The 81,953-nt window shown below is 61.7% G+C and carries 79 protein-coding genes and 2 pseudogenes (1 of these 81 running past the window's edge); 54 read left to right on the top strand and 27 right to left on the bottom strand.

Translation table 11 applies throughout. The annotated features are described in order from the left end of the window. The coding region (locus PARACOCCUSGL_RS21435; RefSeq protein WP_192826984.1) for a heme NO-binding domain-containing protein at window positions 1–317 on the bottom strand (317 nt) is incomplete at its 3' end. Window positions 318–342: 25 nt separating this feature from the next. After that, a complete protein-coding gene (locus PARACOCCUSGL_RS0108020) occupies window positions 343–2,532 on the bottom strand; it encodes a ComEC/Rec2 family competence protein (RefSeq protein WP_237701497.1) in 2,190 nt (729 codons plus the stop codon). Between the two features lie 121 nt (window positions 2,533–2,653). Between PARACOCCUSGL_RS0108020 and gltX the strand changes: the two genes are divergently transcribed. The 4 genes from gltX to PARACOCCUSGL_RS0108000 are packed head-to-tail and all read left to right on the top strand — an operon-like array spanning window position 2,654 to window position 6,578. Continuing rightward, window positions 2,654–4,060 (top strand): glutamate--tRNA ligase, encoded by a 1,407-nt coding sequence (gltX, locus tag PARACOCCUSGL_RS0108015; protein ID WP_010395046.1) that lies wholly within the window; start codon window positions 2,654–2,656, stop codon window positions 4,058–4,060. 54 nt (window positions 4,061–4,114) lie between these two features. Further along, the gene (gltA, locus tag PARACOCCUSGL_RS0108010) at window positions 4,115–5,407 is read left to right on the top strand and encodes a citrate synthase (RefSeq protein ID WP_010395045.1); all 1,293 of its coding nucleotides are present in this window, start codon (window positions 4,115–4,117) and stop codon (window positions 5,405–5,407) included. Continuing rightward, the gene (locus tag PARACOCCUSGL_RS22585; RefSeq protein ID WP_227493339.1) at window positions 5,305–5,868 is read left to right on the top strand and encodes a DUF1284 domain-containing protein; all 564 of its coding nucleotides are present in this window, start codon (window positions 5,305–5,307) and stop codon (window positions 5,866–5,868) included. Before gltA ends, PARACOCCUSGL_RS22585 begins: the two co-directional genes overlap by 103 nt. 56 nt (window positions 5,869–5,924) lie before the next feature. Then, window positions 5,925–6,578: an SDR family oxidoreductase gene (locus tag PARACOCCUSGL_RS0108000; protein WP_029371797.1), complete on the top strand. Its 654-nt coding sequence runs from the start codon at window positions 5,925–5,927 to the stop codon at window positions 6,576–6,578. Here the strand turns inward: PARACOCCUSGL_RS0108000 and PARACOCCUSGL_RS0107995 are convergent. Next, on the bottom strand, window positions 6,575–8,008 hold the full coding sequence (locus tag PARACOCCUSGL_RS0107995) for a cobyric acid synthase (protein WP_010395041.1): 1,434 nt from the start codon (window positions 8,006–8,008) through the stop codon (window positions 6,575–6,577). The genes PARACOCCUSGL_RS0108000 and PARACOCCUSGL_RS0107995 overlap by 4 nt on opposite strands. Window positions 8,009–8,077: 69 nt before the next feature. Here PARACOCCUSGL_RS0107995 and secG point away from each other — a divergent pair, with 69 nt between their 5' ends. The 10 genes from secG to PARACOCCUSGL_RS0107945 all read left to right on the top strand — a co-directional run bounded on the left by secG (window position 8,078) and on the right by PARACOCCUSGL_RS0107945 (window position 17,198). Then, a complete protein-coding gene (secG, locus tag PARACOCCUSGL_RS0107990) occupies window positions 8,078–8,551 on the top strand; it encodes a preprotein translocase subunit SecG (RefSeq protein WP_029371794.1) in 474 nt (157 codons plus the stop codon). A gap of 145 nt (window positions 8,552–8,696) precedes the next feature. Then, window positions 8,697–10,340 (top strand): CTP synthase, encoded by a 1,644-nt coding sequence (locus tag PARACOCCUSGL_RS0107985; RefSeq protein WP_010395039.1) that lies wholly within the window; start codon window positions 8,697–8,699, stop codon window positions 10,338–10,340. Window positions 10,341–10,387: 47 nt separating this feature from the next. Next, complete coding sequence (locus PARACOCCUSGL_RS0107980) at window positions 10,388–10,840, top strand: hypothetical protein (RefSeq protein ID WP_010395038.1); 453 nt, start codon at window positions 10,388–10,390, stop codon at window positions 10,838–10,840. A 62-nt stretch (window positions 10,841–10,902) separates the two neighbouring features. Continuing rightward, window positions 10,903–11,811 carry a polyphosphate kinase 2 gene (gene ppk2 / locus PARACOCCUSGL_RS0107975; protein WP_010395037.1) on the top strand — a complete coding sequence of 303 codons (909 nt, stop codon included), beginning with the start codon at window positions 10,903–10,905 and terminating at the stop codon, window positions 11,809–11,811. Between the two features lie 143 nt (window positions 11,812–11,954). Beyond that, window positions 11,955–12,416, top strand: coding sequence for a TerB family tellurite resistance protein (locus PARACOCCUSGL_RS0107970; protein ID WP_010395035.1), 462 nt, complete (start codon window positions 11,955–11,957; stop codon window positions 12,414–12,416). Between the two features lie 124 nt (window positions 12,417–12,540). Beyond that, the gene (locus PARACOCCUSGL_RS0107965; RefSeq protein WP_010395033.1) at window positions 12,541–13,353 is read left to right on the top strand and encodes an ABC transporter ATP-binding protein; all 813 of its coding nucleotides are present in this window, start codon (window positions 12,541–12,543) and stop codon (window positions 13,351–13,353) included. 23 nt (window positions 13,354–13,376) lie between these two features. Then, window positions 13,377–14,105 (top strand): transporter substrate-binding domain-containing protein, encoded by a 729-nt coding sequence (locus PARACOCCUSGL_RS0107960; RefSeq protein ID WP_010395031.1) that lies wholly within the window; start codon window positions 13,377–13,379, stop codon window positions 14,103–14,105. A 55-nt stretch (window positions 14,106–14,160) separates the two neighbouring features. After that, entirely contained in the window at window positions 14,161–15,039 is an 879-nt protein-coding gene (locus PARACOCCUSGL_RS0107955; protein WP_010395029.1) for an ABC transporter permease, read from the top strand. After that, on the top strand, window positions 15,036–15,863 hold the full coding sequence (locus tag PARACOCCUSGL_RS0107950; protein WP_010395027.1) for an ABC transporter permease: 828 nt from the start codon (window positions 15,036–15,038) through the stop codon (window positions 15,861–15,863). The genes PARACOCCUSGL_RS0107955 and PARACOCCUSGL_RS0107950 overlap by 4 nt, the downstream gene beginning before the upstream one ends. Beyond that, the gene (locus PARACOCCUSGL_RS0107945; protein WP_029371792.1) at window positions 15,864–17,198 is read left to right on the top strand and encodes a glutamine synthetase family protein; all 1,335 of its coding nucleotides are present in this window, start codon (window positions 15,864–15,866) and stop codon (window positions 17,196–17,198) included. Between the two features lie 73 nt (window positions 17,199–17,271). Here PARACOCCUSGL_RS0107945 and PARACOCCUSGL_RS0107940 read toward each other — a convergent pair whose 3' ends face one another. Then, complete coding sequence (locus tag PARACOCCUSGL_RS0107940; RefSeq protein ID WP_010395022.1) at window positions 17,272–17,583, bottom strand: ETC complex I subunit; 312 nt, start codon at window positions 17,581–17,583, stop codon at window positions 17,272–17,274. A 178-nt stretch (window positions 17,584–17,761) separates the two neighbouring features. On the opposite strand from PARACOCCUSGL_RS0107940, the gene uvrB reads away from it, so the two are divergent. Continuing rightward, window positions 17,762–19,948, top strand: coding sequence for an excinuclease ABC subunit UvrB (gene uvrB / locus PARACOCCUSGL_RS0107935; RefSeq protein WP_010395020.1), 2,187 nt, complete (start codon window positions 17,762–17,764; stop codon window positions 19,946–19,948). Window positions 19,949–19,964: 16 nt separating this feature from the next. Here the strand turns inward: uvrB and PARACOCCUSGL_RS0107930 are convergent, their stop codons facing one another. The 3 genes from PARACOCCUSGL_RS0107930 to PARACOCCUSGL_RS0107920 form a co-directional block, all read right to left on the bottom strand. Further along, complete coding sequence (locus PARACOCCUSGL_RS0107930; RefSeq protein ID WP_010395017.1) at window positions 19,965–20,258, bottom strand: I78 family peptidase inhibitor; 294 nt, start codon at window positions 20,256–20,258, stop codon at window positions 19,965–19,967. Between the two features lie 86 nt (window positions 20,259–20,344). After that, complete coding sequence (gene parA / locus PARACOCCUSGL_RS0107925; RefSeq protein ID WP_010395014.1) at window positions 20,345–20,980, bottom strand: ParA family partition ATPase; 636 nt, start codon at window positions 20,978–20,980, stop codon at window positions 20,345–20,347. Between the two features lie 100 nt (window positions 20,981–21,080). Next, entirely contained in the window at window positions 21,081–21,404 is a 324-nt protein-coding gene (locus PARACOCCUSGL_RS0107920; RefSeq protein WP_010395012.1) for an antibiotic biosynthesis monooxygenase, read from the bottom strand. A 113-nt stretch (window positions 21,405–21,517) separates the two neighbouring features. Here PARACOCCUSGL_RS0107920 and PARACOCCUSGL_RS0107915 point away from each other — a divergent pair, with 113 nt between their 5' ends. Beyond that, window positions 21,518–22,567, top strand: coding sequence for a dipeptidase (locus PARACOCCUSGL_RS0107915; protein ID WP_010395010.1), 1,050 nt, complete (start codon window positions 21,518–21,520; stop codon window positions 22,565–22,567). A 52-nt stretch (window positions 22,568–22,619) separates the two neighbouring features. Here the strand turns inward: PARACOCCUSGL_RS0107915 and PARACOCCUSGL_RS0107910 are convergent, their stop codons facing one another. The 4 genes from PARACOCCUSGL_RS0107910 to PARACOCCUSGL_RS0107895 form a co-directional block, all read right to left on the bottom strand. Then, window positions 22,620–24,161 (bottom strand): Ppx/GppA family phosphatase, encoded by a 1,542-nt coding sequence (locus PARACOCCUSGL_RS0107910; RefSeq protein ID WP_010395008.1) that lies wholly within the window; start codon window positions 24,159–24,161, stop codon window positions 22,620–22,622. 65 nt (window positions 24,162–24,226) lie between these two features. After that, complete coding sequence (locus PARACOCCUSGL_RS0107905) at window positions 24,227–26,392, bottom strand: RNA degradosome polyphosphate kinase (protein WP_029371790.1); 2,166 nt, start codon at window positions 26,390–26,392, stop codon at window positions 24,227–24,229. A 29-nt stretch (window positions 26,393–26,421) separates the two neighbouring features. Next, entirely contained in the window at window positions 26,422–27,111 is a 690-nt protein-coding gene (locus PARACOCCUSGL_RS0107900; protein WP_010395002.1) for a DnaA ATPase domain-containing protein, read from the bottom strand. 3 nt (window positions 27,112–27,114) lie between these two features. Further along, entirely contained in the window at window positions 27,115–28,419 is a 1,305-nt protein-coding gene (locus tag PARACOCCUSGL_RS0107895) for an AI-2E family transporter (RefSeq protein WP_029371788.1), read from the bottom strand. A 130-nt stretch (window positions 28,420–28,549) separates the two neighbouring features. Here PARACOCCUSGL_RS0107895 and proS point away from each other — a divergent pair, with 130 nt between their 5' ends. The 13 genes from proS (at window position 28,550) to mnhG (ending at window position 42,298) form a co-directional block, all read left to right on the top strand. After that, window positions 28,550–29,902 carry a proline--tRNA ligase gene (gene proS, locus PARACOCCUSGL_RS0107890; RefSeq protein ID WP_010394998.1) on the top strand — a complete coding sequence of 451 codons (1,353 nt, stop codon included), beginning with the start codon at window positions 28,550–28,552 and terminating at the stop codon, window positions 29,900–29,902. Window positions 29,903–30,006: 104 nt separating this feature from the next. Next, on the top strand, window positions 30,007–31,173 hold the full coding sequence (locus tag PARACOCCUSGL_RS0107885; protein WP_010394996.1) for an SGNH/GDSL hydrolase family protein: 1,167 nt from the start codon (window positions 30,007–30,009) through the stop codon (window positions 31,171–31,173). A gap of 64 nt (window positions 31,174–31,237) precedes the next feature. After that, complete coding sequence (locus PARACOCCUSGL_RS0107880; RefSeq protein WP_010394994.1) at window positions 31,238–32,302, top strand: glycosyltransferase family 61 protein; 1,065 nt, start codon at window positions 31,238–31,240, stop codon at window positions 32,300–32,302. An 84-nt stretch (window positions 32,303–32,386) separates the two neighbouring features. Continuing rightward, entirely contained in the window at window positions 32,387–32,923 is a 537-nt protein-coding gene (locus PARACOCCUSGL_RS0107875; RefSeq protein ID WP_040601873.1) for a serine O-acetyltransferase, read from the top strand. Further along, a complete protein-coding gene (locus tag PARACOCCUSGL_RS0107870) occupies window positions 32,916–34,487 on the top strand; it encodes an AMP-binding protein (protein WP_010394990.1) in 1,572 nt (523 codons plus the stop codon). The genes PARACOCCUSGL_RS0107875 and PARACOCCUSGL_RS0107870 overlap by 8 nt, the downstream gene beginning before the upstream one ends. Window positions 34,488–34,507: 20 nt before the next feature. Beyond that, on the top strand, window positions 34,508–34,744 hold the full coding sequence (locus PARACOCCUSGL_RS0107865; RefSeq protein WP_010394986.1) for an acyl carrier protein: 237 nt from the start codon (window positions 34,508–34,510) through the stop codon (window positions 34,742–34,744). Beyond that, window positions 34,737–35,984, top strand: coding sequence for a type III PLP-dependent enzyme (locus tag PARACOCCUSGL_RS0107860; RefSeq protein WP_010394984.1), 1,248 nt, complete (start codon window positions 34,737–34,739; stop codon window positions 35,982–35,984). Before PARACOCCUSGL_RS0107865 ends, PARACOCCUSGL_RS0107860 begins: the two co-directional genes overlap by 8 nt. A gap of 145 nt (window positions 35,985–36,129) precedes the next feature. Then, window positions 36,130–39,000: a monovalent cation/H+ antiporter subunit A gene (locus tag PARACOCCUSGL_RS0107855; protein ID WP_010394982.1), complete on the top strand. Its 2,871-nt coding sequence runs from the start codon at window positions 36,130–36,132 to the stop codon at window positions 38,998–39,000. Further along, window positions 39,000–39,344 carry a Na+/H+ antiporter subunit C gene (locus PARACOCCUSGL_RS0107850; RefSeq protein WP_010394980.1) on the top strand — a complete coding sequence of 115 codons (345 nt, stop codon included), beginning with the start codon at window positions 39,000–39,002 and terminating at the stop codon, window positions 39,342–39,344. The genes PARACOCCUSGL_RS0107855 and PARACOCCUSGL_RS0107850 overlap by 1 nt, the downstream gene beginning before the upstream one ends. After that, window positions 39,341–41,146 carry a monovalent cation/H+ antiporter subunit D gene (locus PARACOCCUSGL_RS0107845; RefSeq protein ID WP_010394977.1) on the top strand — a complete coding sequence of 602 codons (1,806 nt, stop codon included), beginning with the start codon at window positions 39,341–39,343 and terminating at the stop codon, window positions 41,144–41,146. Before PARACOCCUSGL_RS0107850 ends, PARACOCCUSGL_RS0107845 begins: the two co-directional genes overlap by 4 nt. Further along, window positions 41,143–41,631 (top strand): Na+/H+ antiporter subunit E, encoded by a 489-nt coding sequence (locus PARACOCCUSGL_RS0107840; protein WP_010394975.1) that lies wholly within the window; start codon window positions 41,143–41,145, stop codon window positions 41,629–41,631. The genes PARACOCCUSGL_RS0107845 and PARACOCCUSGL_RS0107840 overlap by 4 nt, the downstream gene beginning before the upstream one ends. Continuing rightward, window positions 41,628–41,909 carry a K+/H+ antiporter subunit F gene (locus tag PARACOCCUSGL_RS0107835; RefSeq protein ID WP_010394973.1) on the top strand — a complete coding sequence of 94 codons (282 nt, stop codon included), beginning with the start codon at window positions 41,628–41,630 and terminating at the stop codon, window positions 41,907–41,909. Before PARACOCCUSGL_RS0107840 ends, PARACOCCUSGL_RS0107835 begins: the two co-directional genes overlap by 4 nt. Beyond that, window positions 41,906–42,298, top strand: coding sequence for a monovalent cation/H(+) antiporter subunit G (gene mnhG, locus PARACOCCUSGL_RS0107830; protein WP_040601861.1), 393 nt, complete (start codon window positions 41,906–41,908; stop codon window positions 42,296–42,298). The genes PARACOCCUSGL_RS0107835 and mnhG overlap by 4 nt, the downstream gene beginning before the upstream one ends. On the opposite strand, the gene aroB is transcribed toward mnhG, so the two are convergent. Further along, window positions 42,295–43,398, bottom strand: a complete 1,104-nt coding sequence (aroB, locus tag PARACOCCUSGL_RS0107825) for a 3-dehydroquinate synthase (protein ID WP_010394969.1) — start codon at window positions 43,396–43,398, stop codon at window positions 42,295–42,297. The two genes, mnhG and aroB, sit on opposite strands and share 4 nt — an antisense overlap. After that, window positions 43,395–43,943: a shikimate kinase gene (locus tag PARACOCCUSGL_RS0107820; protein ID WP_255348777.1), complete on the bottom strand. Its 549-nt coding sequence runs from the start codon at window positions 43,941–43,943 to the stop codon at window positions 43,395–43,397. The genes aroB and PARACOCCUSGL_RS0107820 overlap by 4 nt, the downstream gene beginning before the upstream one ends. Before the next feature lie 117 nt (window positions 43,944–44,060). On the opposite strand from PARACOCCUSGL_RS0107820, the gene PARACOCCUSGL_RS0107815 reads away from it, so the two are divergent. Genes PARACOCCUSGL_RS0107815 through PARACOCCUSGL_RS0107800 form a run of 4 tightly spaced genes read left to right on the top strand, consistent with a single transcriptional unit; the run spans window position 44,061 to window position 48,244 of the window. Then, window positions 44,061–44,318 (top strand): hypothetical protein, encoded by a 258-nt coding sequence (locus tag PARACOCCUSGL_RS0107815; protein ID WP_010394964.1) that lies wholly within the window; start codon window positions 44,061–44,063, stop codon window positions 44,316–44,318. Then, on the top strand, window positions 44,305–45,927 hold the full coding sequence (locus PARACOCCUSGL_RS0107810; RefSeq protein WP_010394961.1) for a hypothetical protein: 1,623 nt from the start codon (window positions 44,305–44,307) through the stop codon (window positions 45,925–45,927). The genes PARACOCCUSGL_RS0107815 and PARACOCCUSGL_RS0107810 overlap by 14 nt, the downstream gene beginning before the upstream one ends. Next, a complete protein-coding gene (locus PARACOCCUSGL_RS0107805; RefSeq protein WP_010394959.1) occupies window positions 45,924–46,901 on the top strand; it encodes a tyrosine recombinase in 978 nt (325 codons plus the stop codon). The genes PARACOCCUSGL_RS0107810 and PARACOCCUSGL_RS0107805 overlap by 4 nt, the downstream gene beginning before the upstream one ends. Then, window positions 46,901–48,244, top strand: coding sequence for an HlyC/CorC family transporter (locus PARACOCCUSGL_RS0107800; RefSeq protein ID WP_010394958.1), 1,344 nt, complete (start codon window positions 46,901–46,903; stop codon window positions 48,242–48,244). The genes PARACOCCUSGL_RS0107805 and PARACOCCUSGL_RS0107800 overlap by 1 nt, the downstream gene beginning before the upstream one ends. A 2-nt stretch (window positions 48,245–48,246) precedes the next feature. Here PARACOCCUSGL_RS0107800 and PARACOCCUSGL_RS0107795 read toward each other — a convergent pair whose 3' ends face one another. Continuing rightward, window positions 48,247–49,737 carry a nucleobase:cation symporter-2 family protein gene (locus PARACOCCUSGL_RS0107795; protein WP_029371776.1) on the bottom strand — a complete coding sequence of 497 codons (1,491 nt, stop codon included), beginning with the start codon at window positions 49,735–49,737 and terminating at the stop codon, window positions 48,247–48,249. Between the two features lie 246 nt (window positions 49,738–49,983). On the opposite strand from PARACOCCUSGL_RS0107795, the gene tkt reads away from it, so the two are divergent. The 6 genes from tkt to aat all read left to right on the top strand — a co-directional run bounded on the left by tkt (window position 49,984) and on the right by aat (window position 56,658). Beyond that, the gene (tkt, locus tag PARACOCCUSGL_RS0107790) at window positions 49,984–52,005 is read left to right on the top strand and encodes a transketolase (RefSeq protein ID WP_010394953.1); all 2,022 of its coding nucleotides are present in this window, start codon (window positions 49,984–49,986) and stop codon (window positions 52,003–52,005) included. Between the two features lie 168 nt (window positions 52,006–52,173). Next, a complete protein-coding gene (locus tag PARACOCCUSGL_RS0107785) occupies window positions 52,174–53,112 on the top strand; it encodes a DMT family transporter (RefSeq protein WP_010394952.1) in 939 nt (312 codons plus the stop codon). After that, a complete protein-coding gene (locus PARACOCCUSGL_RS0107780) occupies window positions 53,109–53,999 on the top strand; it encodes a lysophospholipid acyltransferase family protein (RefSeq protein ID WP_010394949.1) in 891 nt (296 codons plus the stop codon). Before PARACOCCUSGL_RS0107785 ends, PARACOCCUSGL_RS0107780 begins: the two co-directional genes overlap by 4 nt. Window positions 54,000–54,102: 103 nt before the next feature. Next, window positions 54,103–54,618: an acetyl-CoA carboxylase biotin carboxyl carrier protein gene (accB, locus tag PARACOCCUSGL_RS0107775; protein ID WP_010394945.1), complete on the top strand. Its 516-nt coding sequence runs from the start codon at window positions 54,103–54,105 to the stop codon at window positions 54,616–54,618. A gap of 8 nt (window positions 54,619–54,626) precedes the next feature. After that, window positions 54,627–55,976, top strand: coding sequence for an acetyl-CoA carboxylase biotin carboxylase subunit (gene accC, locus PARACOCCUSGL_RS0107770; RefSeq protein WP_010394942.1), 1,350 nt, complete (start codon window positions 54,627–54,629; stop codon window positions 55,974–55,976). Between the two features lie 43 nt (window positions 55,977–56,019). Further along, window positions 56,020–56,658 (top strand): leucyl/phenylalanyl-tRNA--protein transferase, encoded by a 639-nt coding sequence (gene aat / locus PARACOCCUSGL_RS0107765; RefSeq protein WP_029371772.1) that lies wholly within the window; start codon window positions 56,020–56,022, stop codon window positions 56,656–56,658. Here the strand turns inward: aat and PARACOCCUSGL_RS20410 are convergent. Genes PARACOCCUSGL_RS20410 through PARACOCCUSGL_RS0107750 form a run of 3 tightly spaced genes read right to left on the bottom strand, consistent with a single transcriptional unit; the run spans window position 56,622 to window position 57,959 of the window. Next, window positions 56,622–57,119 (bottom strand): DUF2155 domain-containing protein, encoded by a 498-nt coding sequence (locus PARACOCCUSGL_RS20410; RefSeq protein WP_010394939.1) that lies wholly within the window; start codon window positions 57,117–57,119, stop codon window positions 56,622–56,624. The two genes, aat and PARACOCCUSGL_RS20410, sit on opposite strands and share 37 nt — an antisense overlap. Next, window positions 57,116–57,580 (bottom strand): outer membrane lipid asymmetry maintenance protein MlaD, encoded by a 465-nt coding sequence (mlaD, locus tag PARACOCCUSGL_RS0107755; protein ID WP_010394937.1) that lies wholly within the window; start codon window positions 57,578–57,580, stop codon window positions 57,116–57,118. Before mlaD ends, PARACOCCUSGL_RS20410 begins: the two co-directional genes overlap by 4 nt. A 4-nt stretch (window positions 57,581–57,584) precedes the next feature. Then, a complete protein-coding gene (locus PARACOCCUSGL_RS0107750; protein WP_010394935.1) occupies window positions 57,585–57,959 on the bottom strand; it encodes an NADH:ubiquinone oxidoreductase subunit NDUFA12 in 375 nt (124 codons plus the stop codon). Window positions 57,960–58,298: 339 nt separating this feature from the next. On the opposite strand from PARACOCCUSGL_RS0107750, the pseudogene PARACOCCUSGL_RS21430 reads away from it, so the two are divergent. Next, a pseudogene (locus tag PARACOCCUSGL_RS21430) lies at window positions 58,299–59,062 on the top strand (IS5 family transposase). Between the two features lie 10 nt (window positions 59,063–59,072). On the opposite strand, the pseudogene PARACOCCUSGL_RS20405 reads toward PARACOCCUSGL_RS21430, so the two are convergent. The 3 genes and pseudogenes from PARACOCCUSGL_RS20405 to PARACOCCUSGL_RS0107725 all read right to left on the bottom strand — a co-directional run bounded on the left by PARACOCCUSGL_RS20405 (window position 59,073) and on the right by PARACOCCUSGL_RS0107725 (window position 62,451). Continuing rightward, window positions 59,073–60,171 (bottom strand): annotated as a pseudogene (locus PARACOCCUSGL_RS20405) (IS630 family transposase). Between the two features lie 223 nt (window positions 60,172–60,394). Continuing rightward, the gene (gene clpX, locus PARACOCCUSGL_RS0107730; protein ID WP_010394923.1) at window positions 60,395–61,660 is read right to left on the bottom strand and encodes an ATP-dependent Clp protease ATP-binding subunit ClpX; all 1,266 of its coding nucleotides are present in this window, start codon (window positions 61,658–61,660) and stop codon (window positions 60,395–60,397) included. 161 nt (window positions 61,661–61,821) lie between these two features. Then, a complete protein-coding gene (locus PARACOCCUSGL_RS0107725; RefSeq protein WP_010394921.1) occupies window positions 61,822–62,451 on the bottom strand; it encodes an ATP-dependent Clp protease proteolytic subunit in 630 nt (209 codons plus the stop codon). Window positions 62,452–62,648: 197 nt separating this feature from the next. Here PARACOCCUSGL_RS0107725 and pth point away from each other — a divergent pair, with 197 nt between their 5' ends. Genes pth through PARACOCCUSGL_RS0107705 form a run of 3 tightly spaced genes read left to right on the top strand, consistent with a single transcriptional unit; the run spans window position 62,649 to window position 64,783 of the window. Next, window positions 62,649–63,353 carry an aminoacyl-tRNA hydrolase gene (gene pth, locus PARACOCCUSGL_RS0107720; protein ID WP_010394919.1) on the top strand — a complete coding sequence of 235 codons (705 nt, stop codon included), beginning with the start codon at window positions 62,649–62,651 and terminating at the stop codon, window positions 63,351–63,353. After that, on the top strand, window positions 63,354–64,394 hold the full coding sequence (locus PARACOCCUSGL_RS20400; protein ID WP_010394916.1) for a DUF2332 domain-containing protein: 1,041 nt from the start codon (window positions 63,354–63,356) through the stop codon (window positions 64,392–64,394). It begins immediately after the preceding gene. 2 nt (window positions 64,395–64,396) lie between these two features. After that, window positions 64,397–64,783, top strand: a complete 387-nt coding sequence (locus PARACOCCUSGL_RS0107705; protein ID WP_010394915.1) for a DUF2237 family protein — start codon at window positions 64,397–64,399, stop codon at window positions 64,781–64,783. On the opposite strand, the gene PARACOCCUSGL_RS0107700 is transcribed toward PARACOCCUSGL_RS0107705, so the two are convergent. Both PARACOCCUSGL_RS0107700 and PARACOCCUSGL_RS0107695 read right to left on the bottom strand, forming a co-directional pair. After that, a complete protein-coding gene (locus PARACOCCUSGL_RS0107700) occupies window positions 64,780–65,139 on the bottom strand; it encodes a YigZ family protein (RefSeq protein ID WP_010394913.1) in 360 nt (119 codons plus the stop codon). The two genes, PARACOCCUSGL_RS0107705 and PARACOCCUSGL_RS0107700, sit on opposite strands and share 4 nt — an antisense overlap. Beyond that, window positions 65,136–65,558 (bottom strand): Fur family transcriptional regulator, encoded by a 423-nt coding sequence (locus PARACOCCUSGL_RS0107695; protein WP_010394910.1) that lies wholly within the window; start codon window positions 65,556–65,558, stop codon window positions 65,136–65,138. The genes PARACOCCUSGL_RS0107700 and PARACOCCUSGL_RS0107695 overlap by 4 nt, the downstream gene beginning before the upstream one ends. 94 nt (window positions 65,559–65,652) lie before the next feature. On the opposite strand from PARACOCCUSGL_RS0107695, the gene PARACOCCUSGL_RS0107690 reads away from it, so the two are divergent. From PARACOCCUSGL_RS0107690 to PARACOCCUSGL_RS0107675, 4 genes are read left to right on the top strand one after another with little or no spacing between them, the layout of a single operon-like run. Then, complete coding sequence (locus PARACOCCUSGL_RS0107690) at window positions 65,653–66,558, top strand: metal ABC transporter substrate-binding protein (protein ID WP_010394907.1); 906 nt, start codon at window positions 65,653–65,655, stop codon at window positions 66,556–66,558. Further along, on the top strand, window positions 66,551–67,417 hold the full coding sequence (locus tag PARACOCCUSGL_RS0107685; protein ID WP_010394905.1) for a manganese/iron ABC transporter ATP-binding protein: 867 nt from the start codon (window positions 66,551–66,553) through the stop codon (window positions 67,415–67,417). Before PARACOCCUSGL_RS0107690 ends, PARACOCCUSGL_RS0107685 begins: the two co-directional genes overlap by 8 nt. Further along, complete coding sequence (locus tag PARACOCCUSGL_RS0107680) at window positions 67,414–68,283, top strand: metal ABC transporter permease (protein ID WP_010394903.1); 870 nt, start codon at window positions 67,414–67,416, stop codon at window positions 68,281–68,283. The genes PARACOCCUSGL_RS0107685 and PARACOCCUSGL_RS0107680 overlap by 4 nt, the downstream gene beginning before the upstream one ends. Further along, window positions 68,280–69,113 carry a metal ABC transporter permease gene (locus PARACOCCUSGL_RS0107675; RefSeq protein WP_029371769.1) on the top strand — a complete coding sequence of 278 codons (834 nt, stop codon included), beginning with the start codon at window positions 68,280–68,282 and terminating at the stop codon, window positions 69,111–69,113. The genes PARACOCCUSGL_RS0107680 and PARACOCCUSGL_RS0107675 overlap by 4 nt, the downstream gene beginning before the upstream one ends. Here PARACOCCUSGL_RS0107675 and PARACOCCUSGL_RS0107670 read toward each other — a convergent pair. Both PARACOCCUSGL_RS0107670 and PARACOCCUSGL_RS0107665 read right to left on the bottom strand, forming a co-directional pair. Then, window positions 69,110–69,853: an SDR family oxidoreductase gene (locus tag PARACOCCUSGL_RS0107670; protein ID WP_010394897.1), complete on the bottom strand. Its 744-nt coding sequence runs from the start codon at window positions 69,851–69,853 to the stop codon at window positions 69,110–69,112. The genes PARACOCCUSGL_RS0107675 and PARACOCCUSGL_RS0107670 overlap by 4 nt on opposite strands. Window positions 69,854–69,869: 16 nt before the next feature. Beyond that, window positions 69,870–71,315, bottom strand: coding sequence for an aldehyde dehydrogenase family protein (locus tag PARACOCCUSGL_RS0107665; RefSeq protein ID WP_010394895.1), 1,446 nt, complete (start codon window positions 71,313–71,315; stop codon window positions 69,870–69,872). 124 nt (window positions 71,316–71,439) lie between these two features. On the opposite strand from PARACOCCUSGL_RS0107665, the gene PARACOCCUSGL_RS0107660 reads away from it, so the two are divergent. Further along, complete coding sequence (locus PARACOCCUSGL_RS0107660) at window positions 71,440–72,147, top strand: VIT family protein (RefSeq protein WP_010394893.1); 708 nt, start codon at window positions 71,440–71,442, stop codon at window positions 72,145–72,147. On the opposite strand, the gene PARACOCCUSGL_RS22000 is transcribed toward PARACOCCUSGL_RS0107660, so the two are convergent. Then, the gene (locus PARACOCCUSGL_RS22000; RefSeq protein WP_010394891.1) at window positions 72,144–72,290 is read right to left on the bottom strand and encodes a hypothetical protein; all 147 of its coding nucleotides are present in this window, start codon (window positions 72,288–72,290) and stop codon (window positions 72,144–72,146) included. The two genes, PARACOCCUSGL_RS0107660 and PARACOCCUSGL_RS22000, sit on opposite strands and share 4 nt — an antisense overlap. A 188-nt stretch (window positions 72,291–72,478) precedes the next feature. On the opposite strand from PARACOCCUSGL_RS22000, the gene PARACOCCUSGL_RS0107650 reads away from it, so the two are divergent. The 4 genes from PARACOCCUSGL_RS0107650 (at window position 72,479) to PARACOCCUSGL_RS0107635 (ending at window position 76,276) form a co-directional block, all read left to right on the top strand. Beyond that, window positions 72,479–73,702 (top strand): glutathionylspermidine synthase family protein, encoded by a 1,224-nt coding sequence (locus tag PARACOCCUSGL_RS0107650; RefSeq protein ID WP_010394889.1) that lies wholly within the window; start codon window positions 72,479–72,481, stop codon window positions 73,700–73,702. Between the two features lie 3 nt (window positions 73,703–73,705). After that, a complete protein-coding gene (locus PARACOCCUSGL_RS0107645; RefSeq protein ID WP_010394887.1) occupies window positions 73,706–74,314 on the top strand; it encodes a DUF1190 domain-containing protein in 609 nt (202 codons plus the stop codon). Window positions 74,315–74,408: 94 nt separating this feature from the next. Then, window positions 74,409–75,047, top strand: a complete 639-nt coding sequence (eda, locus tag PARACOCCUSGL_RS0107640; RefSeq protein WP_010394884.1) for a bifunctional 4-hydroxy-2-oxoglutarate aldolase/2-dehydro-3-deoxy-phosphogluconate aldolase — start codon at window positions 74,409–74,411, stop codon at window positions 75,045–75,047. Beyond that, window positions 75,044–76,276 carry an MFS transporter gene (locus PARACOCCUSGL_RS0107635; protein WP_010394881.1) on the top strand — a complete coding sequence of 411 codons (1,233 nt, stop codon included), beginning with the start codon at window positions 75,044–75,046 and terminating at the stop codon, window positions 76,274–76,276. The genes eda and PARACOCCUSGL_RS0107635 overlap by 4 nt, the downstream gene beginning before the upstream one ends. A gap of 71 nt (window positions 76,277–76,347) precedes the next feature. Here the strand turns inward: PARACOCCUSGL_RS0107635 and xseA are convergent, their stop codons facing one another. After that, a complete protein-coding gene (gene xseA, locus PARACOCCUSGL_RS0107630) occupies window positions 76,348–77,907 on the bottom strand; it encodes an exodeoxyribonuclease VII large subunit (protein ID WP_010394879.1) in 1,560 nt (519 codons plus the stop codon). A gap of 102 nt (window positions 77,908–78,009) precedes the next feature. Here xseA and purD point away from each other — a divergent pair, with 102 nt between their 5' ends. Both purD and PARACOCCUSGL_RS0107620 read left to right on the top strand, forming a co-directional pair. Continuing rightward, window positions 78,010–79,272, top strand: coding sequence for a phosphoribosylamine--glycine ligase (purD, locus tag PARACOCCUSGL_RS0107625; RefSeq protein WP_010394877.1), 1,263 nt, complete (start codon window positions 78,010–78,012; stop codon window positions 79,270–79,272). 322 nt (window positions 79,273–79,594) lie between these two features. Continuing rightward, window positions 79,595–81,157, top strand: a complete 1,563-nt coding sequence (locus tag PARACOCCUSGL_RS0107620; RefSeq protein WP_010394876.1) for a 2-isopropylmalate synthase — start codon at window positions 79,595–79,597, stop codon at window positions 81,155–81,157. Between the two features lie 34 nt (window positions 81,158–81,191). Here the strand turns inward: PARACOCCUSGL_RS0107620 and PARACOCCUSGL_RS0107615 are convergent, their stop codons facing one another. Next, window positions 81,192–81,953 carry the 3' portion of a glycosyltransferase gene (locus PARACOCCUSGL_RS0107615; RefSeq protein WP_010394874.1) on the bottom strand. 78 nt of this gene lie beyond the right edge of the window, so 762 of the gene's 840 nt are visible here — the last part of the coding sequence; its start codon lies beyond the right edge, outside the window — the gene reads right to left on this strand; it ends in the stop codon at window positions 81,192–81,194.

The raw sequence follows: 81,953 nt of genomic DNA, 5'->3' as shown, positions 1-81,953 counted from the left end.
GGGGAATCCTTTTTGTCAACACAACCTAAAGACTCTGTAAATTCTTCAAAGCTTGACCCGCTGAATCGTAGCAGGCGACGGATCTTTTCCTGCCGGGTCAGCCACGATCCCATATCCTCTAGAAACTCGTTTACCGATTTTTCAAGTATTTTGGCAGATGTGATCACTATTGAATATGTAATATTGTCCGAGACTTCGTTCCAGGTAAGAAAACTGTCGGCTTTTATCCCGACCTTGGTTACGACCTGATTCCAAGTATCTCTGTCGTAGTTACTGCGGATAAAAGCTTCGATGCAGCGATTGATTAATCCGTGCATTTTCTCAGTACCGTGCTTTATTCATTTAAGAGGAGCTACTGCTCCAGAATCGTTCTTTGGGGGATGTTTCAGTGGAAATAATCTCTAATCTGTTCTGGTGGAGATATATTGCTGTAGCGCCATGGATGCGCAGATAGTCAGTATCTACGATCAGGCACCCTTCTTTGGACGTCTTCCCGTCTGATAGTCTTCCGGTAATCACAACAATTTCCTGATTCTGGCAGAACGTACCAGAATTCTGCTCAGCAGAACTTTTCGTCAAATGGCGGATAAGCAGTGGGTTTGCACTCTGAGTTAGCTTGGCTACGCGGTTTGATGCTTCGCCGCGCCAAAGCTGATGGGCTGCGGCCTGAACTTGATCGGCAGGATCACCGTCAGCCTCCAGCCAATTGCGGACAGCGAAACTACCACCAGTTGGTTTTGAAGGCACACGTCCAGCAGGCGTCATAATTGCGACCGCATCGCCTTGAGCCGAAATAAGAATATCGGGGCGCCTGTCTGTCAGCCATAGAATGATCGCACTTACCATCAAGACTGCCCCGGCCAGGCGTCGGGAGAATAGCGCTGCGCGGTGGTATCCTCCCATAGGACCAAGTGTCACCAACACTGCACCTATGGCCATGACCGGCAGGACCGAGTTTGGTGCCGCCGGGATCAGCATCACTGCTCCACGCAAGTCAGCGATCCATTGAGCGATCATCAGCATCCAACTTGTACCGACACCCATCAACCACAGTGCTGGCTGCGCCAGTCCGATAGGTGCGAGCAGAGCCGCCATGACACCACCGGGCATGACCAGTACTCCAACGACCGGCACAACAAGCATATTTGCAAGCAATCCGTACTGGGTCATTCGGCCGAAATGGGCAGCAGCAATCGGTGCGGTGGCGAGACTTGCTACCAGCGATGAGACGACAAGCATCAGGATTGGCCTTGTCCACCAAGTCAGGTGTGGTGAAACTTTCAGCCACGGCTCATGTACAAGGATCAGTGCGACTGTGGCGGCAAAACTCATCTGAAAACCGGGGTCAGTCAGTGCCTCGGGTTTCACCACCAGAACTATAGTCGCTGCGACTGCGACGGTGCGCAAAGAAACCGCACGCCTGTCTGCAATGATCGCGAGCAGCATTACCGCGACCATGATGAAAGAGCGCTCGGTCGCAACACCGCCACCTGACAGCCAAAGATACACCCCGGCTGCGGTAAGCGCGCCGGCTGCGGCAAGCTTGTGCAGTGGGCCGGGCCGAAGCCCTGTTGCACCCTGTATTGCGGTGCCGACAAGCCGAAGACCGGCATAGACGAACCCCGCGAGCATACTCATATGCAGGCCTGAGATCGAGATGATGTGGTACAGGTTCGAATCGCGCATGATCTGATTGGTCTGCTCGGCGATTCCCGAGCGGTCGCCAGTCATCAACGCCGCTGCTACTGCTCCGGCCTGTCCGCCGATTTTCTGGCGCATGGATTCCGCGAGGTTCATCCGCAGCCGATGCATGCTGAGCAACCCGTCCTCAGCCGGAGGTGCTACGGTCAGCACCGGCGTGCGGGCGTAACCAACAGCCCCTAGCCGCTCGAACCAGGCGAGGCGGCGAAAGTCGAAAGCGCCAGGCTCAGTCGGGCCTGCGGGCGGGGCAAGATGCGCGGTCAGCATCACCTGCTGCCCAGGCACAGGCAACGTCTCGTAATCATGCAGGGAGACCCGCACCCGTTCCGGAGTCCGGGTTGGCGGCACCTTATGCAGCCTTACCCGGTCAAGCAGCAGCCGGATGCGGTCGCTGGAAGAGCGATCAATGCCGATTACCCGACCTTCGACCGGTCCATAATAACGAAACCCCAGCACCGGAGCCGCGACCATATGCGCCCTGCCCCCGGCCAGCCCGGCGCCTAGCGTGATAAGGCACAGCGCCAGCCCGACAAGCCGCAAACGGTCGGCCCATGGCCAGCCGATGCGCCCTGTTTCCGCCAATCTGGGCGCTGCAAGCGATAAAAGCAGGCTCATCCCCCCGATCAGCACCAGCGCTGCGTAGAACTTGCGGCCGGGCTCATCGCGCAGCAGAAACCAGCCGCCGATGCCAAGCGCCAGCCAAAAGGGTATCCAGGGTAGCAGCCCGGCACGCAACGTGACCGGAGGCCTTGGTACCGCGCTCTGCGATGCCAGCCGCTCCCTACGGACCACCGGCAGGCCAATCAGGGAGGTGTTTACCGATTCCGTCACCAAAACTTGTCCTTGTCGCATCACTTGCGTATCTGTGACGGCAAGATTGGCATGCCGACTCTTTCAGAAGAGTTAATCGACGCAGCCAATATCCCTGTTTTCTGGATCGACCGGACCTCGCATGATTGATTCCTCCCCTGTTGTGACCCGCTTTGCCCCCTCTCCGACCGGCTATCTGCATATCGGCGGCGCGCGAACGGCACTTTTCAACTGGCTTTATGCCCGTGGCCGGGGCGGGAAATTTCTGCTGCGGATCGAGGATACCGACCGTGCGCGGTCAACACCCGAGGCGACTGAGGCGATCTTGGAAGGTCTGCGCTGGCTGGGGCTGGACTGGGATGGTGAGCCGACCAGCCAGTTCGCCTGCCGTGAACGCCATGCTGAGGTCGCCCGCGCAATGCTGGAAAACGGGACGGCCTATAAATGTTTCTCGACTGTCGAAGAGATCGAGCAGTTCCGCGAAGCAGCCAAGGCCGAAGGGCGTTCGACGCTGTTTCTTTCGCCTTGGCGCGATGCGGATCCGGCGACCCATCCTGATGAGCCCTATGTCATTCGGCTAAAGGCGCCGCGCAGCGGAGAAACTGTGGTTCATGACGCTGTGCAAGGCGACGTGACCTTTGCCAATGAACAGCTGGATGACATGGTCCTGCTGCGCTCGGACGGGACGCCCACCTATATGCTGGCGGTGGTGGTCGATGACCATGACATGGGTGTCACCCATGTTATCCGCGGCGATGATCACCTGACAAATGCTGCGCGGCAGATTCATATCTATCAGGGCATGGGCTGGCAGATCCCGGTGTTCGCCCATATTCCGCTGATCCATGGACCTGACGGCAAGAAATTGTCCAAGCGTCACGGAGCGGTCGGTCTGCATGAATATGCGGCTATGGGTTATCCAGCGGCGGCGATGCGCAATTACCTTGCCCGTCTTGGCTGGAGCCATGGCGACGACGAGCTTTTCGATGATGAGCAGGCCAAGGCATGGTTCGACCTCAACGGGATTGGCAAGGCTCCTGCCCGGCTGGACTTCAAGAAACTTGAGCATGTCAGCGGCTGGCATATCGCGCGGATGAGCGACGATGATATTTTGGCCGAAATTGCGACCTTCCTCGCAGCTACTGGGGCTGCGCCGTTGGAAGAGCGCCAGATTTCGCGTATCCGTCCGGCGCTTGAGGCATTGAAAGCCAAGGCAAAAACCCTGCCCGCGCTGCTTGATCAGGCCCATTACGCCCTGATTGATCGTCCGGTCGAGATCGAAGAAAAGGCCGCATCGGCGCTGGATTCTGTATCCCGTGGTATACTGAGTGAATTGACTGCCGCAGTGCAGAATGCTAGCTGGAGCCGTGACGAACTCGAAGCGGCAGCCAAGCAAATCGGCGAGTCGCACGGGCTGGGATTGGGCAAGATCGCGGCACCGCTTCGTGCGGCGCTCGCTGGCCGCAGTTCAACCCCCAGCGTGTTCGATATGATGTTAGCACTTGGCCGCGAAGAGACGCTGGCCCGGCTGCAGGATCAGGCGGGCTAAGGCCCGCTCCCATCACCCGGCCCGTGGGCTGGCGACAGGTGAAAGGAACTGGGAATGGCTGAAGGAAAAACCGCGAAACTGCAACTGGGAGGCAAGGATTTCGATCTCGCAGTCCTTTCCCCGACCGCCGGGCCGGACGTCATCGACATTCGCAAACTCTATGGCGAAGCGGGCGTCTTTACCTATGACCCCGGGTTCACCTCGACTGCGTCTTGTGATTCGACCATCACCTATATCGACGGCGACAAGGGTGAGCTTTGGTATCGCGGCTATCCGATCGAGCAGCTGGCCGAGCATTCGCATTACCTGGAAGTCTGCTACCTGCTGCTTTACGGCGAACTGCCGAACCGCGACCAGCTCGTTGACTTTGAAACCCGGGTGACCCGCCACACCATGGTGCATGAACAGATGCACTATTTCTTCCGCGGTTTCCGCCGCGACAGCCACCCGATGGCGACCATGGTGGGCGTGGTTGGGGCCATGTCGGCCTTCTATCACGACTCGATCGACATCAATGACCCGGTCCAGCGCGAGATCGCCTCGATCCGGCTGATTGCCAAGGTTCCGACCATCGCTGCGATGGCCTATAAATATTCGCTGGGCCAGCCCTTCGTCTATCCGCGCAATGAGCTGGATTACGCCAGCAACTTCCTGCACATGTGCTTCTCGGTCCCGGCCGAGCCCTATCAGGTCGATCCGGCGCTGGCGCGCGCTATGGACCGCATCTTTACCCTGCATGCGGATCACGAACAGAACGCCTCGACCTCGACCGTGCGTCTGGCTGGCTCTTCGGGCGCGAACCCCTTTGCCTGTATCGCCGCAGGCATCGCTTGCCTCTGGGGGCCGGCACATGGCGGCGCCAACCAGGCCTGCCTTGAGATGCTGCGCCAGATCGGCACTGTCGACCGGATCCCCGAATTCCTTGCCCGCGCCAAGGATAAGAACGATCCGTTCCGCCTGATGGGCTTTGGTCACCGGGTCTATAAGAACTTTGACCCGCGGGCCAAGGTAATGAAGGAATCGGCTGACGAGGTTCTGGACCTGCTTGGTATCCACAACAACCCGACCCTCCAGGTTGCCAAAGAGCTTGAGCGGATCGCGCTTGAGGACGAATATTTCGTCGCCAAGAAGCTTTATCCGAACGTCGATTTCTACTCGGGCATCATCCTCGAAGCTATTGGCTTCCCGACTTCGATGTTCACCCCGATCTTTGCGCTGTCGCGGACTGTCGGCTGGATCTCGCAGTGGAAAGAGATGATTGCCGATCCGCAGAACAAGATCGGCCGTCCGCGCCAGCTTTACGTCGGTGCTCCGCGCCGCGACTACAAGCCGCTGGACGCCCGCTGAGCGGCAAAACGCAGAAAGATACGAAACGGCCCCGGAGCACATCCGGGGCCGTTCTGCTGCGTCCCCATCACGTACTTTGTGCGATCGGCTGGCAGGGCAGCGGCTATTCGCCCGAGTTCACCGCCAATATGGACAGCATTGTGCGCGACCGGCTGCGCGCTGATCCGCAGACGCCTGTATTGATCACCGGAATGGCAGATTCGATCTGCGCGCCCTGCCCTTCGCGGCGTGGCATGGGCTGCCTTGGCGATGAGCGCATTCGCAGGCTCGACCGCCGCCATGCAGCGGCACTTGGTATCCGGCCCGGCCAGCGCATGACCTGGGCCGAGGCACAGGGTCGCGCGGTCGACAGTCTGCAACCCCGGGATCTTGCAAGAATCTGTTCGGGTTGCCAATGGCTTGATCTGGGTATCTGCCAGTCGGCACTGGCGCGATTGCAGCAGGAAGCGCGGCCAGAATGACGTAGCCAGAATGCCGGGGCTTGCACCCGCCCGCAGCCGGTGCCAAATCGGCAGCCATGACCGAGCATGACAAAATCGCGCTGATCACCGGCGCCTCGCGCGGCCTTGGTGCCGCTTTGGCCGAAGCCCTTGCCGCTCGCGGCTGGCATATCCTGGCTGTTGCCCGCACGACTGGTGCGCTGGAAGAACTGGACGACCGTATCCGCAAGGCTGGCGGTTCGGCCACGCTGGCTCCCATGGATATTGGTCAGCCCGAGGCCATGGTACAGATGGCCAAGGCAGTGACAGAGCGTTGGGGCGGACTAAATCTCTGGGCACATACTGCGATCCACGCCGCGCCGCTGTCCCCGGCGGGCCATATCGACGGCAAGGATTTTCAGAAATCCGTGGATATGAACCTTGTCACGACACGCGGGCTGATCGGTTTGATCGAGCCGCTTTTGCGCGCGCGTAAGGGCACGGCACTGTTCTTTGACGACAAATACGCCGGGCAGAAATTCTTTGGCAGCTATGGTGCGACCAAGGCCGCGCAGATCGCGCTGGCTCGCAGCTGGCAGCTTGAGAATCAGACGCTTGGTCCTCGTGTCGTCATTGCCGAACCAGCACCGATGCCGACCGCCGTTCGCGCTCGCTTCTTCCCCGGAGAGGATCGCGCCCGCCTTACCCCCTGCAAGGCTGAGGCCGAGCGTATTCTGACCGGCCTCCTCTAACGCGCAAACGATAGCAGACGGTCGATATCCAGATGCGCCTCAAGGTGCTCGGCCAGCCGGTCGAGCACGTCATCGACTCCGGCACCGTAATTCAGGGCCGAGACTGCGTCAAATTGCGCCAGCCATGCCGCACGAAAGGCGTCGCCGGTAAAAAGCCCGTGCAGATAGGTACCCGCGACCCTGCCGCAGGGGCTGCCTGCCCCATCCGGGCCGGGAATATGGGCAAAGGGGCGGGCGCAATCCGGTCCCTCGGTTCGGCCCATGTGGATTTCATACCCTTCAACAGGCGCGCCTAGTGCGGTCCCCCGGCTGCGGGTCAGGCGCTTTTCCGGGGCCATACGCGTCTCGACGTCCAGATGTCCCAGCCCCTGGGTGCTGCCGGGGCTGCCGTCATAGCCATCAGGATCGTGGATCCGGCGGCCAAGCATCTGATAGCCGCCGCATATCCCCAGCACCCGCCCCCCACGCCGCAGATGCGCAGCAAGGTCGATATCCCAGCCTTGCTGGCGCAGGAAATCCAGATCGCCGCGCGTCGATTTCGTCCCGGGCAGGATCACCACATCAGCGTCGCCCGGCAAGGCCTGACCGGGCGGGACCATGGTCAACCGCACCCCCGGCTCGGCCGTGAGCGGGTCGAGATCGTCGAAATTAGCGATACGCGACAGCATCGGACAGGCGATATGCAGCCCCCCTGCCCCCGAGGCGCGACGCAGATCCACTGCGTCCTCGGCGGGCAGGCGCGCGGCATCGGCAAACCAGGGGACAAGCCCAAGATCGGGCCAACCCGTGCGCTCAGTGATAAAGTGGCGGCCTTCGTCAAACAGCGACGGATCCCCGCGAAAACGGTTAATGATAAAGCCGCGGATCATCGCCGCATCCTCAGGATCAATCACCGCCTGAGTGCCGATGATCTGGGCAATGACGCCGCCGCGGTCGATGTCTCCGGCCAGAACCACAGGCACGCCGGCGGCACGGGCAAAGCCCATATTGGCGATATCCCGGGCACGCAGGTTGACCTCGGCCGGACTGCCGGCGCCTTCTACCAGCACCAGATCATGGGCGCTGCGCATGCGGGAAAAGCTGTCCAGAACCACATTCATCAGTTGCTGTTTCAGGGCGCCGTAATCGGCGGCGGCGGCGCGGGTCATGGCGTGACCCTGCACCACCACCTGCGCAGTGCGGTCAGTCTCGGGTTTCAGCAGGACCGGGTTCATGTGGACCGAAGGGGCAAGCCCGGCTGCCCGCGCCTGTAAGGCCTGTGCGCGGCCGATTTCTCCGCCATCAGGGGTGACGGCAGCGTTGTTCGACATGTTCTGGGGCTTGAAGGGTGCAACACTGATCCCGCGCCGCAAAGCCGCGCGGCACAGCCCCGCCACCAGCAGCGATTTTCCCACATTCGACCCGGTTCCCTGGATCATCAGCGCGCCCATGGTTCCCCCCGCTTGCCAACCCGTGCCCAGGTGACTAGATAGGCGCGTCGCTGAATGAAAGGCCCCGTGGTGGAAAACGTCGTCCTTACCGTGCATCTGATCCTTGCCGTCCTGCTGATCGGAGTGGTGCTGTTGCAACGGTCCGAGGGCGGCGGCCTTGGCATTGGCGGGGGTGGCGGCGGTGTGATGACCGGTCGTCAGGCCGCCAACGCGCTGTCGCGACTGACCTGGATTTTTGCTATCGGCTTTATCATCACCTCGATGGCCCTGACCCTGATCGCTGCAAAAAATGCGTCGAGCGGCTCGATCGTGGATCAGCTGGATCTTGGCGGGGCCGAAACTGCGCCGGCAGGCGAACTGCCCGGAATCGGCGGCTATACGCCGCCCCCGGGTGCGGGCCAGCCCGTTGTTCCGGGCGCTGGCCAACCGGTGACGCCGCCCGCGCCGGCAGCCCAGACCCCTGCCCCGCAGGCGCCTGCTGAGGCTGGCGAAGCGGCTCCGGCGGCGCAGGAACCGGCTGCCCAGAATACAGGCAATAACTGATACCATAACTTGGGGCCGCCTCGGCTGCCCCTTACCATAACTTGCGGTCCGTTGCGGCCACGGGATAAATCAGATATGACTTTAGTCCCGTGATACCCGCTAGATTCGGGCCGCAATCTGCTATTGATAATTCACGGGGGCCTCGATGGCGCGATACATCTTCATCACCGGCGGTGTGGTTTCTTCGCTCGGCAAGGGGCTGGCATCGGCGGCGCTGGGGGCGCTTTTGCAGGCACGGGGCTACACTGTGCGTCTGCGCAAGCTTGACCCCTATCTGAACGTCGATCCCGGCACCATGAGCCCCTTTGAACATGGTGAGGTTTTTGTCACCGATGACGGGGCGGAAACCGATCTCGATCTTGGGCATTATGAGCGATTTACCGGCGTGTCGGCGCGTAAGACCGACTCGGTCTCGGCCGGCAGGATCTATTCCAACGTTCTGGAGAAAGAGCGGCGCGGTGCCTATCTGGGTAAAACCATTCAGGTCATTCCCCACGTCACGAATGAAATCAAAGACTTTCTTGCGATTGGCGAGGAAGAGGTCGATTTCATGCTCTGCGAGATCGGCGGCACGGTCGGCGATATCGAAGGCTTGCCCTTCTTTGAGGCGATCCGGCAGTTTTCGCAGGAACGTCCGCGCGGGCAGTCGATCTTTATGCATCTGACGCTGATGCCCTATCTGGCCGCCAGTGGTGAGCTGAAAACCAAACCGACCCAGCATTCGGTGAAAGAGCTGCGCTCGATCGGGATTGCCCCGGATGTCCTGGTCTGCCGCAGTGAGCAGCCCATCCCGGAAAAGGAACGCGCCAAGATCGCACTGTTCTGCAATGTACGGCCTGACGCCGTGATCCCGGCCTATGACCTGAAGTCGATCTATGAGGCCCCGCTGGCCTACCATCGTGCCGGTCTCGATCAGGCGGTGCTTGACGCCTTTCAGATCAGCCCAGCCCCTCGCCCCGATCTGACACGTTGGGAGGATGTGATGGATCGGCTGGAAAATGCCGAGGGCGAGGTTCGGGTCGCCGTGGTCGGCAAATACACCCAGCTTGAGGACGCGTATAAATCCATCGCCGAGGCGCTGACCCATGGCGGAATGGCCAATCGTGTCCGCGTCCGCGCTGATTGGGTGGACAGCGAAAAGCTTGAAGGCGAAGGCGCCCATCTTCTGGACGGCTACAACGGAATCATCGTTCCCGGCGGTTTTGGCGAGCGCGGCACCGAGGGCATGATTGCCGCAGCGAAATATGCCCGTGAAAAGAAAGTGCCCTATCTGGGCATCTGTCTTGGTATGCAGATGGCCGTGATCGAGGCGGCGCGCAACCTTGCCGACATGCCCGACGCGGGTTCCGAGGAATTTGACCATGAGGCCGGCGAGACGCGTTTTACCCCGGTGGTCTATCACCTCAAGGAATGGGTGCAGGGCAATTACACCGTCCAGCGCAAGCTGACCGACGACAAAGGCGGCACCATGCGGCTTGGCGCCTATACGGCGGTGCTGTCGCCCGGCTCGAAGATTTCCAAGGTTTATGGCGGTGCGCTGGAGATCGAGGACCGCCACCGTCACCGCTATGAGGTCGATGCCAAATATCGTGAAAAGCTTGAGCAAGCCGGTCTCAGCTTTTCCGGCATGTCCCCCGACGGGCGGCTGCCCGAGGTGGTCGAATATGCCGACCATCCGTGGTTCATCGGCGTCCAGTCGCACCCCGAGCTGAAGTCGAAACCTTTCGAGCCTGCGCCGCTTTTTGCGGGCTTCGTTCGCGCCGCGATGGAGAACGAGCGGCTGGTCTGATCCACCGCCTGTCGCCATAATGTCGGGATCACAGGAATGGTCCCGACATGCGCGCACTTTTGACCCTGATCGCACTTTCTGCCACACCCGCCTTTGCGGATGCATCGTTGTTTCTGATTGATCAGACCAGCCTGCCCTTTGATCTGGGACCCGGCGCGCCTCAGAACTCTCCGGCAAAAACCTCGAATTCGCCCAATGCGGCGGCGAATTCGGCGGCCAGTTCGGCCAACAGCTCATCCAGCTATGCCAATTCTCCGCAGAACCCGGCCAATGAAAAGCGGGTAATCTTTACCGGTGACGGTTCGGTCGTTGGGTATTACGCTCCGAACGGTGCGGGAACGCTGAATCTATTCACTGTCACCGGCAAGCGCGTCGCCTACCGCCCCAAAGGCAGCAAAAGCCTTTTTTCCAATGACGGTCGCTGGTGTGGCACAGTTGCCGGATCCAGCGGCGGCGGCATCGCATTTGGCATCATCCGGGCCTGCGCCGGGCTGTTCTAGGAACCGACACGGGATTGTCACATTGTCCAGCTAGACCGCCGCAGAGCAGCAGGAGATCACCGATGCGGGACGCAACGCCCAAAGACTGGCTCGAGGCCGAACTTCAGGACACTCTGGATGAGGATATCGAGATCGAGCTTGAGGATGCGACCCTGTCGCAAGAGTTGTCCCGGATCTATCGCGCCGCCCATCCCGATGCGATGCCGCGCGCGGATTATTTCCGCGAGTTGCTGCGTTTGCAGGCTGAACTGATCCGGTTGCAGGACTGGGTATCATACAACAAGGAAAAGGTCGTGGTCATTTTCGAAGGCCGCGACAGCGCAGGTAAGGGCGGGGCAATCAAGCGCATTACCCAGCGGCTTAACCCACGTGTGGCGCGTGTGGTCGCCCTGCCCGCGCCTTCGGACCGTGAAAAGACCCAATGGTATTTCCAGCGCTACGTTCCCCACCTGCCAGCGGGCGGCGAGATCGTGCTTTTTGACCGCAGCTGGTACAACCGCGCCGGGGTCGAGCGGGTGATGGGCTTTGCGACCGAAGATCAGGTCGAACAGTTCTTTCGCGACGTCCCGGAGTTTGAGCGGATGTTGGTTCGCTCGGGCATCCGGCTGGTGAAATACTGGTTTTCGATCACGGATGAGGAACAGCAGATGCGCTTTCTGATGCGCATTCATGACCCGCTGAAACAGTGGAAACTGTCGCCCATGGACCTGCAGGCACGCGTCAGGTGGGAGGACTACACCAAGGCCAAGGAAGATATGTTCGAGCGCACGAACATCCCCGAAGCGCCCTGGTACATTGTCCCCGGCAATGACAAAAAGCGGGCGCGGCTGAACTGTATGGCTCATCTGCTCAGCATGATTCCCTATGGCGACGTCCCGCATGAAGAGATCTCCCTGCCTGATCGGGTCTTTAATCCCGATTACGAGCGCGAGGTGCTGCCGCCGGAACTCTATGTGCCGCAACGTTACTAGCTGAGGTCAGGGGGCGCAGGGCGCAGCCTGACGGCTGACTGCTTACGCGTTTTCCGGGGCCAGGTCCTCTCAGGGCGAAAAATCTGCCTGACAAATTTCGCGCTGCATATTGTTGCGGCGTGAAAATGTCATAATATCCACCCATGTTTCGCAATCTTCTGACCCGGCTTTTCGCCGACAGTACCGACCAAACGCGCCTGAACGGGCAGGATGCCGAAGTCGCGGTCGCCTCGCTTTTGGTGCGGCTGGCACGCGCCGACGATCATTATGGTGTTGTCGAGCAGCAGCGCATCGACCAGGTGCTGGCGCGCCGCCGTGGCCTGACCCGGATCGAGGCCGCCGAAAAGCGCGCCGCAGCCGAGATGATCGAGGCCGAAGCCCCTGATACGGTACGCTTTACCCGTACGATCAAGGAACGTGTCGAGTTGCAGGACCGGCAAAAGATCATCGCCGCACTGTGGGAGGTTGCCTATGCCGACGGCCAGCGCGACCCCGAAGAAGAGGCGTTGGTGCGGCTGGTCGCCGGGCTGTTGGGCGTGAACGACCGCGACTCTGCTCTGGCCAGGAATCAGGCTCTGGACGATCTGGGTCAGGTGGATTCGTGAAAAACCACTGCTCCTGCCCCCGCTCTCAAGCCTGCGACCTGACCGGAAAGCCAGCGAGGAAAGCGTTGCAATCGAGTGGCAAATATCGCCTCATATCTGCATGAGCCAAACAGAACCGATCAGTATGACAGCCGCTACGCCCCCGGCCGCGGGGCTCTCTCGCAGCTCTGACGCGCCGGTGATCCAGATCCGGGACCTGCACAAGTCTTACGGCCCACTGCAGGTTATCCGCGGCGTCAGCCTTGCCGCACCGCGCGGCCATGTCGTCAGCCTGATCGGCTCGTCCGGGTCGGGCAAATCGACGCTTCTGCGCTGCTGCAACTTGCTTGAAGACAGCCAGCAAGGCGAGATCCTGTTTGAGGGCGAGGCCGTGCGTTGGCGCGGTACCGGTCTTGCGCGTGCCCCTGCCGACCGGGCACAGGTGACGCGGCTGCGCACCAATCTGTCGATGGTGTTTCAGCAATTCAACCTCTGGTCCCACATGACGATCCTGCAAAACGTCACGGAGGCGCCGGTGCATGTGCTTAAACGCGATCCCCGCCAGGTCGAGGCCCGCGCGCGTGAGCTGTTGGCCAAGGTTGGTATCGGCGACAAGGCTGACGCCTGGCCCGCGCAGCTTTCGGGCGGACAGCAGCAGCGCGCGGCCATAGCGCGTGCCCTGTGCATGGAGCCCAAGGCGTTGCTATTGGATGAGCCGACCAGCGCACTGGACCCCGAGTTGCAGCAAGAGGTGGTGCGCGTCATCAAGGACCTTGCCGCCGAACATCGCACCATGCTGCTTGTCACCCATGACATGCGTCTGGCGGCAGATGTCAGCGATCACGTCGTCTTTCTCCATCAAGGCCGGATCGAGGAAGAAGGCCCCCCTGACCAGTTGTTCGGCGCACCCCGCTCTGAACGGCTGCGGCAGTTCCTGAGTGCAACAATGGCCGAATGAAAACACCAACAGGAGAGTGAAGGATGAAGAACTTGATGCTTGCTGCCGCAGCCCTTGCGCTGACCGCGGGCATGGGGCTGGCACAGACGGTGCGCATTGCGACCGAGGGCGCCTATCCTCCCTACAACCTCGTCAACGATCAGGGCGAGGTCGACGGTTTCGAGGTCGAGCTGGGCAATGAGCTGTGCAAACGCGCCCAGCTGGAATGCACCTGGGTCAAGAATGACTGGGATTCGATCATTCCCAACCTGAACAGCTCGAACTATGACGCGATCATGGCCGGGATGAGCATCACCGAAGAGCGCCGCCAGTCCGTCGCCTTTTCGCAGAACTACATCCCGCCGACTGCATCGGCCTATGCCGCGCCTGCGGCTGATGTGGATGTGACGCAAGGCGTCGTCGCGGCCCAGACCAGCACCATTCAGGCACAATACGTCGCTGAATCGGGGGCCGAGCTTCTGGAATTCGCAACCCCTGACGAAGCTGTGGGTGCGGTCCGCAATGGTGAGGCCGAGGCCGTCTTTGCCGACAAGGACTTCCTCGTCCCGGTGGTCGAGGAATCGGGCGGGGCAATCGTCTGGGTCACCGGCAAGGACGATATCCCGCTGGGCGAAGGTATCGGCATGGCGCTGCGCAAATCCGACACCGAGCTGCGCGAGAAATTCGACGCCGCCATTTCCTCGATGAAAGAGGACGGATCGCTCAATGAAATGATCAAGAAGTGGTTTGGCGACGAGGCCGTGCTGTTCTGATCTGAAACAAGCCCCTGCCCGAACCTTTGTCCGGGCAGGGCATTCCGGGTGATCCATGTTCGCGTCCTGCGCCGATCCCAAATCGCTGGAAGGACTTGCCTGGCTGATGTGCTATCTGGCCTCGGGCAAGCACCTGCTTTTCTATCTCTCCTTCGGCACGGTCCTGCTGTTGCTGGCGATTACTGCACCTGTGGCGCTGCTGTTCGGCTTTGGCGGAGCCATGGCCTCGCGGTCGCGCATCGCGCCGATCCGCTGGTTTGGGCGGATCTATACGTCGATGGTGCGTGGTGTGCCCGACATCATCTTCTTTCTTTTCGTGCCGATCGCACTGGATCAGGCCTTTGAATGGCTGCGCTCGCGCATTTATTGCGACCCGACGGTTCCGGTCAGGCACGGCAATGAATTCATCGTTTGCTCGGCGGCCAAGCTGCCGCTTTCGACTTCGCCGGAATGGGTGCATCAGGCCTATGGCATCTTTCTTGCCGTGATTGCCTTTGCCGTGGTTTTTGGCGCTTTTGCCGCCAATGTGCTTTACGGGGCGATGAATGCCGTGCCTCGCGCCCAGCTTGAGACGGCCGAGGCTTACGGCATGAGCCCCGGACAGGTGAACCGGCGCATTCTGATCCCGCAGATGTGGACCTATGCCCTGCCCGGCCTTGCCAATCTGTGGATGATCCTGATCAAGGCCACGCCGCTTCTTTTCGTGCTGGGGGTTGAAGATATCGTCTATTGGGCGCGTGAGCTGGGGGCGGCCAAGACCCGGGTCTATGCCTATCCGCACCCGGATTGGCGGCTTTATTACTTCCTCGGCATCCTGGTCTTTTATCTGCTGATGACCTGGGGATCCGAGCGGATCTTTGACCGCATCCGCGCCCGGCTGTCGCGAGGTCAGGCCACCGCCGCCGGAGAGGCGATGCGAAAGGCCGCCACATGAACGAATGTCTGCAAACCATTCAGAACTACGGGCTGCGTGCCATCGGCATCGGTGAGCGGCTGCTGCCGCGGGGCGAGTTCACCCTTTGCGAACAATTCACCCTGATCGGCTCGGGGCTGATCTGGAACGTCTATTTTGCGGCGCTGGCGCTGTTTATCGGATTCTTCCTCGCCAACCTTCTGGCCGTGGCGCGGGCCAGCCACAGCCGATTGATCAGAAAACCGGCCGAGTGGTTCATCTTTATCTTTCGCGGCAGCCCGCTCTTTATCCAGTTCTTTCTGGCCTATGAAATGCTCGTCAAACTGCCGCGTGCCGGTATTGACGTGTTTGGCATCACGGTCGAGACTTCGTGGATGACGCGGGCATGGGCCGGTGCGCTGCTGGTTCTGGTGCTGAACACCGCCGCCTATTCGGCCGAGATCTTTTACGGCGCGCTGCGCAACCTGCCCAAGGGCGAGCTTGAGGCAGCTGATGCCTATGGCATGACCGGCTGGACCCGTTATCGCCGAGTGGTCTGGCCGACCGCCATGCGGCTTGCCTGGCCTGCCTATACCAACGAGGCGATCTTTCTGTTCCATGCCACGACGCTGGTGTTCTTTTCGGGCTTTCCAGCCTATCAGCAACGTGGCGATGCGCTGTATTATGCCAGCTACTTTGCTGACAAAACCTTCAACCCCTTCATCGCTTACCCGATCGTGGCGGTTTATTTCGTTTTGCTGACCGTATGCCTCATCGGGCTGTTTGGCATCGTGAACCGCAGACTGAACCGCCATCTGCCCGGTGCGACGAAAAAGATCCGCTACAGGCCCAATCTTATCAGGTGAATCATGGAATGGTTGCGTGAGCATCCCGACGTCAGGACTATCCGAGTGGCTGCGGCCGACCTCAACGGCGTTGCCCGCGGCAAGCGCATCCCGGCGCGTTTTGCCGACAAGATCCTGACCGAAGGCACGAAATTCCCCTTTTCTGTCCTGAACATGGACATCTGGGGCGAGGATATCGAGGACAGCCCGCTGGTCTTTCAGGCCGGTGACCCCGACGGGCTGCTGTTGCCGACCGAGCGTGGCTTCATGCCCATGCCGTGGCTTGAGGCGCCGACCGGCCTTTTGCCGATCTGGATGTTCCATCTTGACGGCCGCCCCTATGAGGGTGATCCCCGTCAGGCGCTGGCTCGGGTCGTTGATCGCTACAAGGCCGCCGGGCTGACGCCGGTGGTGGCGACCGAGCTTGAGTTCTTTCTGATCGACGATTCCGGTGGGCAACTGCGGGTACCGCCCAGTCCGCGCTCTGGCAAGCGTCGCACCGGGGCCGAGACGCTGTCTCTGCGTGCGCTTGACGCTTTCGATCGCTTTTTTACCGCGCTTTACGAAGCTTGTGAGGCGATGGACATCCCCGCCGACACGGCTATTTCCGAGGCCGCGCCGGGGCAATTTGAAATCAACCTGATGCATCAGGCCGATCCGCTGAAGGCAGCCGATGACGCTTGGCTATTCAAGCTGTTGGTCAAGGGGCTGGCGCGACGCTACGGCTTTGCCGGCTCATTCATGGCCAAACCCTATGAGGAATGGAACGGCTCGGGGATGCATATGCATTTCTCGGTACTGGATGCGCAGGGCCGCAACGTCTTTGACAACGGCGGTGAAGAAGGATCCGAGGTGCTGCGCCATGCAGTTGCGGGCTGTCTTGCGGCAATGCCCGGCTCGACTCTGGTCTTTGCCCCGCATGAAAACAGCTATGACCGGCTGGTGCCGAATGCCCATGCGCCGACCGGGATCGGCTGGGCCTATGAAAACCGGACCTCGGCCATTCGTATCCCCTCTTCCGGCCCCAAGGCGCGGCGGATCGAGCATCGCGTGGCCGGGGGCGATGTGAACCCCTACCTGACTGTCGCAGCGGTTCTGGGCGCTGCGCTGAACGGGATCGAAGACAAGGTTGAGCCGCCGCCGCCGATCAAGGGCAATGCCTATGAACAGGGGCTTGAGCAACTGCCGGGCACTTGGGGTTCGGCCATTGATGCCTTTGCCGCCTCATCCGAGATCCGGCGTATCTTTCCTGCCCATCTGATCGAAAATCTTGTCATGACCAAGCGGCAAGAACTGCACTACATGGCCGAGCTGTCGGATGACGAGACGGTTGAACTTTACCTCGATACCGTCTGAAGCACCTGCTCCATGAATGATAAAAGCCGAAGGCTGCAGGCCTTCGGCTTTTATTTTTCAGAATGGGCGCGGTTCAATGCGTCCAGGGGGCGCGGCGCTCATTGGCAAAGTTTTCGCCATAGCCACGCGGACGGATGTTCGGCGCGCGGGTATGCGGCTCGACCACCTCATATTCCAGCCCGTTTTCGCGGGCGTAATCCTCGGCCTGCTTGCGGGTTTCAAAACGCAGGCGGACCTGGCTTTGCGTGTCATCGCTGCTGGTCCAGCCCATCAGCGGATCAATCTCGCGCGCTTCGGCGGGCGGAAAGACCAGAAGCCATTCCTTGGTGCGTGCCGTGCCGGATTGCATGGCATTGCGCGCAGGCTTGTAGATGCGAACTCGCATGGCGGGAACCCTCTGTTCTTGCTTGCCTGTCTTATCCCCGATGCGCTGCGCGCATTCAAGATGCCCGACATGCGATTTACCGCCGCGCCAGCGGGCTTGTGACAGGATATTCCCTTGCCGGGGTTGCATCGTGGCGCGAATGCGCCAGATTACCCATGGCAGGAACAAAGGTGAAACCATGGGTCACAACAACACCAACGCCCCCGTCGCACGCTTTCCCGAAGTGACCCGGCCCAAGCTGGAAGGTGGCAAGCGGTTTGTCATGCATTCCGAGTTCCAGCCCGCCGGGGACCAGCCTACCGCCATCGCCGAGCTGGTGCGCGGCGTCCAGGATGGTGAGCGCGATCAGGTTCTGCTGGGGGCAACCGGTACCGGCAAGACCTTTACCATGGCCAAGGTGATCGAGGCGACGCAGCGCCCGGCAATCATTCTGGCACCGAACAAGACGCTGGCGGCGCAGCTTTACGGCGAGTTCAAAGGATTTTTTCCTGAAAATGCCGTCGAATATTTTGTCAGTTACTACGACTATTACCAGCCCGAGGCCTATGTGCCGCGCTCGGACACCTATATCGAGAAAGAATCGCAGATCAACGAGGCCATCGACCGGATGCGCCATTCGGCCACCCGTGCGCTGTTAGAGCGGGATGATGTGATCATCGTTGCCTCGGTTTCCTGCATCTATGGTATCGGCTCGGTCGAGACTTATTCGGCGATGACGCAAGATCTTGTCGTCGGGCAATCCTATGATCAGCGTCAGTTCCTGGCCGAGCTGGTTGCACAGCAATACCGTCGCCTTGACGCAGCTTTCCAGCGCGGCGGTTTCCGGGTGCGGGGCGATGTGATCGAGGTCTGGCCTGCACACCTCGAAGATCGGGCGTGGCGCTTTGACTTTTTCGGAAATGAGCTTGAATCCATTACGGAATTTGATCCGCTGACCGGTGCCAGGACTGACAGCTTCAAACAGATCCGTATCTATGCAAACAGCCACTATGTGACGCCGCGCCCGACTTTGCAGCAAGCTGTCAAAGGGATACGGGCAGAACTTCAAACGCGGCTGAAACAGTTGACTGATGAAGGCAAACTGCTTGAGGCCCAGCGGCTTGAACAACGCACAAACTTTGACCTGGAAATGCTTGAGGCGACGGGGACTTGTAACGGGATTGAGAACTATTCGCGCTATCTGACCGGTCGCGCCCCGGGTGAGCCGCCGCCGACGCTGTTTGAGTTCATCCCCGACAACGCAATCGTCTTTGCCGATGAATCCCATGTCAGCGTGCCCCAGATCGGCGGCATGTACCGCGGTGACTTCCGCCGCAAGTTCACGCTGGCTGAGCATGGTTTCCGCCTGCCCTCGTGCATGGACAACCGGCCCCTGAAGTTCGAGGAATGGGACGCGATGCGCCCGCAATCGGTCTTTGTCAGCGCCACCCCCGCACAATGGGAGATGGACCAGACCGGCGGTGTCTTTGTCGAACAGGTCATCCGCCCCACCGGCCTGCTGGACCCCGAGGTCGAGATCCGGCCGGTCGAAATGCAGGTCGACGATTTGCTGGACGAGGTGCGCAAGGTCACCGCCAGCGGCTATCGCACGCTGGTCACCACGCTGACCAAGCGCATGGCAGAGGATCTGACCGAATATATGCATGAACAGGGCATCCGCGTGCGCTACATGCACAGCGATATCGACACGATCGAACGTATCGAAATTCTACGCGACCTGCGCCTTGGTGCCTTTGACGTACTGATCGGCATCAACCTTTTGCGCGAGGGGCTGGACATTCCCGAATGCGGGCTGGTTGCCATTCTCGATGCCGATAAAGAGGGCTTTCTGCGTTCGGAAACCTCGCTGGTCCAGACGATTGGCCGTGCGGCGCGCAACGCCGAGGGGCGCGTCATCATGTATGCCGACCGTATCACGGGCAGCATGGAGCGCGCCCTTGCCGAGACCGAGCGTCGTCGCAAGAAACAGATCGCTTATAACGAGACCCATGGCATCACGCCCCAGACGGTCAAAAAGAACGTCGAGGATGTTCTGGCCGGGTTGTGGCAGGGCGACACCGATCAGTCGCGCATCACGGCCAAGGTGGATAAACCTATGGTCGGCTCTAACCTGGCCGCCCATCTTGATGCGTTGCGGGCACAGATGCGCAAGGCTGCCGAAAATCTGGAATTCGAAGAGGCCGCGCGGCTGCGTGATGAGGTGAAACGGCTCGAAGCAGTAGAGCTTGCGATTTCGGACGATCCTCTGGCGCGGCAATCCGCTGTCGAAGAGGCGGCCGAGGCGGCGGTCAAATCCTCGGGACGGTCAACCGCTGGGCGCGCCGGGCAACGCGGTGGCAACAAGCGCTCTCGTCGCCACCGTTGACTGGTGAGTCTTTGCTCTAGCTGCAGCTCACCGACATGAGCTTGCCGCGCTTGTCTACGATAAAGGTCAGGCGGTCCTGGATCAGCTCCATAGTCATCGGCTGGCCTTCGCGGGCGATGCGATACATCTGCCCTTCGGGCACGGTGATCGTCGGGGAAGTCTGGCCAATGAGATGACTATAGCGCGCCGCGCCGCAGGGATCGCTGGCGGCTGCGGTTTCGGGCGGCTCATCAGGGGGTGCGGTTTCCGGCGTGCACGCAGCCAAGGCAAGCGGCGTCGCCAGAACGGCAATGGAAAACGACAGCTTCATCTTGACCTCGTCTATTGTAGGGCTTGTGGGCAGATAACGCCCCGAACCGCAAAAGGTTTCATTGCCCCCGCAAGGATCGGCCGGTTTCAGCGCAGAATGGACAAAACCTCTTCGGTCAGGGTATCGAGCTCGGTGCGGGCGGCGGTATTGCGTGCGACCTCGCCAGCGCCCAGCCCCTTGCCCAGGGCCTCGGCATAGGCAACGCGGTTGCCAAGCCGTGCCCCGGCCACCTCAGTTTCCAGCGCGGCCGCCCCTTCGGCCACCTCGGCGGTCAGACGTGCCTGTGGGCGGGTCCGGTTCAGCACGATCAGCGTGTCGCATTTTTCGCGGCGGGCCAGATCCAGAACCCCTTCGGTCGCCCACAGGTCGACATGGCTGGTCGCCACCGGCACCAGCACCAGATCGGCCACCCGCAGCGCCGGACGCAGATCGCTGTCAATCTTTGGCGGGGTGTCGATAATGACGAAATCAAACCGCTTTTTCAGCTTTTCGGATTCGTAGCTTGCCCCCCAGGCGGACGAGGTCGAGAATTCCAGCGCCTCATCCTCGCCCAGCCGCTCCAGCCGCTCAAGAAACCAGCGGCCAAGGCTGCCCTGCGGGTCGGTGTCAAGCAGCGCCACCGAATGGCCGCGCCCCCGTAAGGCCACGGCCAGATTGACCGCAATGGTGGTCTTGCCTGACCCGCCCTTTTGCTGGGCTATGGTGATGATCCGTCCTGCCATGACGCCGCTCCGTCCCGAAAATCGCCCGTCTTTCCCGCCAGACTAGGGGGTCTGCGCAGATGATGCACGGCTTTTTCGCAGGTGCAGCATTCCTGGCGGATCAACTGGCCCAGGTTTCGACAACTTCATACATCACCGGTTCGAAATGGCGGCACATGGCGTGGATTGTACGGTTACGCTCACGCATTTCGGGGGTGCGCAGCATGGCCTGATAGTCGCGCCGGTCCTGCCATTGCGAATAGGTACAGATCCGGGTCTGGGCGTCGTTCAGATGGATCGCACCCGAGACATAACCGGGCTGGCGGCTGATGACCTGATCATAGGCCTGTGACAGCGCCTCCAGCACATCATGCGCCGTGCCGGGCGACACATCAAAGGTGCAGATCACGGTCTGGCCGGAAAACTCCTTGTCGATGCGGGTCATGGCCTGGCTCTCCCTTTTTCGTGTTCACAACCTGAGCTTACGGCGAACCGTGCGAGGTTGCAGCGGTTTTCGTGCCGCGTCATGTTGGCGCTGCCCGAGCGAAAGGATAAGCGATGATTCCGGTCTTTGACGGACATAATGATTTCTTGCAGCGCATGGTGGCCGCCGGACCGGAGCGCGACCGTCTGTGGCTGGAAGGTAATGGCGAGGGGCATCTTGACCTGCCCCGCATGAAGGCTGGCGGTTTCGCTGGCGGTTTCTTTGCCATCTGGACGCCTTCTCCGTCCGGTCCTGATGACGCATTGGCGGCGATGCTGAAAAAGAACCCACCCTTTTCGCTGGGCCTTCCGCCCGAAATCGCGGCCGATGACGCCCTGCCCCATGCTATTGCCCAGGCCGGCCAGCTGATGGCGATGGAGCGGACCGGCACCCTGTCGATCTGCAAGACTGCTGCGGATATCCGTACCGCCATGGCCGAGGGTCGTGTTGCCGCTATCCTGCATATCGAGGGTGCCGAGCCGGTCACGGATATGGATGCCCTGCATGTGTGGCATGCGATGGGCCTTCGTTCGCTGGGGCCGGTCTGGTCACGCCCGACGCGTTATGGGCATGGAGTGCCCTTTGCCTTTCCCTCTTCGCCGGATACCGGGCCGGGCTTGACCGATGCGGGCAAGGCGCTGGTGCGCGAATGCAATCAGCTGCGCATCATGCTGGATCTGTCGCATCTGAACGAAAAGGGCTTTGATGATATCGCCGCGCTTTCGGATGCGCCGTTGGTCGCCAGCCATAGCTGCGCCCATGCTGTCGCGGCCAGTTCGCGCAACCTGACCGACCGGCAGTTGCAAGTGATCGCTGATACAAAGGGACTGGTCGGCCTGAATTTCGCCGTTGGGTTCCTGCACCCCGAAGGGCGCCGCGATCCGATGCACGGGTTTGAAATCATGCTGCGCCACCTTGACCATCTGCTGAGCATTCTGGGCGAGGATGGCGTGGCGCTGGGTTCGGATTTCGACGGCGCTGACATGCCCGAGGACTTGGCCGATGCCTCTGCATTGCAGAACCTGACCGGGGCGATGCTTGACCATGGCTATGGCCGCGAACTGGTCGAAAAGATCGCCTGGAAGAACTGGCTGAATGTGCTTGAACGGACCTGGGGCGCCTGAGGCGTCCCGTCGCGCATCCCTGACATCGGTGGGGGCGCTCAAGTACCCCGGTTCAGTCGCCGGTGACGACCGGGGTCACGCCCATCGCCTCGGCCAGCGTGCGGAAACGCGCCTCAGCCACCTCGCCCATCAGGGCGCGCCCGATACGCGTCAGTTTCAGCTCCAGCTGCTTTTTCTTGCGCTGCAGTTTCAGCGTGCCTGCCTCGGCCGGGTCCTTGACCGAGAACATGGCGCCAAAGCGCATGGCCTTACCCAGAACCTCGGCCTCTCGGATCTCTTTTTCCGAAAGCAGCGCAAAAAGGGGCGCCATGGGAGAGTTCGCGCGGCTGTTTTTATAGCGGTGCAGCAACGACAGGCCCAGAAACACCCGCTCGGGATGGGACAGCGCCGCCATGTTTGCCCGGGTCACGTTGTCGAAACAGGCGTCCGCCCGGTAATCAGGGTGGGTGCGCCAGGTCGTGTCATGCAAAAGACAGGCGGCCTTGATCAGCCGGTCGCGTTCAGGGGGCAGATCGACAAAGATCGGTTCAAGAAAGTGGTATAGCTTTTTGCCAAAGCCCGGCATCCGCGCCATCTGCCTTTCGGCAAAGCGCGCCGCTTCGATCAGCGGATCGCGCGAACGCAGCCCGGCGGGCATCTGTTCATACAGCAGCCCCTCGCGGATGCCGTATGAGGACACCGCCAGCGATTTCGGCTGCAAGCTTTGCACCAGCTGGCGCAAGGCAAGGCTGGCCAGAGGCACAAGCTCAAGCCGGCTTTGCGAAATGCCGGTCATAGAGCGCATCTCGGATACGCTTTTCCCGCTGATCCATTTCACCGTCTCATATACTGCGTCGGGCGACATGCGGTATTCATGCAGGACGGTCATCGGATATTTCGCCCGCTCCATATCCAGCCGGGCGATGGCGCGCCACGAACCGCCGACCAGATAGATCTGCCCGGCATCACGGCCAAGATGCTCGGCCGCCTGCTCGATCGTGTCACGGATATGGTCGCGCAGGCCCGAGGCACCGCCCTTGACCTGTTGCAGCCGAAAGGGACCAAGCGGGGTCGAGATGCGCCGACCCACCTTGCCATCCTTGACCTCGGCAAGCTCCATCGAGTTGCCGCCGATGTCACAGACAAGGCCCTTGGCGTCGGGCCAGCCCAAAAGCACCCCTTGCGCTGACAACCGCGCCTCTTCTTCGCCGTCGATGACCCAGAGTTTCAGCCCGGTTTCTTTTTCGACCGCCTTGCGAAATGCGGGGCCGTCCTCGGCTTCGCGTACCGCGGCGGTGGCCACGCAGGTCAGCGGTTTGATCCCCATGCTGTCGGCCAGCACAGCAAAGCGGCGCAGTGCCGACATGGCGCGACGTACGCCGTCGGGGTTCAGCCGCCCGGTAGTGGCTAGTCCCTGTCCCAACCCCGCCATGACCTTTTCATTATAGAAATAGGCCGGTGAGCGGGCGGCACCGTCAAAAACCACCATGCGAATCGAGTTCGAGCCGACATCGACCACGCCAACCCGGCTAAGCGCCCTTTCCGAAGCACGCTCAAACAGCGAGCGTCCAAAGGGTTCGATGGTTTCTCCGCTTGCGGTCATGATGCCGTTCATCGGGGGTCCTCTCGATTCCGTTACCACGCCGGGCGCGTTTTGGATGGGGCAATTGCCGCGCTGCGTCAATCCATCGAGTGCATCAAAGCCGGAACGTCACGTGCACCGGCGGAGCCCCGCCCGGACAATGACGGGTTTTCCATAAAGAATTTGTGACAGGAAAACAGATCGTCACGCCCGGCAGGCAGATAACGCAAATAGCGACCGTCAGGCTGCAAAAGCCAGCTTTGCGCCTCATCCGCCATATTGGCGGCCATGATCTGGCTGGTGATCTGGGCCTTTACGGTTTCGTTGAAACATTCGACCATCGCTTCGACCCGGCGCGACAGGTTCCGACCCATCCAGTCTGCCGAGCTGATGAAAACCCGCGCTTTTTTGGACGGCAGGCCAAAGCCATTGCCGAAACAGACGATGCGGGAATGTTCAAGGAACCGCCCGACGATCGACTTGACCCGGATATTTTCGGATAGCCCGGCGATCCCGGGGCGCAGCCCGCAGATGCCGCGTATGACAAGGTTGATTTTGACCCCTGCCTGGCTGGCGGCATACAGCGCCTCGATCACGTCTTTTTCGATCAGGCTGTTCATCTTGGCCCAGATCGCCGCGGGGCGGCCGCGGCGGGCGAATTCGGTTTCGCGGGCGATCAGTTCAAGCAGCCGTTCCTTGAGGTCGATGGGCGAAATGGCAATGTTTTCCAGCCCCTCGGGCTGAACATAGCCCGACAGGAAATTAAACACCTTGGAGGCGTCGCGCCCCAGCGCGGGATCACAGGTGAAAAGGGAAAGGTCCGTATAGACCCGCGCCGTAATCGGGTGATAGTTGCCGGTTCCAAAATGACAGTAAGTGACCAGTTGGTCGCCTTCGCGCCGGACCACGGTGCTGATCTTGGCATGGGTTTTGTATTGCATGAAGCCATAGACGACATGCGCGCCCGCCCGTTCCAGCCGTCGTGATTGGCGGATGTTCGCGGCCTCGTCAAAACGCGCCTTCAGCTCGACCAGCGCCGTCACCGATTTGCCAGATTCGGCTGCCTCGCACAGCGCGTCCACGATAGGGCTGTCGCGCGAGGTGCGGTAAAGCGTCTGCTTGATCGCCAGCACATTCGGATCGCGTGCGGCCTGCGCAAGAAACCGCACCACCATATCAAAGGTTTCATAGGGGTGGTGCAGCAGCATGTCCTTTTGCCGGATGGCCGCGAACATGTCGCCGTCATGGTCCTGTACCCGCTCAGGCACACGAGAGGTAAAGGTCGGCCATTGCAGGTCGCGGCGCGAATCAAGCACCAGCTCATGCAGATCGGCCATGCCAAGCAGGCCTTCCACCTCGACCACCTCTTCGGGGTTCACGTTCAGCTCTTGCATGATCGAGCGGCGCAGACGATCCGGGGCACCCGAGGTGATCTTCAGCCGGATCACGCTGCCCCGGCGGCGGCGTTTCAGTGCCGTCTCGAATTCGCGCACCAGATCCTCGGCCTCTTCTTCGACCTCAAGATCGCTGTCGCGCAGCACGCGAAAGGCGCAATGGCCGATGTCGCGATAGCCCGGAAACAGGCTTGGCAGATGCATAAGCAGCAGATCCTCCAGCCTCAGGAAGCGTTTGCCCCCCGGCAGGGCGACAAAGCGCGCCACCTGTTGCGGGATGGGTAACAGCGCCTGCATCTGCCGTCCGTCGCTTTCCCGTGCCAGTTCCAGTGCCAGCGAAAAACCAAGGTTCGGTATGAACGGGAACGGATGGGCCGGGTCGATGGCCAGCGGAGAAAGTACTGGAAAGACCTGGTCCATGAAATGCCGGCGCAGGAATTCTTCTTCGGCGCGGGTGACGCGGCCACGCGACAGGATGGTGATATCGGCCTGTTCCATCTCGCGGCGCAGCCCGTTCCAGACCGCCTGCTGCGCGCTCATCAGCCGCCGCGCGTCAGAGTTGACCAGTGCCAGCTGCTCTGCCGAGGTCAGGCCGTCGTCGGACAGCGTCGTGTTACCCTCGCGCACCAGCTCACGCAGGCCAGCCACCCGGACGGTATAGAATTCGTCAAGATTGGTGGCCGAGATCGACAGGAACCGCAGCCGCTCAAGCAGCGGAACCCGTGGATTTCGCGCCTCATCCAGCACGCGCCAGTTAAAGGCCAGCCAGCTTATCTCGCGGTTGAAAAAGCGCGACGGCCCTTCGGGCGTGCCTTCGGGAATCTGGCGTGGAGCAGGAAACGGAGACTTGAGAAAATCGGCTTGGGTCATGTCGCGGATCGCTAAGGGATACCGGCGGATCATGCGTCGGCCGGGGACAGCTTGTCCAGCAGCTCGGCCGCCAGACGACGCGTGATGGCGCGACGATCTGCAAGGGATTCGCGGTCGATGGCAGCAACCAGCCGCCGCGCCAGATCAAGGTCGCGTTCCATCCGCAGGGCAAGCCAGTCCACCACCTCGGGCGAGACCTGGATCTGCCGGTCGGCAAACAGTTTCACCAGCACCGCAGGCAGCAGCGCGTCATCAGGCGGCCCGAGGATAGCCTGCGCCGCCGTATCAAGCCGCGAACGCAGGTCGGGCAGCACCAGTCCCCAATCGCGCGGGGCACTGCGTGCTGTGACAAGCAACAGACCCTGCCGCGCGCCCACAAGGTTCCACAGGTGGAAAAGCCCCTGTTCCGCTGCAGGATTGCCGCCGATTTCATGCGCATCCTCGACCACCAGAGCCGCGCCGGGGCGGATCATCTCATCGACATTTTCGGGGGTCAGCGCCCAGCCGTGACACAAAAAGGCATCGTGTTCGGCAACCCAGAACCCTGCCAGATGCGATTTGCCCGACCCCGCCCCACCGATCAGCAGCAGCCGACCCTGAGGCCACTGCTCGGGCGCATCCAGCATGGCCAGCGCGTCGCGATTTGCCGCAGTGATCAGAAAATCGTCGCGGGACGAGGCCGGTGGCATCGTCAGATCCAGGGTCAATTGTCTGGCCACTGTTCAGTCGCCCTTTTCCTGTCGGAATTCCCGCGCCTTGATCCGCAGTTCGGCCGGTGAAGGCGGGCCCGTAAAATCGGGAACCTGGCCCTTTTTCTGACGATGCAGATATTCATCCAGCAGATCGGCCAGATGTTCGTCGCGCTGCAGCTGCGCCAGCGTCACGTCGCGTGAAAGCTGGGCAAGTTGGCGGGCGCGTTCTGTCGTGCCACGCGGCACCATCTCGACCAGCATGGGCGGTGCGGGCGGAGCTGGTACATCGCGACCTGTATAAAGCGCGCTTTCCTTATAGCGCCCGACAGAAAAGCGGACCAAAACGCCAAGCGCGGCCGCCGCGGGTACCGCGACCAGCAGGCCGACAAAACCAAAGAGCGAGCCGAAAACGGTCAGGGCGAGCATCAGCCAGACCGGATGCAACCCGACATGGCCGCCGACAATCTTGGGCTGAAGGTAGTTCCCCTCGACGATCTGGCCGAGGACGAAAACGGCGATCACCGCCCCGATCCAGAAGGGCTCACCCCAGAAAGAAAACAGGGCCACACCGATGGCGGTCGCGCCGCCGACCAGCACGCCCACATAAGGAATAAAGGAAAGCGAGGCGGCGATCACCCCGATGGCGACCCCGAACGGCAGGCCGATCAGACCAAGGCAGACCGAATAGAAGGTGCCGAGAATCAGGATCACCATGCCCTGCCCGCGCACAAAGCCCGACAGCGCCTCGTCGATCTCATTCCCAAGTTTGCGGATGGTCGCGGCATGTTCGCGCGGCAACAACTCGTCCAGCCGGTCGACCATGTTGTCCCAGTCGAGCAGCAGGTAAAAGGCGACGACCGGCACGATGACGATCAGCATCAGGACACTGACCACCCCCATGACCGAGCCCAGCACCGTGCTGACCAGCTCGCCCCCGCGCTCACTGACTTTTTCGCCGATGTTGCCAAGCGCGGTGTTGACGGGGTTCCCTTCGGTAAAGACTTCGGGGAAACGCCGCATCAGGAACTGCTGCAGCTGCCCGAACATTTCGGGTGCTGTATCGATCAGCGCAGTCGTCTGCCGCACAAGGACCGGCATCAGCAGCAAGAACAATGCGACGACCAGAATAAGGCCGCAAAGCGTCAACAGCACGACCGCGGTGGTGCGCGACAGCCCTAACCGCTCAAGCCGATCGGCGAGGGGATCGAACAGATAGGCAACCGCCGCACCCAGAATAAAGGGCATGATGGCATTGCCCAGTAGCCACAGCGTGATGAGCAGTACCAGAAATGCGCCGCCCCAATAAAGGACCTGTTTCTGCACCCGTAGTGGCATGATCCCTCGGCTCCCGTCCTCGCGTTTTCCGCTTTTCTATGTGAACGGTCCTTAGGCCGGTTGCAAGGAAGGCGTTGCTCCGCGATGTGCTCTGCGCTAACTCGTGCCGGCCCATGATGAGGAACCTGCCATGCGTCTGTCGCGCTATTTCATGCCCGTTCTCAAAGAAGACCCCAAAGAGGCCCAGATTGTCAGCCACAGGCTGATGCTGCGCGCCGGCATGATTAAACAGCAGGCGGCGGGCATCTATTCCTGGCTGCCAATGGGTTATCGGGTGCTGCGCCGCATCGAGCAGATCGTGCACGAGGAACAGGCCCGCGCCGGACATATCGCCATGCTGATGCCGACTCTGCAATCGGCTGACCTGTGGCGCGAATCCGGCCGCTATGACGATTATGGCGAAGAGATGCTGCGCATCAAGGACCGCCATAAGCGTGACCTGCTTTACGGGCCCACGAACGAAGAGATGATCACCGATATCTTTCGCGCCCATGTGAACAGCTACAAGGATCTGCCCCTGACGCTGTACCACGTCCAGTGGAAGTTCCGCGACGAGATCCGGCCGCGCTTTGGCGTCATGCGCGGGCGCGAATTCCTGATGAAAGACGGTTACAACTTTGACCTGACCAGGGAAGACGCGCTGCACGCCTATAACCGCCATTTGGTCAGCTATCTGCGCACCTATGAGCGTATGGGCCTGCAGGCGATCCCGATGCGGGCCGATGGTGGCCCGATCGGCGGCGATTACACCCATGAGTTTCTGGTACTGGCCGAAACCGGCGAATCCGAGGTCTTTTATGACAGCGAGATCACCGATCTGAAATTCGGCAGCCGCGACATTGATTATGACAGCGTCGAGCAGTGTCAGGCAGTGCTGGAAGAGTTCACCAGCCGCTACGCCCGCACCGATGAAACCCATGACGAGGCGCTGTTCAACCAGATCCCGGCCGAGCGGCGGCGCGTCGCGCGCGGTATCGAGGTGGGCCAGATCTTCTACTTTGGCACCAAATACTCCGAGCCGATGGGGGCGACCGTGGTTGGTCCCGATGGTCAGCGCGTTCCGGTGCATATGGGTTCGCACGGGATCGGCGTAAGCCGCCTTCTTGGCGCGATCATCGAGGCCAGCCATGACGACAAGGGCATTATCTGGCCCGAGGGCGTGACCCCCTTCCACGTCGGGATCGTCAACCTCAAGCAGGGCGATGCCTCGACGGACAGCGCATGTGAGGCGCTTTACAAAGAGCTGAAATCGCAGGGTTTCGACCCGCTTTACGACGACCGGGATGAACGTGCGGGCGCAAAATTCGCCACGATGGACCTGATCGGCCTGCCCTGGCGCATTACCGTCGGCCCGCGCGGCCTTGCCGCAAACAAGGTTGAGCTGACCTCGCGCCGCAACGGCCAGTCGGTCGAACTGTCCCCGCAAGAGGCGGTGGCACGGCTGAAAGAGATCTATCAGCCGGTCTTTGACGCCGCAAAATAACAACCGGCGGCCTGTCATAGGGCCCTGGATGCTCACCAATTCGCCAAGATGACAAACCGCCCCGCTCCGCTAAGGATCGGGGCGGTTTTAACAGGCGGGCAATCATGCGATCAGGGTGGACCAGAGAGGTCGTTATCGGCCTTGCCTGCAGCGTGCTGATCGCCATCGTCGCCCTTTACATGCGGCCCTGTCCGGCCCGACCCGTGACCCCGGTGCCACAGATCGCTCTGGCTGAAAACACGGCCTTCAGCGCGCGGCTGGTGCCTTGGCAGCAAAAACTTGGCCCATTACCCGCCGCAATTACCGGCCGAGCGGCGCCCGGTCCTGATGGCGGCTATCGTCACGAATGGCCTGCATTTCACGCCGTCGCTCGATTCGAGGGGACTTCTGTCAGCTTGCGCTTTGACGATTCGCTTAGTCGCTGGCGGGTCGACATTGACGGCTCAACGGTCGAAATCTCGCGCCCCGGACTGCGTGACCTGTTGATTGAAGGGATTAAGCCCGGCCGCCACGAGATCCGCGCCGAAAAGATCAGCGAATCGCCGGGACCTGCGCTTTTCGGCGGGTTTTTCATAAATGATGCGGGCCGTGATCTTGCCCCGCCTGAACCCGCGCCCCGGCTGATCGAATTTATCGGTGATTCCGACACCGTCGGTTTTGCCAATACCGCCGAGCGCCGTGATTGCACTGAGGATGAGATTTACGCTGCCACGGACACCAGTCGCAGCTTTGGCCCGCAAGTGGCGCGCGCGCTGGGCGCAGATTACCGTATCATCGCACGTTCTGGCATCGGTCTTTTGCGCAATTACGGTGGTGCTGATCCGGAACGGACCATGGGGCAGCTCTATCCCCTTGCTCTGCCCGCAGACCCACAGGCGCCTGCCCTGCCCCAGCGACCGGCCGATATCATCGTGATCGGGCTTGGCTCGAATGTTTTTGGCTCACCTCTGGATCCACAGGAGCGTTGGACGGACAACAGTGATCTTGCCCGCGACTTTGGCCCGGCGCTGGCCGATTTTGCGCGCGCGCGTGCGCAGGAAAATCCCGGTGCGCTGGTGGTGCTGCTGGGTTTTGGCGAATACGGCCCCGAGCTGGTCGAGGCCCATCACCGTGCTGCAGCATTGCTAGACGAAAGGGGTATTGCGAACCGCCTGGTGGTTCTGGACAAGCCACAGCGCAACGCCTGCCTGTGGCATCCGTCTGCCAGCGATCACGCGATGATTGCCGAGGCGTTGCTCGCAGCCCTCAAGGATACAGCTCAAGGCGGCTGATCTGCCTTGCGCTTGTCCCGTTCGTCCCTAAACTTTCCTAAAATCCAGCCAGATCCGAGCCTTCATGCCCTCGCTCAGACCGATCCATAACCGCCTGCGCCGCCTTGCCGGTCTGGACCTGGCGGAATTCTTTGACACCGCCATCGAGCGCTGGGAGATCTGCCCGGCCGAAGATGTTGAGATTCTGGCGGGCATCTGGCTGCCCGACCAGATTGACCATATCGCCCAGACAGAATTCGGCGGCCTGCCGGACATTCTGGCCCAGATGCAGGGCAATCCGGCCGAACACACCGCGCCGACCATGGCCTATCGCTTTCGTGACGTCGATTTTGTTGATGGCGTCCTTTACGCCCGCGGGGCCGAGCGTCACCTGCGCCAACGTCGCCGCTCGGGCATGATTTATCCAAAGCCGCGCGAAAACCTTGGCGGTGCGCTTTATGAAAGCTGGATCGGCAACCGCTGGTTCGGGAACTGGCTTCTGAACGACTGCCTTGCCTATCGACTGGCCGAGGCGGCGGGCAACCCTGTCACCTCGGCCCCCGCGCGCGGCGGCCATACCGCCCGTTATGAAGAGCTTTTGGGCATGTCGCCCCGGCGCATTGGAAATGTCCATTTTGACGAGCTGATCCTGTTTGACGATCTGAAAAACAACAGCAATCGCCGCGCCAGGGCACAGGAAAACCGTGCCCGCTTGTTGAATGGGCGCAAGCTTACGCCCCTGCCGGGGGTCTTTATCTTTCGCGGCGCCAGCGGGGATGCCCGTATCCTTGAAAATGAGGCCGAGATCGCCGAGCGGTTCGAGACGGAATATGGTTTCCGCACGCTTTATATCGACCGCCACAGCGCCGACGATATGGCCGAGGCCTGCGGTGCGGCACAGATGGTTGTCGGGGTCGAGGGCAGCCAGCTTGCCCATGGTGTCATCGCCATGGCACCGCGTGGCACGCTTTTGACCCTTCAGCCCGCAGATCGGGTGACGACCTCGCTAAAACTGCTGACCGATTGCTGGCAGCAGCATTATGCGATGGTGGTCGGCTCCGGGACTGCAAGCGGCTATCGGATCGGATGGGACCAGATTCAGCGCACGATGGACCTGATAGAGGACAAAAGGTCCAAAAACTCGTCCTAAACGTCAGGTTGAGCCGGGGCGGCCAATGGGAATATGGGTCCGGAATACGGATTGTTCCAAATTTTCATTGGCAAGTGCGCCGCGATGTTTAAGACCCTCAGGGACGATTACAGACGACACGGCAGTTCGCTGACCGAGCCGGCCTTTGTCTCTCTGGCCATCTACAGATACGGACGTTGGGCCATCGGGATCAAAAATCCCCCGCTGCGCTGGCTGGCTACCAAACCCTATGCGCTGATGCGCATGCTGATCCTGAACGTAACCAAGGTCTGGATCCCGCCGCAGGTCAGGCTTGGCGCCGATTTTCACATCATCCATGCCGAGGGTTCGCTGTCGATTCATCCCGATGTGGTCATCGGTGACCGCTGTGGGGTGATGCACAATGTCACCATCGGCACCAACATGGGGCCGGGTGCACCTGTCATCGGGGATGACGTCTTTATCGGGGTGAATTCCTGTGTGCTGGGGCCGATCACCATCGGCGACCGGGTGCGCATCGGGGCGAATACTGCGGTGACCGCCAATGTGCCCTCTGATTCTGTTGTCATCGGCTCACCTGCCAAGATCTATCCCAGCCTGCCGATCTTTGCGGCGCGAAAGAAGGCGCCGGGCGATGAGTAAGGATTTCGACCGCAGCATGTGGTCCCTCATGGCCGATAATCTGCCGCATCGCGCAGGCAAGATCGCTGCGGTGGATCGCGGCCGCTCTGTCACCTATGCCGAGCTTGCGGCCGAGGCCGGATGCATTGCCGACTGGCTTGGTGCGCGAGGTATCCGTCCAGGTGACCGGGTCATCGTGCATCTGCGCAAGGGCATCGACGAGGTCGCGGCCATGTTCGGCGCATGGAAAGTGGGCGCCGTGGTCGTCAATGTGAACATCCGCTGGACGCCTGCGCAACTGGCTTATGTCGCCCGCGACAGCAGGGCACGGGCAATCATCCTGCCCCGCAACGTGCTTGACGCGCTGACGGGTGAAAACGCCTTGCCCGAGGGCACGGCCTATCTGGTTCAGGGCAAGGCCGAGGGCCTTGTCCAGGGCGCGGACCTCTGGGCGGCGCCTGCCGCTGACAGGGCCTCTGCGCCCGACGAATGCGATCCGCGCGGATTGGCGATGATCATCTACACCTCGGGTTCGACAGGTGCGCCCAAAGGTGTGATGCTGAGCCATCGAAATATTCGCGTCGGCGCGATTTCGGTTGCACAATATCTGAAACTTGACGAAAGCGACCGGCTGCTTTCCGTCCTGCCCTACAGTTTCGATGCAGGGCTGAACCAGTTGACGACAATGATGCTGACGGGCGGCACCGTCGTTCATCAACCGCTGACCATGCCGGCCGAGATCATCCGCATGGCCGCGGCCGAGGCGGTGACCGGTATCGCCGGCGTGCCTCCCTTGTGGAACCAGATCGTGCGGCTGCTGGCCGGCCGGCCGACCGCTTTGCCCGCGCTGCGGCGGATCACCAATACCGGCGGCAAGATCCCCCCGAACATTCTGGAGCTTTTGCCCCAGGTGTTTCCGGGCGCGGATATCTATCTGATGTATGGGCTGACCGAGGCGTTCCGCTCGACCTACCTGCCGCCGGAACGTTTCGCGGCCAAAATGGGCTCGATCGGTCAGCAGATCCCCAATGCGCGCGTCTTTGCGATCAAGCATGGCGAAGGCATCGCCGGTCCCGGAGAGCAGGGAGAGCTGGTTCACGCCGGCCCGCTGGTCAGCATGGGTTATTGGGAAAAACCCGAAATCACCACCCAAAAGATCCGCCCATGCCCCGAACTTGCCCATATTCTTGGCGATGAGCCGGTGGTCTGGTCGGGCGATCTGGTTCGCGTCGATGATGACGGGGATATGTGGTTTGTCAGCCGCATGGACGAGATGATCAAGACGCTGGGCTTTCGCCTATCCCCGACCGAGGTCGAGGACGCAATCTCGCAAAGCGGACTGGTCAGTGATGTCGTCGCCTTTGGGGTCGAGGATGCCGATCTTGGGCAGGCGGTCCATGCGGTTGTCAGCTACCTGCCACAGGGCGACGAAACAGCACTTGCCGCGCATTGTGCCCGTGCCATGCCCCATTACATGCGTCCGCAGCGCCATCATACCTGGCAGGGGATGATGCCGCGTACTGCCAGCGGCAAGCTGGACCGCCCGGCTATTATATCTGCCGTTAAAGCCTCATTAGGAAATTGATAAAAAAAAGGATTTATTTCATGAGTTTCGGTAAGGACGAATTGATCCGTTATATCAGCAATGACCTGAACATCGACACTGCGCCTGAGGGCGGGACCGAGCTTTTTTCCAGCGGCATCCTCGACTCGGTGGCGATGGTCGGGCTGATTTCATTTGTCGAGCAGCAGGCAGGCGTTCGCGTCCAGCCGGGCGATGTGACACTGGAGAATTTCGACACCGTCGACGCCATCCTTGCCTATGTCCAATCCCTTGAGTGAGCCCGGGACCGCCACGCTGGACCGCCATCTGGCCGAGGCGGCAGAACGCTATGGTACCCCCGCCTATGTTTATGCGACCGATGTGATCACGGCGCGGCTGGCGCATCTGCGCGCGCACCTCGGTCGCTGGTTCAGCATCAGCTTTGCGGTCAAAAGCAATCCGAACCCGGCGCTTCTGGGTTGGATGCGGGATCAGGTAGACCAGCTTGACGTCTCGTCGGGCGGAGAGTTCGCGCTTGGCCGTCAAACAGGCTGGCAACCTGGGCTGATCAGTTTTACCGGTCCCGCCAAACGCGAGGCCGAATTGCGCGCAGCCATCTCGGGTGGTGTTGGAGAGCTGGTGCTGGAAAGCCTGCGCGAGGCCCGGCTTGCCGATGCCATTGCGGCCGAGCTTGGGCGCGTTCAGCCGGTCATGATCCGGCTTGCCCCTGCGCGGGTGCCCAAGGGATTTGGCGACCAGATGGCCGGCCGTCCCAGCCCCTTCGGCATTGATGTCGAGAACGCGCCGACCGAACTGCCCCAGATCGCCACCTTGCCCAACCTGCGCATTATCGGACTGCATATCTATTCCGGCACTCAATCGCTGAAATCCGAGGCGATCTGCGAGAACTGGCGCATCTTTATGCAGGTATTCTCTGAAATCTGTGTATCGCTGGACCTGCGGCCGGGAAAGCTGATCTTCGGTTCGGGCTTGGGCATTCCCTATCACCCGGGCGAAAGTGAGCTTGATCTTGCCGCCATCGCCGCCGGGGTCGGGCCTGATCTGGATGCCTTCCGTGCAGATCCGCGCTTTGCTGACACCCGGCTGGTGCTGGAACTTGGCCGCTATCTGGTCGGCCCGGCGGGCTGGTTCCTGGCCCGCGTCGTTTCGGTCAAGCAATCGCGCGGCAGCCGTATTGCCATCTGTGATGGGGGTCTGAACGCGAACCTTGCAGCCTCGGGCAATTTCGGGATGGTGCTGCGGCGCAATTACGTCATCCACCGTGTCGGCGGCGATGAAGGCGGTACCCGACCAGACGAGCCGCAGGATATTTCCGGCCCGCTCTGCACCTCGATCGACAAGCTGGGTAGCCGGGTGCTGTTGCCGCGGCTTGATGAGGGCGATCTGATCGCCATTCACGGCTGCGGAGCTTATGGGCCGACGGCCAGCCCGCTTTATTTCATCAGCCACCCCCTGCCCGCCGAGGTCCTGTTGACCGGAGAGCAGCTTTGTGACGCGACCCCTGATCGGGGCCGTTAAGGCCCCGGTTCCGCGTCCTGTTTACGGGCGCGATAAAATATTCCTGATCTTGGATTTTTACGTCACTTTTATCGACCGGGTCGGTTGTATTCCGTCCCGTCGCGCGTCTATTATCCAAACAAGCTCCAACCCAAAAAGGAAGACAATGGTTGAACAGAACCTGTTGCTGTTGCTTGTTCTGACGCCATTCGTTTCGGCCGCTTTGGCGGCTACGCTTCCTATCGGAGCACGCAATGCAGAAGCCTGGCTCGCCGGGCTGACGATGATTGTCGCGCTGGTGATCCTGGGTGTGCTTTATCCCGCTGTCACCGATGGGCAAAGTATCACCGGGACCTTTGAATGGGTCAGTTCCGTTGGGCTTGACCTGACTTTCCGCATTGACGGCTTTTCATGGCTGTTCATGGTACTGGTAGCGGGGATCGGTTTTCTGGTCATTCTCTATGCCCGCTATTACATGTCGCCCGACGATCCGGTTCCGCGGCTTTATTCCTGTCTGCTGGCCTTTGCCGGGGCGATGTCGGGCCTGCTTCTGTCGGGCAATATCATCATGCTGGTGGTATTCTGGGAACTGACAAGCATCGTCTCGTTCCTGCTCATCGGCTATTGGTATCAAAGACAGGATGCACGCGACGGTGCGCGGATGTCGCTGATCGTCACTGCTTCAGGCGGGCTGTGCCTGATGGTGGCGATGATTATCCTGGGCCAGATCGCTGGCAGCTATGATCTTGAGGCGGTGTTGGCGGCAGGACCGCAGATCACCATTCATCGCCTTTATCCTGCGGTGCTGATCCTGTTCGTGCTGGGTGCGTTCACTAAATCGGCGCAGTTCCCGTTCCATTTCTGGCTGCCCAATGCCATGGCCGCACCGACACCGGTGTCGTCTTATCTGCATTCGGCGACCATGGTGAAGGCCGGGGTCTTTGTTCTGCTGCGCTTTCACCCGGCGCTTGGCGGTACAGATTTGTGGTTCATGATCGTTACCGGAATCGGGCTGGCGACGCTGTTGCTTGGTGCTGTAATTGCGCTTTTCCGCCACGATCTGAAAGGGATGCTTGCCTATTCCACCATCAGCCATCTGGGGCTGATAACGGCGCTGGCCGGCATCGGCACGCCTTTCGCGCTGATCGCTGCGGTGTTCCACATTGTCAATCACGCGGTCTTCAAGGCTTCGCTGTTCATGGCCGCCGGCATCATTGATCATGAGACCGGGACCCGCGACATGCGCCGCCTGTCAGGATTGGCGCGCGCGATGCCGGTGACAGCGGCACTGGCAATCATCGCCTCGGGCGCCATGGCTGGGGTGCCATTGCTGAACGGGTTTTTGTCGAAAGAGATGTTCTTTCAGGCGACCTATGTCTGGAACAACGGCAGCTTTCTTGACAATTTTGCGCCTTATGTCGCGGTTGTGGCCGGTGCCTTTAGTGCCGCCTATTCGCTGCGCTTTATCGTGACGGTGTTTTTCGGCCCGCCCGCGACCGATCTGCCGCATGAACCGCATGAACCGCCGCTGTTGATGCGGCTGCCGGTGGCAATCCTTGTGGCGATCTGCCTTGCTGTGGGCATATTCCCCCAGCAGGTTCTGGGCACATGGCTGCAGACGGCCAGCTTTGCCGTCGTCGGACCTGATCTGCCGCATTTCAGCCTTAAGATCTGGCATGGCGTCAACCCGCCCCTGATCATGAGCATGATCGCCATGACGCTGGGCGCGGTGATCTATCTGATTCCGCGCCGGGTGATCGATTCGGGCGAGGATGGGACGCGGATCATGCGAAAGCTTGATTTCGCGCATGGGTTTGACTGGCTCTTGCAGATGCTGACAACCCGCCTGCCGCGACTTGCGCTGCGCGTGCTGTCGGCGAACGGGCTGCAGGCGCAACTGCGCGCCATGGTCCTGTTGTCACTTGCGGCCTCTTGGTTCGTGCTGCGTACGCTGGACTGGAACGTACCGATGCCAAAGATCGGCGCGAATGAGCTGGTCTTTGCGCTGCTATGGCTCGTTGGCGGCACCTGTGCTGTCGGGGCGGCATGGCAGGCCAAGTATCACCGCTTTGCCGCGCTGGTGCTGATGGGGGGCGCGGGGCTTGTCACCTGCGCAACCTTCGTCTGGCTGTCGGCCCCCGACCTTGCCGTGACCCAGCTGCTGGTCGAGATCGCGACCACCGCGCTGTTGCTTCTGGGCCTGCGCTGGCTGCCCAAGCGTGACAAAGAGATCCCGGGCGACAACAACCTTGCCGCCCGTGCCCGCCGCAGCCGCGACCTGCTGATTGCCCTGGCCTGTGGGACCGGCATGACCGCGCTGGCGCTGGCGGTGCTGCTGACTACGCCCGGCGCTTCGGTCGGTGACTGGTTCCTGCGTAACGCCTATGTCGAAGGCGGGGGCACGAACGTCGTCAACGTCATCCTTGTCGATTTCCGCGCTTTCGACACCTTTGGCGAAATCACTGTTCTCGCCATCGTCGGGCTGACGGTTTATGCGCTGCTCCGCCGCTTCCGACCCGCACCGGAGAGTGTCGAGCGCCCGCGTCCGCAGCTTGATGCCGAGGAACAGGCGCTTGAGGCCTATCTGTTTGTCCCGGCTGTGCTGATGCAATGGATGTTTGCGCCGATCATCGCGCTGTCGGCCTATCTGTTCTTCCGCGGCCATGACCTGCCGGGTGGCGGCTTTGCCGCCGGGGTCACGCTGGCTGTCGGCCTGTTGCTGCAATATGTCGCTGCCAATGTGCGCTGGGTCGAGGCGCGCCTGACCGTGCTGCCGGTGCGCTGGATGGCGTCGGGGCTGACGATCTCGGCCGCGGTCGGGGCGGGCTCGTGGATATTTGGCTATCCGTTCCTTAGCGCCCATGCGCAATATGTGGATATTCCGGTGATCGGAAAGGTGCCCTTCTCGACCGCGATGCTGTTTGACTTTGGCGTGTTCTCGCTGGTGCTGGGGGCCATCGTGCTGATGTTGATCGCCATCGCTCACCAGTCGCTGCGTGTCGCCCGCCCCTCAGACACCGGCAAGGAGCTGAAGTAATGGAACTGATCCTTGCCCTTGCCATTGGTGTTCTGGTCGGCTCAGGGGTCTGGCTGATGCTGCGCCCGCGCTCATATCAGGTGATCGTCGGGCTGTGTCTGCTGGCCTATGGGGTAAACCTGTTCATCTTTGCCATGGGCCGGCTTTATGTTGGTGCGGCCCCGATCATGCCCAAGGGCGGTTTCGTCGATCCGACCGCCTATGCCGACCCGCTGCCACAGGCGCTGGTACTGACGGCCATCGTCATCAGCTTTGCCACCACCGCGCTGTTCCTTGTGCTGATGATCGCCTCGCGCGGGGTGACGGGCACCGACCATGTCGATGGTAAGGAGCGGCATTCATGATCAATACCGGCGTCGCGCCCGACCATATGATGATTGCGCCGATCCTGATCCCGATCGTCGCGGGCGCGATCATGCTGTTTTACAACGACCGTAACCGGCAGACCAAGCTGATCATGGGGCTGGTTGCGGTCGGGTTGACCTTTCTTGCCTCGATCGAACTGGTTTCGGATGTGAAATCTGCGACCGAACAGGGGGGTACGGTTGTCGGCCTGTACCGGCTTGGCGACTGGCCGGTGCCGATCGGCATTGTGCTGGTGCTCGACCGTCTTTCGGCGATGATGGTGATGCTGACCGCCCTGCTTGCGGCACCGTCGCTGATCTATGCGGCTGCGGGCTGGCACGGCAAGGGTCAGCATTATCACAGCATGTTCCAGTTTCTGCTGGCGGGGGTAAACGGCTCTTTCCTGACCGGAGACCTCTTTAACCTCTTTGTTTTCTTTGAGGTCATGCTTGCTGCCTCATACGGGTTGATGCTGCACGGTTCAGGACCCGAAAGGATCAAGGCCGGGCTGCATTACCTTGCCGTGAACCTTGCCGCCTCGCTGTTCTTCCTGATCGGGGTGGCGTTGGTCTATGGCACCACCGGCACGCTGACTATGGCCGATATCGGGCGCGCGCTTTACTGGCTCGACGATGCCGAGCGGGTGCTGTTCCATGCCGCCGCGGGCCTGTTAGGCCTTGCCTTCCTGATCAAGGCGGCAAGCTGGCCCTTGTGCTTCTGGCTGCCGCCGACCTATGCGGCTGCCTCGCCGCCTGCCGCCGCGATCATGGCGATCATGACCAAGGTCGGGATCTATGTGATCCTGCGCCTGTCGCTGTTGGTACTGGGGCCGGATGCCGGACCCTCGGCGGGGTTTGGCGCCCCGGTTCTGATGATCGGCGGTGTCCTGACCATGGGCTTTGGCATGATCGGCATCCTTGGCACGCCTGAGTTGGTGCGCAAGGGCGGCTATCTGGCCATCATTTCGTCCGGCACCGTGTTGACCGCGATCGGGTTTGCACAGGCCGGAGGCGGCAGCCTGATGCTGGGCGGCGCGCTTTACTACATGGTCGGCTCGACCGCCGCGATCTCGGCCTTTTTCCTGATTGCCGAGCCGGTCAGCCGCAATGACGAAGGCGATGACGATGCCCCGGTCGAGGATGACGGCTTTGACCCGCTGTCGGAACGCTGGGCGCCAATGGGCCTTGGCACCGTCGAGGACACCACCGCCCCGGCGAGCCAGCGCACCGTCAGTTGGCTGACCATGTCGATCTGTTTCTCTCTTGTCGCGGCGATGATTGCAGGTCTGCCGCCGATGCCGGGCTTTATCGGCAAGCTTGCGATCCTGCGCGGGGCCATTCAGGATAACCTGTCGACAGCGGGTTATCTGCCGATGGTGCTGTGGGTCTATGCCGCCATGCTGATCCTGTCAGGGCTCGGGGCGCTGATTGCGCTGATGCGCTTTGGTATCCGCCGTTTCTGGGCCGAGGAAGGGCCAGCCCCGCGCATCCTTGCACTTGAGGTGGTTCCGGTGGTCCTGCTGCTTGGCATGATTGCGTTGCAGACGGTGCGAGCCGATGCGCTGCTGGGTTATACTCGGGACACCGCCCGTGCGCTGCTGGAACCAGGGGTTTATCGCAAAGCCGTGCTGGCGGGTGCGCAGGACGTACGTGCAGCCCCGGTTTCCAGCCTTGCGCCTGATCCGGCCCCCGCCCCGGACGAGGCCCCCGAGGCAGATGCCGCAGCGCCTGAAACTCGACCGCAGCCAGAGCCCGCCCCCGCGGCGGAGATGGCCAGCCCAGAGACGCAGGTGAACCCATGAGCCGGCTGATCCCTCATCCCGTCCTTTCGGCGACGCTGGTGGTGATGTGGCTGATCCTGACCGCCTTCAGCCTGGGCCACCTGCTGCTTGGCACGCTGATCGCGCTTGGCGCGGGCTGGTCGGTCGAACATCTGCATCCGCCTAAACCTGTTTTCCGGCGCTGGCTGGCAATTCCCCGGCTGATGGCTATCGTCGCGGTCGATATCCTGCGCTCGAACATCACCGTCGCGCGCGTGCTGATCCTTGGGCCCAACCATCCGGCCTATCACTCGGGCTTTGTCGAACTGGCGCTGACGATGCGCGACCCGAATGCCATTGCGGTACTGGCAATCATCCTGACCAGCACCCCCGGCACTGCCTGGATCGAATTCGATCAGGAGGAGGGTCGGCTGTTGCTGCATGTCCTCGATCTGCGCAGCGCGGATGACTGGCAAAGCATCGTCCACGACCGTTACGAGAGGTTGCTGATGGAGATTTTCGAATGACGGCCGAGATCCTGCGCTTTGCCTTGGGCTATGCCCAGATCGCCCTGATCCTGGCGCTTGCGCTGGCCTGCTGGCGTATGCTGATCGGACCGCGTGCTCAGGACCGGGTGCTTGGCCTGGATACCATGTATATCAACGCTATGCTGCTGTTTCTCGTCATCGGCATGAGCAATGGCAATGTCTTCTTTTTTGAGGGTGCGCTGGTCATTGCCGTGCTTGGCTTTGTCACCACCGTTTGCGCGGCGAAATTCCTGATGCGGGGCGAAGTGATCGAATGATGCATCTTGAGCAGTTGCCCCCATGGGCGGCGATCATCATCGCGTTGTTTGTGGTCATCGGTGCCACGCTGACTCTGCTGGGAGGCGTAGGGCTGGTGCGGCTGAAAAGCTTTTACCAGCGGCTGCACGCCCCGACGCTGGGCTACAGCTATGGGACACTGCCTATTATTCTGGCCTCGATGCTGATGTTTTCGCTGACCGAGCAGCGGCTGGTCGTCCACGAGCTGATGATCGGCATGTTCATCCTGATCACCACACCGATCACCTTGCTGATGCTGGGTCGGGCGGCACTGCGGCGTGATCGCGACCGCAAGCTGGGTCATGATGAGATTGTGCCGCCGCGCAACCGGCCAGAACCGCCGACCGAGGAGCCGGCCAAAGACGCCTAGCGCGACTCGGCCAGCACCTGACGCAGCATTGCCGGATCTACTTCGTCCGTGACAAAAGCCTGACCGATCCCCCGCGCCAGAACAAAGCGCAGCTTGCCGTCCTGAACCTTTTTGTCCTGCGCCATCAGGCCGATCAGCGCCTCGTCATCCGCCAGATCGCCGGGAATGTCGCGCAGATGTGCGGGCAGCCCCATGGCGGTAAAATGCGCGGCGACGCGTGACGGCGTTTCCTGACTGCAAAGGCCCAGCTTGGCTGATAGCGCAAAGGCCAAAGTGCAGCCAACAGCCACCCCTTCGCCATGCAGGAGCCGGTCGGAATAGCCGGTCGCAGCCTCAAGCGCATGGCCGAATGTGTGGCCAAGGTTCAAAAGCGCCCGCTCACCCTGCTCGGTCTCGTCACGCTGGACGATTCCGGCCTTCATCTCGATCGAATGGCGTACCGCGCGCTGACGCAGGGCGGGGTCCGAGATCAGCTCTGCGGCATTCGTCTCCAGCCATTCAAAAAAGGTCTCGTCGCCCAAAAGGCCATATTTCGCCACCTCGCCATAACCGGCGCGGAAGTCGCGCAGGGCAAGCGTGGTCAGCACGTCGATATCGGCCAGCACCAGCGCAGGCTGATGGAAGGCGCCGATCAGGTTCTTGCCCTGAGGGCTGTTGATGCCGGTTTTGCCGCCAACCGAACTGTCCACCTGCGCCAGCAGCGTTGTCGGAATCTGCACGAAGCGCACGCCCCGGCGCAGAATCGCGGCGGCAAAGCCCGCAAGATCACCGATCACCCCACCGCCAAGGGCGATGACCAGATCCTTGCGCTCGATCCTCTGCTCAAGCAGCCATTCGACCGCGCGACCCAGCTCGGCCCAGCATTTCGTCCCCTCTCCCGCAGGCAGGGCGAGAGCCCTAGCATTGATCCCCTGAGCGGCCAGCGTCTCTTGCAGTGCAGGCAGATGCAGGCGTGCCACCGTTTCATCGGTCAGGATGGCCACACGGCGTTTGCCGGCAAGTGCGACGATCTCTTCTCCCGCGCGGCTTAGCAGTCCCTGCCCGATGCGCACGTCATATGAGCGCTCGCCAAGCTCAACGTGAACGGTCTCGATGCTCATTTGCCCTCCAGTATCGCGGGATTATATGCCTCTATCGCAGCCAGTACGCGATTCGCTGTCTGTTCTATGGTGTCGCCGCGCTGCGCGGGCACGCGGATATCGGCCAGCGCATAGACGGGACTGCGTTCGGTCAGCAGCCGTTCAAGCGTGCCGCGCGGATCGGCGGTCTGCAAAAGCGGCCTTGTCGGTCGATGGCGGACGCGATGCCAAAGCGTCTCAAGATCGCAGTCAAGCCAGACTGCCACGCCGTCTTGAGCGATACGCCCGCGGTTTTCGGGACGCAGCCATGCACCGCCGCCTGTTGAGACAATTCCGGGGCCTGATGAAAGTACGCGGCGCAGCACCTCTGATTCGCGGGCGCGAAAGAACTCTTCACCGTCGCGGGCAAAGATTTCGGGGATCGACATGGCGGCGGCACGCTCGATCTCGGCATCGGTATCATGGAAAGGCCGATTCAGGCGGCGCGCAAGCTCTCCCCCGATTGCGGTCTTTCCCGCCCCCATCATCCCGATCAGCACGATGTTACGCCGCATCACCACCTTGATCCTGCCTCTTGCAACCGGACAGACAGATGGCGTGATCTTTCGGGAAATGCCATATATATTTCACACGAACCGGCGACAGACCGGCCTATAAGCATATTGAGGCGGAAAGGGCAATTCATGCGGCTTTTGAAGGTGGTAGCAGTTCTGGTGGTCCTGATTCTGGCGGGGCTGGCGGGCTATGCCTATTTTGGCGACATGAGCTCGGACCCGCGCGAAATGCGCATGCCCGTCGAACTGGACCTTGACGCGGATAGCTCTGCCCCCGCGCGAGCGCCGCAGCCTGTCACGTCTGAGACCAGCGAAAATGACGGCACCGAAACCGGACCGGCCCCCGAAACGGGTGGCAGCGAAGCGGGGCAGAATGACCTCGACTGACGGATTTGTCCTTGCCTGTGCGCTGGCCGCAGGACTGACGCTGGCTTTGCCGGCTGCGGCCAAGCCGCCATTGTCGGCCAGCGATTGGCTGTCGGGCAGTGTGCAGGATCCGGGCAGTATCTCTTCCTGGCGTCCTGGTGATCCGCGTCCGGCCGAGATCAGGCGTCGCAGCCGTCGCGATATTGCACCTACCGGCGCGGTCGAGCCGGTGGGCGTAACCCGGCTGGGCGAGGGAAATCCCGACGGCAAGGGCACCGTTTCGCCGCGTACCGCTGGCCTGCCCGCAGATATGTGGGGGGACAGCGATTCGGAAACGCTGGTGCGGCTGATCCGCGGCTCACACCCGCGCCTGCCGGCGCTGCGCCGGCTTGAACGGCGTCTGCTTGCCGCACAGCTGCACCCGCCCCGCACCGAGGCCGGGCAGGAAGGTGCACTGTTTCTTGCCCGCGTGGACAAGCTTCTGGATATGGGCGCGACCGGTGCCGCGAAAGAGCTGCTGAAGACCGCCGGTCCCGGCGACCCGCAACGGTTCCGGCGGCTGTTCGATATCGCCCTGCTGTCTGGGGATGAGGCACAGGCCTGCCAGACCATGGACCGCACCCCGGGGGTCGCACCCAGCTTTCCGGCCCGCATCTTCTGCCTTGCACTTGGTGGTGACTGGGCGGCGGCGGCACTGGTCTTTCATGGGGCCGAACAGATGGGGCAGATCGACCCGCAGATGGCGGCACTGCTCGCCCAATATCTGGACGACGGCTATTCCGACCAAAGCAATGAGCTGGTGCCGCCGCCGGTGGTCACGCCGCTGGACCTGCGCTTGCATGAGGCGATTGGCCAGCCCCTGCCCTCATCCAGTCTGCCGCTGGCCTTTTCGCTAGCCGATCTGGACCAGAATGGCGGCTGGAAAGCGCGTCTCGACGCTGCAGAGCGGCTGGCGCGGGCCGGGGCGATCCCTGCCTCGCAGTTGCGGATGATCTATCTGGAACAAAAGCCCGCCGCCTCGGGCGGGGTGTGGGAGCGTGCCTCGGCCGTGCAGGCGCTGGCAGATGCGCTGTTACTGCGCGAACCGGCCGCAGTGGCCAAAGCCCTGCCCCGCGCCTTTGACACCATGATCCCGGCAGGGCTGGGGCCTGCTCTGGCCGATATGGTCGGCGCCGATGTCGGTGCCATGCAGCTTGAGGGGCGAGCCGGGCAAATTGCCCTGTGGCTTGCGCTGCAGGCCGGTCAGCCACAGGTGGTGCAGGGCCTCGGCCCGGGGAACGATCCCTTTGACGAATGGCTGCTTGGCTTTGCCGAGGGTGAGCCAGAGGCAGCGCCCCCGCAAGGGAATATGGAACCGCGGGCGGCAGAGCTTTTTCCTGCTTTCGTCGGTCCTTCCGAAAAGGACCTCTCGGAAAACGCAGCACAACTCATTCTTGCCAAAAAGCGGGGGGAAGCGTTGCTGAATGCGATCTCGGATGTCGATGCCGGGCTTGACGGCGATCTGGCCCGCGCGGCGCAAGGGCTGCGCGTCTTGCGCGTGCTCGGCCAGCAAGAGATCGCGCGACAGGCGGCGGTCGAACTGATCCTTGCCCCGGTGATGATGCCCGCGCCGGGCAGCAGCGTGCCATGAGCAGCGGGCGGCTTGGCGATCAGGGCCGGATTTCGGCCTTTCTCGACGCACAGGCTGCCGAGGCCGGCGCAGCACGCAATACTCTTTTGGCCTACGGCCGCGACCTTAAGGATTTCTCGGACTGGCTGACAGCGCATGACCAGTCACTGCTGACTGTGACCCGCGAAGGGATCGAGGATTACCTGTCGCATTGCAATGCGCAGGGCCTGTCGCGGGCAACACGGGCGCGGCGGCTGTCCGCGATCCGCCAGATCACCCGTTTTGCCCTTGAGGAAGGCTGGCGCGAGGATGATCCCGCCGGACGCATCAGCGGACCCGGCAGGGCGCAGCGCCTGCCCAAGGTGCTGGACCGGGCCGAGGTTCAGGCCATGCTGGACGCTCTGCCCCGGCTCGGACGCAATGAGGTTGAACGGGCGCGCAACCTGGTGCTGGTCGAGCTGATCTATGCGACCGGAATGCGGGTCAGTGAGCTGGTCTCACTGCCGGTTGGCGCCTGCCGCGGCAACCCCGCCCTGCTGATGATCCGCGGCAAAGGCGGCAAGGAACGTATGGTGCCGCTAAGCGAGCCTGCGCGGGCGGCATTGGCCGCCTGGCTAAAGCTGCGCGACAATGCCCCGGCGGACAGCGCGCTTGGCAAGCTTGTCGCGGGCAAGGGCGCGCGCTGGCTTTTCCCCGCGTCCAGCCGCGAAGGGCACATGACCCGGCAGGCGATGAATACGCTTTTGGGGCAGCTGGCTTTGGCGGCAGGGATCGACCCTGCGCGCGTTTCTCCGCATGTGATCCGCCACGCCTTTGCCACCCATCTGCTTGAAGGTGGTGCCGATCTGCGGGTGATCCAGACCCTTTTGGGTCATGCGGATCTGGGCACGACCGAGATCTATACCCATGTTCTGGACAAGCGAATGCGTGATCTGGTGCTGAACCACCATCCGCTGGCCAATGCCGAAGCAAGACGCAAACGGAACAGGGAATGATGCCTCTGCCTGCCGCCACGCCTGCCCATGCCGTGCATGATCCGCTGGTATGGTTGGCGGGCGCGGCAATCCTGATCTTGCTCGCCACATCGGCCTTGCTGGCGTGCGCCGAAACTGCGCTGACAGCTGCCAGCCGCAGCAAGCTGCGGGCCCGTGCGGATAAAGGCGACAACCGCGCCGAAGAGGCCCTTGCAGCCCGGCAGGACAGTGAAAGCCTGAACGGAGCCATTCTGCTTGGCAATAATCTGGTCAAGTCTATTGCCATGGGACTTGCCGCGGCACTTGGCCTGCATCTTGGCGGTTGGGGCGGCGTTGCGATCGCGCTTGCGGTCATGGCGGCCCTGATCCTGATTCTGGCCGAAGTCCTGCCCCGCACCTGTGCCCGCCTCGCCCCTGAAAGCATTGCCTGCCGCGCCGCCCCGACCCTGCGCGTGCTGGCGCGGCTGCTATCGCCGCTTGTCTGGTTGGTTCGGCTGATCGCGCGCGGCATTCTTGCCTTGTCTGGAATTCGCGCGGCACAGACAGGCCCGGTATTTTCGGTGCAGGATGAGATTGCCGATGCTCTGGCCGTAGCCCAGTCCAGTGGCGCGGTACAAAAGGAAGAGCGTGACCGGCTGATGGGTGTGCTGGATCTGGGCGAACACTCAGTCGAAGAGGTCATGCGCCACCGCTCGAACATCGAGATGATCGACGCCGATCTTTCTGCCGAACAGGTGCTGGATCTGGTCCTGAAAAGCCCCCATACCCGCCTGCCCGTTTTTCGTGGCGAGCGCGAGAACGTCGTTGGCGTCATCCATGCCAAGGATCTCTTGCGCGGTGTGCGGCGGGCTTTACAGGAAAACGGCCCCGAGGCGCTGCGCAGCTTTGACGTTCTCAGTACGGCGATGCCGCCCTATTTCGTGCCCGAAACCACCCCTCTGGATGAGCAGATGCGCGAGTTCCTGAAACGGCGCACGCATTTTGCGCTGGTCGTGGACGAATATGGCAGCCTGCGCGGGCTGATCACGCTTGAGGATATTCTGGAGGAAATCGTGGGCGAGATCGCCGATGAACATGACACCGAAGAGGTGCAGGCGCTCGTCCCCGGTCCGCAAGGCGATTATATCGTTGACGGCACCATGACGATCCGCGACCTGAACCGGGCACTGGACTGGAGCCTGCCCGACGATGAGGCCAATACGGTGGCAGGTCTGGTGATCCACCTGGCCCAGTCAATCCCGATGCCGGGCCAGGTTTTTTCGTTTGAGGGCTACCGCTTCGAGGTGCTGACCCGCCGCGAAAACCGTCTGACGCGGTTGCGCATCCGCCCGCCGGAACAGCCGGTTACGGGGGATGCGCCGTAAGCTTAGTGATCAGCCATGCTGGCGGCGCGCTTTGCGCCTTCGGCATCGCCTCCGGTACCGTTGAAGAACGCGTTGAGAAGGACCGCAGCGATGGTCGCAAGCAGGATGCCGGATTCGATCAGCGGATGGATCGCATGGGGCATCCATTGTTTGAAGTCCGGCGCAATCAGCGGGATCATCCCAAAGCCAAGCGCCACGGCCACCACGAACAGGTTGTTGCGGTTGCCGGCGAAATCGACCGTCGAAAGGATGCGGATGCCGGTCGCGGCGACCATGCCGAACATGACAAGCCCCGCCCCGCCCAGAACCGGGGTTGGCAGCGACTCGACCGCCGCACCCATCTTGGGCACCAGACCAAACAGGATCAGGATCAGCCCGCCTGCCACGCAGATATAGCGGCTCTTGATTCCGGTCACGCCGACCAGCCCAACGTTCTGGCTGAAGGATGTATAGGGAAAGGTGTTGAAGATCCCGCCGATCAGCGTGCCCAAACCATCGGTGCGCAGACCCGCGGTCAGCCGCTGCGGCGTGATCTCACGCCCTGTCATCTCGCCAAGCGCAAGGAACATGCCCGTCGATTCGATCATGACGACGATCATGACGAGGACCATGGTGACGATCAGCACCGGATCAAAGATTGGCATGCCAAAATGAAAGGGCGTGACAATGCCGAACCAGCTGGCCTCGGCAACCTTGGCAAAGGTCATCTGCCCCAGCAGGACGGTCAGCACCGCCCCGATCAGCATCCCCAGCAAAACCGCGATATTGGCGACAAAGCCGCGCCCGAAACGCGCGATCAGCAGGATCGCCACCAGCACGACGCCCGAGATCGCGATGTTGACCGGTTGGGCATACAGCGGGTTCTGCACGCTTGGAGCCGGGGCAAACCCGTCGGGCAATGCCGGGACAACGCCTGTTTCGGCCAGTTCTTTAAGCTGGTTCAGCCAGCCAGCCGCCACAGGATCGACAAGCTTTGGCGCGGTTGGCCCGACCGGGTTACCAAAGATCCAGTTGATCCCCACCCGCATCAGCGTGACGCCAATCACCAGAATGATGGTGCCAGTCACCAGAGGCGGAAAAAAACGCAGCATCCGGCCAACAAACGGCGCGATCAGCATGGCGACGATCCCCGCCCCGATGATGGCACCAAAGATCATCCGTGCGCCATCGGGTCCGGGGTAAGCGTTGGCCATGGCAACCATCGGCCCGACCGAGGCGAAGGTCACCCCCATCATCACCGGCAGCTGGATGCCAAACCAGCGCGTCATACCCAGAGACTGGATGATCGTTGCAATCCCGCAGCAGAAAAGATCGGCCGAGATCAAAAAGGCCACGTCCTCGGGCGCAAGTTTCAATGCCCTGCCAACGATCAGCGGCACAGCCACTGCCCCGGCATACATGACCAGAACGTGCTGCAGGCCCAGTGTCGCCATCCGCAAAGGAGGCAGTATCTCATCCACCGGCTCGGTGGTCACAGTTCTGCGGTTTGCCATAGTCACCCTCTCGCTGTTGGATTTGCTGATTTTTCACAAGTTTGCGGCCTGCGCGGGCAGCCGGCAAATCCTTTATGCGGGCAAAGGGGCGATGAAATCGTATTGCCCTGAAAAACGGGGATGAAAGTGGCGCGGAAACCGGCAGGAATGCCGGGAAACCGGCCTTGCGGTCCGGTCGCGGCTTGCAACCGCGCGCTGGCCTGCCTATCAGGACATGCCGCCAATCTAACAGCACGGAATCCCGATATGGACATCGCCTCCCGCCGTAAGGCTGATCCCTCTCACTGGCGTCTCGCTACCGCGATCCGCGCCCTTTCCATGGATGCCGTCGAGGCCGCGAACTCCGGCCACCCCGGCATGCCGATGGGTATGGCTGACGTTGCCACGGTCCTGTTTCGCAACCATCTGAAATTTGACGCCGCTGCGCCGAACTGGTTTGACCGCGATCGTTTCGTGCTGTCGGCGGGCCACGGCTCGATGCTGCTTTATTCGCTGCTGTACCTGACCGGCTATGAGCAGATGTCGATCGACCAGATCCGCAATTTCCGCCAATGGGGCGCGATCACTGCTGGCCATCCCGAATATGGCCATGCCGAGGGGGTCGAGACGACGACCGGTCCGCTGGGTCAGGGCATCGCAACCGCTGTCGGTTTCGCTATCGCCGAAGAGGCGATGCGCGCCCAGTTCGGCGCCGATCTGTGCAACCACAAGACCTGGGTCATCGCCGGTGACGGCTGTCTGATGGAGGGTATCAGCCAGGAGGCAATCGCCCTGGCTGGCAACCAGAAGCTCAAGAACCTGATCGTTCTTTGGGACAATAACGACATCACCATCGACGGCCGGGTGTCGCTGTCCGATTCGACCGACCAGTTGAAACGGTTCGAGGCTTCGGGCTGGCGTACCCTATCCTGCGACGGGCATGACGCAGCCGATATCGACCGTGCGCTCAAGGACGCGGCCAGTGGCAGGGACGACCGTCCCGTTCTGGTCGCCTGCAAGACCATCATCGGTTTTGGTGCGCCGAAAAAGCAGGACAGCTCGGGCGTGCACGGCTCGCCTCTGGGGGCCGAGGAAATCGCCGCCGCGCGCGAAGCTCTGGGCTGGGAGGCCGAGCCTTTTGTCATCCCCGAAGACATCCTGAGCGAATGGCGCGCTATCGGTGCCCGCGGTCGCACTGAGCGTGAGGCCTGGGCGACCCGTGTCGATGGGGCAGAAAACCGTGATGAATTCGCCCGTCGCATCTCGGGCGAGATCAGCGACCGTCTGGCGCCCGCCATCGCCGCGCTGAAAAAGCAGGCGCTTGAGACCCGTCCGAAGGTCGCGACCCGCAAGGCCAGCGAAATGGTGCTTGAGGTGGTTAACCCCGAACTGGGCGAAACCATGGGCGGCTCGGCTGACCTGACCGGATCGAACAACACCCGGACAAAGGATCTGGGCATCTTCTCACCGGAAAACCGCAAGGGCCGTTACATCCATTACGGCATCCGTGAACATGGTATGGGCGCGGCGATGAACGGCATCTGGCTGCATGGCGGCTTCCGCCCCTATGGGGGTACCTTCATGTGCTTTACCGACTATGCGCGCGGCGCCATGCGTCTGTCGGCGCTGATGGGGCTGCCGGTTACCTATGTCATGACCCATGACTCGATCGGTCTGGGCGAAGATGGCCCTACCCACCAGCCGGTCGAGCATCTGGCGATCTGCCGCGCGACCCCGAACACGGTGACCCTGCGTCCCTGCGATCTGGTCGAGACCGCCGAGGCATGGGAAATCGCCCTGTCGAGCCAGAGCACGCCGACGGTCATGGCGCTGTCGCGTCAGAACCTGCCAACCCTGCGTGAGGACTCGGGCGAAGAAAATCTCACGGCCCGTGGCGCCTATGTGCTGCGCGAGGCAAGTGCCGAACCCAAGGTTATCCTGATGGCCTCGGGTTCAGAGGTCGAGATTGCCGTTGCTGCCCGCGAAACGCTGGAGGGAGAAGGCATCCCGACCCGCGTCGTCTCGGTCCCGTCGATGGAGCTGTTCCGCGATCAGGACGCCGGATATCGCAGCAAGGTCCTGCCTGCCGGGACTGTTCGCATCGCGATCGAGGCAGCCGTGCGCCAGCCGTGGGAATGGCTGCTTCTGGGCGAGCGCGGCCGCGAAGAAACTTCGGCCTTTATCGGCATGACCGGCTTTGGCGCTTCGGCCCCTGCCCCGACGCTTTACAAAGAGTTCGGGATCACCGCCGAGGCCACCGCCGCCGAGGCCCGCCGCCTGCTTGGCTGAATAACAGCGTGCCGCGCCTGATGCGCGCGGCTGCTTTGCACCTTACGGGCCGCCGCGTCAGTCGCGGCGGCCCTGCCCCTTTTCGGTTTCCCTCGTTGCCCAATGCCTGCGCGGCGGCCCCCTTTTGACCCTGCTGTCGCCTGAGCGCCCAAGCCAAAGGACGCAGCCATGACTCTGAAAGCCGATCCGGCCGCGCTGCCACCGGTTCTTGCTCAGCCGGGCGATCCGGCACGTGCAACCCAGATGCGTGGTATCGTGCTGCTGTTGCTGGCAATTGTGCTGTTCACACTCATGGATGCGACGGGAAAATATCTCTCGGCCCGCTATCATCCGGTGCAGGTGGTCTGGGCGCGGTTCATCACCAATCTTGTCATTGTGATGGTGATCTTTGCGCCGCGGTTGCGCAGCACATTTGCCTCATCACGGCCGGTCGTGCAGTTCTTTCGCGGAGTAACCCAGTTCGGCTCGATCCTGCTGTTCTTTTGCGCGCTGCAGTTCATCGGGCTGGCCGAGGCAACCGCGATCATGGACATCAACCCGGTGCTGATCACGCTGGGGGCAGCGATCTTTCTGGGCGAATCCATCGGTATCCGGCGGCTGCTTGGCATTCTGACCGCGCTATGCGGGGCGATGATCATTATTCGCCCCGGTGCAGGCGTCTTTCATCCCGCCGCACTTTTTGCACTGGTCGCGGCCTTTACCTATGCCGCCGGTGCGATTCTGACCCGGATCGCGCGAACCGATTCGACATCGACCTCGATCCTGTGGTCAGCGGTGGTGGGCACGGTCCTTGCGTCGGTCGCGGTGCCCATCTTCTGGCAGCCGGTCGCAATGGGCGACCTGTGGGCTTTTCTGCTGCTCGGATGCTTTGGCACCGCGGCACAAGCCCTGCTGATCCGGGCCTTTTCCTTGGCCGAGGCCGCCGCCATCGCGCCCTTTGGTTATACTGGCCTTGTCTGGGCCGGATTCTGGGGCTGGCTCTTCTGGGGTAACCTGCCAGATATCTGGACAGTCGTAGGTGCGTTGATCATCGTGGGTGCTGGCCTGTATGTCTGGATGCGCGAGGCCCGCGCGATGAACCGGGCCGCAACCAAAGGACCGCGATGAGCGAGACCGAAACCCAGGAAACCGTCGCGCTGCGCGATCGCATTGCCAATGGTGCCTTTCTGGCCGTCATGGGGCTGGCGCGGCTGCTGCCATATGAGCGGCGTATCCCTGCCATGGGCTATCTCTTTTCTCATGTGCTGGCACCGCTTGCCGGCTGGCGACAGCGCATCCGCGCCAATCTGGCCATGGCCCGCCCCGACCTTTCCGAGGCCGAGATCCGCCGCCTGACCCGCGCCGTGCCTGATAACGCCGGGCGCTCACTGGCCGAAACCTACTCGGCCAATGAATTCACCGACCGCGTTCGCGCCTCAGACCCGCTGACCGGCCCCGGCCTGCCTGCTCTGGAAGAGGCAGCGGCGACAGGCCGGCCCGTGATCCTTGCCGCTGCGCATTTTGGCAATTACGACGCCATGCGCGCAGCGCTGGCTGCCCGAGATTGGCCAGTCGGTGCGCTTTATCGCCCAATGAACAACGAGGCGTTCAACCGCCATTACATTCCGGCGCTGAACTCGATCTCGCAGCCGATGTTTCCGCGCGGACGAGCCGGCCTTGCGGCGATGTTGCGCTTTCTCAAGGGGGGCGGGATGCTGGCGCTTGGCTTTGACCAGTTTGACGATCACGGCGTCGAGCTGCGCTTTTTTGGCCTGCCGACGAAAACTGTGCTGACCCCGGCCGAACTGGCGTTGCGTTATGACGCGCTGATCCTGCCGGTTGCGGGGGTGCGCCAGCCTGACGGGCTGAGCTTCAAGGTTGAGGTCGGCGCGCCAATCCCCCATAGCGATCCCGAAACCATGATGCAGGCCCTGAACGACCACCTGGAAGGTCTGGTCCGCGCCCATATGGAGCAATGGTTCTGGGTGCACCGGCGATGGAAACGCCGGGGTTAAGCGGCAAATCCCTTTCCCTTGGGTTGCCCTACGGTCTATAAGGACGCCCAAATCCGCCGCGCAAACAGAACGCGGACCCTGACAACGACATCCAGAGGACGGCATGAGCGACGATTCCACCAAAGCGGGTCAAGAAAAGCGTCATCACGAAGGCGACGTTGCCTTTATTCAGGCACTGGCCGAACTGCTCAATCGCAACGACCTGACCGAGCTGACCGTCAAGCGGGAATACGACGAAAATGACCGGCTGACCGTCAGCCTGTCGAAACAGATCCGGCAAGCCCCCGCAGTGCAAGCCGCCCCCGTCTTTGCGGCACCGTCTGCGCCTGCCGCCGCGCCTGCCGCCGCAGCGGTCCCCGCCCCGCAAGAGGACCCGGCGAACCTACCCGGCGCCGTCACCTCGCCCATGGTCGGTACGGCCTATCTTGCGCCCGAACCCGGTGCCACGCCCTTTGTTACCATCGGCCAGCAAGTCAAAGAGGGCGACACGCTTCTGATCGTCGAGGCGATGAAGACCATGAACCACATCCCCTCGCCCCGCGCCGGCACGGTCAAGCGCATCCTCGTCGATGACGGCAGCCCGGTCGAATTCGGCGCTCCCCTGATGGTCGTCGAGTGAGCCAGGGCATGTTCGACAAGATCCTGATCGCCAACCGTGGTGAGATCGCGCTACGCGTGATCCGCGCCTGCCGCGAGATGGGCATTGCCTCGGTCGCGGTCCACTCCACCGCCGACGCCGATGCGATGCATGTGCGCATGGCCGACGAATCGGTCTGTATCGGCCCGCCGCCTTCGACCGACAGCTATCTGTCGATGCCAGCCGTAATTTCGGCATGTGAGATCACTGGCGCCCAGGCCATTCACCCCGGCTATGGCTTTCTGTCCGAGAATGCCGGCTTTGTGCAGATGGTCGAAGATCACGGCATCACCTTCATCGGCCCTTCGGCGGAACATATCCGCATCATGGGCGACAAGATCACCGCCAAGGAAACCGCAAAATCCCTGGGTATCCCCGTAGTCCCGGGTTCGGACGGCGGCGTGCCGGATGTCGATTCAGCGCACAAGATCGCGGCCGAGATCGGCTATCCGGTGATCATCAAGGCCACCGCTGGCGGCGGCGGTCGTGGAATGAAGGTCGCCCTGGACGAGGCCGGGCTGGAAAACGCTTTCCGCACCGCCCGAGCCGAAGCCAAGGCCGCCTTCGGCAACGACGAAGTCTATATCGAGAAATACCTGCAGCGCCCGCGCCATATTGAAATCCAGGTCTTTGGCGACGGACGTGGCCGCGCGGTGCATCTGGGTGAACGTGACTGTTCGTTGCAGCGCCGCCACCAAAAGGTGTTTGAAGAGGCACCGGGCCCGGTCATCACGGCTGAGCAGCGCGCGCGCATCGGCGAGATCTGTGCCAATGCCATGGCCAAGCTTGGCTATCGCGGCGCTGGCACCATCGAGTTCCTGTTCGAGGACGGCGAGTTCTATTTCATCGAGATGAACACCCGCCTGCAGGTCGAACATCCGGTGACCGAGGCGATCTTTGGCGTCGATCTGGTGCGCCAGCAGATCCTGGTCGCTGCCGGCGAAGAGATGGAGTTCCGCCAGGAGGATCTGCAGATCCGCGGCCATGCCATCGAAGTGCGGATCAACGCTGAAAAGCTGCCGAACTTTACCCCCTCGCCCGGTACAATCTCTCAATATCATGCCCCCGGCGGTCTGGGCGTACGTATGGATAGCGCGATCTATGACGGCTATCGCATCCCGCCCTATTACGACAGCCTGATCGGCAAGCTGATCGTCCATGGTCGCGACCGGAACGAGGCTTTGGCCCGTCTTGACCGCGCACTTGGCGAATTGATCGTGGACGGGGTCGATACCACGTTACCGTTATTCCGCGCATTGCTTGAAAATCCCGATATCCAAAGCGGCAATTACTCGATCCACTGGCTCGAGCGCTGGCTAAGCGAGATGTCCGGGACCTGAGAGGTCAGGCGATGCGGCGGTGGGCACGAAGGCGCAACCCGATATGACCGGGCAGCTGACGGCCAGAACAATGCTCGCCGCCTATGCGCAAGGGGTATTTCCGATGGCGGATTCCGCCTCGGACCCCCGGCTTTACTGGTTTGATCCAGCCCAACGCGGCATCCTGCCTGTTGGCGGGGTGCATGTCTCGCGCTCAATGCGGCGTTTCTTGCGTCGCTGCGACTGGCATGCAACTTTGAACAACGACTTCGCCGGCGTGGTTGACGGTTGCGCCGACCGGCCCGAAACTTGGATCAACGCCCCTCTCCGCGCGCTTTATCTGGATCTGTTCCGCATGGGCCACGCCCATTCTCTGGAAATCTATACCGGCGATACCTTGATCGGCGGGCTGTATGGGCTGACGTTGGGCGGCGCGTTTTTTGCAGAAAGTATGTTCTCGCGGCGCGAGAATGCCTCAAAAGCTGCGCTGATCTGGATGTCCGTGCATCTGGCGCGCTGCGGCTTTGTTCTGTGGGATACCCAGTACCCTAACCCGCATCTGGCCTCGATGGGGGGGCAGACTATCTCCAGACTTGAATATAGACGGCGCCTCGCCACAGCTCTGCAAGTTCAGGCAGATATGATCTCGCAGCCCCTGCCTGGGTGTTACGACCTGTTGCAAGAAATCACCCAGACATCATAGCGCGAATCGTCAAGCGCAGACAGCGCAGGGGATGAGGCTACCATCCAGCCTACAAATACCTGAGCATTCGCGCGCTTGTCGGTGACGGTCAGTTCCGCATAAGCGTCCGAAGTCGGGTCGGCGGCGGGATATCGGCATTCAGACAGCCTGACCTCAAGCCTGCCGAATTCGGCAACCTGGCCAACTGATAGATCAAAGTCTTCGGTCCGGCCAGTGATCTTGTCGAGGCCACGCAGCAGTGCACCTGTACCCGCCGCAGTTTCAGGCCCACGCGCCTGATCGGCAGCGCGCTGACGCTCAGCCGCCGAGGGCTCGGCCGGGACGACAGCAGCAGGATCATCGCTGAAGGCCGGGTCGATCATCAACTGCTCATCCTCACCCTGCCCCTCATCCTCCTGAGCAAAGACAGGGCCAGCGATGAACAGAAGGCAAAGACAGGCACGGGTCAGAAGGTCATTCATTGTTCGTCATCCGCAGTTTGCGCATCGACAAATTTCATCATCAGCGAGATCAGGCTGACAGCGCCCTGCACATCCTCGATCTCGGCCCCCGGAGGCAGATCATCCGGTGCGCCGCCCGGCTGCAATTCGATATAGGCACCGCCAAGCAGCCCGTCCGACTGTATCAGTGCCGCACTGTCACTAGGCAGACGAATGCTTTCTGGCAGTCTCAACCGCGCCTCAGCAAGGTAAGTCTGGGGGTCGAGCTCAATCCCGGCAACCCGTCCGACCCGCACGCCAGCAACCCGAACATCGGTACCGACCTCAATGCCGCTGACATTCGGAAAGGCCGCGCGCAGTTCATACCCACCGCCAAGCCCTGACGTTCGGCCGCCCGATGTGGACCAGATAAGAAAGCCGGCCGCTACGGCCAGAACGGCCGCGCCAACCCAAAGCTCGGCCCGTTCAGCGGCGCTCACCATCGGTTTACTCAGGCTGCCAAGCGTCGTAGTCGCGGCGCGCGGCCGGCTCAGCACGGTACAGCGAACCCGCCGGATGATAAGCCTCAACTGTACCGGTCTGGTTCGGCAGATGCGGTTTTTCCCATGATTTATGGGCCAGAGGCTCTTGTGTCGGAGGCTGCTTGTAGGTGTGGTGCAGCCAGCCATGCCATTCAGGGGAAATCCGGCTTGCCTCGGATTCACCGTTATAGATGACCCAGCGACGCTTACCGTCGCGGGACTGGTAGTAGATGTTGCCCTGATCGTCCTTGCCGACCTTCTCGCCGTAAAGCTTGGTCCAGACCTGAGTGTTGATGGTCTGGCTGTTCCACCAGGTCAGAAAGCGCAGGAGAAGCGACATGGGTTTGGACCTCATCAAATCGATCTGTCAGAGATATGGCGCAAGATGCGGTGAAGGTCCAGAGATGCTTGCCCGTTCCAGTCGATCTCGAAGCAAATCAATGCAGTAATTTGTACGTAATCGCTGCTTGCACCGTCCATGCTGGTGGATATTCGCCAGGACCTGCGCCAGATCTGGAACGTGCCTACGAAAACTGCCATTTCATCGCTAGCCGCGCCATCAGCGGGGATGAAATAGAACAATGGTCTGAAAATCCCGTCATCCACTGGGCAGTGTTCCCATAAACAAGGTTCATCTTATTGGCGGTGCGTGATTCAATCTCCTTGAAAGGAGGTTGCCATGCGCCGTCACGAATTGAGCGACGAAGAATGGGCTATCATCGCACCTCTCTTGCCGGCCAATAGCCGTGGAATTGAACGTGTCGACAACCGCCGGGAGATCAACGGCAATCTGTGGCGTTTCAGGACCGGTTCGTCCTGGCGAGATGTGCCGGAGCGTTATGGTCCACGCACGACGCTTTACAATCGGTTCTCCCGCTGGGGCGTAAAGCGGGTGTCTGGGATCGCCTTCTGGACGCGGTTTCAAAGCGTTACGATAGAGATATCGTCATGATCGACAGCTCTTACATTCGCGTTCACCAACATGGTGCCAATGCTAAAAAGGGGGCTCTGCCGATCCTTGCATGGGGCGTTCTCACGGTGGCCTGACGACGAAAATTCATGCTCTCGTTGATGCAGATGGCCGACCGGTTCGCCTGGAACTCACAGCTGGTCAGGCTGCGGATGCGCCAGTTGCTCAGCGATCTGCAGCCCGGCACAACGATCCTGGCCGACAAGGCATATGATACCGACGCAATTCGTAACTTCGCCAGGCAACGCAAATGCAGGGCGAACATTCCTGCAAAAGCCAATCGAAAGCAGACATTCAACTTCAACCCCAGAGTCGACCATCAGCGCAATCTCGTGGAACAGTTCTTCAACCGTATCACGCAGATGCGGGGCCTTGCGACGCGATACGACCGACGTGCCGACGACTATCTCGCCGCCCTCCAGCTTGCCGCGACGAGGATATGGATTAACTCAGCTAATGAGTCCGCGTCCTAGTCACCTGAATCTAGAGTTCGGCACATAGATTTTGCTGTGTTTTCTGGGAGAAGCGTTTGACGGATGCGAGGATTTCGTCGGCAGATTTGACCCATCGATAGGGCTTGGGGTTTTCGTTGTGCGCGTCTATGAAGGCGGCGATATCGGCCTCCAGGTCTGCGGTGGAGCGGTGGACACCCCGTTGCAGTTGCTTGCGCGTCAGTTCCGCGAACCAGCGCTCCACCTGGTTGATCCAACTCGCCGAGGTGGGTGTGAAATGCACATGCCAATGCGGGCGCCGGGCGAGCCAGGCCTTGATTTTGGATGTCTTGTGGGTGGCGTAGTTGTCCATCACCAGCTGCACATCCCGTCCTTGCGGCAAGGTTGCATCGATCCGCTTCAGGAAGTCTCGGAACTCGGTCGCCCGGTGCCGCTTGTAGCATTTGCCGATCACCGCCCCTGTGGCGATATCGAGTGCTGCAAGCAGCGAGGTCGTGCCGTGGCGGATATAGATAGCTATGGGTTCTCCGCTCGGCGACACCCGGCGCCATCGGCAACACCGGCTGTTCCCGATCCAGCGCCTGAATCTGGGATTTTTCGTCCACGCACAGCACGATGGCCCGGTTCGGCGGGGCCATGTAAAGGCCGACGATATCCTGCACCTTGTCGACGAACAGCGGATCGGTGGAAAGCTTGAAGGTCTCACTGCAATGTGGCTGCAGGCCGAAGGCGGCCCAGATCCGGCGGATCGTGGTGTGCGACAGGCCCGTCACCGCGGCCATCGAGCGGATCGACCAATGGGTGGCGTCCTTCGGCGTGGTGTTCAGCGTCCGTTCGATGACCTCGGCCACCTGGTCGTCCGATACTGTGCGGGGCCGGCCGGGACGATATTCGTCGGTCAATCCCTCGATCCGGTCCCTGACGAACCGTCTGCGCCACTTGCCGACGGTATGCTCATGCACTCCGGGCCGCGCGCCGATCTCCTTGCTTTGCAGCCCTTCCGCGCAGAGCAGAACCATCCGGCACCGGGCCGACAGCGACCGCGTGGCCTGGTGACGCCGGACCTGCGCCTCGAGAAAGTCGCGTTCATCGGCACTCAGAACCACCTCGCCCGCCACTCGGCCAACCATATCATCCCTCCGAAATCGGAGGGGTCAATGATATGAACTACAGTTCCAGATGACTAGGAGTTGCTTACCTTGTCGGGCTTGCTGCTTGCCCCGGCTGCAGAGCCGGGGGGGTATGTGCCGACCGAGAAAGCCGCGTACTGAAAGTACATTCAGCTGCGGATCAAATGACACCAAACAGGTACCTCCCGGCACGGCACAGATTACACCGCACCGGGAGTACAATTTAACCGGCGGTCGCCGTTTCCTTCTTGGAATCGGTATGGATCAGCAAAGGTTTGGCTGCCGAGTTTTCCACCGCCTCTTCATTGACCACGACCTCTTCCACGCTGTCCATGCCCGGCAGATCGAACATGGTATCAAGCAGGATATCTTCCATGATCGAACGCAGGCCGCGTGCCCCCGTCTTGCGCTTGATGGCGCGGCGGGCGATGGCGACAAGGGCATCCTCGGTGAAGGTCAGCTTCACGCCCTCAAGCTCAAAGAGCCGCTGATACTGCTTGACCAGCGCGTTCTTGGGCTGGGTCAGGATGGTGATCAGCGCCTGTTCGTCCAGATCGCCCAGGGTAGCGATGACCGGAAGGCGACCGACAAATTCCGGGATCAGGCCGAATTTCAGCAGGTCCTCGGGCTCGAGCTGCTTGAAAAGCTCGCCCACACCCTTATCGTCGTTTTCCTTGACAGAGGCGCCAAAGCCCATCGCAGTGCCTTTGTTACGCTGTGCGATGATCCGGTCAAGCCCGGCAAAAGCACCGCCGCAGATGAACAGGATGTTTGTCGTATCCACCTGCAGGAACTCTTGCTGCGGATGCTTGCGACCGCCTTGTGGAGGCACGCTGGCGACGGTACCTTCCATGATTTTCAGCAGCGCCTGCTGCACCCCCTCACCCGAAACATCGCGGGTGATCGAGGGGTTGTCAGATTTGCGGGTGATCTTGTCGACCTCGTCAATGTAGACGATGCCGCGCTGCGCCCGCTCGACGTTGTATTCGCTGGCCTGCAGAAGCTTCAGAATGATGTTTTCCACATCCTCGCCAACATAGCCTGCCTCGGTCAACGTGGTCGCATCAGCCATGGTGAATGGCACGTCCAGAATGCGGGCCAGGGTTTGCGCAAGCAGCGTCTTGCCACAGCCCGTGGGGCCAATCAGCAGGATATTCGACTTTGCCAGCTCAATATCATTCTTTGAGCTGTGGTTCAGCCGCTTGTAATGGTTGTGCACCGCGACCGAGAGCACGCGCTTGGCATGTTCCTGGCCAATCACATAATCATCCAGAACATTACAGATCTCGCGCGGGGTCGGCACGCCGTCCCCGGATTTCAACGCCGAGCTCTTGGTTTCTTCGCGGATGATGTCCATGCAAAGTTCGACGCATTCATCACAGATGAATACGGTCGGACCGGCAATCAGCTTACGCACCTCATGCTGGCTCTTGCCGCAGAAGCTGCAGTAGAGCGTATTCTTGCTGTCGCCACCGGTCGGATTGGCCATCAGTTGATCCTCGTATTGCACCGGAGGCCCGGCAAAAGCACCGGACGACCGCCTGTTTTGCACGTGGCCAGGCCACGCCATGCGTTGCCCATCATGTTACGAGCCACCCAAGCCCGTCACAATCCCCAAAACGCTCGTCCGACAGCTTCTCGCGGCCGGGATCACTTGCTGGGGTCGGCCTTGCCGCGCGGTTCCAGGATCTCATCAATGAGACCCCATTCCTTTGCTTCCTCGGGCGACATGAAGCGGTCACGCTCCAACGCCTCTTCGACTTCGCTCAGCTCGCGGCCCGTGTGTTTAACATAGATCTCGTTCAGGCGGCGCTTGAGTTTTTCGGTTTCACGCGCATGGATCAGGATATCAGTCGCCTGTCCCTGGAATCCTCCCGAAGGCTGGTGGACCATGACGCGGCTGTTGGGCAGCGAGAAGCGCATCCCCGGCTGGCCCGCGCAGAGCAGCAGCGACCCCATCGAGGCCGCCTGCCCGACCACCAGGGTCGAAACGCGCGGCTTGATATATTGCATTGTATCATAAATCGACAGGCCCGCAGTCACCACACCTCCGGGGCTGTTGATATACATGCTGATGTCCTTGGTCGGGTTTTCCGCCTCAAGAAACAGCAGCTGCGCTGAGATCAGCGTCGCCATGCCGTCATGCACCTGGCCCGAGAGAAAGATGATCCTTTCCTTCAGCAGGCGCGAGAAGATGTCATAGGCACGTTCGCCGCGGCTGGTCTGCTCTACGACCATCGGGACGAGCGTGTTCATGTAGAATTCTGCCGTATCTTGCATGTCTTTCCTTGCCTTGTGTCCCTGCCTGGCCTGCCCATCTTGCGACTCGTCGCGGGACCGTCCCGCCGTCCGGTCGTTGCTAGTCGCAAAAGGTTGACAGAGTCTTAGTAACGACAGCCCGAAAGGACAAGAGAGCGATAAAATTTGCTCCCCTCCGCCAGCGCCGGTAATCTGGCGTCCGAGCGACGGAGAAACGCATGAAACTGATCGTTGGCCTGGGCAATCCGGGCACGAAATATGCCGCGAACCGACACAATGTGGGCTTCATGGCGGTCGATCGCATCGCCGCAGATCACGGTTTTTCGCCCTGGCGCGACCGTTTTCAGGGCCAGATCTCTGAAGGCCGGCTGGGAGGATTGCGTATCACCCTGCTCAAACCCGCGACATTTATGAATCTGTCCGGCCAGTCGGTCGGAGAGGCAATGCGCTATCTGAAAATCGCCCCCGAAGACGTCATCGTGCTGCATGATGAGCTGGATCTCGCACCCGGCAAGGTACGGCTAAAGACCGGCGGAGGCCACGCCGGACATAACGGGCTGCGATCGCTTCACCAGCATATCGGCGAGGCTTATCGCCGGCTGCGCATCGGAATCGGTCACCCCGGCCACAAGGACCGCGTCGCGGGCTATGTCCTGTCGGATTTCGCCAAGGCCGAAGAGGCGGGGCTTGAGGATCTGTTGCGCGGCATTTCAGACGGGGCAGATGCACTGGCCAAGGGCGATGACGCGCGGTTCATGAACGCAGTTGCGGCAAGGGTCGCACCACCCCGGAACAGTGGCAGCAAGCCCGTGCGGGGTCCTGAACCGGAAAAGTCTGCGCGAAAGGCTGCAGATGATCCACCTGCCAATGACCCACCCAGCCTGGCAGATCGGCTGCGCGCGCTTACTGAACGGTTTCGTTGAATGGCGTGGCGTGACGCTTTTGCTGAACAGGCGCGGGCTTGCCGTTCTCTCGGCTCCCCCCTGACCGCGCAGGTTTGCGAAGCACTGGCCGAAATTCTTGCGCATGATCATGGCGCGTTAGCGGAACGGATACGGAATTGGCCGGGGGATCCCAGCTATCGTGCTGATTCCGTGCCGCTGCGGCTGTGCGGGGCGCTGCATGCGCTTGTGCTGACCGGACAGACCCAAGGTCTGGCCGGTGCCTATAAACGTTCTGACGCAAGCGTCTTGCGTAAAGAGATATCAAAGGCAATTCAACGTCATGAACAGCATATTCTAGAATGGATCGAGCATGCGCCGCAAACAAATGAGGTTGCCCGCTCGGCGGTATTGATCGCGGGTAGCTGGTTTCTGGCCGCGCTGCTGCCGGATTGCCGCTTTGATCTGCTGGAACTTGGCGCCAGTGCTGGAATCAACCTGAACTTTCCATTTTATAATATTGAAATAAAAAATAATAATTTTCTTTATGAATATTCCGATACTGTCTGCCTCTCACCTGAGTGGCGCGGCAAACAGCCTTTGCGCGCAAAGCTGCTGATCGGATCGGCGCGTGGCGTGGATCTGCATCCGCTTGATCCCACTCGCGACGGGTTGCGGCTGCTTGCCTATATCTGGGCCGACCAGCACGAACGGCTTCAGCGCATGCGGGCAGCCCTGGCCGTGGCCAAGCGGCATCCCGTGCGCGTTGACCGCGACGATGCCGGTCACTGGCTTTCCAGGCAGTTGGCTGAACCCTGCCCCCATGGACGGCTTGTGTATCATACCGTGGCGGCGCAGTATTTCCCAACCTCGACCCGCGATCAGGTTGAGGCAGCGCTTGATATTGCTGGCGCCGATACCAGCGCCGATCGCCCATTGGCGCATCTGTCGATGGAATCTGACGGAGGCGAAGGCGCAGCCCTGACCCTGCGGTTGTGGACAGGCGGTGAGATGCGCAGATGGAGCCTTGGGCGGGCCGATTTCCATGCCCGCTGGATCGACTGGCAGCCTGAGGAGATATGACAATGGACGCGCCGATTAACGTTCTGGGCACACCGCTCGAGTCCTGCTCGACCGCGCCATTGACCGGCTTTTTCCGCGATGGCTGTTGCAATACAGGTCCCGAGGATGTTGGCCGCCATACGGTCTGCGTCATCGTCACTGCCGAATTCCTTGCCCTTTCAAAATACCTTGGCAATGACCTTAGCACCCCGCGACCCGAGTTCCGATTTCCCGGACTAAAGCCCGGTGACCGCTGGTGCCTGTGTGCCGCACGCTTTTTGCAGGCGGCCGAAGAGTTTGCCGCACCCAAAGTGGTGCTTGAGGCAACCCACTCTCGCACGCTGGAGATTGTGCCGCTGGCGCTACTGCAGGCTCACGCCTGGAACCCCGGGGACAGGCCCGGGACCTAGCGCCCGATCCCGGCCAGGTAGTGCCGCACTGCCGCGACCACATGGCGGAAGCGGTCGCCGCCGAGATGCTTGCCACCATACCAGCGCGTCACAATCACCACATGGTCGGTCAGATCGGCGCGTTCCAGCATTTGCAGGATGATCTGGCTGGCCCCTGCCTCACCGTCATCGTCCCGTACCGCCTCGCCCGACAAAATCGCCGCCCAGGTGTTGTGGGTGGCCTTGGCAAAACGCTTGTTGCGGCGCAGCTCGGCAAGCAGTTCCCCGGCCTCATCACGGCTGCGCGCCGGACCACCCGATACCGCGTAGCGGGATCCGCGGTCCGAGATGATCTTGTCAAACACCCTTAACGTCATCTGCGGCGCCGGACGTAAAGCTCCAGCCGGTGCCGGACGATCTCATAGCCCATCTCGGCGGCGATCTCGGCCTGCAGGCGTTCGATACGCTCGTTGACGAACTCCATGACCTCGCCGGTTTCGACATCAATCATGTGGTCGTGGTGATTGCCGTCGGCAGGCTCGAACCGGGCGGGCTCACCCTCGAATTCAAGCTTCTGGATCACCCCCTGGGTCTCGAGTGCCGCAAGCGTGCGATAGACCGTCGCAAGCGACACCCCTGCCCCCGCAGCCATGGCGCGCTGATGCAGTTGGGTCGCGTCAGGGTGATCCTCGGCATCAGCCAACACCCGCAACAGTGCGGCCCGCTGGCGGGTAATGCGCACGCCGACCCGGCGCAGCGCGTCCTCAAAGGCTTGGGCGCGGCTCTCGATCTCCATGCCGCTTTCTGGCGCAGATGCGAATAAATTGCAACTGGCTTGACAGTTGAGAATCGTTCGCAGATAAGGGCATCAGCACAGGATTGAGATCATCATGAATCGCAGAAGCTTTCTGACAACGAGTCTGGCGGGGCTGGCGGCCCCGGCCATCATCCCGCACGCAGCCTGGGCGCAGAACGGCAAGCTCAAGGTGGCGACCACTTTCACCATCATTGCCGATATGGCGCGCAATGTGGCTGGTGACCGGGCCAAGGTGGTGTCAATCACCAAGCCAGGGGCCGAGATCCACAATTATGAACCGACGCCCAGCGATCTGATCGGCGTACGTGACGCCGGGCTGATCCTGCGCAATGGCATGAACCTTGAGTTGTGGTTTGAACAGTTCCTGAGAAACCTTGGCGACCTGCCCTCGGCTACCGTGACCGAGGGGATCGAGCCGATGCCGATTTCGGGCGGGCATTATGACGGCAAGCCCAACCCGCATGCCTGGATGGCCCTGGATACTGCACTGACCTATATCGATAATATCGCCGCTGCACTGTCCAAGGCCGATCCCGGGGGCGAGGCGACCTACCGCGCCAATGCCGAAAACTATAAGGCTGAGATCGCCCGCACCATTGGCCCGCTGCGCGACGCCGTCCGTGCTTTGCCTGCTGAAAAGCGCTGGCTGGTCACATCTGAGGGGGCGTTCTCATATCTCGCCCGCGATTTCCACCTTAACGAACTGTTCCTGTGGCCGATCAACGCCGACGCGCAGGGCACACCCCAACAGGTGCGCCGGGTCGTGGATGCCATTCGCGAGCATGATATTCCGGTGGTATTCTCGGAAAGCACCGTCTCGGATCGTCCGGCGCGGCAGATCGCCTCTGAAACCGGGGCGCGCTATGGCGGCGTCCTTTACGTCGACAGCCTCTCTGACCCCGACGGACCGGTCCCGACCTATCTGGACTTGCTGCAGGTTACGTCAGAGACCATTCTCAAGGGGCTTTCGGATGAGTGACACCCCCGGCATCGAGGTCGCCGGCCTGACTGTGACCTATCGCAACGGGTTTACCGCTTTGCGTGATGCAAACTTTACCGTCCCGCAAGCCTCGGTCACCGCGTTGGTTGGCGTGAATGGCGCGGGAAAATCCACCCTCTTCAAGGCATTGATGGGGTTTGTTCCAGCGGCGGCCGGCAAGGTGCGAGTCCTTGGCATGGCCGTGCCGCAGGCGCTGCGCCAGAACCTGATCGCCTATGTTCCGCAAGCGGAAGAGGTTGACTGGACCTTTCCGGTTCTGGTCGAGGATGTGGTGATGATGGGCCGCTACGGCCATATGGGGTTTCTGCGTCGCGCGCGCCCCGAGGACCGCCGCGCCGTCGATGAGGCGCTGTCGCGCGTGAACATGCAGGATTTCCGCCATCGCCAGATCGGAGAGCTGTCGGGTGGGCAGAAAAAGCGTGTATTTCTGGCCCGGGCGCTGGCACAGGGCGCGCGGGTTATCCTGCTTGATGAACCCTTTACCGGCGTGGATGTAAAAACCGAATCCGCGATCATCGAGCTGTTGCAACAGATGCGGGATGAGGGCCGGGTCATGCTGGTTTCGACCCATGACCTGGGCTCGGTCCCCGAATATTGCGACCGTGTGGTGCTGGTGAAAAACACCGTTCTGGCCCATGGTCCAACGGACGAGGTTTTCACCCCCGAGAACCTGCGCCTGACCTTTGGCGGTGTGCTGCGGCACTTTGTTCTGGGGGCACGGCATCTGCATGACGACGACGACCCGCGCGGCCTGACGGTTCTGTCCGATGATGAGCGGCCGCTGGTCTTTTACGACGACAAGCAGCGCAGCACCCGCGAGGAGGCCGCGCCGAAATGATCCGCACATTACTGGTGCCCTTTGAATACAGCTATATGACCGATGCGATCTGGGTGTCGGCTCTGGTCGGTGGGGTTTGCGCCTTTCTTTCGGCCTATCTGATGCTCAAGGGCTGGTCGCTGATCGGCGACGCGCTGAGCCATTCGATCGTGCCGGGTGTTGCGGGGGCCTATATGCTGGGCCTGCCTTTTGCACTGGGGGCTTTTCTGTCCGGAGGGCTTGCCGCGCTGACCATGTTATTTCTGAATAAGCGCAGCGGCTTGCGCGAGGATGCAATCATCGGACTGATCTTTACCAGCTTCTTTGGGCTGGGCCTGTTCATGGTGTCGCTGAACCCGATGTCCGTCAGCGTACAAACCATCACCATGGGCAATATCCTTGCGATCACGCCCGAAGATACGCTGCAGCTGGCGCTGATCGGCGGCATCTCTCTGATCATTCTCGCGGCGAAATGGCGGGATCTGATGGTGGTCTTTTTCGACGAAAGCCATGCCCGGACCATTGGGCTGAACCCACAGGCGTTGAAGGTGTTGTTTTTTACCCTTCTGTCGGCCTGCACGGTTGCGGCCATGCAGACGGTCGGAGCGTTTCTGGTCGTCGCGCTGGTCGTGACGCCCGGGGCTACCGCCTATCTGCTGACCGACCGTTTTCCCAGACTGATCCTGACCTCGGTGGCAATCGGCTCTCTGACTTCGGCCATTGGTGCCTATGTGTCGTTCTTTCTGGATGGCGCGACCGGAGGGGTGATCGTCTGTCTGCAAACCCTCATCTTTCTGATCGCCTTCCTGTTTCCGCCGAAGCACGGCTATTTCGCCGCCCGCCGCCGTGCGCGAGAGGCGCTTGAGCCGACGCCGGAGGGCGCATGATGGATTGGCTGACTTTGCCCTTTACCTTTCCCTTCATGCGCGATGCGGCGCTGATCGGGTTGATGATCGCCCTGCCCGCCGGTCTTTTATCCTGTTTTCTGGTGCTCAAAGGCTGGTCGCTGATGGGCGATGCGGTCAGTCATGCGGTGCTGCCGGGTGTAGTGCTGGCCTATATCGCGGGCCTGCCGCTGATCCTTGGCGCATTCGTTGCCGGGCTTGGCTGCGCCATGCTGTCGGGCTGGTTGCAGGGCAACAGCCGGGTCAAAGCCGACACGGTACTGGGCGTCGTCATGTCGGGCATGTTCGGGCTGGGGGTGGTGCTTTACACCGCGATCCAGACCGATCTGCATCTGGATCACATCCTGTTTGGCAACATGCTGGGCGTTGGTCCCGAGGATCTGAGGCTGGCCGGGATCATCTCGGCCATGGTCGGGCTGGGGCTGATCCTGAAATGGCGCGACCTTGCGCTGCTGGCTTTTGACCCGGTGCAGGCGCGGGTTTCAGGACTGGCGCTTAACCTGCTGAACTATGGGCTGCTTGCCATGATTTCGGCCACGGTGGTTGCGATGCTCAGCTCGGTCGGGATCATTCTGGCCGTGGCGCTGTTGATCGCCCCCGGGGCGATTGCCTTTCTGGTCACGCGACGGCTCGCCGCCATGCTGATCACCTCGGTTGGGGTCGCCGCATTCGGGGCGGTCGCCGGGGTCTGGATCAGCTTCTGGCTGAACAGCGCCCCGGCCCCGACCATCGTTCTGGTGCTGACGGTGCTTTTCGTGCTGGCCTTTGCGTGGCGCAACCTTGCCACACGCCGGGCGCAGGCGGCCGGTTAGACCGTCCGCCCGCCATCGACCTCAAGGATGACGCCGGTGATGAAATCGGCCTCATCCGAAGAGAGGTAAAGCGCGGCATTCGCGATATCGCGCGGCTGCGACAGCCGACCAAGCGGAATGGTCGACAGAAAGCGCGCCCGGTTCTCGGGCGTGTCTTCGCAGCCCATGAAAAGCTCAAGCATCCCCGTCTCGCCCATCACCGGGGCAATGGCGTTCGCGCGGATACCTTCGGGCGCCAGTTCCACCGCCATGCTGCGGGTCAGCGTGTTCACCGCCCCTTTTGACGAATTGTACCAGGTCAGACCCGGACGCGGCCGGATGCCAGCGGTGGAACTGACATTGATCATCACGCCCTGCCCGCGCTTGCGCCAATGCGGCAACACCGCATGGGTCATATGAAAAATCGACAGCACATTGATGTCATAAATCTTGCGGAAAGCCGCCTCGTCCGTGTCCAGCAACGCGCCGTTCGGCGTCGTCCAGCCCGCATTGTTCACCACGATATCAAGGCTGCCGAACTCATCCAGGGTCTTGTCCACCGCTGCCTTTACCTGATCGCCCCGGCTGACGTCGCAGGTAAGCGCAAGCCCGCTGATGGCCGAGGCGACCGCGCTTGCCGTCTGCGCGTTGACGTCCAGAACCGCGACCCGCGCCCCTTCTCGGGCAAATGTCTCGGCAATACCCTTGCCAAAACCCGAGCCTGCGCCCGTCACCAATGCTGTCTTGCCTGCAAGCCTCATGACCCTTCCTCCCTCACTATGTAAAACGATGAACCACGGTTTTCAGGCGCGAGAATTCGTACAGGGCAGCAAAGCCCTTTTCACGCCCGTGACCGGATTTGCGCACGCCGCCAAAGGGCAGTTCGATCCCGCCCCCGGCCCCGTAGCTGTTGATGAACACCTGCCCGCAGCGCATTGCCCGGGCCATGCGGGCCTGCCGGTCGCCGTCTTTTGTCCAGATACCGGCGACAAGCCCGTATTCGGTGCCATTGGCGATGGCGATGGCCTCTGCCTCGCTGTCAAAGGGGATGGCGGCCAGAACCGGGCCAAATATCTCTTCCTGCGCGATCGGGCTGGTCGGATCGACCGGGCCGAACAGCGCCGGAGCAACATAGAACCCCGCCGCCGGCGCGTCCTGTGCGATCCGCCCCCTTGCGATTAAAGGTGCGTCGGCCTCGTCAATATAACGCTCGACCCGCGCCTTTTGCCGGGCCGAGATCAGGGGGCCAAGCAGCGCCCCCTCGGCCGGGCTGGCCTCGACCGTCGCGAAGCGTTCGGCAAGCATGGTGGTCAGCCGTTCCCATATCCCGCGCTGGATCAGCACCCGCGACCCGGCGGAGCAGGTCTGGCCGCCGTTCTGGACAATCGCATTGACGATGACCGGCGCCGCTGCCACAAGATCGGCATCGTCAAAGACAATCTGCGGTGACTTTCCGCCAAGTTCCAGCGTGCAGGGAATGTGGTTGCGGGCGGCGGCGATATGGATCGCCTGTCCAACCTCGGGCGAGCCGGTGAAGCTGATGAAATCGACGCCCGGATGTTCCGAAAGCGCCTGCCCCGCCACCACGCCGCGCCCGGTGACGATATTGATCGCGCCGGGCGGAAAGCCGCTCTCAGCTGCAAGTTCGCCGATGCGCAGGATCGTCAGACAGGCGTCCTCGGCAGGTTTTGTCACTGTCGCATTGCCCATGGCCAGCGCCGCACCGACCGAGCGGCCAAAGATCTGCACCGGATAGTTCCAGGGAATGATATGGGCGGTCACGCCATGCGGTTCGCGCATGGACATGGCGTCGTAGCCGTTCAGGAACGGGATGACCTCTCCATGCAGCTTGTCCGCTGCGCCGCCGTAATATTCGAAATAACGCGCAAGTGCGGCCATATCGGCACGGGACTGAGCAACAGGCTTGCCGTTGTCGCGGGTCTCAAGCTGGGCAAGCGCCTCGGCCTCGTCCTGGATGCGCAGGGCCAGGCGCAGCATCAGCCGTCCCCGCTCGGCGGCGGTCAATCGACCCCAGTCGCCCTCAAGGGCCGTCCGGGCAGCACGGACAGCCGCATCGACATCCTCGGGACCGGATTCGGCAATCATCGCAAAGGGCTGACCATCAATCGGCGAAATCATCGGCATTACAGCGCCCGAGGTGGCGGGCAACCACTCACCTCCGATCAGGTTTCTTGCGGGCGGCAGGACCCGGCCATGCGGCATATTTCACCTCCTGTCGGCGGGATTCGTCCGCTGTCAGCGTGACCGCCCCCAAGGCAGGACGCAAGACTGGCAAATGAGAATCGGCAGGTTAATCTGGGCGCAAAGAACAGCCCCGAGGTTTGCCATGACCAGACATCTCAGCGCCCATCCCGACGATCCCCATTACGTCAGCCGGTTAGGCTGGCTGCGTGCCTCGGTTCTGGGGGCAAACGATGGCATCGTCTCGGTCGGGGCGCTGATTACCGGCGTCGCTGCGGCCGATCCGGGGCGCGAGGCGATTCTGATCGCAGGCCTTGCCGGGCTGGTTGCGGGCGCAATGTCGATGGCGATGGGCGAATATGTCTCGGTCAGCTCGCAATCGGATACCGAGCGCGCCGATATCGCCCGCGAAGCCACCGCCCTGCGCGAAATGCCCGAAGAAGAACTGCACGAGCTGGCCGCGATCTACGAGGCGCGCGGTATGGCCCCGGGCACCGCCTTGCAGGCCGCGCGCGAGGTGAGCGCGCATGACGCGCTAGGTGCCCATGTGCGCGATGAGCTGGGGCTTAGCGAGGCCTCGAACGCCAACCCGTTGCAGGCGGCGCTGGCCTCGGCCGTGACGTTCAGCGCCGCGGCGGCGGTGCCGCTGATCGCAGCGATTCTGGCCCCCGGCGGCGCGGTTATCATCAGCGTTCTGGTCGCCGTCGTACTGGCACTGGCGGCGCTTGGTGCACTTGGCGCCTGGGCGGGGGGCGCTCCTCCCGGTCGGGCGGTGCTGCGCGTCACGCTGGGCGGGCTTTTTGCGCTGGGGATCACCGCCGTGATCGGCAAGATATTCGGCGTCGCGGTCTAGCCTTCGCGCTCATGACCCGTGCTTGCAGCGATCAGCGCCCATGCATAATCGCTGGCCGCATAAACTGTCACCAGCATTCTCGGGGCCTGATCCCGGATGAAGGTCATGTCCTTGTCCGGCATGACCGCCGTTGCTGCGACCATACGGCCTTCCTGGCCCACAGCGGGTTCTCCGGATCCTTCGTGCAGGTCCTGCAGTTCTCGCAGACTTTCCGGCTTTCAAAGGGGTTGCGCGTGACTGGAAAGATCATCGGCCGCTGCCTGTAATCAGGTCATCAGGGTTGCACCCACCCCCGCTGCCGCCCTATCTCGGGTCAGGCCAAGGAGAGATCATGGAAAAACGCACCCTTCCCGAGCGACCCGGCTGGCGTGACGAAGCCGAAAAGCTGGGCTTTACCTTTGCCGATATGGGCGGAGAGCCTTACTGGGACGAGACGAGCGCCTATCGCTTTACCCTGCGCGAGATCGAAGAGGATATCGAGGCCCCGGCGACCGAACTGCACGCACTGTGCCGCGAGGCGGTGGACCGCGCCGTGCAGGACGAATTCTGGCTGACCCGTCTTGATATTCCGCGCCAGCACTGGGACCTGATCGCAGCAAGCTGGGCACGCAGCGAGCCCGAGCTTTATGGCCGTATGGATCTGGCCTATGATGGAAAAGGTCCCGCAAAACTGCTGGAATATAACGCCGACACGCCGACCTCGCTTTACGAATCCGCAAGCTTTCAGTGGCTATGGTTCGAACAGCAGCAGGCGGCGGGCGTGCTGGATCCTGATGCCGACCAGTTCAACAGCATCCATGAGGCCATCGTTGCGCGCTGGACCCAGATCTGCGCCGATGGCGAGGATGTCCATTTCGCAGCCGATCCCGACAACCCCGAGGACTATGCCACAGTCGAGACGCTTGCCTGGGCTGCGCGCGAGGCGGGGCTTGGCGCCCATTTCACGCCGCTGGCACAGATCGGCGTGACGGACGAAGGGCAGTTTGCCGACGACCAGTCGCGCGTCATCGGCACGCTTTTCAAGCTTTATCCGTGGGAGGACATGCTGCGCGATGAATTTGCCACGCATCTGCAAAGCTCGGGCACACGTTTCATCGAGCCGCCGTGGAAGGCGATCCTGTCAAACAAGGGCCTCTTGCCGCTGCTGTGGCAGATGTTCCCCGGACATCCGAACCTGCTGCCCGCGTTCTTTCTGGCCGATGTGCAGGAGGCGCTGTCTGGTGGTACGCCTGCACCCGAGGTCGCCGATGCCTTTGGCGCGGCCCGTGACCTGCTGTCGCAGGGCTATGTCACCAAGCCGATCTTTTCGCGCGAGGGTGCCGGGGTGGTGCTGCATGAAAACGGGTCAGAGCTTGCCCGCACCCCGGATGACAGTTATTCGCATCATCCGATGATCGTTCAGGGGCTGGCCCGCCTGCCCGATTTCGGCGGTTTTCATCCTGTACTGGGTGCATGGATCGTTGGCGAAAGCTGCTGCGGCCTTGGCCTGCGCGAAGATCGCTCGCTCATCACCCACAACCTTTCCCGCTTCAAGCCGCATTTTATCGAGGGCTGACCCATGACCGAACGCCTTACCCGCAAACGCTCGCGCCACGTCGCGCTGGTTCTCGCCGGGACCGCGACCCTTGCCCTTGCCGCCTGCGAGGATGACCGTATGGACGCGCAAAGCTTTCCCGATCTGGAAAGCTGCATCGCCGCCAGCAAACAGGAAACCCTGTGGTTCACCGAAGAGGACTGCCGCAAGAACTTTGCGGCAGCCGAACAAGAGTTTCTGGAAACCGCGCCACGCTACGAGTCCAAAGAGCTGTGCGAACAGCAGCACGGCGCCGGAAATTGCGGCAATGATCCTGTGGCGCAAAGCTCGGGCGGTGGCTTCTCGTTCATGCCGCTGCTGGTCGGTTACATGATGGGTTCGATGATGTCGCGCGGTGGCGGGATCTTTTCCCAGCCCATGGTCAAGACCGCCGACGGGCGCTTTTCGACACCCAAGGGCGACCAGAGTTTCGCCAGCAACCGTGGTGCAGGCAAGGTCCCCTCTTCGACCTTTCAACGCGCGCCCTCGACCATCGGTAAACCGCCGATGACCGCAGCACAGGTCAGCCAGCGGGGCGGCTTTGGCGCCTCGGCAACTGCCCGCTCGGGTTCGCGCAGCAGTTTTGGCGGCTGATCAGAACAGATAAGTTAACGCTAACATACACCCTTGCGATCCGACGCGGAAAAGCGCAACCTGCGCGCAGATTTCCGCAAGAACGAGGCCCGTCATGACCCCCGCAGAACAGTCCCGGAAAACCCGCGCGCTTTGTGAACTCGCTCCGGTGATCCCGGTTCTGGTGGTGGGCGATGCCTCGCGCGCCGAAGGGTTGGCAACCGCGCTGGTCACGGGTGGGCTGCCGGTACTTGAGGTGACGCTGCGCACCCCGGCCGCACTGGACGTGATCCGTGCCATGGCCAAGGTTCCGGGGGGCCATGTCGGCGCAGGGACCGTCCTGACCCCTGATGACGCCAAACGTGCCAAGGATGCAGGCGCAAGCTTTGCCGTTTCGCCCGGCCTGACCGAAACGCTTGCACGGGCCTGCGAGGACATCGGCCTGCCGCTTTTGCCGGGCGCCGTCACCGCCTCTGAGATGATGCGGGCGATGGAGCTTGGCTATTCGATGCTGAAATTCTTTCCCGCCGAAGCTGCTGGCGGGGCCAAATCGCTGAAATCCTTGGCTGGTCCTCTGCCGCAGGTCAGCTTCTGCCCGACCGGCGGGGTCACGATGCAGAATGCGCCGGACTATCTGGGTCTGCCGAATGTTGTTTGCGTTGGTGGCAGCTGGATTGCGCCCGACGCCGATGTCGCGGCAGGCAACTGGGGTGCAATCGAAACGCGTGCCCAAGACGCAGCCGCGTTGAAATGACCGCTACGCCCGACCTTGCCCATCCCGATGTGATGCGCCGAGCCTGGCGCAATGTAGCGGTTTTGCTGCTTGCGCAGGCGCTGCTTGGCGCACAGATGTCGATGATTTTCATCGTCGGGGGGCTGGCGGGCCAGATGCTGAGCCCCAACCCCTGTATCGCCACCCTGCCCCTGTCGATGATGGTCCTGGGGTCGGCCCTGTCGGCACGGCCCTTGTCGGGTTTCATGCGGCGGCACGGGCGACGGGCCGGGTTCCTGCTGGCCTGCGGCGCGGCGGCCTTGGGTGCAGCGATTGCAGCCTATGCGCTGGCTACCGGGTATTTCTGGCTTTTCACCGCCAGCGCGCTGCTGACCGGGGTTTATATGGCGGCACAGGGTTTTTTCCGTTTTGCCGCCACAGATTGCGCCCCGCCCGAGTTTCAGTCCAAAGCCATCTCATGGGTGCTGGCCGGCGGGCTTGCCGCAGCCTTCACCGGTCCGGCGCTGGTACGGATGACCGCCGATCTGACGGCCATTCCCTTTCTTGCCACTTACGGAGCAATCATCGGGCTGAACCTGCTGGGGCCGGTGCTGTTCGCTTTTCTTGATATTCCAACCACTCCGCGAGCTGTCGGAAAACATGCCGAAGGCCGCTCGGTCGCCGAGCTGATCCGCGTGCCTCAGATCGCCGTGGCGATGATCTGCGGCATGGTCTCTTATGCGCTGATGAATCTGGTGATGACTTCGGCCCCCTTGGCTGTGGTCGGCTGTGGCTTTGCCACCACCGATGCGGCGAATATCGTTTCAGGCCATGTGCTTGCGATGTTCGCGCCGTCATTTTTCACCGGCAATCTGATCGCGCGTTTCGGCGCCACCCGTATCGTCATGGTCGGCCTTGCGATTCTGGCCGGAGCTGGCGCAGTGGCCCTGTCGGGGGTCGAGTTGCCACATTTCTATCTGGCGATGATCCTTTTGGGGCTTGGCTGGAACTTTGGCTATATTGGCGCAACCGCCATGCTGACCCGCGCCCATCGGCCCGAAGAACGTGAGCGGGTGCAGGGGCTGAACGACGCCGTAGTGTTCTTTGGCGTGTTCCTGGCCTCTTTGTCTTCGGGCGGGTTGATGAACTGCATGGGCGGCTCGGCCCAAGCCGGATGGAGCGCGGTAAACCTTGCCATGCTGCCGTTTCTGGTACTGGCCGGTGGCGCACTTTTGTGGCTGATGCTGAGGCCGCGAGATCTGGCGCGGTAAAAGGGGGCTCTGCCCCCGCGCCTGCGGCGCTCCCCCGGGATATTTGGGCACGAAAGAAGCCGGGCGCGCGCCTAGAAAAGGGTCTTTTGATCCTTTGGCGCGGGCGGCCTGCGGCTGGTTTTGGAGGGCGGCGTGTCAGGTCGGGCCGTCATGCGACCATCCTGAAACTGGACCTCAAAGCGCGCGGTCTGCGTAGCCTCGGTCGCGGTGGTGATGAGGCCGTTCGGGCCCCGTATCACTGCAAAGCCGCGCCGCAGAGTCTCCTGATAGCCAAGCGTCTGGCGCAGCCTGTCCAGCCGGTCCAGCGCGTCACGGCGTTGCGAAATAGCGCGGACACGGACTGCGGTAAGGCGAGTGGTGAGCTGGTCGAGCGCAGCACGGTCACGGGCCAGTTGGCGGGTGCTGTCAGCAAGACCGCGCGCGCGGCCGCGTTCGAGTCGCTGCGCAAGGTCGATCAGGCGTTCGGATCTGTGCTGGCGCAGGCGCTGCAGGCCCTGCGGCAGGCGTGCAGACTGAGTTTGCAGTGCCTCGCGGCGATTGCGCATCATCGTCCGCAACATCGACAGGGACAGCGGCAGGGCGTTCAACTGGTCGCGGCGGGAGCGTACGAAACCGCGCAGGCCCGGCTCTAGCCGTTCGGCAAAAAGGTCGAAGCGTTGGCGCGCCGGATCAGTCAGGGCCTGTGGCCGGCCAAGCGCGCGGCCAAGATCGGAAAGCCGCTGACGCAGGCTTTGGCTACGGGCCTGGGCGGCGCGCATCATCCGCACCTGCAACTCGGTCAGCCGCGCGGCGAGTTCGGCCCGAACCGGCACCGCCATTTCGGCGGCAGCGGTCGGGGTGGGCGCCCGGCGGTCGGCGGCAAAGTCGATCAGGGTCGTATCGGTTTCATGCCCGACAGCCGAAATCAGCGGGATCTGACTGTCTGCCGCGGCCCGGACCACAACCTCTTCGTTAAAGCCCCAAAGGTCCTCAAGGCTGCCGCCACCGCGCGCAACGATAATAAGATCGGGGCGCGGGACAGGCCCGTCCTTAGGCAGCGCGTTAAAGCCGTGGATCGCTGCCGAAACTTGCGGCGCGCAGGCCTCTCCCTGTACTGCGACCGGCCAGATCAGCACCCGGGTTGGGAAACGGTCGCGCAGCCGATGCAGGATGTCGCGGATCACCGCCCCGGATGGCGAGGTCACGACGCCAATTACCCCTGGCAGTGCAGGCAGCGGACGTTTGCGCGCGTCGTCGAAAAGCCCCTCGGCAGCCAGTGCCTTGCGACGCTTTTCCAGCATCATCATCAGCGCACCAAGGCCGGCTGGTTCGATTTCCTCAACGATCAGCTGATATTTCGACTGACCGGGAAAAGTGGTGAGACGGCCGGTGGCGATAACCTCAAGCCCTTCTTCGGGCCGGGTCGAAAGGCGTGCAACCTGCCCTTTCCAGCTCACGGCGGCAAGCACCGACCGATCATCCTTGAGATCGAAATAAAGATGACCCGAGGAAGGGCGCGAGACGCGGCCGATCTCTCCACGAACGCGGACGCGGCCGAATTCGCCCTCGAGCACACGTTTGACCGCACCCGAAATCTCGGACACGGTGAACTCATGGGCGTTACTGGGGGCGGTGTCTTCAAAAAGCTCCATGTCCCGGTTGTGGCGCGGGCTGGTCGCAGGATCAAGGGGATTGATCCGGCGCGGGCCAGTTCCTAGAAGGCGCGGGACCAATGGCAAGGGGGCCTTTTGCGCATGAATATCCTGATCCTCGGCAGCGGCGGGCGCGAACATGCGCTGGCATGGGCGATCCGCCAGAACCCAAAATGCGACCGCCTGTTCGTAGCGCCGGGCAATGCCGGGATGGAGCCTCTGGTTCGACTGGCGGAGCTCGACATTCTCTCTGGTCCCGCTGTGATCGGTTTTTGTGAGGAAAATGCCATCGATCTGGTGGTGGTCGGCCCCGAGGCGCCGTTGGCAGCCGGGGTAGCTGATGATCTGCGCGGGGCGGGCATTCTGGTCTTTGGCCCGTCGCGGGCCGCCGCGATGCTTGAGGCATCAAAAAGCTTTACTAAAGAGGTTTGCGACGCCTGCGGCGCACCGACCGCCGCATGGGCACGGTTCGACGCCGCCGAGCCCGCCCGCGCCTATATCCATGAAAAGGGCGCGCCCATTGTCATCAAGGCCGACGGGCTGGCGGCTGGTAAGGGCGTGACCGTTGCCATGACCGAAGCCGAGGCCATCGCCGCCGTGGATGATGCCTTTGGCGGTGCCTTTGGCGAGGCCGGGGCCGAGGTGGTGATCGAAGAGTTCATGGAGGGCGAGGAAGCCAGCTTTTTTATCCTTTGCGACGGCACCGACTGCCTGCCGATCGGCACTGCTCAGGACCACAAACGTGTTGGCGAGGGCGATACCGGCCCGAATACCGGCGGCATGGGGGCATATTCCCCCGCCCCTGTCCTGACCCCCGCCATTCAGGAACAGGTCATGGACGAAATCGTGCGCCCGACCGTGGCCGAGATGGCGCGGCGCGGCACTCCGTTCCAGGGGGTGCTTTACGCCGGGCTGATGATCCAGAACGGGCGGGCGCGGCTGGTCGAATATAACGTCCGCTTTGGCGACCCGGAATGTCAGGTACTGATGTTGCGGTTGGGCGCGCAGGCGTTGGACCTGATCCTTGCCTGCGCCGAAGGGCGCCTTTCTGACATGACCGTGAACTGGGCTGACGATCATGCCCTGACCGTGGTTCTGGCGGCGAACGGCTATCCCGGCACCTATGAAAAGGGCAGCGCGATCCGGGGCCTTGATACCCTGCCACAGGACAGTTTCCGCATGGTATTCCACGCCGGAACTGCCCGGAAAGATGGCCAGATCGTAGCGAGTGGAGGCCGGGTTCTGGCCGCGACAGGACGCGGCGCAACACTGGCCGAGGCGCATGAGCGTGCCTATGAGCTGGCCCGCGCGATTGACTGGCCCGAGGGGTTTTATCGCCGCGATATCGGTTGGCGCGCACTGTAAAGATCAATCGGCCACCCTGCACCCCGCCCGGTCATGTCCGGGCGGGGTGTCCCCGCCGTCACGCCGAGGACAGGGAAAAGGCGGTAAAAAGCGCCGCCACGACAATTTTGATCTTTTCAACCCGGCGAGACGGGTCTTATATTCCGCGCCATGACTCGGACAAAGCAGATCATTGCCACGGCCCCCGACGCGCGAAACGGCGCGCGCTTTGCCGTGAACCTCCGCGGTCTCCTTCTTCTTACGCTGCGCTGAGCGGGTCTCCGGGCCGCCGCTCAGTCAGGTTCGTGCCCGGACCCTGTGAGCATGAAGAAGGATTCCCGAAATGACCGATCCGAACCGCGTATTGATCTTTGACACCACCCTGCGCGATGGCGAACAGTCGCCCGGCGCGACGATGAGCCATACCGAAAAACTGGACATCGCCGAGATGCTGGACGAGATGGGCGTCGATATCATCGAGGCCGGTTTCCCGATCGCCTCGGAGGGCGATTTCACCGCCGTATCCGAAATCGCCAAACGTTCGCGCAACTCTGCGATCTGCGGTCTGGCCCGCGCGCAGTTCCCCGACATCGACCGCTGCTGGGAGGCGGTGAAACATGCCAGACGGCCGCGCATTCATACCTTTATCGGTACCTCTCCCCTGCATCGCGCCATACCCAATCTGGACATGGACCAGATGGCCGAGCGTATCCAGCAGACGGTGACCCATGCCCGCAATCTTTGCGACGACGTGCAATGGTCGCCCATGGACGCAACCCGGACCGAGCATGACTATCTGTGCCGGGTGGTCGAGATCGCGATCAGATGCGGTGCCCGCACCATCAACATCCCCGACACCGTTGGCTATACCGCGCCGCAGGAATCGGCCAAGCTGATCCGTATGCTGATCGAGCGGGTGCCGGGCGCGGATGAGGTGATCTTCTCGACCCACTGCCACAACGACCTGGGCATGGCGACGGCGAACTCGCTGGCCGCGGTCGAGGGAGGCGCGCGTCAGATCGAATGCACGATCAACGGTTTGGGCGAACGTGCCGGCAACACGGCCCTGGAAGAAGTTGTGATGGCGCTGAAGGTGCGCCATGACATCATGCCCTTCACGACCGGCATCGACACCACCAAGATCATGGCGCTGTCGCGGCGGGTGTCGCAGGCCTCGGGCTTTGTCGTCCAGCCGAACAAGGCGGTGGTCGGCAAGAACGCCTTCCTGCATGAATCCGGCATCCATCAGGACGGCGTGCTGAAAAACGTCGAAACGTTTGAGATCATGAAACCCACCGATATCGGTCTGAATGAGGCCAATATCGCCATGGGCAAGCACTCGGGTCGCGCTGCCCTGCGCGCCAAGCTGCGCGAGCTGGGCTATGAGTTGGGTGACAACCAGCTGAAGGACGTCTTTGTCCGCTTCAAGGCATTGGCCGACCGCAAGAAAGAGGTCTATGACGACGACCTGGTTGCGCTGGTGCAGGACGCAGCAACGAATACCGAGGACGATTACCTGCAGGTCAAGCATCTGCGCGTCGTCTGCGGCTCGGACGGGCAGTCGGCCGATCTGGTCATGCTGGTCGGTGGCGAAGAAAAGACCGTTCATTCCTCGGGCGACGGGCCGGTCGATGCTTGCTTCAAGGCCGTCAAATCAATCTGGCCGCATAATGCGCATCTGCAACTCTATCAGGTCCATGCCGTGACCGAGGGCACGGACGCTCAGGCCACCGTGACCGTGCGGATGGAGGAAGAGGGGCGCATCGCCACCGGGCAAGCCTCGGACACCGACACGATCCTTGCCAGCGTCAAGGCCTATGTCGGTGCGCTGAACCGCCTGAAAGCCCGCCGCGACATGATCGGTCAGGGCGGAGACGCAAAACAGGTCAGCATGTATTCGCACTGACCTGTTGCTGGAAATACGAAAAGAGGGGCGGCTTTCAGGCCGCCCCTTTGCGTTCCACAAAACTCAGATCGACACCTTGCAGAAACGGAAAATCATCGACCAGTGCTTGCTGGAACTCTTCGGGGTCAAGCGGGGTAAACCATTTCGGGAAATGGGCGACAATGGTCGCAACCGAGTCACCTTCGTCCCAGCGCGTCTGCACATATCCCAGCCCGTCGACATCGGTCAGCGCAAGGAAATGCCGCGGCAGCTGGAAATGGTTAAAGGCATAAATGCACCGTCCCGGCCCCCGCATCCGCACCGCAGCCCCTGCCCCCAGGAATGACTGGTGGGTGCGCCAGAAACTGACCGGATTGCCTTCGTAGCTGCCATAGGCAAGTCCCTTGGGATAGCTCAGGGCGAAGGCAGGGACATCGTCAAATCTGCGGGCATGATGCCGGATACGCGCGACATGGTGGCGGCTGAAGGCATCGTCGTCATCGACCCGAAACTGGATAACCGGGCGTCCCGCCGCATCCGCTGCCGCAATCAGCGGCTCGCGCAGGGCATTGAGCGTATCCCGCTCATCCGAGATGATCAGCCGGATCTGCGGCACCCCGGCACAAAGATCACGCAGCCGGTCCAACGCATACTGCGGCAGCTCGGGAGAGGTCAGAATCCAAAAGCTGAAATCCGTGTCAGTCTGAGCCTTGATCGACGGCAGGCAGAGCCGTTCGAAAGCGATAAAGCGCCGCTCAAGCCTTTCGGGGGCGTAAAGTCGGGAAAAACGGCGCTCAAGCAGCCCGGGTTCCTTTCC

Source organism: Paracoccus sp. TRP, from assembly GCF_000185925.1.
Lineage (GTDB): Bacteria > Pseudomonadota > Alphaproteobacteria > Rhodobacterales > Rhodobacteraceae > Paracoccus > Paracoccus kondratievae.
Note: the sequence above shows the minus strand (reverse complement) of the source record. Positions and strands in the feature narration are given on the sequence as shown.

Bases quoted from the DNA above. Each gene is read 5' to 3' on its own strand.
- gltX (WP_010395046.1), top strand. From the start codon at position 2,654: ATGATTGATTCCTCCCCTGTTGTGACCCGCTTTGCCCCCTCTCCGACC.
- gltA (WP_010395045.1), top strand. From the start codon at position 4,115: ATGGCTGAAGGAAAAACCGCGAAACTGCAACTGGGAGGCAAGGATTTC.
- PARACOCCUSGL_RS0108000 (WP_029371797.1), top strand. From the start codon at position 5,925: ATGACCGAGCATGACAAAATCGCGCTGATCACCGGCGCCTCGCGCGGC.
- PARACOCCUSGL_RS0107995 (WP_010395041.1), bottom strand. From the start codon at position 8,008: ATGGGCGCGCTGATGATCCAGGGAACCGGGTCGAATGTGGGAAAATCG.
- PARACOCCUSGL_RS0107985 (WP_010395039.1), top strand. From the start codon at position 8,697: ATGGCGCGATACATCTTCATCACCGGCGGTGTGGTTTCTTCGCTCGGC.
- PARACOCCUSGL_RS0107980 (WP_010395038.1), top strand. From the start codon at position 10,388: ATGCGCGCACTTTTGACCCTGATCGCACTTTCTGCCACACCCGCCTTT.
- ppk2 (WP_010395037.1), top strand. From the start codon at position 10,903: ATGCGGGACGCAACGCCCAAAGACTGGCTCGAGGCCGAACTTCAGGAC.
- PARACOCCUSGL_RS0107970 (WP_010395035.1), top strand. From the start codon at position 11,955: ATGTTTCGCAATCTTCTGACCCGGCTTTTCGCCGACAGTACCGACCAA.
- PARACOCCUSGL_RS0107965 (WP_010395033.1), top strand. From the start codon at position 12,541: ATGACAGCCGCTACGCCCCCGGCCGCGGGGCTCTCTCGCAGCTCTGAC.
- PARACOCCUSGL_RS0107960 (WP_010395031.1), top strand. From the start codon at position 13,377: ATGAAGAACTTGATGCTTGCTGCCGCAGCCCTTGCGCTGACCGCGGGC.
- PARACOCCUSGL_RS0107955 (WP_010395029.1), top strand. From the start codon at position 14,161: ATGTTCGCGTCCTGCGCCGATCCCAAATCGCTGGAAGGACTTGCCTGG.
- PARACOCCUSGL_RS0107950 (WP_010395027.1), top strand. From the start codon at position 15,036: ATGAACGAATGTCTGCAAACCATTCAGAACTACGGGCTGCGTGCCATC.
- PARACOCCUSGL_RS0107940 (WP_010395022.1), bottom strand. From the start codon at position 17,583: ATGCGAGTTCGCATCTACAAGCCTGCGCGCAATGCCATGCAATCCGGC.
- uvrB (WP_010395020.1), top strand. From the start codon at position 17,762: ATGGGTCACAACAACACCAACGCCCCCGTCGCACGCTTTCCCGAAGTG.
- PARACOCCUSGL_RS0107930 (WP_010395017.1), bottom strand. From the start codon at position 20,258: ATGAAGCTGTCGTTTTCCATTGCCGTTCTGGCGACGCCGCTTGCCTTG.
- parA (WP_010395014.1), bottom strand. From the start codon at position 20,980: ATGGCAGGACGGATCATCACCATAGCCCAGCAAAAGGGCGGGTCAGGC.
- PARACOCCUSGL_RS0107920 (WP_010395012.1), bottom strand. From the start codon at position 21,404: ATGACCCGCATCGACAAGGAGTTTTCCGGCCAGACCGTGATCTGCACC.
- PARACOCCUSGL_RS0107915 (WP_010395010.1), top strand. From the start codon at position 21,518: ATGATTCCGGTCTTTGACGGACATAATGATTTCTTGCAGCGCATGGTG.
- PARACOCCUSGL_RS0107910 (WP_010395008.1), bottom strand. From the start codon at position 24,161: ATGAACGGCATCATGACCGCAAGCGGAGAAACCATCGAACCCTTTGGA.
- PARACOCCUSGL_RS0107905 (WP_029371790.1), bottom strand. From the start codon at position 26,392: ATGACCCAAGCCGATTTTCTCAAGTCTCCGTTTCCTGCTCCACGCCAG.
- PARACOCCUSGL_RS0107895 (WP_029371788.1), bottom strand. From the start codon at position 28,419: ATGCCACTACGGGTGCAGAAACAGGTCCTTTATTGGGGCGGCGCATTT.
- proS (WP_010394998.1), top strand. From the start codon at position 28,550: ATGCGTCTGTCGCGCTATTTCATGCCCGTTCTCAAAGAAGACCCCAAA.
- PARACOCCUSGL_RS0107885 (WP_010394996.1), top strand. From the start codon at position 30,007: ATGCGATCAGGGTGGACCAGAGAGGTCGTTATCGGCCTTGCCTGCAGC.
- PARACOCCUSGL_RS0107880 (WP_010394994.1), top strand. From the start codon at position 31,238: ATGCCCTCGCTCAGACCGATCCATAACCGCCTGCGCCGCCTTGCCGGT.
- PARACOCCUSGL_RS0107875 (WP_040601873.1), top strand. From the start codon at position 32,387: ATGTTTAAGACCCTCAGGGACGATTACAGACGACACGGCAGTTCGCTG.
- PARACOCCUSGL_RS0107870 (WP_010394990.1), top strand. From the start codon at position 32,916: ATGAGTAAGGATTTCGACCGCAGCATGTGGTCCCTCATGGCCGATAAT.
- PARACOCCUSGL_RS0107865 (WP_010394986.1), top strand. From the start codon at position 34,508: ATGAGTTTCGGTAAGGACGAATTGATCCGTTATATCAGCAATGACCTG.
- PARACOCCUSGL_RS0107855 (WP_010394982.1), top strand. From the start codon at position 36,130: ATGGTTGAACAGAACCTGTTGCTGTTGCTTGTTCTGACGCCATTCGTT.
- PARACOCCUSGL_RS0107850 (WP_010394980.1), top strand. From the start codon at position 39,000: ATGGAACTGATCCTTGCCCTTGCCATTGGTGTTCTGGTCGGCTCAGGG.
- PARACOCCUSGL_RS0107845 (WP_010394977.1), top strand. From the start codon at position 39,341: ATGATCAATACCGGCGTCGCGCCCGACCATATGATGATTGCGCCGATC.
- PARACOCCUSGL_RS0107840 (WP_010394975.1), top strand. From the start codon at position 41,143: ATGAGCCGGCTGATCCCTCATCCCGTCCTTTCGGCGACGCTGGTGGTG.
- PARACOCCUSGL_RS0107835 (WP_010394973.1), top strand. From the start codon at position 41,628: ATGACGGCCGAGATCCTGCGCTTTGCCTTGGGCTATGCCCAGATCGCC.
- mnhG (WP_040601861.1), top strand. From the start codon at position 41,906: ATGATGCATCTTGAGCAGTTGCCCCCATGGGCGGCGATCATCATCGCG.
- aroB (WP_010394969.1), bottom strand. From the start codon at position 43,398: ATGAGCATCGAGACCGTTCACGTTGAGCTTGGCGAGCGCTCATATGAC.
- PARACOCCUSGL_RS0107815 (WP_010394964.1), top strand. From the start codon at position 44,061: ATGCGGCTTTTGAAGGTGGTAGCAGTTCTGGTGGTCCTGATTCTGGCG.
- PARACOCCUSGL_RS0107810 (WP_010394961.1), top strand. From the start codon at position 44,305: ATGACCTCGACTGACGGATTTGTCCTTGCCTGTGCGCTGGCCGCAGGA.
- PARACOCCUSGL_RS0107805 (WP_010394959.1), top strand. From the start codon at position 45,924: ATGAGCAGCGGGCGGCTTGGCGATCAGGGCCGGATTTCGGCCTTTCTC.
- PARACOCCUSGL_RS0107800 (WP_010394958.1), top strand. From the start codon at position 46,901: ATGCCTCTGCCTGCCGCCACGCCTGCCCATGCCGTGCATGATCCGCTG.
- PARACOCCUSGL_RS0107795 (WP_029371776.1), bottom strand. From the start codon at position 49,737: ATGGCAAACCGCAGAACTGTGACCACCGAGCCGGTGGATGAGATACTG.
- tkt (WP_010394953.1), top strand. From the start codon at position 49,984: ATGGACATCGCCTCCCGCCGTAAGGCTGATCCCTCTCACTGGCGTCTC.
- PARACOCCUSGL_RS0107785 (WP_010394952.1), top strand. From the start codon at position 52,174: ATGACTCTGAAAGCCGATCCGGCCGCGCTGCCACCGGTTCTTGCTCAG.
- PARACOCCUSGL_RS0107780 (WP_010394949.1), top strand. From the start codon at position 53,109: ATGAGCGAGACCGAAACCCAGGAAACCGTCGCGCTGCGCGATCGCATT.
- accB (WP_010394945.1), top strand. From the start codon at position 54,103: ATGAGCGACGATTCCACCAAAGCGGGTCAAGAAAAGCGTCATCACGAA.
- accC (WP_010394942.1), top strand. From the start codon at position 54,627: ATGTTCGACAAGATCCTGATCGCCAACCGTGGTGAGATCGCGCTACGC.
- aat (WP_029371772.1), top strand. From the start codon at position 56,020: ATGACCGGGCAGCTGACGGCCAGAACAATGCTCGCCGCCTATGCGCAA.
- PARACOCCUSGL_RS20410 (WP_010394939.1), bottom strand. From the start codon at position 57,119: ATGAATGACCTTCTGACCCGTGCCTGTCTTTGCCTTCTGTTCATCGCT.
- mlaD (WP_010394937.1), bottom strand. From the start codon at position 57,580: ATGGTGAGCGCCGCTGAACGGGCCGAGCTTTGGGTTGGCGCGGCCGTT.
- PARACOCCUSGL_RS0107750 (WP_010394935.1), bottom strand. From the start codon at position 57,959: ATGTCGCTTCTCCTGCGCTTTCTGACCTGGTGGAACAGCCAGACCATC.
- clpX (WP_010394923.1), bottom strand. From the start codon at position 61,660: ATGGCCAATCCGACCGGTGGCGACAGCAAGAATACGCTCTACTGCAGC.
- PARACOCCUSGL_RS0107725 (WP_010394921.1), bottom strand. From the start codon at position 62,451: ATGCAAGATACGGCAGAATTCTACATGAACACGCTCGTCCCGATGGTC.
- pth (WP_010394919.1), top strand. From the start codon at position 62,649: ATGAAACTGATCGTTGGCCTGGGCAATCCGGGCACGAAATATGCCGCG.
- PARACOCCUSGL_RS20400 (WP_010394916.1), top strand. From the start codon at position 63,354: ATGGCGTGGCGTGACGCTTTTGCTGAACAGGCGCGGGCTTGCCGTTCT.
- PARACOCCUSGL_RS0107705 (WP_010394915.1), top strand. From the start codon at position 64,397: ATGGACGCGCCGATTAACGTTCTGGGCACACCGCTCGAGTCCTGCTCG.
- PARACOCCUSGL_RS0107700 (WP_010394913.1), bottom strand. From the start codon at position 65,139: ATGACGTTAAGGGTGTTTGACAAGATCATCTCGGACCGCGGATCCCGC.
- PARACOCCUSGL_RS0107695 (WP_010394910.1), bottom strand. From the start codon at position 65,558: ATGGAGATCGAGAGCCGCGCCCAAGCCTTTGAGGACGCGCTGCGCCGG.
- PARACOCCUSGL_RS0107690 (WP_010394907.1), top strand. From the start codon at position 65,653: ATGAATCGCAGAAGCTTTCTGACAACGAGTCTGGCGGGGCTGGCGGCC.
- PARACOCCUSGL_RS0107685 (WP_010394905.1), top strand. From the start codon at position 66,551: ATGAGTGACACCCCCGGCATCGAGGTCGCCGGCCTGACTGTGACCTAT.
- PARACOCCUSGL_RS0107680 (WP_010394903.1), top strand. From the start codon at position 67,414: ATGATCCGCACATTACTGGTGCCCTTTGAATACAGCTATATGACCGAT.
- PARACOCCUSGL_RS0107675 (WP_029371769.1), top strand. From the start codon at position 68,280: ATGATGGATTGGCTGACTTTGCCCTTTACCTTTCCCTTCATGCGCGAT.
- PARACOCCUSGL_RS0107670 (WP_010394897.1), bottom strand. From the start codon at position 69,853: ATGAGGCTTGCAGGCAAGACAGCATTGGTGACGGGCGCAGGCTCGGGT.
- PARACOCCUSGL_RS0107665 (WP_010394895.1), bottom strand. From the start codon at position 71,315: ATGCCGCATGGCCGGGTCCTGCCGCCCGCAAGAAACCTGATCGGAGGT.
- PARACOCCUSGL_RS0107660 (WP_010394893.1), top strand. From the start codon at position 71,440: ATGACCAGACATCTCAGCGCCCATCCCGACGATCCCCATTACGTCAGC.
- PARACOCCUSGL_RS22000 (WP_010394891.1), bottom strand. From the start codon at position 72,290: ATGGTCGCAGCAACGGCGGTCATGCCGGACAAGGACATGACCTTCATC.
- PARACOCCUSGL_RS0107650 (WP_010394889.1), top strand. From the start codon at position 72,479: ATGGAAAAACGCACCCTTCCCGAGCGACCCGGCTGGCGTGACGAAGCC.
- PARACOCCUSGL_RS0107645 (WP_010394887.1), top strand. From the start codon at position 73,706: ATGACCGAACGCCTTACCCGCAAACGCTCGCGCCACGTCGCGCTGGTT.
- eda (WP_010394884.1), top strand. From the start codon at position 74,409: ATGACCCCCGCAGAACAGTCCCGGAAAACCCGCGCGCTTTGTGAACTC.
- PARACOCCUSGL_RS0107635 (WP_010394881.1), top strand. From the start codon at position 75,044: ATGACCGCTACGCCCGACCTTGCCCATCCCGATGTGATGCGCCGAGCC.
- xseA (WP_010394879.1), bottom strand. From the start codon at position 77,907: ATGGAGCTTTTTGAAGACACCGCCCCCAGTAACGCCCATGAGTTCACC.
- purD (WP_010394877.1), top strand. From the start codon at position 78,010: ATGAATATCCTGATCCTCGGCAGCGGCGGGCGCGAACATGCGCTGGCA.
- PARACOCCUSGL_RS0107620 (WP_010394876.1), top strand. From the start codon at position 79,595: ATGACCGATCCGAACCGCGTATTGATCTTTGACACCACCCTGCGCGAT.